The 114,379-nt window shown below is 72.4% G+C and carries 95 protein-coding genes, 2 tRNA genes and 1 pseudogene (1 of these 98 cut by a window edge); 50 read left to right on the forward strand and 48 right to left on the reverse strand.

What is annotated here, in order from left to right; all coding sequences use genetic code 11:
- Window position 1: 1 nt before the first annotated feature.
- Entirely contained in the window at window positions 2-760 is a 759-nt protein-coding gene (locus tag ACFYUS_RS10440) for an IclR family transcriptional regulator (protein WP_388848170.1), read from the reverse strand.
- A 294-nt stretch (window positions 761-1,054) separates the two neighbouring features.
- On the opposite strand from ACFYUS_RS10440, the gene ACFYUS_RS10445 reads away from it, so the two are divergent.
- Window positions 1,055-2,128, forward strand: coding sequence for an LLM class flavin-dependent oxidoreductase (locus ACFYUS_RS10445; protein ID WP_388848173.1), 1,074 nt, complete (start codon window positions 1,055-1,057; stop codon window positions 2,126-2,128).
- 246 nt (window positions 2,129-2,374) lie between these two features.
- Entirely contained in the window at window positions 2,375-4,078 is a 1,704-nt protein-coding gene (locus ACFYUS_RS10450; RefSeq protein WP_388848176.1) for a glycosyl hydrolase family 18 protein, read from the forward strand.
- 87 nt (window positions 4,079-4,165) lie between these two features.
- On the opposite strand, the gene ACFYUS_RS10455 is transcribed toward ACFYUS_RS10450, so the two are convergent.
- Entirely contained in the window at window positions 4,166-6,043 is a 1,878-nt protein-coding gene (locus ACFYUS_RS10455; RefSeq protein ID WP_388848178.1) for a putative bifunctional diguanylate cyclase/phosphodiesterase, read from the reverse strand.
- A gap of 354 nt (window positions 6,044-6,397) precedes the next feature.
- Here ACFYUS_RS10455 and ACFYUS_RS10460 point away from each other — a divergent pair, with 354 nt between their 5' ends.
- Window positions 6,398-7,648 carry a M6 family metalloprotease domain-containing protein gene (locus ACFYUS_RS10460; RefSeq protein WP_388849149.1) on the forward strand — a complete coding sequence of 417 codons (1,251 nt, stop codon included), beginning with the start codon at window positions 6,398-6,400 and terminating at the stop codon, window positions 7,646-7,648.
- Between the two features lie 63 nt (window positions 7,649-7,711).
- Here ACFYUS_RS10460 and ACFYUS_RS10465 read toward each other — a convergent pair.
- From ACFYUS_RS10465 to ACFYUS_RS10480, 4 genes are all read right to left on the reverse strand, one after another.
- Window positions 7,712-7,785 (reverse strand) — tRNA-Lys (locus ACFYUS_RS10465).
- Window positions 7,776-8,405, reverse strand: a complete 630-nt coding sequence (locus ACFYUS_RS10470; RefSeq protein WP_388848181.1) for a hypothetical protein — start codon at window positions 8,403-8,405, stop codon at window positions 7,776-7,778. Before ACFYUS_RS10470 ends, ACFYUS_RS10465 begins: the two co-directional genes overlap by 10 nt.
- A gap of 340 nt (window positions 8,406-8,745) precedes the next feature.
- Window positions 8,746-9,102, reverse strand: a complete 357-nt coding sequence (locus tag ACFYUS_RS10475) for a hypothetical protein (protein ID WP_388848184.1) — start codon at window positions 9,100-9,102, stop codon at window positions 8,746-8,748.
- Between the two features lie 93 nt (window positions 9,103-9,195).
- A complete protein-coding gene (locus ACFYUS_RS10480; RefSeq protein WP_388848187.1) occupies window positions 9,196-9,810 on the reverse strand; it encodes a TetR/AcrR family transcriptional regulator in 615 nt (204 codons plus the stop codon).
- 152 nt (window positions 9,811-9,962) lie between these two features.
- On the opposite strand from ACFYUS_RS10480, the gene ACFYUS_RS10485 reads away from it, so the two are divergent.
- On the forward strand, window positions 9,963-10,523 hold the full coding sequence (locus tag ACFYUS_RS10485; protein WP_388849152.1) for a peroxiredoxin-like family protein: 561 nt from the start codon (window positions 9,963-9,965) through the stop codon (window positions 10,521-10,523).
- Here the strand turns inward: ACFYUS_RS10485 and ACFYUS_RS10490 are convergent.
- Genes ACFYUS_RS10490 through ACFYUS_RS10505 form a run of 4 tightly spaced genes read right to left on the reverse strand, consistent with a single transcriptional unit; the run spans window position 10,507 to window position 15,356 of the window.
- Window positions 10,507-11,844 carry an AAA family ATPase gene (locus tag ACFYUS_RS10490; protein WP_388848190.1) on the reverse strand — a complete coding sequence of 446 codons (1,338 nt, stop codon included), beginning with the start codon at window positions 11,842-11,844 and terminating at the stop codon, window positions 10,507-10,509. The genes ACFYUS_RS10485 and ACFYUS_RS10490 overlap by 17 nt on opposite strands.
- Window positions 11,841-13,430: a hypothetical protein gene (locus tag ACFYUS_RS10495; protein ID WP_388848193.1), complete on the reverse strand. Its 1,590-nt coding sequence runs from the start codon at window positions 13,428-13,430 to the stop codon at window positions 11,841-11,843. Before ACFYUS_RS10495 ends, ACFYUS_RS10490 begins: the two co-directional genes overlap by 4 nt.
- The gene (locus ACFYUS_RS10500) at window positions 13,421-14,584 is read right to left on the reverse strand and encodes a hypothetical protein (RefSeq protein WP_388848196.1); all 1,164 of its coding nucleotides are present in this window, start codon (window positions 14,582-14,584) and stop codon (window positions 13,421-13,423) included. The genes ACFYUS_RS10495 and ACFYUS_RS10500 overlap by 10 nt, the downstream gene beginning before the upstream one ends.
- On the reverse strand, window positions 14,478-15,356 hold the full coding sequence (locus ACFYUS_RS10505) for a phosphatase PAP2 family protein (RefSeq protein ID WP_388848198.1): 879 nt from the start codon (window positions 15,354-15,356) through the stop codon (window positions 14,478-14,480). Before ACFYUS_RS10505 ends, ACFYUS_RS10500 begins: the two co-directional genes overlap by 107 nt.
- A gap of 158 nt (window positions 15,357-15,514) precedes the next feature.
- Here ACFYUS_RS10505 and ACFYUS_RS10510 point away from each other — a divergent pair, with 158 nt between their 5' ends.
- Window positions 15,515-16,111, forward strand: coding sequence for a histidine phosphatase family protein (locus ACFYUS_RS10510; protein WP_388848201.1), 597 nt, complete (start codon window positions 15,515-15,517; stop codon window positions 16,109-16,111).
- Window positions 16,112-16,189: 78 nt separating this feature from the next.
- Here ACFYUS_RS10510 and ACFYUS_RS10515 read toward each other — a convergent pair whose 3' ends face one another.
- Window positions 16,190-17,479 (reverse strand): tetratricopeptide repeat protein, encoded by a 1,290-nt coding sequence (locus ACFYUS_RS10515; RefSeq protein WP_388848204.1) that lies wholly within the window; start codon window positions 17,477-17,479, stop codon window positions 16,190-16,192.
- A 230-nt stretch (window positions 17,480-17,709) separates the two neighbouring features.
- On the opposite strand from ACFYUS_RS10515, the gene ACFYUS_RS10520 reads away from it, so the two are divergent.
- Complete coding sequence (locus tag ACFYUS_RS10520) at window positions 17,710-18,165, forward strand: hypothetical protein (protein ID WP_388849155.1); 456 nt, start codon at window positions 17,710-17,712, stop codon at window positions 18,163-18,165.
- Between the two features lie 69 nt (window positions 18,166-18,234).
- Window positions 18,235-19,101, forward strand: coding sequence for a spermidine synthase (locus ACFYUS_RS10525; RefSeq protein ID WP_388848207.1), 867 nt, complete (start codon window positions 18,235-18,237; stop codon window positions 19,099-19,101).
- A 7-nt stretch (window positions 19,102-19,108) separates the two neighbouring features.
- On the opposite strand, the gene ACFYUS_RS10530 is transcribed toward ACFYUS_RS10525, so the two are convergent.
- The gene (locus ACFYUS_RS10530; protein WP_388848210.1) at window positions 19,109-19,687 is read right to left on the reverse strand and encodes a hypothetical protein; all 579 of its coding nucleotides are present in this window, start codon (window positions 19,685-19,687) and stop codon (window positions 19,109-19,111) included.
- A gap of 85 nt (window positions 19,688-19,772) precedes the next feature.
- Here ACFYUS_RS10530 and ACFYUS_RS10535 point away from each other — a divergent pair, with 85 nt between their 5' ends.
- The 3 genes from ACFYUS_RS10535 (at window position 19,773) to ACFYUS_RS10545 (ending at window position 23,517) form a co-directional block, all read left to right on the forward strand.
- Window positions 19,773-20,474, forward strand: a complete 702-nt coding sequence (locus ACFYUS_RS10535) for a response regulator transcription factor (RefSeq protein ID WP_388848213.1) — start codon at window positions 19,773-19,775, stop codon at window positions 20,472-20,474.
- Complete coding sequence (locus tag ACFYUS_RS10540) at window positions 20,471-21,844, forward strand: sensor histidine kinase (protein WP_388848217.1); 1,374 nt, start codon at window positions 20,471-20,473, stop codon at window positions 21,842-21,844. The genes ACFYUS_RS10535 and ACFYUS_RS10540 overlap by 4 nt, the downstream gene beginning before the upstream one ends.
- Window positions 21,845-21,999: 155 nt before the next feature.
- Entirely contained in the window at window positions 22,000-23,517 is a 1,518-nt protein-coding gene (locus tag ACFYUS_RS10545; protein WP_388848220.1) for a cellulose binding domain-containing protein, read from the forward strand.
- An 84-nt stretch (window positions 23,518-23,601) separates the two neighbouring features.
- On the opposite strand, the gene ACFYUS_RS10550 is transcribed toward ACFYUS_RS10545, so the two are convergent.
- From ACFYUS_RS10550 to ACFYUS_RS10575, 6 genes and pseudogenes are all read right to left on the reverse strand, one after another.
- Window positions 23,602-25,263: a bifunctional aspartate transaminase/aspartate 4-decarboxylase gene (locus tag ACFYUS_RS10550; protein ID WP_388848223.1), complete on the reverse strand. Its 1,662-nt coding sequence runs from the start codon at window positions 25,261-25,263 to the stop codon at window positions 23,602-23,604.
- Between the two features lie 19 nt (window positions 25,264-25,282).
- Window positions 25,283-26,245, reverse strand: a pseudogene (locus tag ACFYUS_RS10555) (aspartate-alanine antiporter); the annotation flags it as partial.
- A gap of 178 nt (window positions 26,246-26,423) precedes the next feature.
- A tRNA-His gene (locus tag ACFYUS_RS10560) sits at window positions 26,424-26,496 on the reverse strand.
- Window positions 26,497-26,613: 117 nt separating this feature from the next.
- Window positions 26,614-27,216 (reverse strand): oligoribonuclease, encoded by a 603-nt coding sequence (orn, locus tag ACFYUS_RS10565; RefSeq protein ID WP_388848226.1) that lies wholly within the window; start codon window positions 27,214-27,216, stop codon window positions 26,614-26,616.
- Window positions 27,217-27,342: 126 nt separating this feature from the next.
- Window positions 27,343-28,512, reverse strand: coding sequence for a helix-turn-helix domain-containing protein (locus ACFYUS_RS10570; RefSeq protein WP_388848229.1), 1,170 nt, complete (start codon window positions 28,510-28,512; stop codon window positions 27,343-27,345).
- 421 nt (window positions 28,513-28,933) lie between these two features.
- On the reverse strand, window positions 28,934-29,308 hold the full coding sequence (locus tag ACFYUS_RS10575) for a hypothetical protein (protein ID WP_388848231.1): 375 nt from the start codon (window positions 29,306-29,308) through the stop codon (window positions 28,934-28,936).
- A 475-nt stretch (window positions 29,309-29,783) separates the two neighbouring features.
- On the opposite strand from ACFYUS_RS10575, the gene ACFYUS_RS10580 reads away from it, so the two are divergent.
- Entirely contained in the window at window positions 29,784-30,305 is a 522-nt protein-coding gene (locus tag ACFYUS_RS10580) for a universal stress protein (protein WP_030493924.1), read from the forward strand.
- A gap of 172 nt (window positions 30,306-30,477) precedes the next feature.
- Window positions 30,478-31,041: a GPR1/FUN34/YaaH family transporter gene (locus ACFYUS_RS10585; protein WP_388848234.1), complete on the forward strand. Its 564-nt coding sequence runs from the start codon at window positions 30,478-30,480 to the stop codon at window positions 31,039-31,041.
- Between the two features lie 174 nt (window positions 31,042-31,215).
- Here ACFYUS_RS10585 and glmS read toward each other — a convergent pair whose 3' ends face one another.
- Both glmS and ACFYUS_RS10595 read right to left on the reverse strand, forming a co-directional pair.
- On the reverse strand, window positions 31,216-33,033 hold the full coding sequence (gene glmS / locus ACFYUS_RS10590; RefSeq protein ID WP_388848237.1) for a glutamine--fructose-6-phosphate transaminase (isomerizing): 1,818 nt from the start codon (window positions 33,031-33,033) through the stop codon (window positions 31,216-31,218).
- Between the two features lie 58 nt (window positions 33,034-33,091).
- Entirely contained in the window at window positions 33,092-33,367 is a 276-nt protein-coding gene (locus tag ACFYUS_RS10595; RefSeq protein WP_030210307.1) for a hypothetical protein, read from the reverse strand.
- A gap of 206 nt (window positions 33,368-33,573) precedes the next feature.
- On the opposite strand from ACFYUS_RS10595, the gene ACFYUS_RS10600 reads away from it, so the two are divergent.
- Window positions 33,574-35,196: a beta-N-acetylhexosaminidase gene (locus ACFYUS_RS10600; RefSeq protein WP_388848240.1), complete on the forward strand. Its 1,623-nt coding sequence runs from the start codon at window positions 33,574-33,576 to the stop codon at window positions 35,194-35,196.
- A gap of 77 nt (window positions 35,197-35,273) precedes the next feature.
- Here the strand turns inward: ACFYUS_RS10600 and ACFYUS_RS10605 are convergent, their stop codons facing one another.
- From ACFYUS_RS10605 to ACFYUS_RS10630, 6 genes are all read right to left on the reverse strand, one after another.
- Window positions 35,274-35,816, reverse strand: a complete 543-nt coding sequence (locus ACFYUS_RS10605; protein WP_388848243.1) for a hypothetical protein — start codon at window positions 35,814-35,816, stop codon at window positions 35,274-35,276.
- A 219-nt stretch (window positions 35,817-36,035) separates the two neighbouring features.
- Window positions 36,036-37,805, reverse strand: coding sequence for an IucA/IucC family protein (locus ACFYUS_RS10610; protein ID WP_388848246.1), 1,770 nt, complete (start codon window positions 37,803-37,805; stop codon window positions 36,036-36,038).
- Complete coding sequence (locus tag ACFYUS_RS10615; RefSeq protein ID WP_388848249.1) at window positions 37,802-38,332, reverse strand: GNAT family N-acetyltransferase; 531 nt, start codon at window positions 38,330-38,332, stop codon at window positions 37,802-37,804. Before ACFYUS_RS10615 ends, ACFYUS_RS10610 begins: the two co-directional genes overlap by 4 nt.
- On the reverse strand, window positions 38,329-39,600 hold the full coding sequence (locus tag ACFYUS_RS10620) for a lysine N(6)-hydroxylase/L-ornithine N(5)-oxygenase family protein (RefSeq protein WP_388848252.1): 1,272 nt from the start codon (window positions 39,598-39,600) through the stop codon (window positions 38,329-38,331). The genes ACFYUS_RS10615 and ACFYUS_RS10620 overlap by 4 nt, the downstream gene beginning before the upstream one ends.
- Window positions 39,581-41,026, reverse strand: a complete 1,446-nt coding sequence (locus ACFYUS_RS10625; RefSeq protein WP_388848255.1) for a pyridoxal phosphate-dependent decarboxylase family protein — start codon at window positions 41,024-41,026, stop codon at window positions 39,581-39,583. Before ACFYUS_RS10625 ends, ACFYUS_RS10620 begins: the two co-directional genes overlap by 20 nt.
- Window positions 41,027-41,148: 122 nt before the next feature.
- Window positions 41,149-42,012, reverse strand: coding sequence for a siderophore-interacting protein (locus ACFYUS_RS10630; RefSeq protein WP_388848258.1), 864 nt, complete (start codon window positions 42,010-42,012; stop codon window positions 41,149-41,151).
- Window positions 42,013-42,202: 190 nt separating this feature from the next.
- Between ACFYUS_RS10630 and ACFYUS_RS10635 the strand changes: the two genes are divergently transcribed.
- Genes ACFYUS_RS10635 through ACFYUS_RS10645 form a run of 3 tightly spaced genes read left to right on the forward strand, consistent with a single transcriptional unit; the run spans window position 42,203 to window position 45,433 of the window.
- The gene (locus ACFYUS_RS10635; protein WP_388848261.1) at window positions 42,203-44,404 is read left to right on the forward strand and encodes a glycoside hydrolase domain-containing protein; all 2,202 of its coding nucleotides are present in this window, start codon (window positions 42,203-42,205) and stop codon (window positions 44,402-44,404) included.
- A 30-nt stretch (window positions 44,405-44,434) separates the two neighbouring features.
- The gene (locus ACFYUS_RS10640) at window positions 44,435-44,749 is read left to right on the forward strand and encodes a hypothetical protein (RefSeq protein WP_388848264.1); all 315 of its coding nucleotides are present in this window, start codon (window positions 44,435-44,437) and stop codon (window positions 44,747-44,749) included.
- Between the two features lie 27 nt (window positions 44,750-44,776).
- Window positions 44,777-45,433 (forward strand): hypothetical protein, encoded by a 657-nt coding sequence (locus tag ACFYUS_RS10645; protein ID WP_388848267.1) that lies wholly within the window; start codon window positions 44,777-44,779, stop codon window positions 45,431-45,433.
- Between the two features lie 62 nt (window positions 45,434-45,495).
- Here the strand turns inward: ACFYUS_RS10645 and ACFYUS_RS10650 are convergent, their stop codons facing one another.
- The 5 genes from ACFYUS_RS10650 to ACFYUS_RS10670 all read right to left on the reverse strand — a co-directional run bounded on the left by ACFYUS_RS10650 (window position 45,496) and on the right by ACFYUS_RS10670 (window position 51,469).
- Window positions 45,496-46,656 (reverse strand): acyl-CoA dehydrogenase family protein, encoded by a 1,161-nt coding sequence (locus ACFYUS_RS10650; protein ID WP_388848270.1) that lies wholly within the window; start codon window positions 46,654-46,656, stop codon window positions 45,496-45,498.
- 8 nt (window positions 46,657-46,664) lie between these two features.
- Window positions 46,665-47,600 (reverse strand): hydroxymethylglutaryl-CoA lyase, encoded by a 936-nt coding sequence (locus ACFYUS_RS10655; RefSeq protein WP_388848273.1) that lies wholly within the window; start codon window positions 47,598-47,600, stop codon window positions 46,665-46,667.
- Window positions 47,597-49,522, reverse strand: a complete 1,926-nt coding sequence (locus ACFYUS_RS10660) for a biotin carboxylase N-terminal domain-containing protein (protein WP_388848276.1) — start codon at window positions 49,520-49,522, stop codon at window positions 47,597-47,599. The genes ACFYUS_RS10655 and ACFYUS_RS10660 overlap by 4 nt, the downstream gene beginning before the upstream one ends.
- 14 nt (window positions 49,523-49,536) lie before the next feature.
- Window positions 49,537-51,144, reverse strand: a complete 1,608-nt coding sequence (locus ACFYUS_RS10665) for a carboxyl transferase domain-containing protein (RefSeq protein ID WP_388848279.1) — start codon at window positions 51,142-51,144, stop codon at window positions 49,537-49,539.
- A 127-nt stretch (window positions 51,145-51,271) separates the two neighbouring features.
- Window positions 51,272-51,469 (reverse strand): helix-turn-helix transcriptional regulator, encoded by a 198-nt coding sequence (locus ACFYUS_RS10670; RefSeq protein WP_388848282.1) that lies wholly within the window; start codon window positions 51,467-51,469, stop codon window positions 51,272-51,274.
- A 2,106-nt stretch (window positions 51,470-53,575) separates the two neighbouring features.
- On the opposite strand from ACFYUS_RS10670, the gene ACFYUS_RS10675 reads away from it, so the two are divergent.
- Together ACFYUS_RS10675 and ACFYUS_RS10680 are read left to right on the forward strand one after the other, a co-directional pair.
- Entirely contained in the window at window positions 53,576-54,175 is a 600-nt protein-coding gene (locus tag ACFYUS_RS10675) for a TetR/AcrR family transcriptional regulator (protein WP_388849158.1), read from the forward strand.
- Between the two features lie 65 nt (window positions 54,176-54,240).
- Entirely contained in the window at window positions 54,241-55,017 is a 777-nt protein-coding gene (locus ACFYUS_RS10680) for a phosphatase (RefSeq protein ID WP_388848285.1), read from the forward strand.
- Between the two features lies 1 nt (window position 55,018).
- Here ACFYUS_RS10680 and ACFYUS_RS10685 read toward each other — a convergent pair whose 3' ends face one another.
- Genes ACFYUS_RS10685 through ACFYUS_RS10695 form a run of 3 tightly spaced genes read right to left on the reverse strand, consistent with a single transcriptional unit; the run spans window position 55,019 to window position 58,029 of the window.
- Window positions 55,019-55,978 (reverse strand): cation diffusion facilitator family transporter, encoded by a 960-nt coding sequence (locus ACFYUS_RS10685; RefSeq protein ID WP_388848288.1) that lies wholly within the window; start codon window positions 55,976-55,978, stop codon window positions 55,019-55,021.
- Window positions 55,979-55,998: 20 nt separating this feature from the next.
- Complete coding sequence (locus ACFYUS_RS10690) at window positions 55,999-56,871, reverse strand: acyl-CoA thioesterase (protein ID WP_388848291.1); 873 nt, start codon at window positions 56,869-56,871, stop codon at window positions 55,999-56,001.
- Complete coding sequence (locus ACFYUS_RS10695; protein ID WP_388848294.1) at window positions 56,872-58,029, reverse strand: acyl-CoA dehydrogenase family protein; 1,158 nt, start codon at window positions 58,027-58,029, stop codon at window positions 56,872-56,874.
- Window positions 58,030-58,285: 256 nt separating this feature from the next.
- On the opposite strand from ACFYUS_RS10695, the gene ACFYUS_RS10700 reads away from it, so the two are divergent.
- Both ACFYUS_RS10700 and ACFYUS_RS10705 read left to right on the forward strand, forming a co-directional pair.
- Window positions 58,286-58,654 carry a hypothetical protein gene (locus tag ACFYUS_RS10700; protein ID WP_388848297.1) on the forward strand — a complete coding sequence of 123 codons (369 nt, stop codon included), beginning with the start codon at window positions 58,286-58,288 and terminating at the stop codon, window positions 58,652-58,654.
- Window positions 58,651-60,432 (forward strand): caspase domain-containing protein, encoded by a 1,782-nt coding sequence (locus ACFYUS_RS10705; RefSeq protein ID WP_388848300.1) that lies wholly within the window; start codon window positions 58,651-58,653, stop codon window positions 60,430-60,432. The genes ACFYUS_RS10700 and ACFYUS_RS10705 overlap by 4 nt, the downstream gene beginning before the upstream one ends.
- A 30-nt stretch (window positions 60,433-60,462) precedes the next feature.
- Here ACFYUS_RS10705 and ACFYUS_RS10710 read toward each other — a convergent pair whose 3' ends face one another.
- A complete protein-coding gene (locus ACFYUS_RS10710; RefSeq protein ID WP_388848303.1) occupies window positions 60,463-61,938 on the reverse strand; it encodes a PucR family transcriptional regulator ligand-binding domain-containing protein in 1,476 nt (491 codons plus the stop codon).
- A gap of 160 nt (window positions 61,939-62,098) precedes the next feature.
- Here ACFYUS_RS10710 and ACFYUS_RS10715 point away from each other — a divergent pair, with 160 nt between their 5' ends.
- The 3 genes from ACFYUS_RS10715 (at window position 62,099) to ACFYUS_RS10725 (ending at window position 66,381) form a co-directional block, all read left to right on the forward strand.
- Window positions 62,099-63,571, forward strand: coding sequence for a sodium:solute symporter (locus ACFYUS_RS10715; protein WP_388848306.1), 1,473 nt, complete (start codon window positions 62,099-62,101; stop codon window positions 63,569-63,571).
- A 71-nt stretch (window positions 63,572-63,642) separates the two neighbouring features.
- Window positions 63,643-64,620 (forward strand): agmatinase, encoded by a 978-nt coding sequence (gene speB / locus ACFYUS_RS10720; RefSeq protein WP_388848309.1) that lies wholly within the window; start codon window positions 63,643-63,645, stop codon window positions 64,618-64,620.
- Window positions 64,621-64,698: 78 nt separating this feature from the next.
- A complete protein-coding gene (locus ACFYUS_RS10725; protein WP_388848312.1) occupies window positions 64,699-66,381 on the forward strand; it encodes a thiamine pyrophosphate-binding protein in 1,683 nt (560 codons plus the stop codon).
- Between the two features lie 49 nt (window positions 66,382-66,430).
- On the opposite strand, the gene ACFYUS_RS10730 is transcribed toward ACFYUS_RS10725, so the two are convergent.
- Complete coding sequence (locus ACFYUS_RS10730; protein WP_388848315.1) at window positions 66,431-66,805, reverse strand: hypothetical protein; 375 nt, start codon at window positions 66,803-66,805, stop codon at window positions 66,431-66,433.
- Between the two features lie 131 nt (window positions 66,806-66,936).
- Between ACFYUS_RS10730 and ACFYUS_RS10735 the strand changes: the two genes are divergently transcribed.
- The 5 genes from ACFYUS_RS10735 to ACFYUS_RS10755 all read left to right on the forward strand — a co-directional run bounded on the left by ACFYUS_RS10735 (window position 66,937) and on the right by ACFYUS_RS10755 (window position 73,549).
- Complete coding sequence (locus tag ACFYUS_RS10735) at window positions 66,937-67,257, forward strand: hypothetical protein (protein ID WP_388848318.1); 321 nt, start codon at window positions 66,937-66,939, stop codon at window positions 67,255-67,257.
- A gap of 90 nt (window positions 67,258-67,347) precedes the next feature.
- Window positions 67,348-71,082, forward strand: coding sequence for an ABC transporter ATP-binding protein (locus tag ACFYUS_RS10740; RefSeq protein ID WP_388848321.1), 3,735 nt, complete (start codon window positions 67,348-67,350; stop codon window positions 71,080-71,082).
- An 85-nt stretch (window positions 71,083-71,167) separates the two neighbouring features.
- A complete protein-coding gene (locus ACFYUS_RS10745; RefSeq protein WP_388848324.1) occupies window positions 71,168-71,521 on the forward strand; it encodes a hypothetical protein in 354 nt (117 codons plus the stop codon).
- 78 nt (window positions 71,522-71,599) lie between these two features.
- Entirely contained in the window at window positions 71,600-71,998 is a 399-nt protein-coding gene (locus ACFYUS_RS10750) for a hypothetical protein (protein WP_388848327.1), read from the forward strand.
- 99 nt (window positions 71,999-72,097) lie between these two features.
- Complete coding sequence (locus ACFYUS_RS10755; protein ID WP_388848330.1) at window positions 72,098-73,549, forward strand: aminopeptidase; 1,452 nt, start codon at window positions 72,098-72,100, stop codon at window positions 73,547-73,549.
- A gap of 47 nt (window positions 73,550-73,596) precedes the next feature.
- On the opposite strand, the gene ACFYUS_RS10760 is transcribed toward ACFYUS_RS10755, so the two are convergent.
- Both ACFYUS_RS10760 and ACFYUS_RS10765 read right to left on the reverse strand, forming a co-directional pair.
- The gene (locus ACFYUS_RS10760; RefSeq protein ID WP_388848333.1) at window positions 73,597-75,420 is read right to left on the reverse strand and encodes a glycoside hydrolase family 3 protein; all 1,824 of its coding nucleotides are present in this window, start codon (window positions 75,418-75,420) and stop codon (window positions 73,597-73,599) included.
- A 108-nt stretch (window positions 75,421-75,528) separates the two neighbouring features.
- Window positions 75,529-76,440 carry a LysR substrate-binding domain-containing protein gene (locus ACFYUS_RS10765; protein WP_388848336.1) on the reverse strand — a complete coding sequence of 304 codons (912 nt, stop codon included), beginning with the start codon at window positions 76,438-76,440 and terminating at the stop codon, window positions 75,529-75,531.
- A gap of 100 nt (window positions 76,441-76,540) precedes the next feature.
- On the opposite strand from ACFYUS_RS10765, the gene ACFYUS_RS10770 reads away from it, so the two are divergent.
- Both ACFYUS_RS10770 and ACFYUS_RS10775 read left to right on the forward strand, forming a co-directional pair.
- On the forward strand, window positions 76,541-77,521 hold the full coding sequence (locus tag ACFYUS_RS10770) for an EamA family transporter (protein WP_388848338.1): 981 nt from the start codon (window positions 76,541-76,543) through the stop codon (window positions 77,519-77,521).
- Window positions 77,518-78,111, forward strand: coding sequence for an AAA family ATPase (locus ACFYUS_RS10775; RefSeq protein WP_388848341.1), 594 nt, complete (start codon window positions 77,518-77,520; stop codon window positions 78,109-78,111). The genes ACFYUS_RS10770 and ACFYUS_RS10775 overlap by 4 nt, the downstream gene beginning before the upstream one ends.
- 79 nt (window positions 78,112-78,190) lie before the next feature.
- Here the strand turns inward: ACFYUS_RS10775 and ACFYUS_RS10780 are convergent, their stop codons facing one another.
- Window positions 78,191-79,237: a LacI family DNA-binding transcriptional regulator gene (locus ACFYUS_RS10780; protein ID WP_388848344.1), complete on the reverse strand. Its 1,047-nt coding sequence runs from the start codon at window positions 79,235-79,237 to the stop codon at window positions 78,191-78,193.
- A gap of 165 nt (window positions 79,238-79,402) precedes the next feature.
- Here ACFYUS_RS10780 and ACFYUS_RS10785 point away from each other — a divergent pair, with 165 nt between their 5' ends.
- Genes ACFYUS_RS10785 through ACFYUS_RS10795 form a run of 3 tightly spaced genes read left to right on the forward strand, consistent with a single transcriptional unit; the run spans window position 79,403 to window position 82,502 of the window.
- Complete coding sequence (locus ACFYUS_RS10785; RefSeq protein ID WP_388848347.1) at window positions 79,403-80,554, forward strand: Gfo/Idh/MocA family protein; 1,152 nt, start codon at window positions 79,403-79,405, stop codon at window positions 80,552-80,554.
- Window positions 80,551-81,702: a dihydrodipicolinate synthase family protein gene (locus ACFYUS_RS10790; protein ID WP_388848350.1), complete on the forward strand. Its 1,152-nt coding sequence runs from the start codon at window positions 80,551-80,553 to the stop codon at window positions 81,700-81,702. The genes ACFYUS_RS10785 and ACFYUS_RS10790 overlap by 4 nt, the downstream gene beginning before the upstream one ends.
- Window positions 81,699-82,502 (forward strand): sugar phosphate isomerase/epimerase family protein, encoded by an 804-nt coding sequence (locus ACFYUS_RS10795; protein ID WP_388848353.1) that lies wholly within the window; start codon window positions 81,699-81,701, stop codon window positions 82,500-82,502. The genes ACFYUS_RS10790 and ACFYUS_RS10795 overlap by 4 nt, the downstream gene beginning before the upstream one ends.
- Before the next feature lie 65 nt (window positions 82,503-82,567).
- Here the strand turns inward: ACFYUS_RS10795 and ACFYUS_RS10800 are convergent, their stop codons facing one another.
- Window positions 82,568-83,041 (reverse strand): hypothetical protein, encoded by a 474-nt coding sequence (locus ACFYUS_RS10800; RefSeq protein ID WP_388848356.1) that lies wholly within the window; start codon window positions 83,039-83,041, stop codon window positions 82,568-82,570.
- Window positions 83,042-83,348: 307 nt separating this feature from the next.
- Here ACFYUS_RS10800 and ACFYUS_RS10805 point away from each other — a divergent pair, with 307 nt between their 5' ends.
- Window positions 83,349-85,580 carry an ATP-dependent RecD-like DNA helicase gene (locus ACFYUS_RS10805; protein ID WP_388848359.1) on the forward strand — a complete coding sequence of 744 codons (2,232 nt, stop codon included), beginning with the start codon at window positions 83,349-83,351 and terminating at the stop codon, window positions 85,578-85,580.
- A gap of 179 nt (window positions 85,581-85,759) precedes the next feature.
- The gene (locus ACFYUS_RS10810) at window positions 85,760-87,049 is read left to right on the forward strand and encodes a citrate synthase (protein WP_093876000.1); all 1,290 of its coding nucleotides are present in this window, start codon (window positions 85,760-85,762) and stop codon (window positions 87,047-87,049) included.
- Window positions 87,050-87,402: 353 nt separating this feature from the next.
- Here ACFYUS_RS10810 and ACFYUS_RS10815 read toward each other — a convergent pair whose 3' ends face one another.
- Window positions 87,403-89,610, reverse strand: coding sequence for a heavy metal translocating P-type ATPase (locus ACFYUS_RS10815; RefSeq protein WP_388848362.1), 2,208 nt, complete (start codon window positions 89,608-89,610; stop codon window positions 87,403-87,405).
- A gap of 70 nt (window positions 89,611-89,680) precedes the next feature.
- Window positions 89,681-89,905, reverse strand: coding sequence for a heavy-metal-associated domain-containing protein (locus tag ACFYUS_RS10820; protein WP_388848365.1), 225 nt, complete (start codon window positions 89,903-89,905; stop codon window positions 89,681-89,683).
- 128 nt (window positions 89,906-90,033) lie between these two features.
- Between ACFYUS_RS10820 and ACFYUS_RS10825 the strand changes: the two genes are divergently transcribed.
- Window positions 90,034-91,257 (forward strand): cation:proton antiporter, encoded by a 1,224-nt coding sequence (locus ACFYUS_RS10825; RefSeq protein WP_388848368.1) that lies wholly within the window; start codon window positions 90,034-90,036, stop codon window positions 91,255-91,257.
- 162 nt (window positions 91,258-91,419) lie between these two features.
- Here the strand turns inward: ACFYUS_RS10825 and ACFYUS_RS10830 are convergent, their stop codons facing one another.
- Window positions 91,420-92,085 (reverse strand): TetR/AcrR family transcriptional regulator, encoded by a 666-nt coding sequence (locus ACFYUS_RS10830; protein WP_388848371.1) that lies wholly within the window; start codon window positions 92,083-92,085, stop codon window positions 91,420-91,422.
- 164 nt (window positions 92,086-92,249) lie between these two features.
- On the opposite strand from ACFYUS_RS10830, the gene ACFYUS_RS10835 reads away from it, so the two are divergent.
- On the forward strand, window positions 92,250-94,565 hold the full coding sequence (locus tag ACFYUS_RS10835; RefSeq protein ID WP_388848374.1) for an MMPL family transporter: 2,316 nt from the start codon (window positions 92,250-92,252) through the stop codon (window positions 94,563-94,565).
- Window positions 94,566-94,632: 67 nt separating this feature from the next.
- Here the strand turns inward: ACFYUS_RS10835 and ACFYUS_RS10840 are convergent, their stop codons facing one another.
- Together ACFYUS_RS10840 and ACFYUS_RS10845 are read right to left on the reverse strand one after the other, a co-directional pair.
- Window positions 94,633-94,830, reverse strand: coding sequence for a helix-turn-helix transcriptional regulator (locus ACFYUS_RS10840; protein ID WP_388848377.1), 198 nt, complete (start codon window positions 94,828-94,830; stop codon window positions 94,633-94,635).
- A 261-nt stretch (window positions 94,831-95,091) separates the two neighbouring features.
- Complete coding sequence (locus ACFYUS_RS10845; protein ID WP_388848380.1) at window positions 95,092-96,015, reverse strand: sugar phosphate isomerase/epimerase family protein; 924 nt, start codon at window positions 96,013-96,015, stop codon at window positions 95,092-95,094.
- Between the two features lie 166 nt (window positions 96,016-96,181).
- Between ACFYUS_RS10845 and iolC the strand changes: the two genes are divergently transcribed.
- From iolC to ACFYUS_RS10875, 6 genes are all read left to right on the forward strand, one after another.
- Complete coding sequence (gene iolC / locus ACFYUS_RS10850) at window positions 96,182-97,195, forward strand: 5-dehydro-2-deoxygluconokinase (RefSeq protein WP_388849161.1); 1,014 nt, start codon at window positions 96,182-96,184, stop codon at window positions 97,193-97,195.
- A 9-nt stretch (window positions 97,196-97,204) separates the two neighbouring features.
- Window positions 97,205-98,017, forward strand: a complete 813-nt coding sequence (gene iolB, locus ACFYUS_RS10855) for a 5-deoxy-glucuronate isomerase (RefSeq protein ID WP_388848383.1) — start codon at window positions 97,205-97,207, stop codon at window positions 98,015-98,017.
- A complete protein-coding gene (gene iolD, locus ACFYUS_RS10860) occupies window positions 98,014-99,864 on the forward strand; it encodes a 3D-(3,5/4)-trihydroxycyclohexane-1,2-dione acylhydrolase (decyclizing) (protein WP_388848386.1) in 1,851 nt (616 codons plus the stop codon). Before iolB ends, iolD begins: the two co-directional genes overlap by 4 nt.
- 14 nt (window positions 99,865-99,878) lie before the next feature.
- Window positions 99,879-101,381 carry a CoA-acylating methylmalonate-semialdehyde dehydrogenase gene (gene mmsA / locus ACFYUS_RS10865; protein WP_388848389.1) on the forward strand — a complete coding sequence of 501 codons (1,503 nt, stop codon included), beginning with the start codon at window positions 99,879-99,881 and terminating at the stop codon, window positions 101,379-101,381.
- A gap of 239 nt (window positions 101,382-101,620) precedes the next feature.
- Window positions 101,621-104,257, forward strand: coding sequence for an alpha/beta fold hydrolase (locus tag ACFYUS_RS10870; RefSeq protein ID WP_388848392.1), 2,637 nt, complete (start codon window positions 101,621-101,623; stop codon window positions 104,255-104,257).
- Window positions 104,254-105,129, forward strand: a complete 876-nt coding sequence (locus ACFYUS_RS10875; protein ID WP_388848395.1) for an ABC transporter permease — start codon at window positions 104,254-104,256, stop codon at window positions 105,127-105,129. The genes ACFYUS_RS10870 and ACFYUS_RS10875 overlap by 4 nt, the downstream gene beginning before the upstream one ends.
- Before the next feature lie 6 nt (window positions 105,130-105,135).
- On the opposite strand, the gene ACFYUS_RS10880 is transcribed toward ACFYUS_RS10875, so the two are convergent.
- Entirely contained in the window at window positions 105,136-105,852 is a 717-nt protein-coding gene (locus ACFYUS_RS10880; RefSeq protein ID WP_388848398.1) for a DNA-binding response regulator, read from the reverse strand.
- A 182-nt stretch (window positions 105,853-106,034) separates the two neighbouring features.
- Here ACFYUS_RS10880 and ACFYUS_RS10885 point away from each other — a divergent pair, with 182 nt between their 5' ends.
- The 3 genes from ACFYUS_RS10885 to ACFYUS_RS10895 all read left to right on the forward strand — a co-directional run bounded on the left by ACFYUS_RS10885 (window position 106,035) and on the right by ACFYUS_RS10895 (window position 109,924).
- Window positions 106,035-106,493: a DUF1772 domain-containing protein gene (locus ACFYUS_RS10885; RefSeq protein WP_388848401.1), complete on the forward strand. Its 459-nt coding sequence runs from the start codon at window positions 106,035-106,037 to the stop codon at window positions 106,491-106,493.
- Between the two features lie 331 nt (window positions 106,494-106,824).
- Window positions 106,825-107,730 (forward strand): BTAD domain-containing putative transcriptional regulator, encoded by a 906-nt coding sequence (locus tag ACFYUS_RS10890; protein WP_388848404.1) that lies wholly within the window; start codon window positions 106,825-106,827, stop codon window positions 107,728-107,730.
- A 166-nt stretch (window positions 107,731-107,896) separates the two neighbouring features.
- Window positions 107,897-109,924 carry a helix-turn-helix domain-containing protein gene (locus ACFYUS_RS10895; RefSeq protein WP_388848407.1) on the forward strand — a complete coding sequence of 676 codons (2,028 nt, stop codon included), beginning with the start codon at window positions 107,897-107,899 and terminating at the stop codon, window positions 109,922-109,924.
- Window positions 109,925-109,980: 56 nt separating this feature from the next.
- On the opposite strand, the gene ACFYUS_RS10900 is transcribed toward ACFYUS_RS10895, so the two are convergent.
- The gene (locus ACFYUS_RS10900; protein WP_388848410.1) at window positions 109,981-111,243 is read right to left on the reverse strand and encodes an IS701 family transposase; all 1,263 of its coding nucleotides are present in this window, start codon (window positions 111,241-111,243) and stop codon (window positions 109,981-109,983) included.
- A gap of 426 nt (window positions 111,244-111,669) precedes the next feature.
- On the opposite strand from ACFYUS_RS10900, the gene ACFYUS_RS10905 reads away from it, so the two are divergent.
- Together ACFYUS_RS10905 and crcB are read left to right on the forward strand one after the other, a co-directional pair.
- A complete protein-coding gene (locus ACFYUS_RS10905) occupies window positions 111,670-112,086 on the forward strand; it encodes a CrcB family protein (protein ID WP_388848413.1) in 417 nt (138 codons plus the stop codon).
- On the forward strand, window positions 112,083-112,439 hold the full coding sequence (crcB, locus tag ACFYUS_RS10910; RefSeq protein WP_388848416.1) for a fluoride efflux transporter CrcB: 357 nt from the start codon (window positions 112,083-112,085) through the stop codon (window positions 112,437-112,439). Before ACFYUS_RS10905 ends, crcB begins: the two co-directional genes overlap by 4 nt.
- 9 nt (window positions 112,440-112,448) lie before the next feature.
- Here crcB and pucL read toward each other — a convergent pair whose 3' ends face one another.
- Entirely contained in the window at window positions 112,449-113,366 is a 918-nt protein-coding gene (gene pucL / locus ACFYUS_RS10915; protein WP_388848419.1) for a factor-independent urate hydroxylase, read from the reverse strand.
- Between the two features lie 410 nt (window positions 113,367-113,776).
- Here pucL and kdpF point away from each other — a divergent pair, with 410 nt between their 5' ends.
- Entirely contained in the window at window positions 113,777-113,866 is a 90-nt protein-coding gene (kdpF, locus tag ACFYUS_RS10920; RefSeq protein WP_033204243.1) for a K(+)-transporting ATPase subunit F, read from the forward strand.
- Window positions 113,867-113,874: 8 nt separating this feature from the next.
- Window positions 113,875-114,379: the 5' end (the start) of a potassium-transporting ATPase subunit KdpA gene (gene kdpA / locus ACFYUS_RS10925; protein ID WP_388848422.1), read on the forward strand. It continues 1,160 nt past the right edge of the window; only the first 505 of its 1,665 coding nucleotides appear in the window; its start codon is at window positions 113,875-113,877; its stop codon lies off the right edge, out of view.

Below are 114,379 nucleotides of genomic sequence, written 5' to 3' on the forward strand. Positions count from 1 at the left end.
CTCAGATCGCCAGCGACAGCACCACCGGAGCCGCCCGCCGGTTCAGCGCGTCGGCCGCCGCGCGCAGCCGGTGGGCGTGCTCGATCGGCAGGGAGAGGGCCAGGCAGCCCACGGCCGAGCCCGCCGTGAGGGGGACGGCCGCGCAGACCGTGCCCACCGCGTACTCCTGGAGGTCGAGCACGGGCACGGACGCCGGCTGGCTGTCGAGCGTGGAGAAGAGGACCCGCTCACTGGTGATCGTCCGGGAGGTCAGCCGGGCTATCTTGTGCCGCGAGAGGTGGTCCCGGCGGCCGTTCTGGTCGAGCTGGGTGAGCAGGCACTTGCCGACCGCGCTGGCGTGCGCCGCCGAGCGGAAGTCCACCCACTCGTTGACCCTGGGCGTGCGCGGGCCGTCGGCGAACTGGGTGATCCTCACCTCGCCGTCGATGTACCGGCTGATGTAGACCGCCGCGCCGACGGAGTCGCGGAGCTCGCCCAGGGTCTCCTGGAGCTTGGCCTGCAGGGCCTCGCGGCGGGTCTGGCCGGAGCCGAGGAGGACGAGGGAGTCCCCGATCACGTACGCGCCGTCGGCGACCTCCTCGACGTACCCCTCGCGGCGGAGCATGAGGAGCAGCGAGGTCAGGTGGGCGAGGGGCAGGCCGGACTCGCGCGCGATCTGGACGTCCGTCACTCCGCCACCGTGCCGCGAGACCGTCTCGAGGACGCGCAGGGCGTATTGCACCGAGTGGAACGGCGCGGTGGGCTCGGGCTTCAGAGCCACGGTTTCCCCCTACCCGGTTGTGACCGCAAGCTTTCGTACCACGATAGCCGCCAAGGGCCCTTTGCGGGGCGGCTGTTGGCGAGAATGATGCGGGGGTCCCGGCCCCTGGTCTGGGCTTCGCCACCCTGGCATATGCCCATGTCATGAGTGGTGCGCGGAGCCTCAGGTCAGGGGCGTGCACCGGGGTGCCGGGCGTCGGTGTTCGGCCACCGGAACGAAGGGCGGGAATAAGCGGAGACACCCTCCTGTTGTGCTCCCGATGTATCTGTACGTGCGCCGAGGAGGGTCCCGACGGTGACCGACGCTATTCGAGGAGAGGCGCGGGGGACCGCGCCCGTACCGCTGTCCGTGCTGGACCTGGTGACGGTCGGCAGCGGGCGGACCGCGACCGAGGCGCTCGCCACCAGCGTCGAGCTGAGCCGGCTCGCCGAGCGGCGCGGGTTCCACCGGCACTGGGTGGCCGAACACCACTCCATGCCCGGGGTCGCCTCCTCCTCCCCGGCCGTGATCCTCGCCCACCTCGCGGCGCACACCCGCCGCATCCGGCTCGGCTCGGGCGGCGTCATGCTGCCCAACCACGCCCCGCTCGTCGTCGCCGAGCAGTTCGGCACCCTGGAGGCCCTCGCCCCGGGCCGGATCGACCTCGGCCTCGGCCGCGCCCCCGGCACGGACGGCGCCACGGCCGCCGCGCTGCGCCGCAGCGACACGCTCGACGAAGGCGCCGACGACTTCCCCGAGCAGCTCGCCGAGCTGACCCGGTTCCTGGACGACGACTTCCCGGACGGGCACCCGTACGCCCGGATCCACGCCGTGCCGGGGCCGGTGCAGGGCCCGAAGGGGCGCCCGCCGATCTGGCTGCTCGGCTCCTCCGGCTTCAGCGCCCGCCTCGCGGGGCTGCTCGGACTGCCCTTCGCCTTCGCCCACCACTTCTCGGCCAGGAACACGATCCCGGCGCTCGACCTCTACCGGGACTCCTTCCGGCCCTCGGAGGTCCTCGACGCCCCGTACGCGATGATCGGCGTCTCGGCCTTCGCCGCCGAGGAGGCGGCGCAGGCCCGCCGCCAGGTCCTCGCGGGCGCGCTCGCGATGCTGCGGCTGCGCACCGGCCGGCCCGGTCTGGTGCCGACGCCGGAGGAGGCGGCGGCGTACGGATTCAGTCCCGCCGAGCGGGAGTTCGTGGACGGCTGGCTCGCGAACATCGTCCACGGCACCCCGGACGAGGTCCGCACGGGTCTGGACGATCTGCGGAAGCGGACGGGCGCGGACGAGCTGATGATCACGGCCAACGGGCACGGCGGCGCGGAGCGGGTGCGGAGCTACGAGCTGATCGCCGACGCGTACGAGCTGCCGGAGCTTCCCGAGGCGTGAATCCGGGGAATCCGGGGGCCGGTTGGTTCACTCCCGAACGAACCACCGTCCTGCCCTAAGGAAACCTTAAACCGCTCGTCACCGATGGTGGCGGGCGGTTCCGTTTTGTGCTGCACGGCTCTGACAAGGGCTTTCTCCGTCGAATTGGTCTAGTCCTCAATCTGGTTCAGACCATTGACGCGCTGTTCACGCGGCGGATATCACTGCTCCAACTTCCGTACCGCCACCCCCACTCGGAGGCAGCACGTGCACCCCCGTAAGCCCTTGATCGCCGCGCTTCTCAGCTCGGCCCTCGCCGCCGGCGCCCTCGCCGCCACGGCCGGCCTCGGTTCCGCCCAGGCGGCCGAGACCGCCACCGCCCCCTCCACGGGCGGCGTGAAGATCGCGTACTACGACCAGTGGAGCGTCTACGGGAACGCCTTCTACCCCAAGCACCTCGACGAGCGGGGGATCGCGGCCGACCTGGACGTCATCAACTACTCGTTCGGCAACATCCACCCCACCGACCTCACCTGTTTCGAGGCGAACAAGGCGGCGGGCGACGACAACAACCCCAACGCGGGTGACGGCGCCGGCGACTCGTACGCCGACTACCAGAAGTCCTTCTCGGCGGCGGACAGCGTCGACGGCGTCGCCGACAAGTGGGACCAGCCGATCGTGGGCGTCTTCAACCAGTTCAAGGAGCTGAAGGCGAAGCACCCCAAGCTGAAGATCAACATCTCGATCGGCGGCTGGAGCTACTCCAAGTACTTCTCGGACGCGGCCAAGACCGACGCGAGCCGCAAGAAGTTCGTCGCCTCCTGCGTCAAGCAGTACATCCAGGGCGACCTGCCCGTCGAGGGCGGCTTCGGCGGCGCCGGCTCCGCCGCCGGCATCTTCGACGGCATCGACATCGACTGGGAGTACCCCGGCTCGGCCGACGGCCACCTCGGCAACCACTACGCCCCCGAGGACAAGCAGAACTTCACGCTCCTCCTCGCCGAGTTCCGCAAGCAGCTCGACGAGTACGGCGCGGCCCACGGCGGCAAGAAGTACCTCCTGACCGCCGCGCTCCCGGCCGGCCAGGACAAGATCAAGAACATCGAGACGGACAAGATCGGCGCGTACCTCGACTACGCGAACATCATGACGTACGACATGCACGGCGCCTGGGACGGCGACGGGCCGACGTACCACCAGTCCCCGCTGTACTCCGGTACGAACGACCCGACCGACGTCATCAAGCCGGGCACCGAGAAGTACTCGATCGACAACGCCATCGACTCCTGGATCGACGGCAAGCCCGCCTACGGCATCACCGGCGGCTTCCCGGCGAACAAGCTGACCCTCGGCTACGAGTTCTACTACCGCGGCTGGAAGGGCGTCCCCGCCGGCACCACCAACGGCCTCGCCCAGACCGCGACCGGCGGCTCCGGCGCCCGCCCGCTGAGCCAGGCGGCCGGCATCGCGTACTACAAGGAGCTCGGCGGCATCGTCGACAACGCGGCCACCACCTTCTGGGACGACCAGGCCAAGTCCGCGTACTTCTACAAGGACGGCGAGTTCTTCACCGGCCTGGACAAGCGCACCATCCAGGCCCGCGCCGACTACGCCCACCAGCGCGGCCTCGCCGGCGCGATGATGTACTCGCTCCTCGGTCTCGACGCCAACGCGACCCTCTTCAAGGACATCGTGACGGCGGTCGGCTCGTCCCCGACGTCCCCGACCACCCCGCCCACCACGCCTCCCACGACCCCGCCGACCACGCCTCCGACCACCCCGCCCACCACGCCTCCGACGACGCCGCCCACCGGCTGCACCGCCCCGGCGTACGTGGCCGGCCAGGTCTACACCGGCGGCCAGACCGTCTCCTCCAACGGCCACAACTGGAAGGCCAAGTGGTGGACGCAGAACGAGGCGCCCGGCACCACCGGCGACTGGGGTGTCTGGCAGGACCTCGGCGCCTGCTGATCCCGCTCACCGCATGAACCACTGCCCCCGCCCGGAATGTCCCTCCGGCCGGGGGCAGTTCCATGCCCGTACGGCTGTCCTCGCGGGTCAGACCGGCAGCGGCTCCACGCCGATCAGCTCGGCGATGCGGTCCGGGGCCACCGCCCGCGAGTACAGCCAGCCCTGCCCGGTGTCGCAGCCGATCCGGCGCAGCCTGCTGGCCTGCCCGGCCGTCTCGACGCACTCCGCGGTCACGGTGAGGCCGAGCCGGTGCGCGAGGTGCACGAGCGCCTCGACGATCAGCTCGTCCGCCGGGTTGGCGTGCTCCTCGTCCTGGAAGCCGCGGACGAAGGAGCCGTCCAGCTTGAGCACGGAGACCGGCAGGCGGCTCAGATAGGCGAGGTTCGAATAGCCGGTGCCGAAGTCGTCGATGGCGATCCGCACCCCCATGTCGCTCAGCGCCTGGAGCGCCTGGAGCGGCCGGCCGTTCGAGCCCATCACGGCGGACTCGGTCAGCTCCAGTTGGAGCAGGTGCGGCGCGAGACCGGTCTCCGCGAGGATGCCGGCCACGTCCGCGACCAGGTCGGAGTCCCAGACCTGTCGGACCGCCACGTTGACGCTGACGAAGATCGGGCGCTCGCGCGGATGGTCCTTCTGCCACTGCCGGGCCTGCCGGCAGGCGGTGTTCAGCACCCACCGGCCCAGCTCCACGATGGAGCCGTCCTCCTCGGCGATCCCGATGAACCGATTCGGCGCGAGCGAGCCGAACTGCGGGTGGTTCCAGCGCACCAGCGCCTCCACCCCGCGCACCGCCCCGTCGGTCAGGTTCACGAGCGGCTGGTACTCCAGGGCGAACTCCCCGCGCTCCACGGCCGGCCGCAGGGTGGAGGAGAGCGCCTGCCGGGTCATCCGGTGGGCGTTGCGCTCGGGGTCGAAGAGCGTCCAGCGGGCCTTGCCGTCCGCCTTCGCCCAGTACAGCGTGGTGTCCGCGGCCTGCATGAGGGCGGTCGCCGTCGTCCCGAGGCCGACCCGCTCGACCACGCCGATCGAGGCGGAGACGGAGAGCCGCTGGCCGCCCAGGTCGAAGGGGCGGTGGAGCGCGTCGAGCACCGCGCGGGCCAGGTCGGCCAGTTGCTCCGTACCGGTGGAGTCCTCGACGAGGATCGCGAACTCGTCGCCGCCGAGCCGCGCCACGAGGTGGCCGCTGTTGCGGGTGTAGCCGTCGCGGTCCGCGCACTCCGTCAGCCGGGTGGCGACGGCGGCCAGGAGCCGGTCGCCGACCCGGTGGCCGAGGGTGTCGTTGACCGCCTTGAAGCCGTCGAGGTCGAGGTAGCAGAGCCCGATCCGCCCTGTTCTGCCATAGCCGTACGACTCGTACGACTCGTGCGATTCGTGTGACCGGGCTCCCGGTCCGGCGCTCGCGACGGAGTCCTGGGCCGCGGACTCCAGGGCCGCCTGGAGCCGCTCGAAGAACAGCGCGCGGTTGGGCAGCCGGGTCACCGGGTCGTGCATCTGGAGGTGGCGCAGCCGCGCGTGGAGCTCGCGCCGGTCGCTGATGTCCGTGATCGAGAGCAGGACGCGCCGGCTGTCGGGCACGGGGGCGACGGTCACCTCGGCCCACAGCGAGCGGCCGTCGGCGTGCTTGAGGCGGCGGGTGCAGCGGAAGCGGGAGCGGCGGCCGCGGAGCACCTCGCGGTAGGCGTGCCAGGTGCGGCCGTCGGAGGCGAGGTCGACGAGGTCGGCGGCGGCCTGCTCGCGGAGCGCCGCGGGCTCGGTGCCGAGGAGGGTGCCGAAGGAGTCGTTGGCGGCGACGACGACGCCGTCCTCGTCGACGACGGCCATGGCGAGCTGGGCGACGCGGAAGGCGGCCCGGTAGTCGCGGAGTTCGGCCGCCCGGCGCGCGAGGTGACGCTCCGTGAGTGCGGGCTCGGCCGCGTGTGTCTCCGCCGGCTCTGGGTGCACCGGTCCTTCGGGGGTTCCGCTCACCGCTCGCTCCCGTGTGCAGTCGGGCCGGTCACATGTGGTCGGGACGGTCGGCCAAGGAAGAGTGAGCCGATCATAGAGCCAGCCGGGGGAGCGTTCCAGCTCCGAGGCGTCTTCGAGCGGCCCCCGGCGCTGTGAGGCTGCCCACCGGGACAGCGCGCCCGATCGTTTCTGCGCGGGTCTGACACGGGCCGTCGAGGACGTGACCGAATGTGACTTTCCGTGAGCTGAAGCGCGCTCGTGTTGCGTCGACCCCGTGGCGCCCCCTCACCCGACCGGGGCAGCGGAAACATGCGAAACGCCGTGAACCGTCACAAGGTGGGTGGGGTGTCCCGCATTCCCGATCCGGAGGTCCACGTGAGGGCTCAGCAGCCACCCGGGGGAGTGGAACGCCCACGGCTGCGTGCCGGCGCGGCGGCCTTCACCTCGCTCGCCGCCCTGGCCGCCACCGGGCTCGTCGCCGGCCCCGCCGTCGGCGTGTCCCCGGCGAATCCCTGCGCCCTGCCCCGCACCGCCGCCCACCACTCGCTCGGCCTCGACACCTGGAACGGGTCCTACACGCGCCCGAACCGGCCCCTCGACGCGGTCATGATCTTCCTGTCCTTCCCGGACTCCACGCCGCTCACCACACCGGCCGAACTCGCCGCCGACCACTTCCCCGCCACCAGCGAGTTCTTCGACCGCGCCTCCTACGGACGCTTCGTCCTCCGCCCGCACCCCCGGTCCGTCTGGACCCCGATGCCGCACGCGTCGGAGGCGTACGGCATACGGCGGGACTGGGACGCCGGGAAGCGGGCCGCCTACCTGCGCGACGCGGTCGCCGCCGCCGACAAGGACGTCGACTTCTCGCGGTACGACGTCGTCTACCTGGTCGCCGACCCGGACGCGCCCGGCGTGGACTCCGACGCGACCAAGGTCGTCAACCTCGAACATCCGCTGGAGGTCGACGGCACCGAGATCAAGCGCGTCGTCACCGTCTTCGAGCGGCACCCGCCCGACCGCAACGTCCTCGCCCACGAGACCGGCCACGTCTTCGACCTGCCCGACCTCTACCGCCGCCCGGAGGACGGCAAGGGCGACTGGGACACCCATGTGGGGGACTGGGACGTCATGGGCAGCCAGTTCGGACTCGCCCCGGACCTCTTCGGCTGGCACAAGTGGAAGCTCGGCTGGCTCTCCAGCGCCCAGGTGACCTGTGTCCAGGGCTCCGGCCCCCGTCTCGTCGGCCTGGAGCCGACCGACGACCCGCCCGGGCCCGGCGGCGCCCTCGGCACCCGGCTCGCCGTCGTCCGCACCGGTCCCGACAGCGTCCTGGCGGTCGAGGCCCGGAGCGGCGCCGGGAACGACGCCGACACCTGCACCGAGGGCGTGCTCGTCTACCGGGTCCGCAACGACGCGGCCTCCGGCGACGGCCCGGTCGAGGTCGTGGACGCGCACCCGGACACCGCGGCGTGCGTGGAGCGCTCCGTCTACCCGCCCCTCGCGGACGCCCCCCTGGAGGAGGGCGAGACCCTGACCGTGCCCGGGTCGGGCGTCCGGGTGGAGGTCGTGGAGCACACCAGGGCGGGCGTCTGGACGGTGAAGATCACCCCACCGGGCAGAAGGTGACCGGCACGGTCGATCAGGAAAACGAAGAAGCCCCTCGCTTCCGCGAGGGGCTTCCCCTGTCTGTGCGCCGCCAGGGACTCGAACCCCGGACCCGCTGATTAAGAGTCAGCTGCTCTAACCAACTGAGCTAGCGGCGCCTGCTGACGTCGTAGACATTAGCATCCGGATCGGCGGGAGGAAAAATCGATACCCGCACGTCGGCGGCGGAAGCCGCCCTGACCGCCCGCACACAGGCCCAGAGCACGACCTCGGGACCGGGCAGCCACGGGTGCAGGGTGTCCGGGGCGACCAGCCAGCGGGGTCCGGCGGAGTCCGAGGGCACGAGCGCGGGCACGGTCACCGCGTCCCCGCGCCCGTGACAGAACGGCCGGGGGACGGCGTCGCCCCACTCCTCCCAGTCGAGCAGGGCGGGCAGCCGCTGGGCCGTCCCCGGCGCGGCGAACAGCATCATCCGGCCCCGGTGCATCGCGACGGGCCCCGAACCCGGGCCCTCCTCCCACAGCCGGTCCAGCATCCGGCGCCCGAAGACCGGGTCCACGTTCACGACGTCGAAGACGGTCCCGCAGGGCAGCACCGCCGGAGAGGCCGGCCGGGACTCCCAGCGGGTCAGCGCGGCCCCGTCGTGGCCCCCGGCGGCCGAGGCGAGCCAGGCGGCCCCGTCGGCCGTCACCCGGGCCGTCTGATGCCGCCCCTCGTCGCCCTCCCGGAGGAACCGGAAGATGTCGTGCCGGGTCTCGTCGCGCAGCCAGGTCGTCATGGATCCAGGTCTACCGGGCGTAACGCCGCGATTGCCGAGGGTTCCCGGAATCCCGGACAGGAGGGGCCGGGGAGGAGTATCGTGCCCCCTCGGCATATGCCAGGGGGGCTTTTTCGGTCAGGTGTACGCCTCCGAGTCATGCGGGCGCGGCTCCGCTCTGGCTCGTACGCCTCCGGGGCGGGTCACGCGGGCGCGGTTCCGCGCCGGCCCGCAGGCCTCCGAGTCATGCGGGCGCGGCTCCGCTCTGGCTCGTACGCCTCCGGGGCGGGTCACGCGGGCGCGGCTCCGCGCCGGCCCGCAGGCCTCCGGGTCGCACCGGTCCGTGCGCGTACGGCCGTGCTCAGTCCTCCGCGGGCCGGCCGTTCGTCCGGATGAGGTCCTGGCCGAACTCGATCATCTTCCGGGCGTAGTCCTCGGTCCACTCCGCCCGCTCGGCCACGTCCGCCGGCGTCAGCCGGTCGAACCGGCGCGGATCCGCCAGCTGCGCGGCCGCGATCGCCTGGAACTCCGTCGCCCGGTCCGTCGCCGCCCGGAACGCGAGCGTCAGCTCCGTCGCCCGGGACAGCAGCTCGCGCGGATCCTCTATCGACTCCAGGTCGAAGAAGTGCTCCGGATCGGCGGTCGCCTCGGCAGGCTCGAAGATCAGCGGCGCCGGCCGCAGCCGCCGCTGTGCACTTCGTTCCGCGGGTTCCGCCATCGTTCTTCTCCTCCTCGCACAGGCGCGGCCCGGAAGCCCGGGCCTGGTTCCATTGTCCCGCGCTCCGCAAGAGGGCGTCGGCCCGCCGTGCGGTCAGCAGGCGAGGCCGCGCAGCAGCAGGCGGAGGCCCTCGGTGAACTCCTGGTCGGGGCTGATCGCGCCGGCGGTCCGTGCCGTCTCGGCCAGGTGCGGGAAGCGGTCCTCGGGGAGCGCCGCGATGGTCGCGGTGCCCTCTCCGGAGAGCGGTCCGAGGTGTTCGAGCTGGATCGCCCCGGTGATGTAGCCGTGGAGCGCGCGCAGGGCGACGACCCGCCGGCCGCCGTCGATCCCCGCCTCGGTCAGGATGCCGAGCACGGTCTCGGACCAGCGCAGGCCCCCGGCGGCGTGGTGCCGGTGGGCGACGGTGAGCGGGACGGCCTCCGGGTGGCGGGCCACGGCGTCGCGCAGGCGCCCGGCCATGGTCTCGACGCGCTCCTGCCAGGGGGTGCCGGCCGGGGGCGGGGTGGTGTCGACGGAGCCCAGGACGCGGTCGACCACGAGCCCTTCCAGCTCGTCGCGGTCGCTCACGTAGCGGTAGAGCCCCATGGGGCTCATGCCGAGCTCCTTGGCGACGGTGCGCATGGAGAGGGCGGCGAGGCCGTCGCGGTCGATGACGGTGAGGGCCGCGGCGGCGAGTCGGTCCAGGGTGAGGGAGCGGGGTCGTGGCATGGCGGTTGACAGCGTACGCCCTACGCCTACGCTGGTAGGAGTACGCCGTACGCCTACGTGTTCCACGAGGAAGGTGTCCCATGCGCACGTCCCCTCCCCGCACGTCCTCACCTCGGGCGTCCTCGCCCGGCACGCCCCGACCCCGTACCCGTCTGGAGCCCGGTCGCTCCGTGCCCGCCCGGACGCTCGCCCCGGTCCTGGGCCCTGAGCTGACCCTCCCGGACCCCGAGCGCCTCACCCATGTGCAGTTCCGGCGCTTCGCCGGCTGCCCGGTCTGCAATCTCCATCTGAGGTCCGTGGTCCTGCGGCACCGGGAGATCGAGCGGGCCGGGATCCGGGAGGTGGTGTTCTTCCATTCCTCCGCCGACGAACTCCGCGAGCACGTGGCCCAGCTGCCGTTCGCCGTCGTCGCGGACCCCGGCAAGGTCCTCTACGCCGAGTTCGGCGTGGAGGCCCACCGCCGGGCCCTGCTCGACCCGCGCGTGTGGCCCGTGATCCTCGGGACCGTGCTCCGCAGCGCCTGGGAGGTGCCCCTGGGCCGGGGCCGGCTGCCCGCCCGCTCCCAGCCCGCCGGCCGGCTCGGCCTGCCCGCCGACTTCCTGATCACCCCGGACGGCCGCGTCGCCGCCGCGAAGTACGGCGAGCACGCCTACGACCAGTGGTCGGTCGACGAACTCCTCACCCTGGCGGCCGAACTCAGGGCGTCCAGCTGACCCGGTGCTCCTCCAGGTGGGAGAGGACCGCGTGGTTCGCCTCCCAGCCGTCGGGGAACGAGACCGCGACCCCCAGCTGCACCGGATCCGTCGACGGGTGCTCGTCGAGGAGCTCCGCCACGCCCGCGCGGCACACCACGACGCACGCGTGGCGGTGCCGGGAGGCCAGGACGCACAGGCGGCCCGTCTCCAGGTGGAAGGCGGTGGCGTCCGGGCGGCCCGAGAGGGGGTGGAGGACGACCGTGACGTCGTACTCGCGGCCCTGGAGGCGGTTCGCGGTGTCCACCGTCACGCCCGTCACGCCCAGGGCCGCGAGCGCGGCCCGTACCGCCGCCGCCTGGTCGCGGTGGGCGGTGCCGACGGCGATGCGGTCGGGGGTGAGCGGGACCGGGGTCTCGGAGCGCTCCGAGACCGCCGCGCCGCGCCGGTCCAGGAGACGGCGCACGACCAGGGCGATCGCGCCGACCGCCTCGGGGTCGGTGCGCGGGGTGTGCCGGGCGGGGAGTTCGAGCAGGCCCCAGCCGGACTCGGCCGCCTCGTCGAGGACCCGGTCGGTGCCCGAGCCGTCCGAGACGACGCCGAAGGACAGCTTCCTGTCCCCGTGCCCGGTGCCGCTGCGGAACGGCGTGTACGGGTAGAACGCGTCCGACACCAGCGGCGCCGCCGAGGCGGGCAGCCGCCAGGAGACCGGCAGGCGGTGCTGCGGCAGCTCCGGGTTGTGCGCCAGGAGGGTGGAGACGGCGGACGCCGACGGGTCGTACGTGAGCCCCGCCCACTGCTCCGCGCCCACCACCGAGAACGGGTCCAACTGCCCCGGATCGCCCACGAACAGCGCCCGCTCGAAGAGCCCCGCCACCGCGAGCAGCGCGTCCGAGCGCATCTGGTACGCCTCGTCGACGATCGCGTGCGCCCACGGCTCGACGTTCTTCACGTGCCCCCACTTGGCGGCCGTGGACAGCACGACCGGCAGCCCGGCCAGCTCGCCCGCCTTCGCCGACTTCCGCACGTTGGCCAGGTCGTCGAGCGCCTTGTCGTACGGGTCGGAGTCGCTGGAGTGCAGCCGGCCGATCTCGAGCCCCGGCTCCTTCTCGGCGAGCCGCAGCACCAGGTCGTCCACCTGCGCGTTCGTCTGGGCGATCACCATCAGGGGCCGCCCGGCGGCGGCCAGTTCGAGGGCGGCCCGGACCACGAGCGTCGACTTCCCGGCACCCGGCGGGGAGTTCACGACGACACCGCGCGCGGTGCCGTGCAGGGTGTCCGCCAGGATGGCGTCGGTCGCGCGGGCGGCCTCCGCCGACGGATCGAAGGTCTCGGGGCTCACAGCACGTCCTCGGGGGTCACGGCGTCGGGCAGTTCCACGGCGTCCGCCCGGGGCGGACCGCCGTGCGTCCAGGGCGTCTCCTCCGGGTCCGGAAGCTGCGGCCCGACCCGCTGGTCGTGCTCGAACAGCGTCCAGGCGATCCGCTCGCCCTTCTCCGGCACCGAACCCTCCGCGGGCTCCTTGGACCGTCCCATCCGGTCCAGGATCCGCAGGAGCAGCGAGCCGTCCTCCTCGTACCGCACGAACTCCGCCGTCTGCGGCTTGCCGTCGAGCGAGCGGTACGCCTTCGCCTTCTCGCCCAGGTGCGGCCGGTCGTCCGTGCGGACCGTGACGAGCGGGCGCGGCGCGGGCCGCTTCGACTCCGTCCACGCCATCGTCACCTCGACCACCTCGGCCGTGAACGCCTCGCCCGCGAGCCGCCGCCCCGCCATCACCAGCGGATCGTCCAGGGCCTCCTGAGCCTCCAGCTGTCCCTGCGCCTGCTCGCGGGCGGCGAGCTTCTGGGCGGCCGTGACGGCGTCGTCCCGGCGCGGCTGCGGCGGCTCCCCGGCCGCGACCCGGTCCCGGTGGCCGGTGAAGGACCAGCGGTCGCGGGTCCAGCGGTCCTCGACCCTGGCGCCCTCCGGCAGCTCCCGCAGCAGGCCGATCGCCCGCCAGACCGCGTCCCAGGTCGGCTTCAGCTGCGACACGACCAGCCGGCGCAGCTCCCGCTCGGCCGCGTGCAGTTCACCGAGGCCCGCGTCGGCGGCCTCGCCGTCCTCGGCCGCGCCGAGCGCCTGCCGGGCCCTGTCGTACCGCTCGATCGCGGGCGCCAGGAGCTTGTTGTCGAAGGCCGGGTCGGTCGCGGGACCGGCCGGCGGGCACAGCAACTGGCCCCGGGAGTCCCGGCCGGCCTCGGCCCGCAGCGCCCCCTCCGCGCCCGGCTCCCCGTCGTACGGGTCGATCCAGGCGAGCAGCGCCCCCAGGTGCTGGTCCTCCAGGGAGGACTGGCCGGTCGCCCAGTGCCGGTTGAGGAGGTCCGTCGCCGCGAGGAGCAGCGAGGATCCGGGCACCCGGGCCCGCTCGCCGAAGTGCGTCAGCCAGCGCCCGAGCAGCGGCACGCGCGGCGGCGCGGGGAACGGCGTCTCCGGGTCCTGCTCGGCCGTCCGCCGGAACCGCGTGGACCGGCCGAGCAGCCGTACGTACTCGATGCCCGCCCGGCTCGGCACGATCAGCTGCGGCGCGTCGGCGCACAGCTCGACCTCGACCTTCACCTTCTTGCCGGTCCCGGGGTCGGTCTCGTTCCGCTCCGCCGCCTCGACGACGTCCGTGAACGAGTCGACGTACGGCAGGACCTCCTCGGCCAGGTCCGCGAGGAACCCGAACCGCAGGTCACGGTCCCGGGGCTGCGCCACCACGAGCAGCCGCGGCTCCTCCGGGTCGGTGCCGACGAGCGCGCCCAGCGGGGCGCCCGCCTCACCGGCGGTCGTCAGGGGCACGAGGACCAGCGGCCGTTCCACCAGGCGCCGGTGCCGGACGGTCGCGAGCGGCTGCGCCCGGCCCGACTCGACGGCCTCCATCCGGGCGAGCGTGGAGATCAGCGACATGCCGCCACCCCCGCCAGCGCCTCGTCCCGCAGCGCCCGCGCCCGCCGCAGCGCCGCGACCGCCGGGTCCTCCGGGTCGCCCTCCTCACCGCGCGCCGCCGCCAGGACCGCGCCGACCGTCGTCAGGCCGCCCAGCTCGCCCCGTACCGAACGGCCCAGGGTCTCCACCGCGCCCGCCTCCCGGGCGCGCGACCGGCAGTGGAAGGCCAGCTCGCAGGCGGCCAGGCACTCCGGCGCGTACTGGTGGGGCACGCACTCCACGGCCGCCGTCAGCTCCTCCGCCGTCCGCTCCACCACGTCGAAGCTGGTCCCCTCCGGCAGCGCCCCGGCGATCTCGTCGATCCGGGTGAGGCGGGCCAGCTGACGCCGGGTCACCGACCGCTGCTTGCGCACGTCGACCACCGAGGCCGCCGGCACGTTCGAGAAGTCCTTCGGGCAGACGAGGAGCACCGACTGCGCGACCCGCGCGCCCTCCGTACGCGCCGCCACCCGCTCCAGGGCCAGCACGTACACGGCGGCCTGGCGGGCCGCGGCGCCCACCTTCGCCGCGTCGGCCGAACCGTCGATCATCGGGAACGACTTGATCTCCACGACCGTCCACCCGCCGTCGGGGTGCACGACCACCGCGTCCGGCTCCAGGTAGACGGGGGAGCCGGCCACCTCCAGGGCGAGCAGCGGATGGTCGAGCAGCGCCCACGCCCCGGCCGCCGTCGCCTCCCGCAGCGCGAGCGCGGTGCGCGCCACCCGGCCCTCGGGCCCGGCCGCCGCCAGCTCCGGCACGGACACCTCGCCCGGCTCCTCGACGCCGATCAGGCGCAGCAGTTCACGGCCGCCGTCCGCCTTGACCTTCGCCTCGAAGGAGTTGCCCCGCACGATCGCGAACTGCGACTGGCCGAACGGCGCGGGCGAGCCGAGCTTCGCGGCCAGCGCCGACTTGTCGACCCCGGCTCCGTCGAGGACGGCCCGCCGCCGGCAGCCCGGATTGGCGGCCAGCGCCGCGAGGGCACGGGCGTCCAGCGGACGCGGTACGACACCTGGTCCGCGCAGCTCAGCGAGCCTTTCCCAAGCTCTCGGCTTCGCTCGAGCAGGGGAGGCCCCATTCCTGCTTGTCGTCTGCGGTGGTGCGGACAGACCGCTGTCCGGGGATGCGCTCACCCGCCGAAGTCTCGCATCCGGCACTGACAACCGGGGACGCCTCCGCCGTTTCGCGCAGCCGGTCGACGAGCCGCAGCACGTACGGGGCGAGCAGCGGACCGGCGCCCATCACGGCCACCCCGGCGACCGCGTCCAGCAGATAGTGGTTCGCGGTGCCCATCACGACCAGCGCGGTGACCAGCGGATACGCCACCCCGAGGGCCTTCGCGAGCGGCGTCCGCCCGTACCGCCACAGCATCACCCCGCACCACAGCGCCCAGCCGACGTGCAGGCTGGGCATCGCCGCGTACTGGTTCGTCATCCCGCCGAGACCGCGCGGCGCGCTCGCCTCGCCGCCCCACCAGCCGTACGCGCTGAAGTGCGCCATCGTGTCCGAGAAGCCGTGCGCCGCGTCGAGCAGCCGGGGCGGGCAGGTCGGGAACAGCGTGAAGCCGACGAGCCCGAGCAGCGTGGCGGTCATCAGCCAGGCGCGGGCGGCGCGGTAGTGCGCGGGGCGGCGGCGGAAGAGCCACACCAGGATCGCCGGGGTCACCAGATAGTGCAGCGAGGCGTACGCGAAGTCCGCCGGGATCCCGAGCGCGGGGACGGACGTGAACAGCCGGTTCAGCGGATGCTCGGCGTCGATCCCGAGGCCCTCCTCGAACCGCAGGATCGCGAGCCCGTGCTCCACGGCGGAGGCCTCGCCGCCCTTCACCAGGATCCGGCCGCCCGAATAGGCCGCGTACACGACGGCGATCAGGGCGAGCTCCGCCCACCAGCGTGGCTTGCGCATCGAAAGGTCCCCCCGGTCGGTGATCGCCCCGGGGGAGGACGCCGGACGCCGCCCGGGGGTTGCCCGGACGCCACCCCGAATTCACGTCGGCGATGATGGGAGAGGCACGTCCGCACCGCGATTCCCCGAATCCCCGGAACCCCTGGAGCGTCCTACCCATGGCACCGCGCATCCTGCTCGCCCGGCACGGCCAGACCGAGTGGTCACTGCTCGGCCGGCACACCGGCAGGACCGACATACCGCTGCTCGACGAGGGGCGGCGCGGCGCGAAGCTCCTCGGCGAGCGCCTGAACCGGGGACCCTGGCAGGGGCTGCCCGGCGTGGAGGTGCGCACCAGCCCGCTGGTCCGGGCGAGCGAGACCTGCGAGCTCGCCGGCTTCGGCGACAGGGCCGAGCCGTGGGACGCGCTGATGGAGTGGGACTACGGGGCGTACGAGGGGCTCACCCCGCCCGAGATCCAGAAGATCCAGCCGGGCTGGCTCATCTGGCGCGACGGCGTCCCCGAGGGCGAGACCCTCGCGCAGCTGTCGGACCGCGCCGACGGGATCGTGGAGTGGGCCCGCTCCGCCGACCGCGACGTCCTGGTCTTCGCCCACGGGCACATCCTGCGCTCGATCGGCGCGCGCTGGCTCGGCGAGGACGTCTCCTTCGCCTCCCGCATCCGCCTCGACCCGACGAGCCTCTCGGTCCTCGGCTGGGCGTACGGCGCCCCGGCGATCGAACGCTGGAACGACACCGGGCACCTGGAGCAGTAGGCCCGCCCGCGAGGCCTCGGTACGAGCCCGAGCCGGACCGGGGCGGGCGCCCGGAGCCGTGGACCGGACCCGGTCGGTTCAGTACGAGCCCGCCAGGGCCCGGCCGGTCTCCGTGAGGAGGCCGCGGATCCGGGCCGAGGCGATGCCGTCGAGGGAGTCCGCGACGCGCCGCGCCTCCGCCGCCGCCTCGTCCGGGCGGCCGGCGTGCGCCAGGGCCTTGGCGAGGTGGGCCCGGTAGAGCGCGAGGTTCCGGGCGAAGTGCGGGTTCTGCAGGACGGCGGCCCGGTGGGAGTGGCGGGCCGCTCGGCCCCACTCGCCGAGCGCCGACCAGCACCCGGCCTCCAGGGCCTCCCGCTCCGGCTCGCCGAAGAAGGACATCCACTCGGGGTCGCTCTCGGACGGGCCCCGTTCGAAGTGGCCGTGCGCGCGGCCGAGGGCCTGCTCGCAGGCGGTGCGGTCGCCGAGCCCCGCCCAGGCGCTCGCCTCCCGCAGCGAGAGCAGCGAGAGCAGCCGGGCCGAGCCGAGTGGCTGCGCGGCCCGCAGCCCGGCCTGCGCCGCCCGCACCGCCTCGCGGTGGCGGCCGGTGTCCCGGGCCAGGAACGAGGTGTTGCAGAAGGCGTGCGCCTCCAGGGCCGCGTTCCCCGCCACGCGCGCGGTGGCCAGCGCCTCCGCGTAGTGCGAGCGGGCGTCCTCGTGGCGGCCCGAGTCGTGCGCCAGCCAGCCGACGGAGAGGGAGAGCTCGCCCGCGCCCGCGTGCAGCCGGTCCTCGGTGGAGCGGCGGGACATGGTGCCGGCGTCGAGGAGCGCGTACGCGGTACGGAGCGGCTGGGCGGCCACCTTGTAGAGCCCGTCGGCGCCGTGCCGGTCGTCGAGCAGGCGGATCCGCCGCACGGCGTCCTCCACGGCCCGCACCTCGGCCTCGCCGATCCGGTGGGTGCCGCGGGGGGAGGGGATCGCGACGGCGGGGCCGCAGAGTCCCAGCGAGGCGGCCGCCAGGGTGGCGGAGCCGCTCGTCATGAATGCGCGACGCAGCACGTCGCTCTCCTCATCGTTCCGGGTGGTGATGGCGGCGGGAGGCGCTGCCCCGGCCGGGACGGCCTGCCGTCGGCCGCGCACCGTCTCCCGCGCGGAGAACCCCAGGTCACGGAGGCCCAGACCGGGGAACATGTGCAGGAAGACCCGCTCGTACGCGTAGTTGGGGCAGCGGATCTCGCCCGCCTCCACGCGCCCGATGTAGCGGGCGTCGCACGCGACTTGTTCGCCGATCTCCCGTGCCGCCCGGCGGACCGCCGCGGCGAACTCCGCCGGCGAGTGCTGTCCGCGGAGCCGGCGGAAGGCGAGATTGGGAACTGCCCGTGACATCCCCATGGCCGAGCCCTCTCCTGGTGCTGCCGGGTGTCCGGCGGCAAGAACGTACCTGCTGTGACCGGTTGCACACGCTGAGTTTGGCTACAAATCGGATATCTCGCCTGCGATCTGCCATGAACTGCCATCCTTTGCGGCGGCATCCTGCCGTAGCCGTTGACGCGTGCGGACGTTGAACCGTATGGGAGAGACGGAACGTGTCTCCTCTGGAGCGAGGAGGGGTCCCCATGTCGATGTCGGAGATCGGTGCGCAGTCGGCCACGCGGCACGTGCCTGCCCCGGAGGCCATGGGCCTCGCGCCCGCCCCGGACGCCGACGCCGGGGCCTGGGACCTGGTGACCGTCCCGGTCCGCCAGGGCCTGGAGGCCGTCGACATCCTGCGCCGCGCCGCCGCTCCCGCCGTCGGCCCCGTCGTCCACGACGGCGCCTGCGACACCCTCGGCTTCCTGGTGCCGCCGGGCACCGCCGCCGCCTGGGACATGCCGGGCAGCGCCTGTACGAGGACCTCGGGGCGCGGCTTCCGCCTCCCCGAGCTGCCGGAGCTGCCCGAACCGGCGGGCGACGCGCCCCGCCCGGCCGGCTGGCTGCTGCCCCCGGGCGACACCGACCCCGTGACCGACCCCGTCGTCCTGCGCGAGGCGCTCGGCGAGGCGGCCCGGCTGATCGAGGCGGCCGACGGCTGCCACTGAGCCGCCCACCGGCCGCACCCGCGTGCCCGCCCCTGAGCCCCGTGTCGGGCTTGCCCCGATAATGGGCCCGTGGCCAGGAACAGACAGAAGGACCGGGCGGCGGCGGCCGCCCCCGTCGTCGAGAACGTCGACGGCGGTCTCGCCGAACTCATACCCGACCGGGAGCGCCCGCGCGGCTGGACGCTGCTCGTCGACGGCGCCCCGCAGTCGCACGTCGACCTCGACGACCCGGCCCGCCTCACCTTCGAGTACCAACGGCGCCTCGGCCACATCGCCGACCTCGTCGCCCCGCCGAACCGGCCGCTCCAGGTCGTGCACCTCGGCGGCGGCGCCTTCACCCTCGCCCGGTACGTCGCCGCGACCCGGCCCCGCTCCACCCAGCAGATCGTGGAGCTCGACGGGCGCCTGGTCCAGCTCGTCCGCCGCGAACTGCCCCTCGACGCCGGGGCCCGCATCCGGGTCCGCTCCACCGACGCCCGCGCCGGCCTCGCCAAGGTCCAGGACGGCTGGGCGGACCTCGTCATCGCCGACGTGTTCAGCGGGGCCCGTACCCCGGCCCACCTGACCAGCACCGAGTTCCTCGCCGAGGTGCGGCGGGTGCTGCGGCCCGACGGCTTCTACGCGGCGAACCTCGCCGACGGCCCGCCGCTGACCCATCTGCGCGGCCAGATCGCCACCGCCGCCGCCGTCTTCCCCGAACTGGCGCTCACCGCCGACCCGACGGTCCTGCGCGGCCGCCGCTTCGGCAACGCCGTCCTGCTCGCCTCGGACCGCGAGCTGCCGGTGGCCGAACTGACCCGCCGGGTCGCGACCGACCCGCACCCGGGGCGCGTGGAGCACGGCCGGGCCCTCGCCGACTTCGCCGGGGGAGCGGCGCCCGTCACCGACGCGAGCGCCAAGCCCTCGCCCGTACCGCCGCCGTCCGTCTTCCGGTAGCCGGCCCCTACGTCTGGCGGTCGTCGATCTCCACGCGGGGCGCGGTGTCGTGCCAGACGCAGAAGACCGACAGTTCGCGGCCGTCCCGGGTGAAGGTGACCCGGATCCAGGTCGGCTGCTTCCACACCTGCATCTGCCAGCCGGACGCGGGCGTCGCCGAGACCAGTTCGGCCGAGCTCTCGCCGAGGTCGAAGGTGACCCGGCCGCCGTCCACGGTGTAGCCCTTCACGCCCGAGCCGAAGTCCGGGCCCGAGGGCGGCGCGGTGGGCGTCCGGGGCGTCTCCGTCGGGGGAACGGTGCGGTGCGAGGGGGTCGCGGACGGCGTGGCCGGGGGCGTGCGGACCTCGCCCGGCGTGGACGCCGAGGGGGAGGGCGCGGTGGGCGCGGTGCTCCCGGGCTGCCGCGTGGCGGAGGTCTGCGGGTCGTCGGCCGTGACCAGGGACGGGGGGCCGGCCGGGAGGGGCAGGGCGCGCGGCGGGTCGTACACCGTGCCGGACAGCACCGTGTGCACTCCCCACCAGGACAGGGTGACCGCCGCGCCGGTGGCGAGCGACCAGGCCAGGGCGTGAACGAGTCCTCTTCGCACCGGGACATAGTGCACTACCGGGAGAGGGGCCGTACGACCGGAGGGTGGGCCCGGGACCTCACCCGGATGGCGTACGGTGCGGCCCATGGCAAGTGTGCTCGTGGTCGAGGACGACCAGTTCGTGCGCTCGGCCCTCATCCGGCATCTGTCCGAGGCCTCCCACACCGTACGGAGCGTCGGCACGGCTCTGGAGGCGCTGCGCGAGGTCGCCCATTTCCGCTTCGACGTCGTGATCCTGGACCTCGGTCTGCCCGATCTCGACGGGTCCGAGGCGCTCAAGATGCTGCGCGGGATCACCGACGTCCCGGTGATCATCGCGACCGCCCGGGACGACGAGGCCGAGATCGTACGGCTCCTCCACGCCGGCGCCGACGACTACCTCGTGAAGCCCTTCTCGGTCGAGCACCTCTCGGCGCGGATGGCCGCCGTCCTGCGCCGGTCCCGGGCCGCCGCCGGCGAGGTGCCGCCCTCCCGGGTCCTCCGGGTCGGCGGGCTCACCGTCGACCCGCTGCGCCGTCAGGCGGAGCTCGACGGGGCACCCCTCGACCTGACCCGGCGCGAGTTCGACCTGCTCGCCTTCCTCGCCGGACGCCCCGGCGTCGTCGTCCCGCGCAAGGAACTGCTCGCCGAGGTCTGGCAGCAGTCGTACGGCGACGACCAGACCATCGACGTACATCTGTCATGGCTGCGGCGGAAGCTGGGTGAAACGGCCGCCCGGCCCCGCTACCTCCACACCCTGCGCGGGGTGGGCGTGAAGCTGGAGCCGCCCCGGGAGCCGCAGCCGTGAGATGGGCGCTCGTCAAGGTGTCCCTGGCCGTCACCGCCATGGTCGTCGTCGCCTTCGCCGTCCCCCTCGGGCTCGTCGTCAAGGAGATGGCCCGCGACCGGGCCTTCTCCAACGCCGAACGCCGGGCCGCCGGACTCGCCCCCGTCCTCGCGATCACCACCGACCACGACGAACTCGACAAGGCCGTCGCCACCACCGAGGACGGGGCCGTCGGCCGGCTCGCCATCCACGTGCCCGCCGCCGAACCCGGCGGGGCGGCCCTGGAGATCGGCACCCGGCGCGCCGACCCCGAGGCGCTCGCCGCCACCCGGAGTCTCGGCCGCGCCTCCATCGCCGAGGTCCCCGGCGGCTTCGCGCTGCTCCAGCCCATGGCGCTCAGCAGCGGCCAGGTCGCCGTCGTCGAACTCTTCGTCCCCGAGGGCGAGGTCAGCAACGGCGTCGCCACCGCCTGGCTCGTCCTCGCCGGCGTCGGCATCGCCCTGATCGTCGGCTCCGTCGCCGTCGCCGACCGCCTCGGCGTCCGCATGGTCCAGCCCGCCCAGCGGCTCGCGGGCGCCGCCCACGACCTCGGCGAGGGCAGGCTCGGCGCGCGCGTCCCCGAGGAGGGGCCGACCGAACTCAGGTCGGCCGCCGTCGCCTTCAACTCCATGGCCGACCAGGTCGTCCAGCTCCTCGCCAACGAACGGGAACTGGCCGCCGACCTCTCCCACCGGCTCCGCACCCCGCTGACCGTCCTCCGGCTCAACGCGGCCTCCCTCGGCTCCGGGCCCGCCGCCGAGCAGACCCGCGCGGCCGTCGAACAGCTGGAGCGCGAGGTCGACACCATCATCCGCACGGCCCGCGAGGCGAAGCCGCAGACCCAGGCGACCGGGCCCGGCGCCGGCTGCGACGCCGCCGAAGTGGTCCGCGAGCGGATGGACTTCTGGTCGGCGCTCGCCGAGGACGAGGGCCGCCGCGTGCGGGTCGCGGGCGTCGAACGCCCGGTCCGCATCCCCGTCGCCCGCCCCGAACTCGTCGCCGCCCTCGACGCACTGCTCGGCAACGTCTTCCGCCACACCCCCGAAGGCACCGCCTTCTCCCTCGACGTCCACAACGGCGACGACGCCGTCATCATCCTCGTCTCCGACGCGGGCCCCGGCATCGCCGATCCCGCCGCCGCGCTCGCGCGGGGCGCGGGCAGCGGCCGCGACGGCTCCACCGGCCTCGGCCTCGACATCGCGCGCCGCATGGCCGAGTCGACGGGCGGCGACGTCCGCATCGGCCACTCGATCCTCGGGGGCACGGAGATACGGATCTGGATCAGCCTCGACGGACGCGGGGCCGGCCGGGGCGGGGGCGGAGGGCGCCGCGGCCGCCGCCGCAAGGCGTGACGCGGCGGCCCAACCTTTTGCCGTCCCGATGCCTCCCTTAAGCGGAGCCTAAGAATCCCAACCCCGGCCCCTGTCGGGGTGTTTGTCCGTTTCCCGCTCGCTAGCGTGCTGCCGCACCCCACCCCCACCCCCGGCACACCAGAGGCAGGCACGCGATGGGCAGCAGTTCCCACCGGCGCAGGACGAGCACCCGCACCAAGGCCGCCGGCGCGCTCGTCGCGGCCGCCGTCGTCGGCGGCGCCGCCTTCGCGCTCACCGGCACCGCGCAGGCGGCGGGCGTCGGAGCCGCCTACACCCGGACCAGCGCCTGGACCGGCGGCTACACCGGCCAGTACGTCGTCACCAACGGGACGGCCACCACCCAGTCCGACTGGACCCTGGAGTTCGACCTCCCGGCCGGCACCACCATCGGCTCCCTCTGGAACGGCGAGTACACCGTCTCCGGCGGCCACGTCACCGTGAAGCCCGCGAGCTGGAACCGGCAGCTGGCGCCCGGCCGGTCCGTCACCGTCGGCTTCGTCACCTCCGCCACCGGCCAGGCGGGTGACCCCGCCGACTGCCTCATCAACAAGGCGGTCTGCTCCGCCGGAGGCCCCGCCCCCACCCCCAGCGGCCGCCCCACCGGACAGCCCACCGCGACGGCCACCCCGAAGCCGACCGCCACGGCCACCGCGACCGCCACCGCGAGCCCGAAGCCCACCGCCACGGCCACCGCGAAGCCCACCACGGCGCCGACCCCCACCCCCACCGCGACCGCCACGAGCGCCCCCGCCCCCGCCACGGGCGCCCGGTTCGCCCCGTACGTCGACACCTCGCTCTACCCGGCGTACGACCTGCTCGCCACCGCCGACGCCACCGGCGTGAAGGAGTTCAACCTCGCCTTCATCACCTCCGGCGGCTCCTGCGCCCCGCTCTGGGGCGGCGTCACCGACCTGGCGAACGACAGGGTCGCGGCCCAGATCGGCGCCCTGCGCGCCAAGGGCGGTGACGTCCGCGTCTCCTTCGGCGGCGCCGCGGGACACGAGCTGGCCCTGAACTGCTCGACCTCCTCGGCGCTCGCCGCCGCGTACGGCAAGGTCGTCGACCAGTACAAGCTGACCAAGGTCGACTTCGACATCGAGGGCGCGGCCCTGCCCGACACCGCCGCCAACACCCGCCGCTCGCAGGCGATCGCCCAGCTCCAGAAGTCCCACCCGGGCCTGGACGTCTCCTTCACCCTGCCCGTCATGCCCGAGGGCCTCACCCAGCCCGGCGTGGACCTGCTCGCCGACGCGAAGCGGAACGGCGTCCGCGTCGACGCCGTCAACATCATGGCGATGGACTACGGGCCCGCGTACAGCGCCGACATGGGCACGTACGCCGTCCAGGCCGCCACCGCGACCCAGGCCCAGATCAAGGGCGTCCTCGGCCTGACCGACGCGGCCGCCTGGAAGGCCGTCGCCGTCACCCCCATGATCGGCGTCAACGACGTCAGCAGCGAGGTCTTCAAGGTCGAGGACGCCACCCAGCTCGTCGACTTCGCGAAGTCCAAGGGCCTCGGCCGGCTCTCGATGTGGTCCGCGACCCGCGACAAGCAGTGCGCGGCCGGCGCCGTGACCTACGCCGACCCCACCTGCTCCTCGGTCCTCCAGCAGCCGCTGGCCTTCACGAAGGCCTTCGGCACGTACAAGTAGCGGACCCGCCAGTCCCCCCACACCGCGCGCCCCGGTCGGAACCACCCCCACCGCCGACCGGGGCGCGCCCTCCTGTGCGCGGGCTCAGACGACCCGCGTGGCCTTCCACTCCTCCGCGTAGTCGTTGAAGATCGCCCGCAGGTGGTGGCCGATCTTCAGGTAGTCCAGGTAGTCCAGGTCGTCGAGGTTGGCGAGCGAGACGCGGACCGACCACTCGGGGCCGTCGAAGCCGCCGCCGTTCAGCAGCACCACGCTCGTCTGCTCGGCGAGCCGGAACAGCGGCTCGACCGGCTCGTAGTTCTTCTCCAGGAAGTCCGCGAAGTCCTTGCCGTGCACCCGCTCCGCCTCCGCGAGGAGGTCGAGCCCGACGTAGTACCCGGCCCGCTTCGGGTCGTCGGCGATCTTCATCTGAGCGCCTTCGAGGAGCAGGTCGAGGCGCTGCCGCACGATGTCCCGGATCTTGTGCTTGTAGGCCTGGCCCTCCTCCAGCATGGCGAAGAGCGAGAAGAGCGCCATCATCACCTGCTGGGGCAGGGAGAGCCCGGCGGTGTGGTTGAGGGCGACCTGACGGGAGTCGGCGACGAGCCGGTCGATGAAGCGGATCTTCTCCGGTTCCAGGGACAGCGACCCGTACCGCCTGTTCAGGCGGTCCTTCTCCGCCTGCGGAAGCCGCGCGAGCATCTCGTCGACGACGTTGTCGTCGTGCAGGCCGATGACGCCGAGCCGGTGGCCGGTGCAGCCGTAGTGCTTGGAGTACGAGTACACGAGCAGCGTGTTGCGCGGGAGCTCGGCCGCGAGCGAGCGGAAGCCCTCCACGAAGGTGCCGTACACGTCGTCCGTGACGACCAGCAGGTTCGGGTTCGGGCCGGCGACGATGTCCTTGATCTGCTCCGCGACGCGCTCGCTCATCGCCAGGGACGGCGGGTTGGACGGGTTGACGACGCAGACCAGCTTGACCGACGGGTCGGCCGGCTTGGCGACCTCCTCCGTCGGATAGCGCCATTCGCGGACCCCGGTCTCCGCGAAGGAGTTCGCGCTGACGGTGACGACGTCGAACTCGTACGTGTCGAGCGCGGGGATCTCGATGTACGGGGTGAAGACCGGCACCATCAGCGCGATCCGGTCGCCCTTCTTCAGGATCCCGTTCTTCGTCAGGGAGTCGAAGACGTAGCACATCGCGGCCGTGCCGCCCTCGGTCGCGAACAGTGACAGGTTTCCGGCCGGCGGCCGTTTGTCGAACATCTCGTCGTGCACGTAGCCGCGGACGATGTGCTCGGTGTGGGTGAGGATCCGGTCCGGTACGGGGTAGTTGTCGCCGATCGTGCTGTCGGTCAGCTCGTGCACGAACGCGTCCTTGTCGAAGCCGAAGCGCTCGACGGCGTACTCCACGCAGTTCTGCAGCAGTTCGATGCCCGGCAGGTCCGGGTGGCGGCGCGCGAAGGCGTCGAAGCGCTCGGCGGAGCCCCGGAGTTCGGGCATGCCGCCGAGGTTGTCGGCGGTCCACACCCGGCGCGACTCGGAGAGCGAGAAGTGGCCGAGCGCGTAGAAGGCCTCGCGGGGGCCGGTGGCGACCCAGTTCGGGTTGCCGCGGCCCGCGTTGAGCATCTGCGCCTGCGACTTCTCCTTCTGGCCCGGCTTGTCCGCCTGGGCGGCCTGCGCGATCCGGATGAACTCGTCCTTCGGCTCGAACGGCGAGAGCTGCGCGAAGGACTGGATCTCCTGGCGGGTGAACGTGGTCTTGGGCACTGCGACTCCCCTGGGGGCGTTAGTGGTCGAGGATGACGATCACGGCGCCCCAGATGGTCAGCAGGACGTTGCCCACCGCGTAGGGGATCGTGTAGCCGAGGGTCGGGATCTGGGACCTGGACCGCTCGTCGACCGCGCCGATCGCCGCGGTCGTCGTCTGGCCGCCCGCCAGGACGCCCATCAGGATCGGGAAGCGGATCTTCTGCGCGTAGTGGCCCTACAGGAAGCCCACGACCGGCGGGACCACCGTCGCCACCGCGCCCCACACGAGCAGCCCCCAGCCGGCCGTCGACAGGCCGCTGGTGAAGCTCGGACCGGCGTTGATGCCGACGACCGCGACGAACAGGCAGAGGCCGAGGGTGTCCATGGACCACTGGGCGCCCGGCGGCACGTTGCCGTACGTCGGGTACTTGCCGCGGATCCAGCCGAAGACCAGGCCCATGATCAGCGCGCCGCCGGAGGTGGACGGCGAGATCGGGACGCCCGAGACCGTCAGGGCCGGGATGCCGATGCAGCCGCCGAGGAAGATGCCGAGCCCCACCCACAGCATGTCGGTGGCGAACGAGGTCGGCACCGGCTTGCCGATCGCCTTGCCCGCCGGGTCCACAAGGCGCTTCGGGCCGGTCGGGACCACCGTGTCGCCGCGCTCCAGCTTCGTGGAGAGCCGGTACGGGAACTCCGCGCCCGAACGGTAGATCTTGTCGATGTACACGCCGACCATGAAGGGCTCGCGGCGCAGCTCCGCGACCGTCTGCCCGATGTGGGTGCGGGCGTCGAAGTCGATGAGCGAGCCCCGCAGGGCGCTGACGGCGAGCACGTCGCCCGGGCGCGGCACCGTCTGCTGGCTGTGCGCGAGGATCTGCCCCTCGCGCCGCACGCGGGTGATGTAGATCCGGTGCCCGAGCTCCTTCTGCCGGTTCTCGAAGTCGTCGATGGTCCGCCCGGCGAGCGGGGAGTGGTCCATCTCGTACGCGCGCAGGACTCCCACGGACCTCACCCAGCCCGATATGTACGAATAGTGCGAATGTCGGACATAAGGGGAAGCTAACAGCGGGTCGATCGAAGTGGATCAATGGATCGCCCGCACGGGTGAAGGCAAGTGAAGGCATGTGAAAACGGCTCAGGCCCCGGTTCTTTCGAACCGGGGCCTGAGCCATCAGGGTGAGTAACGGGACTCGAACCCGCGACATCCTGGACCACAACCAGGTGCTCTACCAGCTGAGCTATACCCACCACGACCGGCGGTTTCCCCGAAGGTTTCCCTGACCGGCCGAGAAGAAGTCTACAGGGTTCTGGAGGGTGCTCGCGCCACCGTTTTCCGCGGGGGCTTCCGGGGGCGCGAGCGGGGGGTCATTCCGCGGGCACGACGTGGCGGGCCGCGATCTGCTTCGCGGTCTCCGAGTCCGGGCCGGGCTGCGGGACGAAGATCGCCTCGCGGTAGTAGCGCAGCTCGGCGATGGACTCGCGGATGTCGGCGAGCGCCCGGTGGTTGCCGTTCTTCTCCGGACTGTTGAAGTACGCCCTCGGGTACCAGCGGCGGGCCAGCTCCTTGACCGAGGAGACATCGACGATCCGGTAGTGCAGGTGGTTCTCCAGGGCGGGCATGTCGCGCGCGAGGAAGCCGCGGTCCGTCGAGACCGAGTTCCCGCACAGCGGCGCCTTGCCCGGCTCCTTGACGTGCTCGCGGATGTACGCGAGGACCTGGGCCTCCGCGTCGGCGAGCGTGGTGCCCTCGGCGAGCGCGTCGAGCAGCCCGGACTTCGTGTGCATCTCGCGCACGATGGCCGGCATGGTCTCCAGGGCCGCGTCCGGTGGGCGGATCACGATGTCCACGCCTTCGCCGAGCACGTTCAGTTCCGAGTCGGTGACCAGCGCGGCCACCTCGATGAGTGCGTCGTCCGTCAGCGAGAGCCCGGTCATCTCGCAGTCGATCCACACCATGCGATCGTTCATGCGTCCTACCTTAGGGGGCCTGAGGGCCTTCCGGCCCGCCTCGGGGAGGCCGACGGGCCCCCGGGGGAGGTGTCCCCGGGGGCCCGTCGGTCCTGCGTTCCACCGCTTGTGGCGGCGGCGGTCCGGTTACGGCGCGCTGCGCTGGCCCGGGAGGCCGGGCAGGGCCGGCCGGCCGGGGGCGTAGACGTCCGACGGGGGCTTGCCCGGCTCCAGCGGCCTGCGGAGCCCCGCCGTGCCCTGCGCGGGCACCGCGACCTCGAGCACCGCCGTACCGGCCTCGCCCTGCGGCCGCCGCGCGCGGTACGCCGCACGGTAGGCGGCCGGCGAGGAGCCCAGCTGGCGCCGGAAGTGGCCGCGCAGCGCCACCGGCGAGCGGAAGCCGCACCGGCCCGCGACCTCGTCGACCGAGTAGTCGGAGGTCTCCAGGAGCCGCTGCGCCTGGAGCACCCGCTGGGTGATCAGCCACTGGAGCGGGGCCGAGCCCGTCAGCGAGCGGAACCGGCGGTCGAAGGTCCGCCGTGACATGTAGGCGCGGGCGGCGAGCGTCTCCACGTCGAACTGCTCGTGGAGGTGCTCAAGGGCCCAGGCGACGACCTCGGCCAGCGGGTCGGCGCCGATCTCCTCGGGTAAAGACCTGTCGAGGTAGCGCTCCTGACCGCCGCTGCGCCGCGGCGGGACGACCAGTCGGCGCGCCAGGGCGCCCGCGGCCTCCGTGCCGTGGTCGGTCCGCACGATGTGCAGACACAGATCGATTCCGGCCGCGGTGCCGGCGGAGGTCAGCACGTCCCCGTCGTCGACGAAGAGCTCCCGCGGGTCCACGTGGACCGACGGGTAGCGCTTGGCGAGCGTCGGCGCGTACATCCAGTGCGTCGTCGCCGGACGGCCGTCGAGCAGGCCGGCCGCGGCGAGCACGAACGCACCCGTGCACAGTCCGACGATCCGTGCGCCCTCCTCGTGGGCCCGGCGCAGCGCTTCGAGCGCCTCCGGCGGTGGCGGAGAGGTGATCGACCGCCAGGCCGGGACGACGACGGTCCCGGCGCGGCTGATCGCCTCCAGGCCGTACGGCGCGGTGAGTTCGAGCCCGCCCGTGGTCCGCAGGGGGCCTTCCTCGCCGGCGCAGACCAGCAGCCGGTAGCGGGGCACGCCGGCGTCCTGCCGGTCGATGCCGAACACGGAGAGCGGGATGGAGCTCTCGAAGATGGGGCCGCCGCTGAACAGCAGCACCGCGACGACTTCGCGACGGCGGCGCCCGGACAGCTTCCGTGCGGCCTCCGGTGCGGCGGAGTCCTGGCTCATGACGCTAAGCCCCCCTCGGTGTTCGCGTCTCCCTGGTCGTGTCGCTCCTGCACGTTTCCCCTCGGTTTTGCACGAGACCCCAGTCTTCGGTACCCATGATCGAATCTACTGTGTCCCGTGGCGCCGGCGTGACAAGTTCTCCATCCGGCAGATTGTCGACAAGGCAACTTGGCGTGAAGCGATCGATCGCGAAGTCTTGCGTCCGGCGGCCGCCGGAGAGAGGGGTGCGGCGCCGAACACCCCCGTACGCGGGGGGTGTGGGCCCTCGGAGCGGGTCTTTCGCGGCTGTCGACACAGGGGTTGGCCAATCGTTCCGCCAAGGACTCGCCGATGGCCGGAAGTTGGCTGAAAACGTATGGGGTCGGGTGTACGAACCTGTCAACTCGAAGAGGGTCTGGTAGGGCTCCGGGCCCTCCGGAGGCTAGTTCCGGCGCCTCGGGCGGACCGTCTCGGCGCGCAGCCCGCGCTCCGAGCGGCGCAGCAGCAGCCGGCAGGCCGCCGTCACCGAGACGAGCCCGAGCGCGGCGCCGCCGGCCCCGCCGAGCGAGGTGCCGTAGACGATGAGCACCACGGGGACGAGCGCACAGCAGAAGACCGCCCAGCGGACGACGTCACCGGCCTGCTCCGCCGCGTCCTCGCCCGTACCCGTGACCGCCCCCGCCGTCCTCTCCTCCGGCTCCGTGTCGGCGGCCGGGGGGAGGGCGGGTTCCCGGCGGCGGCCGCGGGGCGCGCCGAGCGCGAGGGTGGGGGCGGGGGCGGCGGAGGTCTGGCCGGCGGCGGTCGATGGTGCGGGCACGGGCGGTCTCCCTGCGACGGTGGGGCGGGACTATGGCGGCGGTGGGGCGGGACTGCGGCGACGGTGGGGCGGGACTACGGCGGCGGTGGGGCGGATCCGGGGCGATGACGGGGCGGATCCGCGGTGACGGACGGGGCGGATCCGCGACGACGGCGGACTGGACCTGTGGCAACGAGGAGCGGAACGTTCCGGTCACTCTCGGCGACGTCCGTTTGGCCCCCGTACGGACGCCTGTAGGGCACATCCGGCATTGCCAGATCGCGAACCCCTCGTGCATGCTCCCTGGAACGCCGCGTGCGAGCGGCGGGCACACCGGGAGCGGCACGGCGGGCTCTGGGCAGGAGAGGAGTGTCGCCGTACCCTTGGGGGTATGGGCTTGGGAAGATGATTCCCGGACACAGCTCCGCCGCCACCCGTCGTTCGTCCCCTCCTTTCCCCGTCCCTTCCCACGAGGACTTCCTTCGCCGAGACACCGATGGCCGGTCACGAATTCCCCGAACCCGCGGACCGCAAGCGCGTCGCCGATTCCACGGTCGACCCCCTCGCGGTAGAACAGCCACGTCATGCCTGCGACCCGGCCTTCCGGCACGGGGTGGTCGTCGGCTTCGACGGTTCCATGTCCAGTGAGCGCGCCCTCGCGTACGCCATCGGCATGGCCCGCCGCTCCGGATCGGGCCTGATCATCGTGCATGTGGCCAACCGGCTGCCCACCACGGTGTGGGCAGGCTGCGAGCCGCCGGTCTTCGTCGACGTGCCCGACCACCGCACCGAGGTCCTCGGTCTGGAGCTGGCCTGCGCCGACCACCTCTCCGAGGTGCCGTGGATCCTGGTCGAGCGCGGCGGGGACATCTGCCACGAGCTGGAGGAGGTCGGCCGGGAGTACTCGGCCGACGCGATCGTGGTCGGCTCCACGCACGGGATCGTCGGCCGGATCTTCGGCTCGGTCGCCGGCCGTCTCGCGCGCCGCGCGCAGCGGCCCGTCATCGTCATCCCGTAGCCCCGGGCGCCCCGGGCGGCCCCACGCCCCGTCAGGTCCCTCCCTCAACTGCCGTCATCCGGCCATAAATTCGGCCTTCCTCAGGTGAATTGTGCGCTTGTGAAGGGTACATAAAGGTCACCGGAACACAGCAGCTCACGCAGGACAACTGCACACCTGAAGGGAGCCCGCCGTGAACAACGAAGTCGCCGCGGGAAACACCACCTCCACGCTCGGCAACCTGGCACTCGGACTGACCCTGCTGGCCTTCGGCCTGGGCGGAACCGGTGTCATCGACAACGTCGCGGCAGCGGATGCCGCGGGTCTCGCCACCTGGGTCGGCGGCGTGACGCTCTTCCTCGTCGGACTGCTCGCCCTGCGCGCGGGCGACAAGGGCGAGGGCACGGCGTACGCGGCGCTCGGCGCCTTCTGGTTCACCTGGGGCAGCGGCGCGGGCGGGCACGCCTCGGCCGACGCCATGGGGCTCTTCCTGCTCCTGTGGGCGCTCCTCGCGCTCACGCTGACGATGGCGTCCGCGGGCAGCGGACTCTTCGGACAGGGCGTGTACGGGCTGCTGTTCGTCGCGCTGCTGCTGGGCGGCATCGGCGCCCTCGCCGACAACGGCGGCCTCGGGAAGGCGGCCGGCTGGGTCGCCGCCGTCGCGGGTCTGGTCGCCTGGTACGGCGCCACGGCCGCGGTCGCCGGCTGGCCGACGGCCCTGCGCCGCGCGGGCGGCAGCGCCCCGGCCGCGGGCTGATCACCACGGCCGCGGGCTGAACACCACGGAGAAGACAGCGGTCCCCGTGCACGGGAGGTGTGTGCACGGGGACCGCTGCTGTGTCCGGCCGAGGCTCCGGGGGACAGGCCCGGAGGGGCGCGGCGTCCGGGGGACAGGCCCGGGCGCCGCGCCTCGGCCGCGACGATGGGGGGATTACTCGACGGTGACGGACTTCGCCAGGTTGCGCGGCTTGTCGATGTCACGGCCCATGGCGAGCGCCGTGTGGTAGGCGAGGAGCTGGAGCGGGATGCCCATGAGGATCGGGTCCAGCTCGTCCTCGTTCTTCGGGACGACGATGGTGTGGTCGGCCTTCGCCTGCGGCTGGTGCGCGACCGCGAGGATGCGGCCGCTGCGGGCCTTGATCTCCTCCAGGGCGGCGCGGTTCTTCTCGAGCAGGTCGTCGTCGGGGACGATCGCGACGGTCGGCAGGGCCGGCTCGATGAGGGCGAGCGGGCCGTGCTTCAGCTCGGAGGCCGGGTACGCCTCGGCGTGGATGTAGGAGATCTCCTTCAGCTTGAGGGAGGCCTCCAGGGCGACCGGGTAGCCGCGGACACGGCCGATGAACATCATCGACTGGGCGCCGGCGTACTCCGCGGCGATCTCCTTGATCTGGTCCTCGGTCTTGAGGATCTCCTCGATCTGCGAGGGCAGCTTGCGCAGGCCCTCGATGATCCGCTTGCCGTCGGTGACGGACAGGTCGCGGATGCGGCCCAGGTGCAGGGCGAGCAGCGCGAAGGCGGTGACCGTGTTGGTGAAGCACTTGGTGGAGACGACGCAGACCTCGGGGCCGGCGTGGACGTACATGCCGCCGTCGGCCTCGCGGGCGATGGCGGAGCCGACGACGTTGACGACGCCGAGGACGCGGGCGCCCTTCCGCTTGAGCTCCTGGACGGCGGCGAGCACGTCGTAGGTCTCACCGGACTGGGAGACGGCGATGTAGAGGGTGTCGGGGTCCACGACCGGGTTGCGGTAGCGGAACTCCGAGGCCGGCTCGGCGTCGGCGGGGATGCGGGCCATGGACTCGATGAGCCCGGCGCCGATGAGGCCGGCGTGGTACGAGGTGCCGCAGCCGAGGATCTTGATGCGGCGGATGGTGCGGGCCTCGCGCGGGTCGAGGTTCAGGCCGCCCAGGTGCACGGTGGAGAAGCGGTCGTCGATCCGGCCGCGCAGCACGCGGTCGACCGCGTCGGGCTGCTCGGAGATCTCCTTGTGCATGTACGTGTCGTGGCCGCCCATGTCGTAGGAGGCGGCCTCCCACTCGACGGTCTCGGGGGTGGCCGTGGTGGAGGCGCCCGAGGTCGTGTAGGTGCGGAAGTCGTCGGCCTTGAGGGTGGCCATCTCGCCGTCGTTCAGGGTGACGACCTGGCGGGTGTGGGCGATCAGGGCGGCGACGTCGGAGGCGACGAGCATCTCCTTCTCGCCGATGCCGAGGATGACCGGGGAGCCGTTGCGGGCCACCACGATGCGGTCGTTGAAGTCGGCGTGCATCACGGCGATGCCGTAGGTGCCCTCGATGAGCTTGAGCGCGTCGCGGACCTTCTGCTCGAGGGTGTCGGCCTCGGAGCGCGCGATGAGGTGGGTGATGACCTCGGTGTCCGTCTCGGAGGCGAAGACGACGCCGTCGGCCTCCAGCTTGGCGCGGAGCTCCTGGGCGTTGTCCACGATGCCGTTGTGGACGACCGCGACCTTGTTCTCGGGGTCGAGGTGCGGGTGCGAGTTGATGTCGCTCGGGGCGCCGTGCGTGGCCCAGCGGGTGTGGGCGATGCCGGTGGTGCCGGTGAAGCGCTTGGGGACCTTGGCCTCCAGGTCGCGGACGCGGCCCTTGGCCTTGACCACCTTCAGGCCGGTGGCCTTCGGGCTGGTGACGACCATGCCGGCCGAGTCGTAGCCGCGGTACTCCAGGCGGGCCAGGCCCTCAAGGAGCAGCGGGGCGACGTCACGCTTACCGATGTAACCGACGATTCCGCACATAAAGGTGAAACCCCTCCAGGTTGGTGGATGTACTCGGACGCCCTCGGGCGTGCTGCGCTCAGCCGTAGACGATGCGGCGCAGCTGCCGGAGCGAGAGCTCCGGTGGCGCCACCGCCCGGTGGGGCAGCTCCGCCGCGATCCGTTCGAAGATCTCGGCGTTCACCGCGCCGCCGGACTGCAGCTCGCGGTGGCGGCGGCGGACGAACTCCTCGGTCGTCTCGTCGAAGTACGCCAGCACGTCGAGCACCACCCGGGCGGCCTCACCGCGCTGGAGCGCGGTGCTGCGGACCAGGTGGTCGATGAGGTCGTCGTGCGACGGGCGGCGTTCGAGCACCCGTGAATACTGAGGGGTGATCCGGCCCCTTCGCAAGAATCCTGCCCGAAATCGGGCAGGGGGGTCATGATGCGCCCACTCTTCCGGCCCCTTGGTCCATACCTTGCACCCGCGGAAGGTGCGCGGTACGCATGGCTACCAAGGGGATATACACAACGACGGAACGTGCCGATCACCCGAAGGGGAGCCCGCCTGTGAGACAGCGCATGACGATTCCGCGCCTGATCGGATCCCTGCTCCTGTTCGCGACCGCCGGAATCGGCTGCGGCGAGGCAGCCGCCGACGGCGACGACGCCAAGGCGCCCGGCAGGGCCGCCGCCGAGCCCGAGGTGCGCCCGCTCGGCCGCATCGTGCCCGTACCCGCCTCCGTCACCCCCGAGGGCGAGCCCTACACCCTCACCGCCGCCACCCGCATCGGCATCGACGAGACCTCCGGCGCGTCCCGGGCCATCGGCCGCTACCTCGCCGGGCTCCTCAGCCCCGCCACCGGCTTCCCGCTGCCCGTCGTCGACGACAGCGCCGCCGGCCACGGCATCCGGCTCCGCCTCGCCCCCGACGAGACCGGCCTCGGCGACGAGGGCTACCGGCTCGTCTCCGGACCCGAGGGCCTCACCCTCACCGCCCGCGAACCCGCCGGCCTCTTCCGCGGCGTCCAGACCGTGCGCCAGCAGCTCCCGTCCTCCATCGAGAGCAAGAGCGTCCAGCAGGGCCCCTGGAAGATCGCGGGCGGCACCGTCACCGACACCCCGCGCTACGCCTACCGGGGCGCGATGCTCGACGTCGCCCGCCACTTCTTCACGGTCGACGAGGTGAAGCGGTACATCGACCAGCTCGCCCTCTACAAGGTCAACACCCTCCACCTGCACCTCTCCGACGACCAGGGCTGGCGCATCGCCATCGACTCCCGCCCCCTGCTCACCACCCACGGCGGCTCCACCGAGGTCGGCGGCGGCCCCGGCGGCTTCTACACCAAGGCGCAGTACCGGGAGATCGTCGAGTACGCCGCCTCCCGCTACCAGGAGGTCATCCCCGAGATCGACATGCCCGGCCACACCAACGCCGCGCTGGCCTCCTACGCCGAGCTGACCTGCGACGGCGTCGCCCCGCCCCTCTACACCGGCACCAAGGTCGGCTTCAGCTCCCTGTGCGTGCCCAAGACCGCCACGTACGACTTCGTCGACGACGTCGTCCGGGAGATCGCCGCCCTCACCCCCGGCCGCTACCTCCACATCGGCGGCGACGAGGCCCACTCCACCAGCCGCGACGACTACGTGACCTTCATGAACAAGGTCCAGCCGATCGTCGCCAAGTACGGCAAGACCGTCATCGGCTGGCACCAGCTGACCGGCGCCACCCCCGCGAAGGGCGCCCTCGTCCAGTACTGGGGCCTCGACCGCACCCCCGCCGAGGAGAAGGAGCGCGTCGCCGCCGCCGCGCAGAACGGCACGGGCCTGATCCTCTCCCCGGCCGACCGCAGCTACCTCGACATGAAGTACACGAAGGACACCAAGCTCGGCCTCGCCTGGGCGGGCTACGTCGAGGTCCGCCGTTCCTACGACTGGAACCCCTCCACCTACCTCCCCGGCGCCCCCGCGGACTCCGTCCGCGGCATCGAGGCCCCCCTCTGGACCGAGACCCTCGCCACCACCGGCGACCTCGACGTCATGGCCTTCCCCCGCCTCCCCGGCATCGCCGAACTCGGCTGGTCCCCGGCCTCCACCCACGACTGGGACACCTACAAGGAGCGCCTCGCCGAACAGGCGCCGCGCTTCGACGCCCTCGGCATCACCTGGTACCGCTCACCGGAGGTGCCCTGGCCGGCGGAGTGACCGGTACGTAGACGCGAAACGCCCGGCCGGGGACGCCCTGGCCGGGCGCACCCGGCGGGGTTCCGGCCGGCGGCCGGTCAGCAGAGGGCGTAGATGCAGTAGTGCTCGCTGCTCTCGGCGAAGCAGTACGTCGCGCCGCTCTCGGTGATCTCGATGTCGTTGCAGCCCGGGTCGGCGCGGAAGACCGGGGACTCGCCGCCCTGGCAGGGTCGGCCCTTTCCGGCGGACCGGCCGGCGTTCGGCCGGGGCCGCACGACGAAGGGCGGCGGGGACGAGGGGGCGGCGGAGGAGTGGAGGGCGGCGGTGTCGGAGGCGCGGACGCGGCGGAAGGACTCGACGACGACGGACGCGTCCGCGTCCACCGCGAAGTCGTAGATCTCGTCACCGGCCGTGTTGTGACGGCCGGTTGCGGTCCGGGAGGAGACGGCGGACTCGTTCACCCAGAGGATCGGGCAGTCGTCGCAGGGGCACGGATCCGTCACGCAGACGCACGACTGGATGGGGACCTGGCCGATCTGGCGCAGCGGGTGGGTGTCGGAGACGTCGAGCGGCACGCCGGTCACGGTCGTCGTGGTCGCGTGGGTGAAGGCTTTCGTGCGGGCGCTTTCGTAGGTGGCCATGGTGACTCCTGGTGAATTCGGCAGGGGCGGCGCCACGGAAGACCGGTCGCCCGGGTTGCCTCGCTGCCGAATCGATGGGGGATTCCCCTGGGATGTGGCCTTGTCAGGTCACCATTTCACGGTAGCGCGGGGCTGTGCCGCCTGCCTCTCCGGACCGGTGTGAGCCCCGGCGGAGGACCGTACTCCGGCGGGGCTCACATCGCTTCGGGGGAGGGGAGGTCAGGCGAACCGCGCGATCGGGTTCACCAGGTCGCCCACCAGCTGGAGGGCCGCCGACGGGTCCGCCAGGTCCACCATCTGCTTGTTGTTGCGCAGTTGGAGGCGGTTGAGGGCGGAGAGGGCGAAGGTCTCCGCGAACATGTCGTACTGGGCGAAGCGGTCCGACAGTTCCGGACGGGACGTCTGGTAGTCGCGCACGCACTCCGCCACCGTGCGCCAGAAGGCGTCCTCCGCGAGGACTCCCTCCGCCGCCAGGGTCGCGCCCAGGAAGCGGAAGAAGCAGTCGAAGACGTCCGTGAAGACCGACAGGAGCTTCATGTCCTCCGGGACCTCGGCGCGGATGCGCTGCACCGTCGGCGGGACGACCGCCGCCGGGTCCATCACGCAGATCTCCTCCGCGATGTCCTTGAAGATCGCCCGGACGACCGCGCCCCGCCCGTCCAGGACGAGGATCACGTTCTCGCCGTGCGGCATGTAGACCAGGTCGTACGCGTAGAAGCAGTGCAGGATCGGGAGGAGGTACGCGTCCAGGTAGCGACGGAGCCACGCGGCGGGTTCGAGACCCGACTCCTTGACCAGCGCGCCCGCGAACGACGCGCCCGCGTGGTCCACGTGGAGCAGGGACGCCATCGTCGCAAGCCGCTCGCCCTCGGCGAGCGACGGCACCGGGGACTCGCGCCAGAGCGCGGCCAGCATCTTGCGGTAGGGGGAGTAGCGGTCGGTGGCGGCCTCGTACTCCAGGTGCCGGTAGCCGACCGCCGCCCGCTCGCGGATGATCGAGAACCGGGCCGACTTCAGCGTGGAGTCGGACTCGATCAGGGTGTGCAGCCAGTCGTTGATCGCCGGGGTGGCCTCCATGTAGGCAGCCGAAAGGCCCCTCATGAAGCCCATGTTGAGGACCGAGAGGGCCGTCTTCACGTAGTGCTTCGTCGGGTCCGTCGTGTTGAAGAACGTACGGATCGACTGCTGCGCCAGGTACGTGTCGTCGCCCTCGCCCAGGTACACCAGGCGCTGCTGCGCCACCTCGGCCGCGAAGGTGACGGACAGCTTGTTCCACCACTGCCAGGGGTGGGCCGGGACGAGGAGGTAGTCGGAGAGGTCCAGGCCCCGCCCGGCCAGGGTCGCGGCGAAGGCGTCCACCGTCGCGTCGCCGAGTTCGGCGCGGACGAAGGTCTCGTAGTCGATGTCCGCGCCCGCCGTGAACGTGGCCCGGTCGCGGTGGGCGGCCAGCCAGACCAGGTGGATCCCGCTCGCCGCCTCGGGGGCGTACGCGCGGTACTCGTCGACCCCGAAGCCCAGCCGGCCGTTGTTGGCGACGAAGCAGGGGTGGCCCTCGGTCATCCCGGTCTCGATCGCCTGGAAGCCGGCGCGGGCCAGCTCGGCGGAGGTCACGGGCGGCTTGGTCGCCTTGTACGCCGTACCGGCCAGGGTGGAGGAGATCTCCTCCAGGTAGACCGGGAGGACCTCGTCGCTCAGGCCGAGGGAGCCCCGCAGCTCGGTGATGAACTGGAGTGCGTCCAGCGGGAGTTGTTCGTCCCCCCGGTGACGGCTGATCGAGTCCGGATAGACCTGCCAGTGGTCGAGCGCGAAACGGTCGGCGGTGAAGCGGTACTCGGTGCCGCCGTCGTCGCTGAGGACCTGGTAGCGGCTCTCGCCCAGCTCCCGCGGGTCGATCAGCCGCTCGTGGGCGAACTCGGCGAGGCCCTTGCGGATCAGGGCGCGGTTGGCGGCGGCCCAGCGCTCGGGGGTGAGGTGTGCGACGGGGTTCATGCGGACGCTCCGACGGCGGTCTCGAACTGGGCGCGGGTGCAGAAGCTGAGGAGGGCCTTCTTCTCCGGCTTCCGTATCTCCCCGAAGGGGACGAAGCCGACGGCCTCGTTGAGCGCGTGGACGGCCTTGTTCCGGACGTCGGGCTCGACGACCACGCGGGCGGTCGCCGGGTCGGCGAACAGCTCCGTCATCACGGCCGTGATCACCCGCCGGGTGAAACCGTGTACGGGGGTGTCGCTCGGAGCCACCAGGAAGTGCATGCCCACGTCGCCGGGACGCGGCTCGTACAGCCCGACCAGCTCGACCTGCGCGGGGTCGTAGCGCTCCATCAGGAAGGCCGGCTCGCCGTCCACCAGGCCGATGAAGGCGTCGTGGTGCGGGTGCGCGGCGATCGCCGTGTACTCGCGCTCGACGTCCTGGAGCTTCGCGTCCTGCATCATCCAGAAGGCGGCCTTGGGGTGGGTGACCCAGGGGTGGATCAGCTCCGCGTCCGCGAGGGGGTCGAGGGGCCGGATGTCGATGCTCATGCTGCGAACTCCTGGAACGCGATGGTCTTCTCTACCGGGTAGTACTCGGAGCCCAGCATCTCCCCGATGATGTACGCGTTGCGGTACGGGCCCATGCCCAGGTCCGGCGAGGTGATCGAGTGCGTGTGCACGCCGGCGTTCTGGAGGAAGATCCCCCGGCCCGTGGTGTCGATCGCGTAGTTGCGGGCCACGTCGAAGCGGCCGCGCCCGTCGAAGCGGAGGCGGTCCTCGATCGGCTTCAGGAAGGCGGGGACCGTGTACTTGTAGCCGGTGGCGAGGATCAGGCCCTCGGTCTCGATCGTGAAGTCCTTCTCCTGTTCCTCCTGGCGGAAGCCCAGTGTGTACGAGCCCGTCGTGGCGTCGTGAGCGGCCGAGTGCAGGGCCGAGTTGGTGAGGAGGCGGGTGGGGACCGGGCCGCCCAGGTTCTTCTGGTAGAGCAGGTCGAAGATGGCGTCGATGAGCTCGCCGTCGATGCCCTTGAAGAGGCCCTTCTGCCGGGTCTCCAGGCGGTAGCGGGTCTCCTCGGGCAGGGCGTGGAAGTAGTCCACGTACTCCGGGGAGGTCATCTCCAGGGTGAGCTTGGTGTATTCGAGGGGGAAGAAGCGGGGGGAGCGGGTCACCCAGTTGAGCCGGTAGCCGTGGGTGTCGATCTCGCTCAGGAGGTCGTAGTAGATCTCGGCGGCGCTCTGGCCGCTGCCGACCAGGGTGATCGACTTCTTCTTCTGGAGCTCCTCCTTGTTCGGGAGGTAGCGCGAGTTGTGGATCAGGTCGCCGCCGAGGCCCTCGCAGGTCTCGGGGATGTGGGGCGGGGTGCCGGTGCCGAGGACGAGCCGGGCGGACCGGAACGTTTCTCCTGTCTCGGTGGTGACCACGTACAGCTCTGCGGTCTCGTCGTACGCGACCGACGCGACCGTCGTCGAGAAGCGGATCGAGGTGAGCTTCCCGGCGGCCCAGCGGCAGTAGTCGTCGTACTCGGTCCGCAGCGGGTAGAAGTTCTCGCGGATGTAGAAGGAGTAGAGGCGGCCCTTCTCCTTCAGGTAGTTGAGGAAGGAGTACGGCGAGGTCGGGTCCGCGAGGGTGACCAGGTCCGACATGAACGGGGTCTGGAGGTGGGCGCCTTCGAGGAACATCCCCGAGTGCCACTCGAAGTCCGGCTTCGACTCCAGGAAGACGCCGTTCAGTTCGGCGATCGGCTCGGTCAGGCAGGCGAGTCCGAGGTTGAACGGACCGAGCCCGATGCCGATGAAATCAAGAGGCTGCGTGGACAAGGTTCTCTCCCAGGTACTGCTCGGCGTGGCCGGCGATGAGGTCGAGGACTGCGGCGATGTCGGCCGGCGTCGTCTCGGGGTTGAGCAGGGTGAACTTGAGGTACTGGCGGCCGTCGACCTTGGTGCCGGCGACGACGGCCTCGCCGGAGGCGAACAGGGCCTTGCGGGCGTAGAGGTTGGCCAGGTCGACCTCCACGGGGGAGGTGGCGGCCTCCGGGACGTAGCGGTAGACGAGGGTGGAGAGCTGCGGCTCGACCACGACCTCGTAGCGCGGGTCGGCGGTGAGGAGCGCGAAGCCCTCCGCGGCCAGGTCGCAGACCTCGTCGAAGAGCTCCCCGACGCCGTCGGCGCCCATCACGCGCAGGGTCATCCAGAGCTTGAGCGCGTCGAAGCGGCGGGTGGTCTGGAGGGACTTGTCGACCTGGTTGGGGATCCGCTCGGCCAGCGTCCGGCGGGGGTTGAGGTAGTCCGCGTGGTACGTCGCGTGGCGCAGGGTGGCACCGTCGCGGACCAGGAGGGCGGAGGAACTCACCGGCTGGAAGAAGGACTTGTGGTAGTCGACGGTGACGGAGTCGGCCCGCTCGATGCCGTCCAGGAGGTGGCGGCGGGTCGTGGAGGCGAGCAGTCCGCAGCCGTAGGCCGCGTCGACGTGCATCCAGGCGCCGTACTCCCGGGCGAGGGCGGCGATCTCGGGCAGCGGGTCGATGGAGCCGAAGTCGGTGGTGCCGGCGGTGGCGACGATCGCCATCGGGACCAGGCCCTCGGCGCGACAGGCCTCCAGCTCGGCGGCGAGGACGACGGACTGCATCCGCTTGTTCCCGTCGACGGGTACGGAGACGACGGCGTCGCGGCCGAGTCCGAGCAGCCGGGCGGACTTCTGGACGCTGAAGTGGCTGCACTCGGAGGAGAAGATCCGCAGCTTCGACAGGTCGGTCACCCCGGTCTCCTCGCGGGCGAGGAGCAGGGCCTGGAGGTTGGACTGCGTGCCGCCGCTGGTGAACACGCCGTCGGCGAGCGGGCCGAGGCCGATGCGGCCGGCGGTCCAGTCGATCAGTTTCCGCTCGATGAGGGTGCCGCCGGCGCTCTGGTCCCAGGTGTCGAGCGAGGAGTTGACGGCCGAGAGGACGGCCTCGCCGAGGACGGCGGGGATGACCACCGGGCAGTTGAGGTGCCCGAGGTAGCGGGGGTGGTGGAAGTAGACGGCGTCGCGGAGGTAGACGCCCTCCAGCTCGTCGAGGGCGGCGGAGGAGTCACCGAGCGGCCTGTCGAGGTCGACGGCGTCGATCGCGGGGGCCAGTGCGGCGGGCGTGACGCCCGTGAACGGGCTGCGCGTCGCGGCGAGTTTTCTCGCCACCCGCTCGACTCCTTCGGTGACGGAACGTCGGTAGACGTCCGCCGTCGTGTCGTTGAGCAGGTGGGAGCGCATGTGGGGGCCCTTCCGGGAGCGGACTCGGTCGGCGTAAGTAAGGTTAGCCTAACCTAATTTCGACCACGGAAAAGCCCCCCGGCTCCGATGGGCCGAGGGGCTGCCGATGAACGGCTCGTTCGTCACGCCTCTCCCCGTGCCTCTTCCTGCGTCTCGTCCGGCACCTCGCGCAGGGCGTCCTCCGACAGGCCCTTGCGCCAGTAGCCGACGAACGTGACCCGGCGCCGGTCGAGCCCCCGTTCCCGTACGAAGTGGCGGCGCAGCGCCTTCACGGCCCCCGACTCGCCCGCGATCCAGACGTACGGGGCCGTCCCGGGCAGTTCGGCGCCGGACACCGCGTCCACGGCGGACGGCGCCCCCTCCTCCCGTACGAGCCAGGTGACCGTGGCGTCCGCCCGGGTCGTGAGCTCCATCCGGTCGCCGGAGTGCGGCACTTCGAGGAACACCCGGGCGCGGGTCTCCGCCGGCAGCCACTCCAGGATCGCGGAGGCGGCGGGGAGGGCCGTCTCGTCGGCCCAGATCAGTACGGAGTCGGCGTCCTCGGGCAGCTGGAAGCGGACGCCCGTGTTCGCGGCGACCGCCGGACCCAGGACCACCACCCGGTCGCCGGGCTCGGCGCGGCCGGCCCAGCGGCAGGCGGGGCCGCCGTCCCCGTGGAGGGCGAAGTCGATGTCGATCTCGTGCGCGGGCTCGGTGCGCTGCTCGCGGACGGTGTACGAGCGCATCACGGCCCGCTCCTCGTGGGGCATCGCGCGCCAGGCGCCGAGGATCGCGTACATGTCCGGGTCGTCCAGGGGCGGCAGGAGCGGCGCCTCCTGGCCGGGGTGCGGCAGGAAGAGGGAGAGCGACTGGTCGCGGCCCCCGGAGGCGAAGCCCTTCAGGTCGTCCCCGGTGAAGGTGATCCGGACCAGGGACGGGGCGAGTCGCCGGGTCCGGTCGACCTGGAGGGAGAAGAACTGGAAGGGGGCGGTCTCGGCGTTCGTCATCGGGTCGGGGCACCTTCTCGGTCGGCTCGGGTCGGCCCGGGCAGGTCGAAGATAGGTTAGCCTAACCTCATTTTGATCAACAGGGGGGCTCCGCTGCTAAGGTCTGGCTGATTCTGGAGAGGGGGGCTCCTTCGTTTCGGCGACGGCGTGACGCCTCTCCGCGTGCGTTGCCAGATTGCGAAGGAGATCCATGGCTGACGCGATGGTCGAGAGGGCCCAGCGCTTCATCAACTCGACCTACAACAACGGGGCGATGCTGGGCATATCCAAGCTGGACGAGGACGGCAAGACCGGCTGGACGGTCATGTACGCCCTCACTCGGGCCCTCCAGTACGAGATGGGCCTCACCAGCCTGTCGAACGCCTTCGGGCCCACCACGCTGTCCACGCTGCAGTCGAAGTACCCGAGCCTCAACGCCTCCACGATGCCGTCGGCGAACTTCTGCCGCATCATCCAGTCCGCCCTGTACTGCAAGGGCTACGACGGCGGCGAGATCGACGGCATCTACAACAGCCGGGTCCAGAGCGCCGTGGCGCAGCTCAAGCTCCACATGGGCGTGGACAGCGCCTACCCGGGCACGTCCCTGGAGCCGAAGGTCGTCAAGGCCCTGCTCACCATGGACGCCTACGTCAGCCTCAGCGGCGGCAACGAGCAGATCCGCACCGTCCAGCGGTGGCTGAACGCGCGCTATGTGAACCGCCGGGACTTCTACATCATCCCCGCCGACGGCTACCACTCCCGCGACGTCGCGAAGTCCATGCTGTTCGCCATCCAGTACGAGCTGGGCATGGCCGACGGCGTCGCCAACGGCAACTTCGGCCCCGGCACCCAGTCCGGCCTGAAGTCCCACACCGTCGGCCAGGGCAACAGCAGCACCTGGGCGTACCTGTTCACGGCCGCGATGGTCCTCAACAAGCGCAACGTCCTCTTCGGCGAGTTCACCGGCGGGGTCCAGAGCGAGGTCGAGACCTTCCAGGCCTTCTCCCTGCTTCCGGTGACCGGCGTCGGCGACTACGCCACCTGGTCCTCGCTGCTCGTCTCGTACGGCGACCAGACCCGCAAGGGCAGCGCCTGCGACTGCGTCACCAAGATCACGCCGGAGCGCGCCCAGACCCTCGTCAACGCGGGCTACACGTACGTCGGCCGGTACCTCTACAACCCCTTCCCGAACGGCAAGCTGCCCGAGAAGCAGATCCAGCCGGGCGAGCTGGAGACGATCAAGAACTACGGGCTGCGCTGCTTCCCGATCTACCAGACGTTCTCCGACTCGCTGAACTACTTCAAGTACGGCCAGGGCTGCGTCGACGGGACCAGCGCCGTCGAATGGGCGCGGGCGCACGGCTTCAAGCCGGGCTCGATCATCTACTTCGCCGTCGACTACGACGCCATGGACGGCGAGGTCACCTCCAACATCCTCCCGCACTTCCGCGGCGTCTCCCGGACCGTCACCGAGAACTCGGGCTACCGGGTCGGCGTCTACGGCCCGCGCAACATCTGCCAGCGCGTCACCGACGCCGGGTACGCCGAGACCGCCTTCGTCTCCGACATGTCGGCCGGCTTCTCCGGAAACCTGGGCTACCCGCTGCCGACGAAGTGGGCCTTCGACCAGATCTCCACGATCACGGTCGGCTCCGGCACCGGCGCGATCAACATCGACAACGACATGGCCTCCGGCCGCGACCAGGGCCAGGCGGACTTCGACCCGCCCGCCGGGATCGTCTCCGGCCTGGACAGGGACCTCAACCAGGCCGCGTACAAGGCGCCCCTGCTCGCCGACATCCAGTCGTACCTCACCTCCATCGGCGTCCCCGAGACCGGCGGCGAGGGCTGGACCCTGGACGGCGACTGGGTCACGTACGGGGCCGTCACCACCACCGAGGCCTTCAACCACGTCATCGACGCCGACTACCTGTTCACCAACCTCGCCAGGACGCTCAAGATCCGCAAGGCGCTCATCCAGGCCCCGGTCCTGTGGGAGCTGCGCAAGCTGAACGCCCTCGACGCGGTCGCCGACGAGGCCGTCAAGGCCGGCCTCAAGGACGACTGCAGCACCGGCTGGGGCCAGATCTTCGCCTGGGTCACCATCCAGGCCCGGAACTACTGCATCCAGCAGGGCCTCCTCAACGCCACCCCGCTGACCAGCGCCGACACCAAGGCCGTCTGGGACCAGCTGCAGGACCCCGAGTACAACATCCGCTCGGTCGCGTACCTGACGATGTACAACGCCCACCAGCTCGGCATCCCCTCGCCGTCGCTGACCACCAGCCTCGCCGACACCCAGGCCCTGCTCGCCCGGTACAACGGCACCGGCGACAAGGCGGCGCAGTACGGACGCGAGCTCGTCGGCCTGTACCAGGTCCTGGAGAACTACAACGCCCTCAGCCGCGTCTAGCGGCCCCCACCGATCGCGAAGAATGGGTGCATGAGGAAGCTTTTCGTGCCGGCCGTGGTGAACCTGCTGCTCGGCGTGCCCGGAATCGTTCCGTACTTCCTGGTCTGGTACGTCCTGGCCAACGGGCCGCTCGCCGCCCTCGGGTGGACGACGCAGGACCCGAACGAGAACGACGGCATGCTGCTGTGGCTGGTCATCGTCGTACCGGTCCTCGGGATCTACGGCCTCGTCTGGGGCCTGGTGAACCGGCGCCTCGCGCGCCGGACACCCGCCCCGGGGTCCGTGTTCTGGACGGTGTGCGCGGTGGCTTCCCTGGCGCCCTTCCTGGCGATCGGGCTGTTCTGACGAAGACTTGAGAGGAGAACGAAGCACATGCAGCAGAAGATGACGCGCCGTACGGTCGTGCGGACCGCCGCCGTCGTGGGCGCGGCCGCCGCCCTCAGCCCGGTCCTGTCCGCCACGGCCGTCGCCGCGCCGAGCGCGGGGGCCGCCGACGGCACCGTCCCGGGGGCCCACAAGCCCAGGCGCCCGGCGACGTCCGCGAACGGCTGGACCATCCAGACGAACGTCGACCGCGACTCCCAGGTGTGGACGCGCTCGGTGGCCGGCGCCGGACTGACCGTGCCGGTGTGGATCGGCGACGTCGAGACCGTCCTGCTCCACGTGGTGCGCCGCTTCCACTACGAGGTGGAGGAGCTCCACACCGGAGACCTCGCCGGCTGGCGCCCCGCCAAGGAGGTGCGCCGCCGCCACCCCGAGTCGAACCTCGCGTCCGGCACGGCCGTGCGGATCCGCCCGGGCATCGGGGCGACGCACGGAACGCTGTTCCCGCTCCAGACCGACACCGTCCGCGCCATCCTCGCGGACTGCGACGGCGTGGTCCGCTGGGGCGGCGACGACGAGCCGGTGGACGAGTCCCTCTTCTACATCGCCGTCGGCCCGCTCGACCCGCGCCTCGCCGCGCTCGCGGCCCGCATCCGCGAGTGGAACGCCACGCCGGGCGAGGGCGCCGGAGTGACGGCCGGCTAGTCCGGCACGCGGAAGGGGCGTGCGGCTTCAAGCCGCACGCCCCTTCTTCTTCACGCGTCCCGTCAGGCCGGCAGGCCCAGCTCCCGGGCGATCAGCATCCGCTGGACCTCGCTGGTGCCCTCGCCGATCTCCAGGATCTTCGAGTCGCGCCACATGCGGGCCACCGGGTACTCGTTCATGAAGCCGTAGCCGCCGTGGATCTGGGTCGCCTCGCGGGCGTTGTCGACGGCCACCGTGGAGGAGTACAGCTTCGCGATCGCCGCCTCCTTCTTGAAGGACTCGCCGAGGACGAGGCGGGAGGCCGCGTCGCGCCAGCCGATGCGGGCCATGTGGGCCTTCATCTCCATGTCGGCGATCTTGAACTGGACGGCCTGGTAGGTGCTGATCGGCGAGCCGAAGGCGTGACGTTCCTTCGCGTACTTGACCGACTCGTCCACACAGCCCTGCGCGAGACCCGTGGCGAGCGCGGCGATGGCGACCCGGCCCTCGTCCAGGATCCGCAGGAACTGGGCGTAACCGCGGCCCTCCTCGCCGAGCAGGTTCTCCACCGGGACGCGGACGTCGTCGAAGGAGAGCTCGCGGGTGTCCGAGGCGTTCCAGCCGACCTTCGAGTACGGGGCGGCGACCGTGAAGCCCGGGGTGCCGGACGGGACGATGATCGAGGAGATCAGCGGACGGCCGTCGGGCTTGCGGCCGGTGACCGCCGTGACCGTCACCAGACCCGTGATGTCCGTACCGGAGTTGGTGATGAAGCACTTCGAACCGTTGATGACCCAGTGGTCGCCGTCCCGGACGGCGGTGGTGCGGGTGCCGCCGGCGTCGCTGCCCGCACCCGGCTCGGTCAGGCCGAACGCGCCGAGCATCTCGCCGGAGCACAGCTTCGGCAGCCACGCCCGCTTCTGCTCCTCCGTACCGAAGCGGTAGACCGGCATCGCGCCGAGCGAGACGCCCGCCTCCAGGGTGATGGCCACGGAGGAGTCGACCCGGGCCAGCTCCTCCAGGGCGATCCCGAGCGCCAGGTAGTCGCCGCCCATGCCGCCGTACTCCTCGGGGAACGGCAGGCCGAACAGGCCCATGCGGCCCATCTCGGCGACGATCTCGTACGGGAACTCGTGCCGCTCGTAGTAGTCGCCGATCTTCGGCGCGACGACGTCGTGCGCGAACTCCTCGACGGTGCGGCGGAGTTCCTCGTGCTCTTCGGAGAGCCGGTGGTCGAGGGACATGTCTTTCGTCACTCCTTGTGGGAGAGGGCGCGGACGGTACGGGAAGGGCTGGGCCGGCCCAGCTGTTCGGCCATCCACACGCTCGTGGCGGTGAGGGCGGCCAGATCGACCCCGGTCTCGATGCCGAGACCGTCGAGCATCCACACGAGGTCCTCGGTGGCGAGATTGCCGGTCGCGCTCTTCGCGTACGGGCAGCCGCCGAGGCCGCCGGCGGAGGCGTCGACCGTGGTCACCCCGTGGCGCAGGGCGGCCAGGGTGTTGGACAGGGCCTGCCCGTACGTGTCGTGGAAGTGCACGGCGATACGGGAGGTGGGGACACCGGCGCCGTTGAGCTCGGTGAGGAGCCTCTGCACATGACCGGGGGTCGCGACCCCGATCGTGTCCCCGAGGCTCAGCTCGTCGCAGCCCATGTCGGCGAGGGCCTTGGTGACCTTGACGACCTGCTCGACCGGGACGGCGCCCTCCCAGGGGTCGCCGAAGCACATCGACAGATAGCCGCGGACCTTCAGCCCGGCCTCCACGGCCCGGGTGACGGTCGGCTCGAACATCGCGAGCGCCTCGTCGACGGTCCGGTTCAGATTGGCCTTCGCGAAGGACTCGGTCGCCGAGGCGAACACGGCGACCTCGCGGGCGCCGAGCGCGAGGGCCCGGTCGAGCCCCCGCTCGTTCGGCACGAGCACCGGAAGCCGCACGGGCAGGTCCTTGACCTGCGGGAACAGCTCCTCGGCATCGGCGAGCTGCGGCACCCACTTCGGGTGCACGAAGCTCGTCGCCTCGATGGTCGTCAGACCCGCGGCGGCGAGCCGCCGCACGAACTCGGCCTTCACCTCCGTCGGGACGGCCGTCTTCTCGTTCTGCAGCCCGTCCCGGGCGCCGACCTCGTGGATCCGGACCCGCGCGGGGAGCGCGGGATCGGGCACGGTCATCGGCAGTCCGCCGCTCATGCGTCCTCCTCCTCACGGGGCGTCACCACGGCCAGGATCTGGTCCATGGCGACGGTGGTGCCGGGCGTGACGTCCAGCTCGGTGACGGTGCCGGCGTGCGGGGCGGAGATGACGTGCTCCATCTTCATCGCCTCGACCACCAGCAGACTCTGCCCGGCCTCCACCTCGTCCCCGACGGACACCTTCACGACGGTCACGGTCCCCGGCATGGGCGCGGCCAGCGTGTCGGCACCCCCGTGCCGGGCGCCGGAGAGCGCGGCCTCGACGGGGTCGTGGTCCATGACGTGCCAGGAGTCCCCGTCCCGGCCGAGCCAGTGGCCGGCGCGGCGGAAGGTGTGGGTGACGCCGTCCACGGTGACGGTCACCCCGGCGGCCGTGACCCGGGCGGCACCCGGCGCCTCGACCGCCACCGGCTCCAGTCCCGGTACGCGTACGGGGAAGGAGAGCGGGGCCGGTGCGCCGCCCAGGCGCCAGCCGCTCGGCACCGAGAAGGGGTCCGTCCAGCCGTCCCGGGGCGCCGGGGCCAGCCCGGCGCGCCGCACGGCCGCCGCCGCCGCGTACACCTCCTCCGGGACGTCCCCGGACACCAGGCTCTCCGCGTCCCGCTCCACCAGGCCCGTGTCCAGGTCGCCCGCGACGACGTCCGGGTGGGCGAGGAGGCGGCGCAGGAAGCCCGCGTTGGTGGGGACGCCCAGGGTGACCAGCTCGGCGAGGGCCGCGCGCAGCTTCCGCAGGGCCGTCGGCCGGTCGGCCGCGTGGACGATGACCTTCGACAGCATCGGGTCGTAGAGGGACGAGACCTCCGTGCCCTCCGAGAGGCCCGAGTCCGTGCGGACGCCGTTCCCCTGCGGCTCGTGCAGGGCGAGGACCGTACCGCCCGAGGGCAGGAAGCCGCGCGAGGGGTCCTCGGCGCAGATGCGGGCCTCGATCGCCCAGCCGTCGAGGCGGACGTCCTCCTGCGCGAAGGGCAGCGGCTCGCCCGCCGCCACCCGCAGCTGCCACTCCACCAGGTCGACGCCCGTGATGAGCTCGGTCACCGGGTGCTCGACCTGGAGACGCGTGTTCATCTCCATGAAGTAGTACGAGGAGGGGTCGCCGCCCGGCACGATGAACTCGACCGTGCCCGCGCCCACATAGCCGCAGGAACGCGCCGCCTCGACCGCCGCCGCGCCCATCGAGGCCCGGATCTCCGGGGTGAGCAGGACGCTCGGCGCCTCCTCGATGATCTTCTGGTGGCGGCGCTGGAGGGAGCACTCGCGCTCGCCCAGGTGGATCACGTTCCCGTGGGCGTCCGCCAGGACCTGGATCTCGATGTGCCGGGGCCGGTCGATCCACCGCTCCACGAGCAGCGTGTCGTCGCCGAAGGACGCCCGCGCCTCCCGGCGGGCCGCCGCGATCTCCTCGTCCAGGACCGCCAGGTCCCGCACCAGGCGCATGCCCTTGCCGCCGCCGCCCGCACTGGGCTTCAGCAGGACGGGCGCGCCCAGCTCATGGGCCGCGGCGGCGATCTCCGGGTCGGCCGCGCCGGGCACGACCGGCACGCCCGCGGCCTTCACGGTGTCCTTCGCCCGGATCTTGTCGCCCATGAGGGAGATCGCGGTGGCGGACGGCCCGATGAAGACGAGACCCGCGTCGGCGCAGGCCTGCGCGAACCCGGCGTTCTCCGCGAGGAAGCCGTAGCCGGGGTGGACGGCCTGCGCCCCGGTCCGCCGGGCCGCGTCGAGCAGGGCCGGGACGGACAGGTACGACTCGGCGGCCGGCGGCGGACCGATCCGTACCGCCGTGTCCGCCTCCCGTACGTGCCGGGCGTCGGCGTCCGCGTCGCTGTAGACGGCCACCGAGCGCACGCCCATCTCCCGCAGGGTGCGGATGACGCGGACGGCGATCTCGCCCCGGTTGGCCACAAGGACGGTGTCGAACATGATCCGAGAACCCCTCACATCCGGAAGACGCCGAACTGGGGGTCACCCAGGGGCGCGTTGGCACAGGCGGTCAGGGCGAGGCCGAGGACCTGCCGGGTCTCCAGCGGGTCGATGACCCCGTCGTCCCACAGCCGGGCGGTCGCGTAGTAGGCGCTGCCCTGCGTCTCGTACTGCTCGCGGATCGGGGCCTTGAAGGCCTCTTCCTCCTCGGCGCTCCACCCGTCGCCGAGCTGGTCGCGCTTGACGGTCGCGAGGACGGAGGCGGCCTGCTCGCCGCCCATGACCGAGATCTTGGCGTTGGGCCACATCCACAGGAAGCGGGGGGAGTAGGCCCGGCCGCACATCGAGTAGTTGCCCGCGCCGTACGAACCGCCGACGACGACGGTCAGCTTCGGGACGCGGGTGGTCGCCACGGCCGTGACCATCTTGGCGCCGTGCTTGGCGATGCCGCCGTGCTCGTACGCCTTGCCGACCATGAAGCCGGTGATGTTCTGGAGGAAGACGAGCGGGATCCCGCGCTGGTCGCACAGCTCGATGAAGTGCGCGCCCTTCTGGGCGGACTCGGCGAACAGGATGCCGTTGTTGGCGACGATGCCGACCGGGTGGCCGTGGATCCGGGCGAAGCCGGTGACGAGCGTCTGCCCGTACTCGGACTTGAACTCCTGGAAGCGGGAGCCGTCCACGACCCGGGCGATGACCTCGCGCACGTCGTAGGGGGTGCGGGAGTCGACGGGCACGGCCCCGTACAGCCCGTACGGGTCGACCTTCGGCTCCTCGGCCGGCTCGACCGACCAGGGCAGCGGGCCGCGCTCCGGGAGCGTGGCGACGATGTTCCGGACGATCCGCAGCGCGTGTGCGTCGTCCTCGGCGAGGTGGTCGGTGACGCCGGAGATCCGGGAGTGGACCTCGCCGCCGCCGAGCTCCTCGGCCGTCACGACCTCGCCGGTCGCCGCCTTCACCAGCGGCGGACCGCCCAGGAAGATCGTGCCCTGGTTCCGTACGATCACGGCCTCGTCGCTCATCGCGGGCACGTACGCGCCGCCGGCCGTGCAGGAGCCCATGACGGCCGCGATCTGCGGGATGCCCGCGCCGGACATCCGGGCCTGGTTGTAGAAGATCCGGCCGAAGTGCTCCCGGTCCGGGAAGACCTCGTCCTGCATCGGCAGGAAGGCGCCGCCCGAGTCGACCAGGTAGAGGCAGGGGAGACGATTCTCCAGCGCCACCTCCTGCGCCCGCAGGTGCTTCTTCACCGTCATCGGGTAGTACGTGCCGCCCTTGACGGTCGCGTCGTTCGCGACGATCACGCACTCGCGGCCGCTCACCCGCCCGATGCCCGCGATGACACCGGCCGCCGGGGCCTGGTCGCCGTACATCCCGTTCGCCGCCAGCGGTGCCAGCTCCAGGAACGGCGAGCCCGGGTCGAGCAGCGTGTCCACCCGGTCCCGCGGCAACAGCTTGCCGCGCGCGGTGTGCCGGGCCCTGGACTTCTCACCGCCGCCCAGGGCGGCCGCCGCGAGCTTGGCGCGCAGGGTCGCGGCCAGCTCGTGATGCGCCGCCTCGTTGGCCTGCCAGGCCGGCGAGGCGGGATCCGCCGCACTCGACAGCACAGGTGCCTGCTGCATCGACCGATCTCCCTTGTCCGGTTAATGAGCGTTAACGTATGGCGCCAAGGTTAACGACCGCTAACCGGGTTGTCTATCGTCCAAGTCCGCCGAGTCTCAGGGGTGTGGCTCGCTTGGTGGCGAAACGTTACGGCCGCCTGCGTGCAGGGTGTCGTTCTCGCCATGCGTCGAGCTGATCGATCGGCCAGAGCGGGGTTCGTCCCACGTGGAGGGGGGTGGGGAAATCGCCGTGCTGGCCGTTGAGGTTGTAAACGGTCTTGATGCTGATGCCGAGGTGGTCGGCGGCCTGCTGCGCGGTGAGATATCCGGGGATCGTTGCTGTCATGGGTGAAACGTACCGGATTTGCAGGTGTTGACTTCCCGTAATATCTTGCGGGAAGTCAACACCCGGAGGGGGGTGATGGACGTGCGGGCCGCTCGCAGGTGTCGGGGGAAGGGCAAGGCCCCGAAGTGGACGAAGCCCGACGACGGGGTCGTGTCGGTGATGGTGTTGCCGCTGGCCGTCACCGACCCCGCCGACCTCGCCCGGCTGAGCAGCTTGTACGGGGCGATGTGGTCGATCAAGCATGCCGTTCAGCGTGATGCCCGAGCCAAGGTGGACGCTTACTGGGCCGCGACGCATGAGCGGCACAGGCAAGGGGCGAAGACTGTAAGGCAGCGTCTGGGGCTATCTCGTAACGGTCTGGAACGCTGTGCTTACGCCCATCTGGAAGCCTCCGGGCACCTCAAGCATCACTCCTCCAAGGCCCTGGCCATGCATATCGCTGACGAGGTATGGAACGGCGTCTCCCGGCATCTGTTTCCCGACTCGGCAGGCCGCCGGTCCGGCCGCCCGAAGCCCGGCCGCTACCACGACTTCACCCGCGTCCCCGGACGCGCCCGCTCGCACACCACCAGCAACAAATGGGAGACCTTCCGGCTGGTCGGCACCCTGGCCGGCCACGTCCTGGCCTACACCGACGGCGGTCCTTCCCTGGGGCAGCCCCGTCGGATGCCGAAGCCCACAGCGCCGGAAGGGCGTGTGCGGACGGGGAAGGTGGCGGCCTCGGGTGTGGCGGGGATGCGCAAGGCGACCTGGTGGGACCACACCGGTCCTCTGGCCGTGATGTTCGCCGGTGGTTCCGACAGCAAGCGCGGCGAACTCGTTCTTCCCGTCCGCATCCCCCAGCGGCCTGGTCAGAGGGCACGGGTGCGGCACTTCCTCGACGATCCAGGCCGGTGGCACAAGGTGGACCTCGTGCGCCGCCGGAAGGCGTCCGCGCCGGGCGGCTGGGTGTACGAGGCGCATCTCATGGTCCTCGGCCCCGGATACTCCTCTCCAGCCGTACAGGAGATGCGCCACGAGGCCGCCCGGCTCGACCGCATCGGTGGGGTGGACGGCAACGTCTCCAACCTGTCGGTCGTCTCCTTCCCCGCCCGGCTCGACGGCGGCACACCCGTCTCCACCGAGGTCACGCTCACCGACACCGAGCGCGCCCGGCTGGAGAAGGAGGCGAAGAAGCGACGGGGCCGCGCCAGGGCGCTTGACCGCTCCCGCAGGGCGACGAATCGGCAGCAGTACGGGTTGTCGAGGAAGCAGGCCGCCCGCGCCGAGCGTCGCGCCGCCAAGGGCCTGGAGCCCAAGACGGTGACGGCGCCGGGCGGTGCCCGCGCGGCCCGCTCGGACGGCGTTCCGAAGCAGGCGTACCGGCGAGACCGGCTCTCCGCCCGCTACTGGGAGCAGCGCGTCCGGCAGGCCGAAGCCGCCGCCTCGGCCGCAGAGCGGCGCCGCCAGCGCGCCCGCCTGGTGGCGCGGGAGATCATCGCCGCCCACGGCCCCGTGCTCGTGGTCGAGGACTGTGACATCCGCACCTGGTACCGGCTGTGGGGCAGACGACTCTCCCAGACCACACCCGGCATGCTCATCGCCGCCCTGGACGTCGAGTGCAAGGCCGCCGGAGGCCGGCTCGCACGGGCCTCCACCTGGTCCACGGCCCTGTCACAGCACTGCCTCTGCGGGGAGCGCGTGAACAAGTCGCTGCGGGACCGTGAGCACAAGTGCCCCGCCTGCGGCCTCACCGGCAAGCGCGACCTCGTATCCGCCGCCCTGGCCGCCTTCGTCCGCTTCCGCGACGTGGACGACCCGAAGACCGCGTACCTGGACACCACCATGTCCCGGCACGCCCAAATCGCCTATGCCCAAGCGCTGGAAGAGGCGCTGCGGGAGTCAACCACACCGAGCCCGAACACCCCTCGGGGTCCGGGACGCGTGGCAGTCCCACGGCAACGCCGTGCGACCTCTGCTCCCCGAACCGCCGGACAGCGGAACCGAGCAGCCCCGGATGAGCCGCGCCCCGTGCGCGACCACGCCGGAACGCCCGGTCCCCGTCCCGGCAGCAGCCCGCACGCCGCCCTCCGGGCGGCCTGCAGGTCAAGTCTTAGAATTGAATTCATGGCCACGACCACCCCGACCGCCACCGGCAGGACCGACGCCCCGACGCGACGCGAGCAGATCCTCAAGGAGGCCGCCCGCCTCTTCGCCGAGCGCGGTTTCCACGGCGTCGGCGTGGACGAGATAGGAGCCGCCGTCGGCATCAGCGGCCCCGGCCTCTACCGCCACTTCCCGGGGAAGGACGCGATGCTCGCCGAGCTCCTGGTGGGCATCAGCGAGCGGCTGCTGTCCGGCGGGCAGCTGCGGGTGGCCGAGGCCGACGGGGACGCGCGCGCCCTGCTCGGCTCCCTCATCGACGGGCACATCGACTTCGCCCTCGACGACCGGCCGCTGATCACCCTCCACGACCGGGAACTCGACCGGCTCAAGGACGAGGACCGCAAGCGGGTCCGGCAGCTCCAGCGGCAGTACGTCGAACTGTGGGTCGCGGTCGTCCGCGAGCTGCACCCCGACGCGGGCGAGTCGGAGTCCCGTACGGCCGTCCACGCCGTCTTCGGCCTGCTCAACTCGACCCCGCACCTCGCCGCGCTCGGCCGCGGACCCATGGAGGACCTGCTGCGGCGGCTTGCGCACGGGGCGTTCGGGGCGCTGGGCGCGTAACGACGGGGGTCCAGGGGCCGGAACGGGTTGCCCGTAGCGTCCGGGGCTCGGACAGAATGAGTCCCATGCCGATACTCAGCCGCGCCGCCCTCGTCGAGCACCTCGTCCGCACCCGGATCGCGGGAGACGTCGCCACCCCGCGCGACAACAACCTCTCCCACTACCGCAAGCTCGCCAACGGCGACCGGCACTACTGGCTCGGCCTCGAACTCGGCGACCGCTGGACCGACGAGCAGGACGTGCTCGCCGTCATGGCCGAGCGGTGCGGCGTCGTCGACGACCCCGCCCACCGGGTCGGCCAGGACACCATCGACCCCGAGCTCACCGTCGACGGCCTCGACCGCATGGCCGCCCGCCTCCGCAAGGCCGCCGCCGGCCGCGAGCGGGTCCTCTTCGCGACCGGCCACCCCGGCTCCCTCATCGACGTCCACAGCCGGGTCGCCGCCGCCCTGCGCGCCCAGGGCTGCGACATCGTCCGCATCCCCGGCGGCCTCGTCGCCGACGAGGGGTACGTCGTGCAGTTCGCCGACGTCGCCGTCTTCGAACGCGGCGCGAGCCTGTGGCACACCCACTCCCCGGAACCGATGAACGCCGTCCTCGACGCCCTCGGCGAGGACGGCCGCCCCGACCTCGTCATCGCCGACCACGGCTGGGCCGGCCGCGCCGGCCAGCGGGGCGTCGACTCCGTCGGCTACGCCGACTGCAACGACCCCGCCCTCTTCCTCGGCGAGGCGGAAGGCACGATGCAGGTCACGATCCCCCTCGACGACCACGTCCTGGACCCCCGCTTCTACGAGCCCCTGACGGCGTACACGCTGGCGGCGGCGGGACTGACGGCCTGATTCAGGCCGGCTCCGGACCGGAGGACCGCCGGGCCCGGCGCTGTGCCACGCCCGGTGTCGGGTCCAGGTACACGCGGCGGATCGCCGGGTAGCGCTCGCGGAGTTGGGATTCGGCGTCCTCGCAGGCCCATTCCACCTGCTCGGCCGACGACACGTCCCGGAAGTCGATCTTCGCCGCGACCAGGACCTCCCCAGGCCCCTGGATCAGGGTGATCAGGTCGAGGACGTCGATGATGTGCGGGACGGACAGGAGCTCCTCGCGGATGCCGTCCCGCATGGGGCGGGGGGCCGGGCGGCCGATGAGGAGTTCGGCGTTGGAGCGGCCGAGGACCCAGGCGACGTAGACGAGGAGGAGGCCGATGAGGATGGAGGCGATGCCGTCCCAGACGTCGGAGCCGGTGATCTGGACGCCGAGCAGACCGCCCGCCGCGAGCATGAGGCCGGCGAGGGCGGCGGAGTCCTCCATCACGACCGCCTTGACCGTGGTGTCGGCGGTCAGCCGCAGGTACCGCGCGAAGGGGGCCTTCATGCGTTCGGCCTCGGCCTTGACCTGCCTGATGCCGGTGCGGAGCGAGAAGCCCTCCAGGAGGAAGGCGATGCCGAGGACGATGTAGGAGATCGTCGGGTCGCCGAGTTCCTCGCCGTGGGTGAGGGTGTGGACGCCGTCGTAGATCGAGAAGACCGCGCCGCCGACGAAGGTGGCGACGGCGGCCAGCATGGCCCAGACGTAGCGTTCGCCCGCGTAGCCGACGGGATGGTCCTCGTCGGCGGGCTTCTCGCTCCGTTTGAGGGCGGTGAGCAGCATGACCTCGGTGACGGTGTCGGCGACCGAGTGGGCGGCCTCCGAGAGCATGGCGCTGGAGCCGCTGATGATGCCCGCGACGGCCTTGGCGACGGCGATCCCGAGGTTCGCCGCCGCCGCCACGATCACTGTGAAGGTGCTTTCGCCGTTCTCCGCCATGCGTCGGACGTTATGTCCGATTATCCGCGCGGGACGCGAACGACACCCTCCTGGATGACGGAGATCGCGAGCCGCCCGTCCTGCGTGTAGATCCGGGCCTGCCCGAGGCCGCGCCCGCCGGAGGAGGACGGCGACTCCTGGTCGTAGAGGAGCCACTCGTCGGCGCGGAAGGGCCGGTGGAACCACATGGCGTGGTCGAGCGAGGCGCCGACCACGTCCCCGACGGTCCAGCCGCCCCGCCCGTGGGCGAGCAGCACCGAGTCGAGCAGGGTCATGTCCGAGACGTACGTGGCGAGCACGATGTGCAGCAGGGGGTCGTCGGCGAGCTTGCCGTTGGTGCGGAACCACACCTGCGAGCGTGGTTCGCGCGGCTCCCCGACCGAGCCCCACGGCGGCGTCCCGGCGTAGCGGAGATCGACGGCCGCCCGGGCCCCGATCAGCCGGTCCGCGACCTCGCGGGGGAGGTGCTGGGGCAGCATGTCGGCATGCATGACCAGCGACTCCGGGTCCGGCGCGGGCGGCATGTCGACCTGGTGGTCGAGTCCTTCCTCGTACGCCTGGAAGGAGGCCGAGAGGTGGAAGATCGGCCGTCCGTGCTGGACGGCGACCACCCGGCGGGTGGCGAAGGACCGCCCGTCGCGGATCCGGTCGACCTCGTAGACGATCGGCGCGCCCGGGTCGCCCGGCACCAGGAAGTACGCGTGCAGGGAGTGGGCGAGACGGTCGGCGGCGACGGTCCGGCCCGCCGCCACCATCGCCTGGGCGGCCACCTGGCCGCCGAAGACGCGGGGGACGATCGTGGCGCGGGACCGTCCCCGGAAGATGTCCTGCTCGATCCGCTCCAGGTCGAGGAGATCGAGCAGGTCATCCAGTGCCGTGGGTGCGTCGGGCACTTACAGGCCCATCGACTTGGCGATGATCGACTTCATGATCTCGCTGGTGCCGCCGTAGATGCGGTTGACGCGGTTGTCGGCGTACAGGCGGGCGATCGGGTACTCGTTCATGTAGCCGTAGCCGCCGTGCAGCTGGAGGCAGCGGTCGATGACGCGGTGGGCGACCTCGGTGCAGAAGAGCTTGGCGGAGGCGGCCTCGGCCGGGGTCAGCTCGCCCGCGTCCAGGGCCTCCAGGGCGCGGTCGGCGACGGCCTCGGCGGCGTCGACCTCGGCCTGGCAGGCGGCCAGCTCGAACTTGGTGTTCTGGAAGTGCGCGACCGGCTTGCCGAAGACCGTGCGGTCCGTGACGTACTGCTGGGCGAAGCGGATGGCGGCCTTGGCCTGGGCGTAGGCGCCGAAGGCGATGCCCCAGCGCTCGGAGGCCAGGTTGTGGCCGAGGTAGTAGAAGCCCTTGCCCTCCTCGCCGAGCAGGTCCTCGACGGGGACCTTGACGTCGACGAAGGCCAGCTCGGCCGTGTCGGAGGTGCGCAGGCCGAGCTTGTCGAGCTTGCGGCCGATGGAGTAGCCCTCGGACTTGGTGTCGACGGCGAAGAGGGAGATGCCGAAGCGGCGGTCGTCCTCGGACGGGGCGGAGGTGCGGGCGCAGACGATCACGCGGTCGGCGTGGACGCCGCCGGTGATGAAGGTCTTGGCGCCGTTGAGGACGTAGTGGGTGCCGTCCTCGGAGAGCTTGGCGGTGGTCTTCATGCCCGCGACGTCGGAGCCGGTGCCCGGCTCGGTCATGGCGAGCGCCCACATCTCCTCGCCGGTGACGAACTTCGGCAGGAAGCGCTTCTTCTGCTCGTCGGTGGCGAGCATCTTGATGTACGGCAGGGCGAGCAGCACGTGGACGCCGGAGCCGCCGAACTGGACGCCGGCGCGCGAGGTCTCCTCGTACAGGACGGCCTCGAACTTGTGGGTGTCCAGGCCCGCGCCGCCGAACTCCTCGGGCACGTTGATGCCGAAGATGCCCAGCTCGCCGAGCTTGTCGTAGAACTCGCGCGGCGCCTGGCCCGCGGCGAACCACTCGTCGTAGACGGGGACGACCTCGGCCTCGATGAAGGCGCGGATGGTCTCCCGGAACGCCTCGTGGTCCTCGTTGAATACGGTACGGCGCACGAGTCGCCCTCCTTCGTGTCCGGTCCTTGTCCAGGCCCTGTCTAAGCGCTTGCTCAGTACAAGTTACCGGGGAGTCTCCGTGGCTGTCCAGATCTGTCGCATTCCCCACATCGCCGCGCCCGGCCCCGCGGGACGGGCACGGGGCCCCTCCGCCGCCGTGACCGCGCGAAGGATGGCGAGTTAGCGCTGTTGATCCCCCGGGGGTTCCCAGGAAAATGTCAGACCACGTTCGATCTCGCACACAACGGGGGTTGCCATGGAATTCGAGATCGTGAGCGCAGGGTTCGAGGACGGCACCGAACTGCTCGCCCTGCGCACGTGGCTCCGGGACGATCCCGAACTCCGGGACGTGCGCGTCAGCGTCGTCGAGGCCGAGCCCGTGCCCGGGACGATGGGCGGGATCATCGAGGCGCTGCACGTGACCCTCTCCGATGTCGCCGCCCTCACCGGCATCGCCACCTCCATCTCCACCTGGCTCTCCACCCGCCCCCGCAGCCGCACGCGCACCGTCCGCAGCGGTGAGCACACCGGCGAGCTGTCCGGCACGGCCGACGCCGCCGAGGTGCGGACCGCCATAGAGCTGGCCGGGGCCGTGGCCGGCGAGGCCGGGGAGGAGCGCCCGTGACCTCCTCGCTGCCCGCCGCGGAGCGCTCCTACGCGGTGCTCGTGGGAGCCGCCCGCTACGACCACCACCCCGCCCTGCCCTCGGTGGACTCCAATCTGAACACCCTGCACCGGATCGCCCTCGCCGAGGAACAGCTCGGACTGCCCCCGGACCACTGCCTGGTGGTACGAGATCCGGCCAATGCCGACGAGGTCATGGCCGCGCTGGAATTCGCGGCCGACCGTGCCACCGACACGCTCCTCTTCTACTACGCGGGCCACGGCTTCGCCGACGAGGACGGCCTCTACCTCGGCCTCACCGGGACCCGGCACCGCACCTCCTCCGCCCGCTACCACTCCGTGCACTACGACTGGGTGCGCCGGGCCATGCTCACCGGGGAGCGGAAGGCCGACCGGCGGATCGTGATCCTCGACTGCTGCTACAGCGGCAAGGCCACCAGCGAGCGGGGCGTCCCCGTCATGGGCTCCCATCTGACCGAGGTCGACGGCACGGTCGTGTGGGCGGCCACCAGCCCCAACCGGCCCCTCGCGCACGCCCCCGTCGACGCCTCGTACACCGCCTTCACCGGCGAGCTCGTCCGCGTCCTCGACGAGGGCATCGCCGGCGCCGCCGAGCTGCTCGACATGGACACCATCTTCCAGCGGGTGAGCAGCACCCTCGTCGGCAAGGGCTTCCCGCGGCCCGACCGCCACAACCACGCGCGCGGCGGCGAACTCGCCCTGGTCCGCAACCGGGCCGGCGCCGGCGCGGCCGGCCTCGTGCCGCCGCAGGCCACCGCCCCGACGCCGGGGCGCGGGCCCGTCCGCGTCCGCACCAGCGCCTCCTGGGAGCCCTTCACCTGGGGGCCGATGAAGACCCCGACGGTCATCGTCGAGGGCGACGGCGAGAGCATCATCCCGGAGAACTCGCTGCACGTCCGCGCCGTCGACGAGGACGTCGAGCTGCCCGAGGAGCTCGCCGAGTGGCGGGACGAGATCGCGGCCGAGCAGGAGGCCCTCAAGGCCGCGGGCAAGCCGTACTTCTGGAACGGCCTCAACTACGCCGTCGAGCGGATCACCATCGGGCGCGAGGCCGAGACCGAGGCGCCGGAGATCTACATCCAGTTCCAGAACTCCGACTACTACACCTTCCTCGCCACCCAGCAGCTCGACCGGCGCTTCCGGGACGGCTCCACGCCGAAGAGCCGGTACATCGACCCGCACGAGAACCTGATGGACGTGGAGCCGTTCATGAGTTCCTCGTTCGGCACCAACGTCGCCGTCGTCACCCGGGACGAGAAGCTCATCATCTCCCGCCGCAGCCAGATGGTCGGCTCGCACCGCGGCCTCTGGAACTCCTCGGCGAACGAGGCGCTCTCCCGGGTCGTCGACAACTCCGCCCGGCAGGCGCCGAACATCTTCAACGTGGCCCGCCGCGGGCTCTCCGAGGAGCTGGCGCTCAGCCCCGACGAGTACCGGCTGAACATGCTCTCCCTGTCCATCGACAGGAGCACCCACCAGTGGGGCGCGCTCTTCCTCGCCCGGCTGCGCCGCGTCACCTCGCGCGACTTCGTCGAACGGCGCTCGCGCGGCGTGTCCGACAAGTGGGAGCACGACCGGCACGAGCTGGTGGACTTCGACATCGAGCCGGTGGTCCGGTTCATCTTCGACGAGCAGCACGTGGACAACTGGGCGCCGACCGCCCTCGGGCTGTTCTACCTCGCCCTGGTCAACAAGTTCGGCAGGGTCGCGGTGGAGCGGGAGAGCCGCAGGATCTTCTCGGAGATGGGCCTGGTCTGATCCCCGGCCGGACCGCCGGTCCGGCGGCCGTCACTGGCGCAGGGCGAACCACAGCTCCATCCGTACGTCCGGGTCGTCCAGGTCCCGGTCCAGCAGGGCCGCGGCGCGGGTGATCCGCTGCCGGACGGTGTTGCGGTGGACGCCGAGCGCCACGGCCGTCCGGTCCCAGCTGCCGTGCAGCGAGAGCCAGGCGCGCAGGGTCTCCGTCAGCGGCTCGCCGAGCGGGGCGAGCAGGTCACGGGCGTACGCGGCGGCCTCGTCGCGGTCCACGAGCGCGGCGAAGCCGTTGGGGCGGTGCCGGACCAGGACCGCTCGGGAGGCCTCCGCCCGGCGCAGCGCCCGCGCCGCCTGCGCGTCCCCGGCGGCGAGCTCCGGGGCGGTCACGGGGGCGCTCGCCCCGAGCGTCCAGCCCTGCTGGGCGGTGACGGGGGCGGAGGAGGGGAGGAGGAGCCGCACGGTGCCGGGGCGTACGGCGTCCGGGCCCGCCGGGCCCGTGCCCGCGTCCACCAGGGGCGTCCCCAGCGCCGCCGCCAGGCTCGCCGCCGCGAACGGGGTGCCGTCGCCTCCGCGGGCGTGGACCACCGTCCAGGGGCCCGTGCCCAGGGCGTCCGCGACCTCCGTCGGGGCCGCGCCGAGGAGGAGCCGGACCAGGGCCCCGTCCCGTACGGTCGCGTCCGCGCCCCGGTGCGGGGCCGCGAGCAGGGAGAGCAGGACCACCGCGACGCCCGCGATGGTGTGGTCGCCCGGGCCGCGCCGCTCCGTCGCCACCCCCAGGGTCAGCCCGTCCCCGCCGCCGAGCGCGTACGCGGCGAGCCGCAGTCCGCCGCCGTCCCCGCTCGCCGAGGCCGGACCGCCCGGGCGCGGGCCGAGGACCCCCGCGAGGTCCCGCAGGGCCCGCGCCGCCTCCGCCGGGACCTCCCGGCCGGCCGCCGCCGACTCCGTGCCGTCCGCGGCGAACAGCACCGCCCGCCCGCCGAGCCGCGAGGCGAGCGCGCCGAGCACCGCCGGGACCGGCGCCGGGCGGGCCGCGGCCGCCGCCAGGGACTGCTGGGCCTCGGTCACCCGGCGCAGCTCGTGCAGCCGGGCCTCCGCCATCAGCCGCCACAGCGCCCGCGCCACCGCCGTGAACGGGGTGCGCGGGGGTACTTCGACCAGCGGCAGGCCGTGCCGGGCGCAGGCCGCGACGAGCTCCGGCGGGACCGTGTCGTACACCGGCGTCACCCCGAAGGCGAGCGCCGCCGCCCCCGCCTCCACGACCCGCTCGACGTAGTGGGCCGGATCGGCGAGCTGCACGCCGGCCGTCATGAGGAGCTCGCCGCCGAGCAGATACGGGTACGGGTCGGCCATCTCCGAGGTGTGCACCCAGTGCAGCGGGACGTCCTCGGACCCGGCGAGCAGCCGCAGGCCCAGATCGGGGCGGGCGAGCAGCGCGGCCAGCGGCACCGGCGGCGCCGGGGGAGTGGAGCCGGGCTCCTGAGTGGTCACCGATGTGGGCCCTTCGTACATCCCCCGCCCGGACAGTGGAGGAAACGTACACTTCAACGCCGCTTTCCGGCCACTTACTGTCGACATATCCCAGGGCCGCGGGTACGGGCGGATGTCCCCGCGATCAGCACCTGGGCACTTCCCCTGCACGACACGCCACCGAGGTGAGAAGGAGGGCCCCATGGCCGTCGACTACACAGTGATCGTCCTGTATTTGGCCGGCATGCTCGCGATGGGCTGGTGGGGCATGCGCCGCGCCAAGTCCAAGAGCGAGTTCCTGGTGGCCGGCCGCCGCCTCGGGCCCTTCATGTACTCCGGGACGATGGCCGCCATCGTCCTCGGCGGCGCCTCCACCATCGGCGGCGTCGGCCTCGGCTACAAGTACGGCCTCTCCGGCGCCTGGATGGTCTTCGCCATCGGCCTCGGCCTGCTGGCCCTCTCCGTCTTCTTCTCCGCGCGCATCGCCCGGCTGAAGGTCTACACCGTCTCCGAGATGCTCGACCTGCGCTACGGCGGCAAGGCCGGCGTCATCTCGGGCGTCGTGATGTGGGCGTACACGCTGATGCTCGCGGTCACCTCGACCATCGCGTACGCCACGATCTTCGACGTCCTCTTCGACCTGCCCCGGACGCTCGCGATCGTCCTCGGCGGCACCATCGTCGTCGCGTACTCGACGCTCGGCGGCATGTGGTCCATCACCGTCACCGACATGGTGCAGTTCGTGGTGAAGACCATCGGCGTGCTGCTCCTGCTGCTGCCGATCGCCGTGATCAAGGCCGGCGGCTTCGAGGGCATGCGCGAGGCGCTGCCCACCTCGTACTTCGAGCCGCTCGGCATCGGCGGCGAGACGATCTTCACCTACGTGCTGATCTACACCTTCGGCATGCTCATCGGCCAGGACATCTGGCAGCGCGTCTTCACCGCCCGCAACGACAAGGTCGCCCGGTGGGGCGGCACCGTCGCCGGCACCTACTGTCTGGCGTACGCGCTGGCCGGCGCCGTCATCGGCACCGCGGCCAAGGTGCTCTACCCCCACCTGCCCAGCGCCGACGACGCCTTCGCCACCATCGTCAAGGACGAACTGCCGATGGGCGTCCGGGGCCTCGTCCTCGCCGCCGCGCTCGCCGCCGTGATGTCCACCTCCTCCGGCGCCCTCATCGCCTGCGCCACCGTCGCCAACAACGACATCTGGTCACGCTTGCGCGGTGCCGTCGCGAAGAAGGACGAGAACGACCACGACGAGGTGAAGGGCAACCGCCTCTTCATCCTGATCATGGGCGTCGCCGTCATCCTCGTCGCCATCGCCCTCAACGACGTCGTCCAGGCCCTCACCGTCGCCTACAACCTGCTGGTCGGCGGGCTCCTCGTGCCCATCCTCGGCGGTCTGCTCTGGCGCCGCGGCACCGTCCAGGGCGCGCTCGCCTCGGTCGCCGTCGGTGGTCTGACCGTCATTGGCCTGATGTGGACTTACGGAATCTTGGCAAATGAGCCTGTTTACTATGGTTTGTTGGCCTCGCTCGCCGCATATGTGATCGTTTCCCTGGCGACCCGCCCGACGGACGCCGCCGTGCTCGCGAACTGGCGTGCCCGGCTGGCCGGCCAGGAGACCCCGACCGAGCCCGAGTCCCCGGACCGGGCGCCCGTCACCGCCTGACGGCGGCCCCACGCCCCGGGCGTCGCGACCCGACGCCCGGCCCACCGAGAAGCACCAGGAGGACCCCGACCATGAGCAGCAGCGACCAGAACGCCTTCCGCGGCCCGATCGACTCGTCCCGCATCCCGCGGTACGCCGGTCCCGCGACGTTCGCCCGGCTGCCGCGCCTCGACGAGGTCGGCACGGCCGACGTCGCCGTGGTCGGCGTCCCCTTCGACACCGGCGTCTCCTACCGCCCCGGCGCCCGCTTCGGCGGCAACGCCATCCGCGAGGCCTCCCGCCTGCTCCGCCCGTACAACCCGGCGCAGGACGCCTCCCCGTTCGCCCTCGCCCAGGTCGCGGACGCCGGTGACATCGCCGCCAACCCGTTCAACATCAACGAGGCCGTCGAGACCATCGAGGCCGCCGCCGACGACCTCCTCGGCACCGGCGCCCGCATGATGACCCTCGGCGGCGACCACACCATCGCCCTGCCGCTGCTGCGCTCCGTCGCCAAGAAGCACGGCCCCGTCGCCCTGCTCCACTTCGACGCGCACCTCGACACCTGGGACACCTACTTCGGCGCCGAGTACACCCACGGCACCCCGTTCCGCCGCGCCGTCGAGGAGGGCATCCTCGACACCTCCGCCCTCTCCCACGTCGGCACCCGCGGCCCGCTCTACGGCAAGCAGGACCTCACCGACGACGAGAAGCTCGGCTTCGGCATCGTCACCTCCGCCGACGTCTACCGCCGCGGCGCCGACGAGGTCGCCGACCAGCTGCGCCAGCGCATCGGCGACCGCCCGCTGTACATCTCCATCGACATCGACTGCCTCGACCCGGCCCACGCCCCCGGCACCGGCACCCCCGAGGCCGGCGGCATGACCTCCCGCGAGCTCCTGGAGATCCTCCGCGGCCTCTCCTCCTGCAACCTGGTCTCCGCCGACGTCGTCGAGGTCGCCCCGGCCTACGACCACGCCGAGATCACCGCGGTCGCCGCCTCGCACACGGCGTACGAGCTGACGACGATCATGTCCCGCCAGATCGCCGCGGCGCGCGACGCCCAGTAGGACCCTGCCGGGGTGCGCGGCACGGGCCGTGCACCCCGGCCACGGTGCCGTACTCGACCGACAAAGCCAAGGGACCCCATGACCCACGACCACGACCTCGTGCTCCGGCCCACCGCGGCCCAGACGGATGCGGCCCTCAACCCGCCCCCCGGGCGCAACGGCGGCGACCTCGTCGTCGAGACCCTCACCGGCCTCGGCGCCACCACCGTCTTCGGCCTCCCCGGCCAGCACGCCCTCGGCATGTTCGACGCCCTGCGCCGCTCGGCGCTGAAGTACGTCGGCCTCCGCGTCGAGAACAACGCCGGCTTCGCCGCCGACGCGTACGGCCGGATCACCGGCGAGGCCGCCCCGCTGCTGCTCTCCACCGGCCCCGGCGCGCTCATGTCGCTCGCCGCGCTCCAGGAGGCGGCCGCCGCCTCCGCCCCCGTCCTCGCCATCGGCAGCCAGATCCCGGCCGCCGGGCTCGGCGGCGGCCGGCACGGCTACCTGCACGAGCTCCGCGACCAGCAGGCCTCGTTCCGCGACATCGTGAAGTCCGTCCACACCGTCCGTACGCAGTCCCAGATCCCCTCCGCGATCGCGGCGGCCTGGGAGTCGGCGCTCACCGCCCCGCACGGGCCGGTCTGGGTGGAGATCCCGCAGGACGTGCTCCTCGCCGAGACGAGCCTCCCCGTCGTCACGGCCATGGACGCGACGCCCGAGGACGTCGTCCCCCGCCCCGAGCTGACGGCGGTCGCGGCGCACCTCCTGGCGAACGCCGAGCGGCCCGCGATCATCGCGGGCGGCGGGGTCGTCCGCTCCGACGCCGCCGGCAAGCTCCTCGCGCTCGCCGAGAGGATCGACGCGCCCGTCGTCACCACCTTCGGCGGCAAGGGCGCCTTCCCCTGGGAGCACCCGCTCTCGCTCCAGTCCTGGCTGGAGGACCGGCACACCACGGACTTCCTGGAGGACGCCGACGTCCTCCTCGTCGTCGGTTCGGGCCTCGGCGAGCTGTCCTCGAACTACCACACGTTCGCCCCGCGCGGCCGGGTGATCCAGATCGAGGCCGACGCGGGCAAGCTGGAGTCCAACCACCCGGCGCTCGGCATCCACGCGGACGCCCGCCTCGCGCTCCAGGCCCTCCTGGAGACGGTCGGGGAGCGTACGGACCCGACGGCCCCCGAGCGGGTCTCCGCCGTCCTCACGAAGGTCCGGGAGCGGATCGCCGCGCAGGACCTCGGCCTGGAGCAGCGGATCGTCGCGGCCGTGCGGGAGGCGCTGCCGGACCGGGCGCCGAGCTTCTGGGACATGACGATCCTGGCGTACTGGGCGTGGTCGGCCTTCGACGCGCGGCACCCGAACACGATGCACTCCGCCCAGGGCGCCGGCGGCCTCGGCTACGGCTTCCCCGCCGCCCTCGGCGCGGCCGCCGCCGACCCGTCGCAGCCGGTCCTGGCGGTCTCCGGCGACGGCGGCGCGATGTACTCGATCGCGGAGCTGGCGACGGCGAAGCAGTACGGCCTCGACGTGACCTGGCTGATCGTGGACGACGGGGGCTACGGGATCCTGCGGGAGTACATGACGGACGCCTTCGGCGAGGCCACGGCCACCGAGCTCACCCGCCCGGACTTCGTCGCCCTGGCCGAGTCCTTCGGCGTCCCGGCCACCCTGACGACCCCGGAATCCCTGACCCCGGACCTGGCGAAGGCCCTCGCCACCCCGGGCCCCTCCGTCGTCGTCCTCCCGGCCCTCCTGCGGATGTTCGAGCCGACGCACCTCTGACCGGCGGAAGCGGCCCGCCCGGCCCGTGGGGGCCGGGCGGGCCGCCCGCTCAGCCGACGAGCCCCTCCCACGCCTTCCGGTACTCGGCGAGCTGCGCCTCGTACCCCTGGCGGAACTGCTCCGCCTCCGCCTGGGTGAGGCCCCCGCGCTCCATGGGCCGCGGGGGTATCAGCCGTGCCACGTCGGCGAAGACCGCCGCCGCCGCCTCGGCGACGGGCCCGCCCCGCTGCCGGGCCGCCAGCACGTCGAGCCCCGCGCTCTGCAGGAAGCTCTCGAAGACCGACCGGGGCTTGCCCGTCGTCACCTTCAGCTCCCGGTCCGTCGCCGGCGCCACCCGGCCGGTCGCCGCGAACCCGTGCACCGCCCGCAACGCCGCGTACAGCCGCCCCCACCGGTACGGCTTCCCGTCCTCGACCTTCCCCACGGACCTCCCCTTCCGCTCGACTGTGCCACGGACCTCCTACCCAGAACCGCTCCCGCCCGTGCGGGCAACCTTCACACCGCCGCCGCGGTCCCAGTCCTCGAAGGGACCGCGGGAGCGACGGGGGAGCCGGGATGGGCGTGCTGGTGAAGGTGGCGAAGGGCGTCGGCGAGTTCGTGGGGGAGGCGGTCCTCGAACTCGTCGGCTGTCTGCTCGTCCTCGGGGTGCTGCTCGGCGTCGGATTCCTGGTGATCCAGGGGATGCGCGTCAGCCCCACGGGGACCGTCGTCGTGGGCGGGCTGTTCGTGCTGTTCGCCGGGTACGGCGCCGTGGAGGCCTACCGCGGGCCCGGGCGGCGCCGCAGGGGCCGGCTGGCGGCCGCCGCCACCGTCACCTTCGGCACCGTGGCCGTCCTGGCGTTCCTCGCGCTCTCCTGCACCTGCTGGTGGTCCTAGGACCACGGTCCCGTATTTGTTGCGGCGGGATGAAATCACACGTCGGCCGTGTTGGGCCTTCCGGTAGAGCAGGACGGACGGGAGGCCCTTGTGGCGGCGGTCGGGGAGAAACAGCGGGGCTGGGCGCGCAGGCTGGCCGGGTACGCGTGGCGGTACAAGACGAACACGCTGCTCGCGCTCGGGTCGTCGCTGGCCGGGATGGCCGTGCTCGCGCTCGTGCCGCTCGTCACCAAGGTGATCATCGACGATGTCATCGGGACGAAGACCCGGGACCTCGGCGTGTGGACGGGGCTGCTCGTCGGCGCCGCCGTCCTCGTGTACGTCATGACCTACGTCCGCCGGTACTACGGCGGACGCCTCGCGCTCGACGTCCAGCACGATCTGCGGATCGACATGTACGGGACCGTCACCCGGCTCGACGGGCGGCGGCAGGACGAGCTGTCGACCGGGCAGGTCGTCGGGCGGGCCACCAGTGACCTGCAGCTGATCCAGGGCCTGCTGTTCATGCTCCCGATGACCATCGGGAACATCCTGCTGTTCCTCATCTCGCTGGCCGTCATGGCCTATCTGTCGATCCCGCTCACCCTCGTCGCGCTCGCCGTCGCCCCCGCCCTCTGGTGGATCGCCAAGCGCAGCCGTGCCCGGCTGCACCCGGCCACCTGGCACGCGCAGCAGCAGGCCGCCGTGGTCGCCGGGGTCGTGGACGGGGCCGTGACCGGCGTCCGGGTCGTGAAGGGCTTCGGGCAGGAGGACCAGGAGACCGGCAAGATCCGCGAGGCCGGGCGGAAGCTGTTCGCGGGGCGCCTGCGGACGATCCGGCTGAACTCGAAGTACACCCCGGCGCTCCAGGCCGTCCCGGCCCTCGGCCAGGTCGCGGTCCTCGCCCTCGGCGGCTGGCTCGCCTACCGGCACCAGATCACCCTCGGTACCTTCGTCGCCTTCTCCTCCTACCTGGCGTCCCTCGTCGGCCCGGTCCGGATGCTCGCCATGGTCCTCACCGTCGGCCAGCAGGCCCGTGCCGGCGTCGAGCGGGTCTACGACCTCATCGACACCGAGCCGACCATCGAGGACGGCACCAAGGAGCTGCCGGCCGACGCGCCCGCCACCGTCGAGTTCGACGACGTGTCCTTCGCGTACGAGGACGCCCCCGGCAGAACAAAGCCCGTCCTCGACGGGTTCTCGCTGGAGATCCGGCCCGGCGAGACCGTCGCCGTCGTCGGCGCCTCCGGCTCCGGCAAGTCGACCGTCTCCCTCCTCCTGCCCCGCTTCTACGACGTCACCCACGGCGCCGTCCTCGTCGGCGGCCACGACGTCCGCGAGCTCACCCTCGACTCCCTGCGCGCCGCCGTCGGCCTCGTCCCCGAGGACTCCTTCCTCTTCTCCGACACGGTCGCCGCGAACATCGCGTACGGCGTCCCCGACGCCACCCGCGAGCAGATCGAGACCGCCGCCCGCGCCGCCCAGGCGGACCGTTTCATCGCCGAGCTCCCGGACGGCTACGACACCAAGGTCGGCGAGCACGGCCTCACCCTCTCCGGCGGCCAGCGCCAGCGCGTCGCCCTCGCCCGCGCGATCCTCACCGACCCCCGGCTGCTCCTCCTCGACGACGCCACCTCCGCCGTCGACGCCAAGGTCGAGCACGAGATCCACGAGGCCCTGAAGTCGGTGATGGCGGGCCGTACGACCCTGCTCATCGCGCACCGCCGCTCCACCCTCGGCCTCGCCGACCGCATCGCCGTCCTGGAGGACGGCCGCCTCGCCGACATCGGCACCCACGCCGAGCTGGAGGCGCGCTCCCCGCTCTTCCGCCGGCTCCTCACCGACCCCGAGGAGCTCGGCGCCGTCTCGCCCGGCCACCTCACCCCGCCCGAGCCGCCCGAGGACCACACGCTGCGGGCCGAGCTGGACGCCGAGTTCGACGCCGAGCGGGGCATCACCCCGACCCTGTGGGTACGCGACGAGACCACCGGCCGCGAGACCCCGGCGCCCGGCGCCACCCCCGAGCTGCTCGCCGCCGTCGAGGCCCTGCCGCCGGCCGACGACACCCCGGACATCGACGAGGCCCGGGCCGTGTCGCCCGAGGACGCGTACGGGCTGCGCCGCCTGCTCCGCGGCTTCGGCGTCCCGCTGCTCATCAGCCTCGGCCTGGTCGCCCTCGACGCGGGCGCGGGCCTGCTGCTCCCGGTCCTGATCCGGCACGGCATCGACGAGGGCGTGAACCGGCTCGCGATCGGCGCCGTCTGGGCGGCCTCCGCGCTCGCCCTCGTCACCGTCCTCGTGCAGTGGGTCGCGCAGACCGCCGAGACCCGGATGACCGGCCGCACCGGCGAGCGGGTCCTGTACGCGCTGCGCCTGAAGATCTTCGCCCAGCTCCAGCGGCTCGGCCTCGACTACTACGAGCGCGAGCTGACCGGCCGGATCATGACCCGGATGACCACGGACGTCGACGCCCTGTCGACCTTCCTCCAGACGGGCCTGGTCACCGCCTTCGTCTCGGTCGTCACCTTCTTCGGGATCATGGTCGCGCTGCTCGTGCTCGACCTCCAGCTCGCCCTGGTCGTCTTCGCGACCCTGCCGGTCCTCGCCATCGCGACGTACTACTTCCGCCGCTCCAGCGTGAAGGCGTACGAGCTGGCGCGCGAGCGGATCAGCGTCGTCAACGCCGACCTCCAGGAGTCCGTCTCCGGCCTGCGGATCGTGCAGGCCTTCCGCCGCGAGCGCTCGGGCGCGGCCCGGTTCGCGGAGCGCAGCGACTCCTACCGCCAGGCGCGCGTCCGGGGCCAGTGGCTGATCTCGGTCTACTTCCCGTTCGTGACCCTGCTGTCCTCGGTCGCGGCCGCCGCCGTCCTGATCGTCGGCGCGAACCGCATCGAGGCCGGCACCCTCACCACCGGCGCCCTCGTCGCCTACCTCCTCTACATCGACCTCTTCTTCGCGCCCGTGCAGCAGCTCTCGCAGGTCTTCGACGGCTACCAGCAGGCCGCCGTCTCGCTGAAGCGGATGCAGGAACTCCTCCAGGAGCCGACGTCGACGGCCGCCGCCGACGCGCCCCTGGACGTGCTCTCGCTGCGCGGCGAGATCGCCTTCGAGGACGTGTCCTTCGCGTACGGGGGTGAGGAGGAGGCCCTCACCGGGATCGACCTGCGCATCCCCGCCGGGCAGACCGTCGCCTTCGTCGGCGAGACCGGCGCCGGGAAGTCCACGCTGGTCAAGCTGGTCGCCCGCTTCTACGACCCGACGGGCGGCCGGGTCACCGCCGACGGCACCGACCTGCGGGACCTCGACATCACCGCGTACCGCCACCGGCTCGGCGTCGTCCCCCAGGAGGCGTACCTCTTCGCCGGGACGATCCGCGACGCCATCGCGTACGGCCGTCCCGAGGCGACCGACGCCGAGGTCGAGGCGGCGGCCCGCGCGGTCGGCGCGCACGACATGATCGCCACCCTCGACGGCGGCTACCTCCACGCGGTCGCCGAGCGCGGCCGCAACCTCTCCGCCGGCCAGCGCCAGCTGATCGCCCTCGCCCGCGCCGAGCTCGTCGACCCCGACGTCCTGCTCCTGGACGAGGCCACGGCGGCGCTCGACCTGGCGACCGAGGCCCAGGTCAACCAGGCCACCGACCGGCTCGCCGGCCGCCGCACGACCCTCGTCGTCGCCCACCGCCTGACGACGGCCGCGCGCGCGGACCGCGTGATCGTCATGGACCACGGGCGGGTCGCGGAGGACGGCACCCACGACGAACTCCTCGCCCTGGGCGGCCGCTACGCGACGCTGTGGAACACGTTCATCGGGGAGGCGGAGGAGCCGGAGCCGGAGCGGGTGTGAGGACGCGGGGGTGAGTACGGGGGATCCGCCGGGTGAGTATCCCGGCGGATTCCCCGTCGTCGCCGGGCGGGCTTGAATCGGGGACATGAGCAACGACTCCCGCGCCCGCGCCGCCTCGCCCTCCGCCCCCTCCGTCCCCGACGAGGGCGGCCGGCGCCTGCGGAAGCTGTCCCTGATCTGGGCGGCGCTCTTCGTGCCGGCGACCGTGCTCGCCGGCATCGTCGCCCTCATGGCGGAGAACGCGGGCCGCTGCATCGAGTACGGGGACGGCTGCGGCTCCACCCCGGGCTACGCGTACGTCGTGAGCCTGGCGCTGGCGGCCGTGGCCTTCGCGATCACCCAGGGCGCGGACCGCGGCACCGTGCGCCGGGCCGCGTTCTGGACCCAGCTCGGCGCGGAGTGCGTGTTCCTGGTGCTGGTGGCGACGACCTTCGGCTGACGGAGCCATGCGGAGGCAACCATTCCGGGGCCTCGTGCGTCGTACGGCCGTACGACGATCCGCTCGGGAGGGGAACGCATGACCATGGACACCGGCACGTCCCGCGCACTCGCCCGCGTACTCGTCCCGCTCCTCGCCGCCCTCGCGCTGCTCCTCCTCCCCGGGCCCGGCGGCGGGACCGCCGACGCCGCCTCCGTCTGCCACGGCCGGCCCACCCGGACGATCGCCTTCGCCACCGGCGAGCTGCGCCTCTACCGGAGCCGCCAGTACGTCTGCGCCGTCACCGTCGCCAAGCGGCCCGGACCCCGCCGCCAGATGGCCGTCTCGCTCCAGCCGCGCGGCGGCCGCGCCGTCGTCCGGTCCGGCCGCTTCGACCGGCAGACGGGCCCCCTGACCGTCCACGCGCTCAACCGCTGCGTCCGGGCGGGCGGTTCGGTGGCGGGCCGGGGGACGGTGACGGGCTGGATCCTGTGCTGATGTGCAGGAAAGTCCAAGAGTAAGGATCAACTGGGTCTGGCGGTCCCCACGTTGCGCCCGCTAGGTTCGCGACACCGTTGTGAACCAAGGGGAGGGTGAATGCGCAAGTCGCTGAGATGGGCGCTGTCGCTTTCGGTGCTCATAGGCACCGTCGGGTCGACCGGTGTGGCTACCGCCGCGGACACGGAGACCGACAGCACGGCCGTCGTCGACTCGCAGAGCACGAGCACGGACATCAAGGACCGCCTCCTGGCGATCCCGGGGATGACCCTGATCGAGGAGAAGCCGTACGCCGGCTACCGCTACTTCGTCCTCAACTACGAGCAGCCGATCGACCACCACCGCCCGTGGGCGGGCACGTTCCAGCAGCGGATCTCGATCCTCCACAAGGACACGAGCCGCCCCACCGTCTTCCGCACCAGCGGCTACGGGCTGAGCACCACGCCGAGCCGGACCGAGCCGACCCGGATCGTCGACGGCAACCAGGTCTCCATGGAGTACCGCTTCTTCACGCCGTCCCGCCCGGCGCCGGCCGACTGGTCGAAGCTGGACATCTGGCAGGCGGCCAGCGACCAGCACCGCATCTACACGGCGCTGAAGTCGGTCTACGGCAAGAACTGGCTGGCCACGGGCGGCTCGAAGGGCGGCATGACCGCCACGTACTACGAGCGCTTCTACCCGCGCGACATGGACGGCGTCGTCGCGTACGTGGCGCCGAACGACGTGGTCAACAAGGAGGACTCGGCCTACGACCGGTTCTTCGAGACCGTCGGCACGAAGGACTGCCGCGACCGCCTGAACGACATGCAGCGCGAGGCGCTCGTCCGCCGCGAGCCGCTGGAGAAGAAGTACAAGGCCTGGGCCGAGTCCGAGGGCGCCACCTTCAACACGGTCGGCTCGCTCGACAAGGCGTACGAGGCCGTCGTCCTCGACTTCGTCTGGGGCTTCTGGCAGTACTACGGCCAGGACGTCTGCGACCAGATCCCGGACGCGGCGACCGCGAGCGACGACGTCGTCTACGACACGATCGACGCCTACTCCGGCTGGTCCGCGTACACCGACCAGGGCCTGGAGTACTACACGCCGTACTACTACCAGGCGGCCACCGAGCTGGGCTCGCCCACCATCAAGCAGCCCCACCTGGACGGCCTGACCCGCTACGGCTACCAGCCGGCCAGCAGCTTCGTGCCGAGCTCGATCCCCATGAAGTTCAAGCCGTGGGTCATGCGCGACGTCGACGACTGGGTCCGCAAGAACGCGAACCACATGCTCTTCGTCTACGGCGGCAACGACCCCTGGGGCTCCGAGCAGTTCCACGTCGACAAGGGCGCGCGCGACTCGTACGTGTACGTGGCGCCCGGCATGAACCACGGTGCCAACGTCGCCGGCCTCGTCCCCGCCGAGCGCGACAACGCCACCGCCCGCATCCTCGACTGGGCCGGCCTCTCCACCCCGTCCCTCCAGGCGGCCCGGCCCCTGGCCCGCTTCGACGCCCGCATCGACGCGGCGTCCGACGAGGACACCACCCGGGAACACGGCCTGCGGCCGTAACTCCCCCCGTCGTGGGCAATCGTCCCGCGGGACGATTGCCCACACGGTCAGACCGGGTACGCCAGCCCGTACCCCACCGGATACAGCACCTTCGCCGGGTCCTCCGCGCTCTGGACCGGGACCGGGAGGCGGCCCCGGGGACGCGCCCGGCCGGCCAGGACCCGGACCGCCGCACGGAGTTCGACGTCGGTCCAGGAGTAGGCGGCGAGGGTCGCGCGCTGGCCGTCGAGGCGGGCGATGTCGTACGGGTTGCGGATCGAGACCGTCACCACGGGCACCCCGGTCGCGACGAGCCGCGAGACCAGCGTCCGCTGCGGGCTGGTCGCGGAGACGTTGTACGTACCCACGACGACCACGTCCTTCCCGGCCGCCGCCGCCACCGCCTCCTCGATCTTCGCCGCCGTCGGGGTGATCCCGGTCGACAGCGCCGTCGCGGTGAAGCCCAGCTCCGTCAGCGCCGTCGCGAGCGTCGTCGTCGGCGGGCCCGTCGTGCCGGAGGGCGAGGCCGGGTCGGCGCCGACGACGAGGACCGAGCCGTGGGAGGACGGGCTCAGCGGCAGGAAGCCGTCCTCGTTGAGGAGGAGCGTCGTGGTGGCCTCGGCGATCCGGTCGGCGTGGGCGAGGTGGGACTCGGTGCCGACGACCCGCTCGACGCCGGCCCGCGTCGCGTACGCCTGCCGGAAGAGGCCCAGCTTCGCCTTGAGCCGCAGGATCCGCAGGATCGATTCGTCGAGCCGGGCCTCCGTCAGTTCGCCCGCCCTGACCGCCGCCAGGACCGCGTTCCAGGCCACGTCGAGCTTGGGCGGGTTGAGCAGCTGGTCCACCCCGGCCTTGAGGGCGAGGACCGGGACGCGCGCGTCCCCGTACTTGGTGCGGACGCCCTCCATGCCGAGGGCGTCGGTGACCACCACGCCGTCGTAGCCGAGCTGTTCGCGCAGGATGCCGGTGAGGATGGGCCGGGAGAGCGTCGCCGGGTCCTCGCTGGGGTCGAGCGCGGGCACCACGATGTGCGCGGTCATGATCGAGTCGATCCCGGCGTCGATCGCCGCCCGGAACGGCGGCGCGTCGAGCTCCGCCCACTGCTCCCGGGTGTGGGTGATCGTCGGCAGGCCGTAGTGGCTGTCGACGGCGGTGTCGCCGTGGCCCGGGAAGTGCTTGGAGGTGGCCGCGATCCCGGCCTGCTGGTAGCCCTGGACCTGGGCGGCGACGAGACCGGCGACGGCCTGCGGGTCGGAGCCGAAGGAGCGGACGCCGATGACGGGGTTGGCCGGGTTGACGTTCACGTCGGCGACCGGGGCGTAGTTCTGCCGGATGCCGATGGCGGCGAGCTCCTCGCCCGCGATCTGCGCGGCCTTGCGGGCGTCCGCGTGCGACCCCCCGGCGCCGAGGGCCATCGCCCCGGGCAGCAGGGTGGCGGGCTTGCCGACCCGGCAGACGATGCCGTGCTCCTGGTCGGTGGAGATGAGCACCGGGACCGGGGTGGGCTGCGCGAGAGCGGCCTGCTGGATGCCGTTGGAGAGCTCGGCGATCTGCTGCGGGTCGCGGGTGTTGTGGGCCCAGGAGAAGTAGATGACCCCGCCGACGTGGTAGCGCTCGACCAGCTCGGCGGCGGTGCGGACGCCGATCTCCTTGAGGTTGGCGTCGATGTCGGCCTGGTCGGGGGCGGTGGCGGAGTGGCCGTAGACCCGCATCACGAAGAGCTGGCCGACCTTCTCCTCCAGGGACATCCGGTCGATGATCCGCTGGAGCTTCAGGTCGTTCGATTCCGCGTGCGCCGCGGGGGCGAGGGCTCCGGTGACGGCCGCCGCGGCGGCTGCGGCGGTCACCGTGAGGAGGGTGCGTCGGGAGGGGGCGGGGGCGCGGTGGTGCACTGATGCTCCTTCCGGCCGTGCAAGGTTGAAGGAAACTTCCAAGGTGTCACGGATAGCCCGAAAGTAACTGCCAGGTCAAGGACCCGCGCAGGAATCGCCCGCGACGTCTCAGCCGGCCGAGGCGATCGCGGGCCAGAGCTCCTGGAGCGTACGGACCGTCTCCCGGATCGCCGGGCGCCGCGCCGCGCCCGTCCGCCACATGGCGTGCAGCCGGCGCGTCGGCACCGGGTCCAGCCGCACCGGCACCACCTCCGGCGGCAGCGCCCCGCGGCCCAGGCGCGGGACGAGCGCGATGCCCAGCCCGGCCGCCACCAGGGCCACCTGCGTGTGGTTCTCCTCGGCCTGATGGACGATCAGCGGCTCGTACCCCGTCGCCCGCAGCGTCCGCGTCAGCCAGTCGTGGCAGACCGTCCCGGGCGGCTGGGAGATCCACCGCTCCGCCGCCAGCTCCTCCCGGCGCACCGACTCCCGCGCCGCCAGCGGATGGTCCCGGTGGACGAGGATGTCGCACCGGTCGTCGCCGATGACCACCTGCTCGACCCCCGGCGGCACCGGCAGCGGCGCGATGTCCCAGTCGTGCGCCACCGCCAGGTCGATCACGCCCCGCGCCACCAGGTCGACCGAGAGGTGCGGGTCCACCTCCGAGAGGCGGGCGTCGAGCTCCGGGTGGAGCCGGGCCAGCTCGGCGAGCGCCCGGGGCATCAGGCCGCGCGCCGCGCTCGCGAAGCAGGCGATCGTCAGCCGCCCGGCGGGCCGGCCGCGCCGCTCTTCGAGCCGTACCTCCGCCTCCTCGACGAGCGCGAGCAACTGGCGTGCCGTGGTCGCCAGTTGGTGGGCGTCGTCGGTGAGCCGGATGCCGCGCCCGCTGCGTTCGAGCAGGGTCGTACGGGTCTCCCGCTCCAGCTTCGCGATCTGCTGCGAGACCGCCGACGGGGTGTAGCCGAGGGCGGTGGCGGCGGCGCCGACACTGCCGTGGACGGCGACGGCGTGCAGGGCGCGCAGACGGCCGAGATCCAGCACGGGGCAGCTCCTGAAGGGTCCTGGATGTAGGAATGCTTCATCCCACCATGAAGGGACCTGTGCTGGTGCTACACGGTCGGCGGCGACCATGCTCGACGGCATGCACCCCGCACGCCTCGCCCCCGCCCACCTCGCCCTCGCGGCCCTGGTCGCCGCCGTCTGGGGAGTCAACTTCGTCGTCATCGAGATCGGCCTCGACCACTTCCCGCCGCTGCTCTTCTCCGCCCTCCGCTTCCTCGTCGCCGCCCTGCCGGCGGTGTTCCTCGTCGGCCGTCCGAAGGTCGCCCGGGATGGGGTCTCCCCTGCTCGAACGGAGTTGAGAGCTTGGGGAAGGATGGTGGGGGTCGGGCTCGTCCTCGGCGTGGCCAAGTTCGGCCTGCTCTTCACCGGCATGGACCTCGGCGCCCCGGCCGGGCTCTCCTCCCTCGTCCTCCAGGTCCAGGCCGTCTTCACCGCCCTCTTCGCCTTCGTCGCCCTCGGCGAACGCCCCCGGCGGCTCCAGGTGCTCGGGATGGCCGTCGCCCTCGCCGGCATCGGCGTCGCCGCCGTCGACGAGGGCGGCTCGGGCCCGCTCACCGGCTTCGCCCTGGTGATCGCCGCGGCGGCCTGCTGGGGCGTCTCCAACGTCCTGACCCGCAAGGCCGCCCCGCCCGACGCCCTCAACTTCATGGTCTGGGTCAGCACGGTGCCGGTCCTGCCGCTCCTCGCCCTCTCCCTCCTCCTGGAGGGCCCCGAGCGGGACCTCGAAGCCCTGCGCGGGCTCGACATGACAGGTGTCGGCGTCATCGCGTACGTCGCCTGGATCACGACCGTCTTCGGCTTCGGCGCCTGGGGCTGGCTGCTCCGCCGTTACCCCGCCTCCTCCGTCGCCCCCTTCTCCCTCCTCGTCCCCGTCTTCGGCATGTCCTCGGCGGCCCTGTTCCTGGGCGAGTCGATCAGCCCGCTCCGCTGGTGCGCGGCGGCGCTGCTCGTCGGGGGAGTGGCGCTGACCTCGCTCGCGCCGCGCCGGAACTCCCTGGCGCCCTCGGAGCCCCCGGCCGTATCGTTCCCCCGTCCCACCGGCGAGGAAAGGCCCGCATGACCTTCGAGAACGTCACCGTCGACAGCCCCGAACCCGCCCCCGGCGCCCTCCTGTTGGCGGGGATCCCCGGAAGCGGCAAGAGCACCGTCGCGGCGGCCCTCGCGGCGCGTTTCGCCCGCGCCGCGCACATCGAGGTCGACCACCTCCAGGAGCTGATCGTCCGGGGCGGCCACTGGCCGAGCCCTGACGGCGACCCGGAGGCGGACCGGCAGATCCTGCTGCGCGCCCGCAACGGCTGCCTGCTCGCGGACAGCTTCGCCGCGGCGGGCTTCCTGCCGGTCCTCGACGACGTGGTCGTACGCCGCTCCCACCTGGACTTCTACCGCGCCCATGCCCGGGCGGCCCCGCTCCACGTGGTGATCCTGGCCCCTGGCCCGGACAAGGCCTGGGAGCGCAACAACGCCCGCCACAAGAAGCTGACGACGAACTGGGCCTTCCTCGACGAGGCCATGCGCGCCGAACTCTCCGGCGAGGGCGTCTGGATCGACAACGCGGACCAGACGGTCGAGGAGACGGTCGACGCGGTCCTCGCGGCGACGGGCCTGACCGCCCACGCCGACGCGAGGACGAACGGCCCCGCCGGCTCGTAGCGGCCGCTGGCGTCCCCGAGCGGCCCCTCCCCGGCAGGTCGGGCCGCGCCGCACGCGGACACCTCGCCGCAGCGCCCCGCTACCCCCGCGGGCGGCCCGTCGACCCCCGCACCACCAGCTCCCCCGGCACCGTCTCCACGCCGCCCGCCGGGGGCTCCTCCGCGTTCATCGCCAGGCGGCCCGCGCGGATGCCGGCCTCGTGGAGGGGGAGGCGGATCGTGGTGAGGGACGGGACCGCGTCGACGGCGAACGGGAGGTCGTCGAAGCCCGCGACCGACACGTCGCCGGGGACGGAGAGGCCCCGCTCGCGCAGGGCCGCGCAGACGCCGAGCGCCACCGTGTCGTTGGCCGCGACGACGGCCGTGAGGTGCGGGTCGCGGGCGAGGAGCTCGGCCGTCGCCCCGTACCCGGAGGCGCGGTCGTACGGCCCGTGGACCGTCGGGCCCTCGGGGACGCCGGCCGCGGAGAGGGCCTCCCGGTGTCCCTCCAGGCGGTGCCGGGTGGTGGTGCGGTCGGCCGGGCCCGCCACGTAACCGATCCGCCGGTGACCGAGGCCGAGGAGGTGCTCGGCGAGGAGCCGCCCCCCGGCCCGGTTGCCGAAGACGAGGGCCGCCGCGCTCGCGTCGCCGGGCACGGGCGGGCGCCCGCACAGCACGACCCGGGTCCCCGCCCCCGCCAGCCTGGTCAGCTTCCCGGCCGTCGCCGCCAGGTGCTCCGGGTCCTCCAGGGAGCCGCCCATGAGGATCACGGCCGCGGCCCGCTGCCGCTGGAGCAGGGTGAGGTAGGTCAGTTCGCGCTCGGGGGAGCCGCCCGTGTTGCAGACGACGGCGAGCTTCTCGCCCCCGCCCCGCCCCGTGGCGCTCTCCCCGATCGCGCTCTGCGCCGCGCTCGCCATGATCCCGAAGAAGGGGTCGGCGATGTCGTTGACGAGGACGCCGACCAGGTCGGAGGTGGCGGCGGCGAGGGCGCTCGCGGGGCCGTTGAGGACGTAGTCGAGCTCGTCCACCGCCCGCAGGACCCGCTCGCGGGTCGACGCGGCGACCGGGTAGTTGCCGTTCAGGACGCGGGAGACGGTGGCGGGGGAGACCTGAGCGCGGGCGGCCACGTCCGCCAGGGTGACGGTCATCGCGTGCGTACCTCCAGCATCGTGTGCGTACCTCCAGGCCCTTGTCGGCGGTGATGTCGGCAGGCTAGCGTCCTCCCCGACAGAAAGCGCTTTCTATCCGGATGGCCTTCTCTCCGGACGGCCGGACGGACCGAGGGCGCGGAGCACCGCGGAGAGGAACCTTTCGTGACACGCAGGACAGTCCGCATCGCCATGAACGGCGTCACCGGGCGCATGGGTTACCGCCAGCACCTCGTCCGCTCGATCCTCGCCCTGCGCGAACAGGGCGGCCTCGACCTCGGCAACGGCGAGACCCTCTGGCCCGAGCCCGTCCTCGTCGGCCGCCGCGAGCACGCCCTGCGCGCCCTCGCCGAGCGCCACGGCCTCACCGAGTGGTCCACCGACCTCGACGCCGTCCTCGCCCACGACACCGTCGACGTCTACTTCGACGCCCAGGTCACCTCGGCCCGCGTCGACGCCCTCACCCAGGCCATCGCCGCCGGCAAGCACGTCTACACCGAGAAGCCCACCGCCGCCGACCTCGCCGGCGCCCTCGAACTCGCCCGCCTCGCCCGGGCGAAGGGCATCAAGCACGGCGTCGTCCAGGACAAGCTTTTCCTCCCCGGCCTGCTCAAGCTCAAGCGCCTCGTCGACGGCGGCTTCTTCGGCGAGATCCTGTCCGTGCGCGGCGAGTTCGGCTACTGGGTCTTCGAGGGCGACTGGCAGGACGCCCAGCGCCCCAGCTGGAACTACCGCGCGGAGGACGGCGGCGGCATCGTCGTCGACATGTTCCCGCACTGGGAGTACGTGCTCCACGAGCTCTTCGGCCGGGTCACGAGCGTCACCGCGCACGTCGCCACGCACGTCCCGCAGCGCTGGGACGAGCAGGGCAAGCCGTACGCCGCGACCGCCGACGACTCCGCGTACGGCATCTTCCAGCTGGAGGGCGGCGCCGTCGCCCAGATCAACTCCTCCTGGGCGGTCCGCGTCCACCGCGACGAGCTCGTCGAGTTCCAGGTCGACGGCACCCACGGCTCCGCCGTCGCCGGCCTGCGCGACTGCCGCGTCCAGCACCGCTCGGCCACCCCCAAGCCGGTCTGGAACCCCGACATCCCCGCCACCTACTCCTTCCGCGACCAGTGGCAGGAGGTCCCCGACAACGCCGAATTCGACAACGGCTTCAAGGCCCAGTGGGAGCTGTTCCTCCGGCACGTCGCGCTCGACGAGCCGTACCACTGGGACCTCCTCGCCGGCGCCCGCGGCGTCCAGCTCGCCGAACTGGGCCTGAGGTCGGCCACCGAGGGCCGCCGCCTGGACGTCCCGGAGGTGACCCTGTGATCCGACTCCCCGCCCCGGACGGCTCCACGCGCGCGTACACCCCCCGCACCGAACCGCTCGCACTCACCGCGACGGGCCCGCTGACCTCCCGTACGGTCTTCTCCGCCGCACACGTCGTCGCCGACCCGTACGCCGACACCACCCCCGACTCCCCGGCCGCCGTCGACTGGGACGCCACCCTCGCCTTCCGCCGCCACCTCTGGTCCCACGGCCTCGGGGTCGCCGAGGCCATGGACACCGCGCAGCGCGGCATGGGCCTGGACTGGGCGGGCGCGGCCGAACTGATCCGCCGGAGCGCGGCCGAGGCCCGCGGCACGGGCGGCCGCATCGCCTGCGGCGTCGGCACCGACCAGCTCACCGGCCCGGCCTCCCTCCCGGAGGTCCGCGCGGCCTACGAGGAACAACTCGCGGTCGTCGAGGAGTCCGGCGCGCAGCCCGTCCTGATGGCCTCCCGCGCCCTCGCCGCCGCCGCGCGCGGCCCCGAGGACTACCTCGACCTCTACGGCCACCTGCTCCGCCAGTCGAGCGAGCCGGTCGTCCTGCACTGGCTGGGCCCCATGTTCGACCCGGCGCTCGGCGGCTACTGGGGCTCGCCCGACCTCGACACGGCCACCGAGACCTTCCTCGACGTCATCGCGGCCCACCCCGACAAGGTCGACGGCATCAAGGTCTCCCTCCTCGACGCCCGCCGCGAGGTCGACCTGCGCCGCCGCCTCCCGCAGGGCGTCCGCTGCTACACGGGCGACGACTTCCACTACCCGGAGCTGATCGCGGGCGACGACCAGGGCTTCAGCCACGCCCTGCTCGGCATCTTCGACCCCCTGGGCCCCCTGGCGGCCGAGGCGGTGCGCCTCCTGGACACCGGCGACACCGAGGGCTTCCGCAAGGCCCTCGACCCGACCGTCGAGCTCTCCCGCCACCTCTTCCAGCCCCCCACCCGCTTCTACAAGACGGGCGTCGTCCTCCTCGCCTGGCTGGCCGGCCACCAGGACCACTTCACCATGGTCGGCGGCCTCCACTCCGCGCGCTCGCTGCCGCACCTGGCCCGCGCCTACGAACTCGCCGACCGCCTCGGCCTGTTCCCGGACCCGGCCCGCGCGGAGTCCCGCATGCGCTCCCTCCTCACGGTGTACGGAGTCCCCCGGTGAACCTCGACCGCTTCAGCATCAACCAGATGACGGTCAAGCAACTCCCCCTGCCCGAACTGGTCGCCCACTGCCTCCGCCTGGGCATCCCGGGCATCGGCCTCTGGCGCGAACCGGTCCAGGAGTACGGGGTGGAGGCCGCCGCCGCCCTGGTCCGGGACGCCGGCCTCACCGTCACCACCCTCTGCCGGGGCGGCTTCTTCACCAGCGAGGGCTGGGAGTCGGACAACCGCGCGGCGATCGACGAGGCGGTGACGCTCGGCACCGACACCCTCGTCCTGGTCTCCGGCGGCCTGACCCCGGCCTGCCCCGACCTCCTGTCGGCGAGGGCCCGCATCACGGAGGCGATCGCCGAACTGGCCCCGTACGCCGGCGAACGCGGAATCCGCCTCGCGATCGAGCCGCTGCACCCGATGTACGCCTCCGACCGCTGCGCGGTCTCCACCCTGGACCAGGCCCTGGAGATCGCGGAGCGCTTCCCCGCCTCCCAGGTCGGCGTCACCGTCGACACCTACCACCTCTGGTGGGACGACCGCGCCCCGGCCGCGGTACGACGCGCGGGTGCCTCCGGCCGCATCCACTCCTTCCAGCTCGCCGACTGGACCACCCCCCTCCCCGCGGGCGTCCTCAACGGCCGCGGCCAACTGGGCACGGGCGCCGTCGACCTCGCGGCCTGGTCGGCCCTGGTCGAGAAGGCGGGCCACACGGGCCCGGTCGAGGTGGAACTCTTCAACGACGGCCTGTGGGCGAGGGACGGGGTGGAGGTCCTGGAGGAGACGCTGGCGGCCTTCCTGGCGGTCTGACGCGCCACCGGCCCCGAGGGCGCTCCACCCCCGCCGACGCGGAGGCGGAGCGCGACCCTAGAGGGTCAGCACGGGCGGATGTGCCACACCGGCGACCACGAGGCCGTTCCGCTCTGCGGGGCCGTACTGGTCCACCTGAGGCTGCCGTCCTGGTTGTAGAACCTCGCGACGGTGCCCGCGGTCTGGTTGTTGTTGAAGTACCCGTCACCGACCCCGTAGAAGTCGTAGTAGCCGCAGTAGTAGTAGTCCCAGGTGCTGCCGTTGCCGTCCTGGATGCACAGGTGCCCGTAGCTGCAGCTGATGGCGGCGGCCTCGGCGGTCCCGGGGGTGGAGAAGGTGACGGACCCTCCGGGCATCGTCGCCTTGTCCTCGGCGATCCGCCGTTCACCGGGATGGCTCGCCAGATAGGCGTCGACCTGCCGCCGAAGGCCGTCCGCCCCGCCGTCCGCCGGGGCTGCCGACGCACTGCCGGCCAGCAGCTGCCCGGCGGCCAGCGTCACGGCCGCACCCGTCATGACCAGGCTCTTGATCCACTTCATGCCCTTGTTTCCCCTCACGTCGATGACCCCGACGGCGCGCTCGTGACCGCCGCCCCGAAGGCACGCCCATCGTTTCGGCGGCAAGGGACGCTTTGAAGGGTTAATTCAGGCAATGGCATGGCAAGTGCGGCCATCTTGACGGAGATCGCGCACGCGCATGTTCCGGATAGCGGCAGCGTATGCGCGCGTCGGCCGGCACCAGCGGGACGATCGAGCACGCCACGTGGCGAAAAAACGCCACCCTGCACCGTTCCCGGGGGTCGTCCCCGGCCCCCGCGATGTCAGCGTCCTTCGCTACCGTCGGGGTATGTCCAACGAGGGTCAGCCATACCGCCCCGCCGTCGTCGAAGGGGTGCTGGAGCGGATCACCTACGCCAACGAGGAGAGCGGCTACACGGTCGCCCGGGTCGACACCGGGCGCGGGGCCGGGGATCTGCTCACGGTCGTCGGTGCGCTGCTCGGGGCGCAGCCGGGGGAGTCGCTGCGGATGGAGGGGCGGTGGGGGTCGCATCCGCAGTACGGGAAGCAGTTCACCGTCGACAACTACACGACCCTCCTGCCCGCCACCATCCAGGGCATCCGCCGCTACCTCGGCTCCGGGCTCGTCAAGGGGATCGGGCCCGTCTTCGCCGACCGGATCACGCAGCACTTCGGGCTGGACACGCTCGACATCCTCGAGGAGGAGCCCGCCCGGCTCATCGAGGTCCCGGGCCTCGGACCCAAGCGGACCAGGAAGATCACCGAGGCGTGGGAGGAGCAGAAGGCGATCAAGGAGGTGATGGTCTTCCTCCAGGGGGTCGGGGTGTCCACCTCCATCGCCGTGCGGATCTACAAGAAGTACGGGGACGCCTCCATCTCCGTCGTGCGGAATCAGCCCTATCGGCTCGCGGCCGACGTGTGGGGCATCGGTTTCCTCACCGCCGACAAGATCGCCCAGTCCGTCGGCATCCCGCACGACAGCCCCGACCGGGTGAAGGCGGGGATGCAGTACGCGCTGTCGCAGTCCAGCGACCAGGGGCACTGCTTCCTGCCCGAGGAGCGGCTCATCTCCGATGCCGTGAAGCTCCTCCAGGTCGACACCGGGCTCGTCATCGAGTGCCTTGCCGAGCTCGCCGAGGATCCCGAGGGGGTCGTGCGGGAGGTCGTGCCCGGGCCCGAGGGGCAGCCCCTCACCGCCGTGTACCTCATCCCCTTCCACCGGGCCGAGCTGTCGCTCGCCGGTCAGCTGCGGCGGCTGCTGCGGGCCGAGGAGGACCGGATGCCGGCCTTCCGGGACGTGCCGTGGGACAAGGCGCTGGCCTGGCTCGCGGACCGTACGGGGGCCTCGCTCGCGCCCGAGCAGGAGGAGGCGGTGCGGCTCGCCCTGACGCGGAAGGTGGCGGTGCTCACCGGCGGCCCGGGGTGCGGCAAGTCCTTCACGGTCCGTTCGATCGTGGAGCTGGCCCGGGCGAAGAAGGCGAAGGTCGTGCTCGCCGCGCCGACCGGCCGGGCGGCGAAGCGGCTCGCCGAGCTGACCGGGGCGGAGGCCTCCACCGTGCACCGGCTCCTGGAGCTGAAGCCGGGCGGGGACGCGGCCTACGACCGGGACCGGCCGCTCGACGCCGATCTGATCGTCGTCGACGAGGCCTCCATGCTGGACCTGCTGCTCGCGAACAAGCTGGTCAAGGCCGTGGCACCGGGTGCCCATCTGCTGCTGGTGGGGGACGTCGACCAGTTGCCGTCGGTGGGCGCCGGGGAGGTTCTCGGTGATCTGCTGGCCCCCGGCAGTCCCGTGCCGTCCGTGCGGCTGACGCGGATCTTCCGGCAGGCCCAGCAGTCCGGGGTGGTCACCAACGCGCACCGGATCAACGCCGGCACTCCGCCGCTCACCCAGGGCCTCCCGGACTTCTTCCTGTTCGTCGAGGAGGAGACGGAGGACGCCGCCCGGGTCGCCGTGGAGGTCGCGTCCCGGAGGATTCCGGCCAAGTTCGGCCTCGACCCGCGCCGGGACGTCCAGGTCCTGGCCCCGATGCACCGGGGCCCGGCGGGCGCGGGCTCGCTGAACGGCCTGCTCCAGCAGGCGATCACCCCGGCCCGCCCCGACCTGCCGGAGAAGCGGTTCGGCGGCCGGGTCTTCCGGGTCGGCGACAAGGTGACCCAGATTCGGAACAACTATGAGAAGGGGACGAACGGGGTCTTCAACGGTACGGTCGGCGTCGTCACGGCGCTCGACCCCGTCGAGCAGCGGCTGACCGTGCGGACGGACGAGGACGAGGAGGTGCCGTACGACTTCGACGAGCTGGACGAACTCGCGCACGCGTACGCGGTCACCATCCACCGTTCGCAGGGCAGCGAGTACCCGGCGGTGGTCATCCCGGTCACCATGAGTGCCTGGATGATGCTCCAGCGGAACCTGCTCTACACGGCCGTGACCCGGGCCCGGAAGCTGGTCGTCCTGGTCGGCTCCCGGCGGGCGATCGCCCAGGCGGTCCGTACGGTCTCGGCGGGCAGGCGCTTTACCGCACTCGCGCACCGGCTCACAGGGCAAACCCTCGTGTGAAAGATCACGAGGGGCTACCGGAACCGGGGCGAAGGGGGCAGGATATGAAGGTTGGCGGCACTGAGTGCCGCCGAATGGCCCAATGAGCGACCCCGAGTGCACTCTCCTGAGCCAAATGGGGGATGGTAGAGACAGTCAGGGCACCTCGAAGAAGAGGCACTACGTCGGTGAGGGATGACGTGAGCGACAACTCTGTAGTACTGCGGTACGCGGACGGTGAATACACCTACCCGGTGGTCGAGAGCACCGTCGGCGACCAGGGCTTCGACATCGGGAAACTCCGAGCCCAGACCGGGCTGGTCACCCTGGACAGCGGATACGGCAACACGGCCGCCTATAAATCCGCCATCACCTACCTCGACGGTGAGCAGGGCATCCTGCGGTACCGCGGTTACCCCATCGAGCAGCTGGCCGAGCGCTCCACCTTCCTTGAGGTGGCGTACCTGCTGATCAACGGTGAGCTGCCCAAGGTCGACGAGCTGTCGACCTTCAAGAACGAGATCACGCAGCACACGCTCGTCCACGAGGACGTCAAGAACTTCTTCCGCGGCTTCCCGCGGGACGCCCACCCGATGGCGATGCTGTCCTCGGTGGTCTCCGCGCTGTCCACCTTCTACCAGGACAGCCACAACCCGTTCGACGAGCAGCAGCGGCACCTCTCCACGATCCGCCTGCTCGCCAAGCTGCCGACGATCGCGGCCTACGCGTACAAGAAGTCGATCGGTCACCCGTTCGTCTACCCGCGTAACGACCTCGGCTACGTCGAGAACTTCCTGCGCATGACCTTCTCGGTCCCGGCGCAGGAGTACGACCTGGACCCGGTCGTCGTCTCCGCGCTCGACAAGCTGCTGATCCTGCACGCGGACCACGAGCAGAACTGCTCGACCTCCACCGTGCGTCTGGTCGGCTCCTCGCAGGCGAACATGTTCGCCTCGATCTCCGCCGGCATCTCGGCCCTGTGGGGCCCCCTGCACGGTGGCGCCAACCAGTCGGTCCTGGAGATGCTGGAAGGCATCCAGGCCAACGGCGGCGATGTCGACTCCTTCATCCGCAAGGTGAAGAACAAGGAGGACGGCGTCCGCCTGATGGGCTTCGGCCACCGGGTGTACAAGTCCTTCGACCCGCGCGCCAAGATCATCAAGGCGGCGGCGCACGATGTCCTCTCGGCGCTCGGCAAGTCCGACGAGCTGCTCGACATCGCGCTCAAGCTGGAGGAGCACGCGCTCTCCGACGAGTACTTCGTCTCGCGCAACCTCTACCCGAACGTGGACTTCTACACGGGCCTGATCTACCGGGCCATGGGCTTCCCGACCGAGATGTTCACGGTCCTCTTCGCCCTCGGCCGCCTTCCGGGCTGGATCGCCCAGTGGCACGAGATGATCAAGGAGCCGGGTTCCCGCATCGGCCGCCCGCGCCAGATCTACACGGGTGAGGTCCTCCGCGACTTCGTCCCGGTCGAGGCCCGCTGACGGCGCTGACCCGCACGGTCGCCCAAGCGAAAAGCGCCCCGCCGCCGATCCCCCCACGGGTCGGCGAGCGGGGCGCTTTCCATGTCCCGGTGCGGATTCCCCCCACGGGATCCGGGCCGGGCGTCTGGTGCGCGGTCTGCCGGGGTACGTACGGGAGGGCCGCTCAAAGCTCCCCGGTGCACGTGCCCCGGCCGCGCTTGCCTAGGGACGTCCCCCAAGACATCCCATGAACGTCCCCCAAGACGTTCGTTGGCATCGCCCACTTAGACTCGCGAACAGCCCAGATGGTTACCCCCCAATATCTGTGATCTAGATCTCTTTGTGAAGGTCCTGTGCGTCACGCGTAAGTGAATTCACGAGAACCGCCGCAGCCGCAGGCTGTTGGATACGACGAAGACGGACGAAAAGGCCATGGCCAGGCCCGCGATCATCGGGTTGAGGAGTCCGGCCGCCGCGAGGGGGAGCGCGGCGACGTTGTAGCCGAAGGCCCAGCCCAGGTTGCCCCGGATCGTCGCCAGGGTCCGCCGGGCGAGCCGGATGGCGTCCGCCGCGACCCGCAGGTCGCCCCGGACCAGGGTCAGGTCGCTCGCCTCGATGGCCGCGTCGGTGCCCGTCCCCATCGCGAGCCCGAGGTCGGCCGTGGCGAGCGCGGCGGCGTCGTTCACCCCGTCGCCGACCATCGCGACCGTACGGCCCTCGGCCCGCAGCCGCCGGATCACCTCGGCCTTCTCCTCGGGCAGCACCTCCGCGATCACCTCGTCGATGCCCACCTCCGCCGCCACGGCCTCCGCGACCGCCCGGTGGTCCCCGGTGAGCAGCACCGGGCGCAGCCCCAGGGCGCGCAGCCGGGCGACCGCCTCGGCGCTGGTGTCCTTGACGGCGTCGGCGACGGTCAGGGTGCCCCGGGCGACCCCGTCCCAGGCGACGTGGACGGCGCCGGGCTCCGTCGTCGCGGGGGCCTCGACGCCCTCGGCCGCGAGCAGGGCGGCGCGCCCGACGAGGACGAGCCGGCCGTCGACGGAGCCGCGCACGCCGAGTCCGGGCACGTTCTCGAAGGTCTTCGGGGTGGGGAGCTCCCCGCAGCGCTCGGCGGCGCCGACGGCGATCGCGCGGGCGACCGGGTGCTCGGAGGAGTGCTCCAGGGCGCCCGCGAGCCGCAGGAGCTCGGTCTCGTCGGCGGAGTCCGTGCCGTACCGCCCGCCGTGCACGTGGACGCCGGTCAGCCGCATGCGGCCGGTGGTGACCGTGCCCGTCTTGTCGAGGACGACGGTGTCGACCTTGCGGGTGGACTCCAGGACCTCGGGGCCCTTGATGAGGATGCCGAGCTGGGCGCCGCGTCCGGTGCCGACCATGAGGGCGGTCGGGGTGGCCAGGCCGAGGGCGCAGGGGCAGGCGATGATCAGGACGGCGACGGCGGCGGTGAAGGAGGCGGTGACGTCGTCCGTCAGGAGGAGCCAGGTGACGAGGGTGCCGAGGGCGATGAGGAGCACCACGGGGACGAAGACGGCGGAGATCTTGTCGGCGAGCCGCTGCACCTCGGCCTTGCCGCTCTGGGCGTCCTCGACGAGCTTGGCGATCCTGGCCAGCTGGGTGTCGGCGCCGACGCGGGTGGCCTCGACGAGGAGGCGGCCGGAGACGTTGACGCAGCCGCCGGTGACGGCGGAGCCGGGGGTGACGTCCAGGGGCAGCGACTCGCCGGTGAGCAGGGAGGCGTCGACGGCGGAGGCGCCTTCCGCGACGGTGCCGTCGGTGGCGATCTTCTCCCCGGGGCGTACGACGAAGAGGTCGCCGGTGCGGAGTTCGCCGACCGGGACGCGTACCTCCCTGCCGTCCTTGAGGACCGCCACGTCCTTGGCGCCGAGCTCCATCAGGGCCCGCAGTGCGGCGCCCGCCTTCCGCTTGGCGCGGGCCTCCAGATAGCGGCCCAGGAGGATGAAGGTGACGACGCCGGCGGCGACCTCCAGGTAGATCGCGGAGGAGGTGTGGGCGCGGTCGGCGGTGAGGTCGAAGCCGTGGCGCATGCCGGGCATGCCGGCGTCGCCGAGGAAGAGGGCCCAGAGGGACCAGACGTAGGCGGCGAGGGTGCCGACCGAGACGAGGGTGTCCATGGTGGCGGCGCCGTGCCGGAGGTTGGTCCAGGCGGCCCGGTGGAAGGGCAGCCCGCCCCAGACGACGACGGGGGAGGCGAGGGTGAGCGAGAGCCACTGCCAGTTGTCGAACTGGAGCGAGGGGACCATGGCGAGGAGGACGACGGGCGCCGAGAGGAGCGCGGAGACGGTGAGCCGCTGCCGGAGGGAGGCGAGCTCGGGGTCCTCCGGCTCCTCCTCCCGTTCCTTCACCGGCGGGAGGGGTTCCTCGGCGGTGTAGCCGGTCTTCACGACGGTGGCGATCAGCTCGTCGACGCCGACGTCCGGCGCGTGTTCGACATGCGCCTTCTCCGTGGCGTAGTTGACGGTGGCGGTGACGCCGTCCATCCGGTTGAGCTTCTTCTCGATGCGGGCGGCGCAGGAGGCGCAGGTCATCCCACCGATCGTCAGCTCGGTGACGGTGGTGCTGGGCATGTGCGGTTCCAAACGGGAGCAGGGCCGTACCAGTAACGGTACGGCCCTGCCGCGAGGCTGCGGAGGCGGGTCAGACCAGCTCGTAGCCGGCCTCGTCCACGGCGGCGGCGACGGCCTCGCGGTCGAGGGGGGCGGCGGAGACGACGGTGACCTCGCCGGTCTTGGCGACGGCGGTGACCGAGGAGACGCCGGCGATCGCGGAGATCTCGCCGGAGACCGCGCCCTCGCAGTGACCGCAGGTCATGCCCTTGACCTGGTAGACGGTGGTGAGTTCGGTCTGCGTCTCTGCGGACATGGTGGTCTCCTCTTGGGGGTTCAGCGTCTTACGGTAACGAGACTATACCCCTGGGGGGTATAAGTCCAGGGATCGTCGGCTCGCGGCGCGGCCCGGCGGGTCGTCGGGGCCTATGGTAAATACCCGATATGTCGCATTCGGGGAGCACGCTCGTTCTGATCATGGCGATCGCCGTCCTGGCGCCGCTGCTCGCCTACGGGGTGGGGCGCTGGCTCCCCGTCCCCCTCGTCATCTTCGAGATCCTGCTCGGCATCCTCATCGGCCCCGACGTCCTCGACTGGGCCCGGCCCGACGCGCTGATCGACGGGCTCTCCCAGCTCGGCCTCGCCATGCTGATCTTCCTCGCCGGGTACGAGATCGAGTTCGGCAAGGTCCGCGGCGACACCCTCAGGCGCTCCGTGTGGGCCTGGGTGATCGCCCTCGCCCTAGGGCTCGGCACCGGCGTCCTGCTCGGCGGCGGCTACACCAAGGGCGTTTTCATCGGCGTCGCCCTGACCAGCACCGCGCTCGGCACCGTCCTGCCGGTGCTGCGGGACTCCGGCGACCTCCACGGGCGCTTCGGCTCGGTCGTCATGGCCTTCGGCGCGGTCGGCGAGTTCGGCCCGATCATCGCGATGGCGCTGCTGCTCAGCGGGCGGGGCGCCGCCGAGTCCACCGCCCTCCTCGCCGTCTTCGCCGCGCTCACGGCCGGGGCCGTCGTCTGGGCGCTGCGGCCCCGCCCGCCGTGGTTCTCGAAGGTCATCGCCAAGACCCTGCACAGCAGCGGCCAGTTCGCGGTCCGCTTCGTCTTCCTGCTGCTCGCCCTGATGCTCGGGGCGTCCACGGCGCTCGGGCTCGACGTCCTGCTCGGCGCCTTCGCGGCCGGACTCATCACCCGGCTCGTGCTGACCGGGGCCGCGCCCGAATCCGGGCCGGAGATCCTGGAGAAGGTCGAGGGCGTCGGCTTCGGCTTCCTCGTCCCCGTCTTCTTCGTCGTCACCGGCATCGAGTTCGACCTCGACTCGCTCCTCGACGGAGGCCGGACCCTGCTCCTGCTGCCGGTCTTCCTGCTGCTCTTCCTGCTCGTGCGCGGCGGTCCGATCTGGTTCCTCGCCCCGCGCGACCTCGACCGCGAGGACCGGGGCGGGCTCGTCCTCTACGGCTCCACGGCGCTGCCGCTCGTCGTCGCGATCACCACCATCGGCGTGGACGACAAGGAACTGACGGCCGGCGAGGCGGCGGCGCTCGTCGGCGCCGGAATGCTCTCCGTACTGATCTTCCCGCTGCTCGCCCTGAAACTGCGGGCACGGAAGGGGGGCGCGGAAGGCGGGGTGCCGTCCGTGGAGTCGGTCGGTGGGGCGGAGTCGTGGTGACCGATCCGCCGGTCGGTGGGGTGAGGGTGTGGTGACCGGCCCGTCGACCGGCGGGGAGGGGCGAGGGTGTGGTGGCCGGCCTGCCGGTCGGTGGGGTGAGGGTGTGGTGACCGGCCCGTCGACCGACGGGGAGGGGCGAGGGTGTGGTGGCCGGCCTGCCGGTCAGTGGGGTGAGGGCGTGGTGGCCGGCCCGTCGACCAGCGGGGAGAGGTAGCGGAGGAGGACCGTCTTCAGCTCGGCGATCGTCGCGTCCCGCTCGGCGCCCTCGGGGGCGGCCAGGATCAGATCCAGGCCGCCCTTGAAGATCGCGAAGGTCATGTCGGCGATCCGGGCGCGCTCCTCGGGCGACAGCGCGGGGGCGTAGTACGCGATCACGTCCCGCACCGAGTTCAGCAGGTTGGTGTGCAGGGCGTCGTGCTCCTCGGCGATCCGGCCGGGCACGTCGGAGCCGTGCATCAGGGCGAGGAAGACCGGGTTCTCGCAGTTGAACTCGATCAGCGGGTCGACGACGACGTCGAGCAGCTCGGGCAGCGGCAGGGTGAGGTTCGCCGGGGTGAACGCCTGGCCGTGGGCCTCCCGCATCTCGCTGAGGAGGCGCTCGCCGAGCTCTATCGCGATGGCCTCCTTGTTCGGGAAGTACTGGTAGAGCGTGCCGGGCGAGACGCTCGCCTCCCGGGCGATCGCGTTGGTGCTGGTCGCCGTGTACCCGTACGCGCAGAAGACGTTCGCGGCGGCCTGGAGCAGCTGCGCGATGCGGCGCTCGCCGCGCGCCTGGCGTCGGCGCGGCTTCGGTTCTTCGGACACGTCTCCGGATGCGACTTCGGACATGGCTGTCCCCAGGTCTCCTCAACACGTTTGACAAACACGAGAGGTCACTCGCATTCTTGAGAAACGCGAGCGATCACTCGTGTTTGCCAGTCTATGGCAATGGGCGGCCCCCGCGACCTGCCGGGAAGCGCGTGCGGGGGCCACGGTGAAGGGGACACCGCGTCATGTCCGAAGTCAAGAAAGCACCTCCCGGTGGCGGGGGCGGCGGGGGATGGACGCGGTTCGTGACCGCCCGGCCGCGCCTCACCCTCCTGGTGGCCCTGGTGCTCACCACACTCGCCGTCCTCGCGGGCGGCGGCGTCGCGGACCGCATGGGCAGCGGCGGCTGGGAGGACCCGGCCGCCGAGTCGACCCACGCCACCGAGGCCCTGGAGCGGCAGTTCCCCGGCTCCCAGCCGAACGTGCTGCTCCTCGTCGACGCGGGGAAGGCCGGGGGCGGTGGAGCCGGCGGGGCCGCCCGCGTCGACGACCCGGCCGTCGCCGCCGAGGCCCGGCGGCTCGCCGAGCGGCTCGACGCCGAACCGGGCGTCGACGGCGTCGGCTCCTACTGGTCCACCGGCTCGCCCGCCCTCCGCTCCGAGGACGGACGCCAGGCCGTGATCGCCGCCCGGATCGCCGGCGACGAGAAGGACGCCTCCGCCGTCCTCGACCGGATCGCCCCCGCGTACCGGGGCACCCACGGCCCCGTCGAGGTCTCCCTCGGCGGCGGACTCGCCGTCCGGCACGAGATGCAGACGATCATCCAGGAGGACCTGCTGCGGGCCGAGCTCATCGCCCTGCCCCTCACCCTGATCCTGCTCGTCATGGTCTTCGGCAGCGCCGTCGCCGCCCTGCTGCCGCTCGGCGTCGGCATCGTCGCCATCCTCGGGACGAACGCCGTCCTGCGCGGCATCACCGAGTTCACCGACGTCTCCGTCTTCGCGCAGAACCTGACGACCGCCCTCGGGCTCGGACTCGCCATCGACTACGCCCTGTTCGTCGTCCGCCGCTACCGCGAGGAACTCGCGGCCGGCGCCGACACCCGCACCGCCGTCCGCACCACACTGCGCACGGCCGGGCGCACCGTGCTCTTCTCCGCCCTGACCGTCGCCGTCTCGCTCGCCGCGATGCTGGTCTTCCCGCAGTACTTCCTGCGCTCCTTCGCGTACGCCGGGATCGCCGTCGTCCTGCTCGCCGCCACCGCCGCGCTCACCCTGCTCCCGGCCGCCCTCGTGCTGCTCGGCGACCGGGTCAACGCCCTCGACCTGAGGCGCCTCTTCGGGCGCGGCCACGCGCCCCGGAAGGACGGCGAGGCCGCCACCGGGGCCGACCGCGAGGACGCCGGCGGGGCCTGGTGGGGGCGGGCGGCCGCCCTGGTGATGCGCCGGGCGCCCGTCTTCGCCGTGGTCACCACCGCCGGGCTCGTCCTCCTCGGGACGCCCTTCCTCGGCGTGAAGTTCGGCACCGCCGACGACCGCCAGCTCCCCGTCACCGCCTCCTCCCGGGTCGTCCAGGACCGGCTGAGGGACGGCTTCCCCGGCAACCCGGGCGGAACCGTCACCGTCCTCGCCGAGGGGGCGACCACCCCCGCGCGGTACGCCGACTACCGCGAGCGGATCGCCGCCCTCGACGGCGTCGTCCGGGTCGAGGGGCCCGTCACCGCCGGCGGCGGGACCGCCTACTTCACCGTGGTGCCCGAGGGCGAGACCGTCGGCGCCGACGCCCAGCGGGTCGTCGGGGAACTGCGCGCGACCGAAGCGCCGTTCGCGACCTCCGTCACCGGACCGGCCGCCGTCCTCGTCGACTCCAAGGACGCCATCGGCGAGCGGCTCCCCTGGGCGGCCGGGATCATCGTCCTCGTCACCCTGCTCCTCGTCTTCCTCCTGACCGGCAGCGTCCTCGTGCCGGTCCAGGCCGTCCTCCTCAACGCCCTCAGCCTCACGGCGATGTTCGGCGCCGTGGTCTGGGTCTTCCAGGAGGGCCACCTCTCCGGCCTCCTCGGCTTCACCGCCACCGGCGACATCGAGACCACCCTGCCCGTGCTCATGTTCTGCGTGGCCTTCGGACTCTCCATGGACTACGGGGTGTTCCTGCTCTCCCGCATCAAGGAGGAGTACGACGCCACCGGCGACCACGAGCACTCCGTCCGCTTCGGACTGCGCCGCACCGGCGGCCTCATCACCGCCGCCGCCGTGATCCTCGCCGTCGTCATGGTCGCCATCGGCACCTCCCGCGTCACCAACACCAAGATGCTCGGACTCGGCGTCGCCCTCGCCGTCCTCATGGACGCGACGGTGGTCCGCAGCCTCCTCGTCCCCGCCGTGATGAAGCTGACCGGCCGCCTCACCTGGTGGGCCCCGGGACCGCTGCGCCGCTTCCACGACCGCTTCGGCATCAGCGAGACGGACACCCCGGCCACCGCCGACACCGAGAGAAACGCCGGTGCCGGTGCCGGTGCCGACGCCGGTTCCGGAGGCAGGACGTACAGCTCCGCCCGCTGACCCGCACGGCAGGACGCCGGGCTCCGGACGGGGGATCCGGAGCCCGGCGTACGGGGCGGGACGGGGGTCAGTCGCGGCGGGCCCGGTTGCCGGGGCGGCTGGCGACCCAGGCGCGGATCGTGTCCGCGTACCAGTAGGGCTTGCCGGACTCCACGCGGTCGGGTGTCGGAAGAAGCCCGTGCTTCCGGTAGGAGCGGACCGTGTCGGGCTGCACGCAGATGTGCGCGGCGATGTCCTTGTACGTCCAGAGTCTGGTGTCCGTCATGCCTGGTACCTCCCTGCGCGCCGCGCAGCGGCGGCGGGGGTGCCGTTCGGGGGCGCTGCGGGCGGGCGGTTGCGATCAATCAGCCTGTGCCCGTTGCAACGTCCCTTCCGACAGGAGGAGAGCGGCTGTCGAACGCCTGTGACGCAAAGCCCGCGTAAGGGAGACAAACGTGACGGAGGAGGGACCCGCGTGACGGAAACGGCACAGGCGACCACCGGTGTGTCCGCGTGCGTCACCGCTGGTCAGAGCGGTATGCGCCGCTCACACCCCGCACGAGCGGAGGAAGCGCCGGGTGCGCAGGGCGATCGGGTACGGGACGTCCGGCTCGCACGGGTACATGTCCTGCTCGACGATCGCGAACAGGTCCACCTCCAGGGCCGACGCGGCGGCGAGCACCGGTTCGAGCGCCGGCACCCCGGACGGCGGCTCGCACATCACGCCCCGCGCCACCGCCGGACCGAACGGCACCCCCTCGGCGACCACCCCGGCCAGGACCTCCGGATCGACCTGCTTGAGATGGAGGTAGCCGATCCGCTCCCCGTACGTCTCGATCAGCTTGACGCTGTCCCCGCCGGCGTACGCGTAGTGCCCGGTGTCCAGGCAGAGCGCGACCGCGTCCGGGTCGGTGGCGTCGAGGAAGCGCGTCACGCTCTCCTCGCCGTCGAGGTGGGTGTCGGCGTGCGGATGGACCACGATCCGCAGCCCGTACCGCTCGCGCACCTCCCGGCCCAGACGCTCCGTCAGCCCCGTCAGGTCCCGCCACTGCCCGGCGGTGAGCACGGGGTCCTCCAGGACCTCGCCCGTCCGGTCGTCCCGCCAGAACGACGGGATGACGACGAGGTGGTCCGCGCCCATGGCCTGGGCGAGGGCGGCGTTCTCCGCGACGTGCGCCCAGGTCCGGTCCCAGACGTCCGGGCCGCGGTGGAGCCCCGTGAAGACCGTGCCCGCCGAGACCCGCAGGCCGCGCCGCGCGGTCTCCTCCGCGAGGACGCCCGGGTCGGTGGGCAGATAGCCGTACGGGCCGAGCTCGATCCATTCGTAGCCGGCCCCCGACACCTCGTCGAGGAAGCGCTGCCACGGCACCTGCCGGGGATCGTCGGGGAACCACACGCCCCAGGAGTCCGGGGCGGAGCCGATCCGGATGCGGGACTGCGAGGACGACGGCTGCGGCGACGACTTCGTCATGCCTGCCACCTTGACCGGGGTCCGAGAGCAGCGTCAAGCAGTCGTCCGAATGTCCGGACATATCGTTGACACGCCTCCCGGCGGACGACTAGACCTGGGGACGGAGCCGACGGCGGGTCCGACCGAGAGGTGGCGCGTGGAGACGGAGCCGTACGACCTGATCACCATGGGGCGCCTCGGCGTGGACCTGTATCCGCTCCAGACCGGCGTCGGCCTCGACCGGGTCGAGACCTTCCGCAAGTTCCTCGGCGGCTCCCCGGCCAACGTGGCCGTCGCCGCCGCCCGCCTCGGCCGCCGCACCGCGCTGATCTCCCGCACCGGCGCCGACCCCTTCGGCGGCTATCTGCGCCGCGAGCTCAAGGGCTTCGCCGTGGACGACCGCTGGGTGACGGAGGTCGACGCGTACCCCACCCCCGTCACCTTCTGCGCGCTCTTCCCGCCCGACGACTTCCCGCTCTACTTCTACCGCCGCCCGAAGGCCCCCGACCTGGAGATCCGGCCGGAGGAGCTCGACCTCGACGCGATCCGCGCCGCCCGGGTCTTCTGGGCGACCGGCACCGGCCTGTGCGCCGAACCCAGCCGCACCGCCACCCTGGAGGCGCTGCGGGTCAGGTCCGGCCGGGAGACGACGGTCCTCGACCTGGACTGGCGGCCGATGTTCTGGGCGGACCCGGCGGCGGCCCGCCCGTACTACGCCGAGGCGCTGCGGCACGCGACCGTCGCCGTCGGCAACCTCGACGAGTGCGAGGTCGCCACCGGGCAGCGGGAGCCGGAGGCCGCCGCCCGCGCCCTCCTCGCGACCGGCGCGGTCCGGCTCGCCGTCGTCAAGCAGGGCCCCGCGGGCGTCCTCGCGCTCGCCGCCGACGGGACCCGCGCCGAAGTGCCGCCGCTGCCGGTCGAGGTCGTCAACGGGCTCGGCGCGGGCGACGCGTTCGGCGGGGCGCTCGTCGACGGCCTCCTCGCCGGCCGGGACCTCGGCACCGTCCTGCGCCGCGCCAACGCCGCCGGCGCGATCGTCGCGGGCCGCCTCGCCTGCTCCTCCGCCATGCCGGACGCCGCGGAGATCGCCGCGGCCCTCGCGACGGGCGGCGGCACCCTGCCGGACGCCCTCGGGTCGGGCGGCGGCACCTTGCCGGACGCCTCCGGGCCGGGCGGCGGCACCCTGCCGGAACGAGGGTAGGGATCCGCCATGGAAACGAGTCTCCACCTGCCCGCAGGGACCGCCGCCCGTGGGCCGTACGCCGTCGACATCGACCCCGAGCGGGCCGGATGGACGTACTCCGCGCTCCGGATCCTCGCCCTCGGACCGGGGGAGAACCACTCCTTCGAGAGCGGGGATCGCGAATGGGTCGTGCTTCCCCTCGCCGGTGCCTGTAGCGTGCGCGTCGACGGCGAGATCCTCGAACTCCTGGGCCGCGCGAGCGTGTTCGAAGGAGTGACCGACTTCGCCTATGTACCGCGCGACGCCCACGCCCAGATCGCCTCCGGCGCGGGAGGCCGCTTCGCTTTGGCAGGAGCGAAGTGCGAGCGACGACTCCCCGCCCGCTACGGCCCCGCGCCGGAGGTTCCCGTCGAGACCCGGGGCAGCGGGAACCGCGCCCGCCGCGTCCGGAACTTCGCCTCGGCCGACGCCTTCGACTGCGACCGGCTCATCGCCGTCGAGGTGGTCACGCCCGGCGGGAACTGGTCCTCCTACCCACCGCACAAGCACGACGAGCACCGGCCCGGCGCCGAATCCGTCCTGGAGGAGATCTACTACTACGAGGTCCAGGGCCCCCACGGCTACGGATACCAGCGGATCTCGCCCTCCCGGCCCGGCGGCGCCGCACTCCTCGCCGAGGTGCGGGGCGGCGACGCGGTCCTCGTCCCCGACGGCTGGCACGGGCCCTCGATCGCCCAGCCGGGGCACGACCTCTACTACCTCAACGTCATGGCGGGCCCCGGACCCGAAAGGGAGTGGAAGATCTGCTTCCACCCGGACCACACGGAGGGATACGCATGAGGCTCACCGTCGCGCAGGCCCTCGTCCGCTTCCTCGCCGCCCAGCACACCGAGCGCGACGGCGTCCGGCAGCGGCTCGTCACCGCCACCTGGGGCATCTTCGGCCACGGCAACGTCGCCGGCATCGGCCAGGCGCTGGTCGAGGAGCAGGGCATGCCCTTCCACCAGGGCCGCAACGAGCAGGCCATGGTGCACGCCGCCGTCGGCTACGCCCGCCAGAAGAACCGGCTCTCCGCGCACGCCGTCACCACCTCCATCGGCCCCGGCGCCACCAACCTCGTCACCGGCGCCGCCCTCGCCACGATCAACCACCTCCCGGTCCTCCTGCTGCCCGGCGACACCTTTGCCGGCCGCCCCGCCGACCCCGTCCTCCAGCAGCTCCAGGTCCCCTCCGCGGGCGACGTGTCCGTCAACGACTGCCTGCGCCCGGTGTCGCGCTACTTCGACCGGATCACCCGGCCCGAGGCCCTGATCCCGGCCGCCCTCGCCGCCGTACGCGTCCTCGCCGACCCCGTCGAGACCGGCGCCGTGACCCTCGCCCTGCCCCAGGACGTGCAGGCCGAGGCGTACGACTGGCCGGAGGAGTTCTTCGCCGAGCGGATCTGGCCCGTCCGCCGCCCCCGCCCCGACGCGGACGGGCTCGACGCCGCCGTCCGGGCCGTGAAGGCCGCGAAACGACCGCTGATCATCGCGGGCGGCGGCGTGAAGTACAGCGGCGCCGAGGACGCGCTGCGCGAGTTCGCCGAGCGCACCGGCCTGCCCGTCGCCGGCACCCAGGCCGGCAAGGGCGTCCTCCCGTACGACCACTGGTGCGACGTCGGCGGCATCGGCCACACCGGCACCGACACCGCCAACGTCCTCGCCCGCACCGCCGACCTGATCATCGGCGTCGGCACCCGCCTCACCGACTTCACCACCGCGTCCGGCACCCTCGTCCGCCCCGACACGCCGTTCCTCAACCTCAACATCGCCGGCTTCGACGCCCACAAGCAGGCCGCGCTGCCCCTCGTCGCCGACGCCCGCGAGGGCCTCACCGCCCTCACCGGGGCGCTCGGCGGCCACCGGCGGACGAGGGCCGACTGGTTCCACTCGAAGAAGGCCTGGCAGGAGCGGACCGACACCGCCTACGCCGCCCCCGACGAGGACGCCCGCCCCACCCAGACCCAGGTCCTCGGCGTACTCGACACTCTGGTCGACACCAGCGACATCCTGATCAACGCCGCCGGCTCGCTCCCCGGCGACCTCCACAAGCTCTGGCGGACCCGCTCCCCGGACCAGTACCACGTCGAGTACGGCTACTCCTGCATGGGCTACGAGATCCCCGCGGCCATCGGCGTCCTGCTCGCCGCGCCCGGCCGGCCCGTCTGGGCCCTCGTCGGCGACGGTACATACTTGATGAATCCCACCGAAATCGTCACCGCCGTCCAGGAACGGCTGCCCCTGAAGCTGATCATCCTGCAGAACCACGGATACGCCTCCATCGGCGGTCTCTCCGAGGCCGTCGGCGCCGAGCGGTACGGCACCGACTACCGCCACCGCACGGACGACGGCGGCTTCACCGGACCGCCGCTCCCCGTCGACCTCGGCGCCAACGCCGCCTCCCTCGGCATGCGGATCCTGCGCCCGCGCACCGTGCGTGACCTGCGGGAAGCCCTCGCGGATGCCCGGACAGCCACGGATCCCACATGTGTCTACGTCGAGACCGAAACGGCAGACAGTGTGTCGGGCCCGCCCCCGGCCCAGGCGTGGTGGGATGTGCCCGTGGCCGAGACGTCGACCCGCCCGTCGGCGGTCGAGGCCCGCGAGGAGTACGACCGGCACGTCACCGCCCGACGCCGCCATCTCTGAAGGAGTAACTCGTCATGACGAAGAGCGTCCACCACTGGATCGGTGGCAAGACCGTCGAGGGCACGTCGGGCAACTGGGGCCCGGTCACCGACCCGGCCACCGGTGCCGTCACCACCCAGGTCGCCCTCGCCTCGGTGGAGGAGGTCGACGCGGCCGTCGCCGCCGCGAAGGACGCCTTCGCCACCTGGGGCAACTCCTCGCTCGCCCAGCGCACCACGATCCTCTTCAAGTTCCGCGCGCTGCTCGACGCCAACCGCGACGCGATCGCCGAGCTGATCGTCGCCGAGCACGGCAAGGTCCACTCCGACGCGCTCGGCGAGGTCGCCCGCGGCCTGGAGATCGTCGACCTGGCCTGCGGCATCACCACCCAGCTCAAGGGCGAGCTCTCCACCCAGGTCTCGAACCGCGTGGACGTGGCCTCGATCCGCCAGCCCGTCGGCGTCGTCGCCGGCATCACGCCCTTCAACTTCCCGGCCATGGTGCCGATGTGGATGTTCCCGATCGCCATCGCGACCGGCAACACCTTCATCCTCAAGCCGAGCGAGAAGGACCCCTCGCCGTCCCTGAAGATCGCCGAGCTGCTCGCCGAGGCGGGCCTCCCGGACGGCGTCTTCAACGTCGTCCACGGCGACAAGGTGGCCGTCGACCGCCTCCTGGAGCACCCGGACGTCTCCGCGGTCTCCTTCGTCGGCTCGACCCCGATCGCCCGCTACATCCACACCACCGCCTCCGCCAACGGCAAGCGCGTCCAGGCGCTCGGCGGCGCGAAGAACCACATGCTGGTCCTCCCGGACGCCGACCTCGACGCCGCCGCCGACGCGGCCGTCTCCGCGGCCTACGGCTCCGCCGGCGAGCGCTGCATGGCGATCTCCGCGGTCGTGGCCGTCGGCTCCATCGGCGACACGCTCGTCGAGAAGATCCGCGAGCGCGCCGAGAAGATCAAGATCGGCCCCGGCACCGACCCGACCTCCGAGATGGGCCCGCTCATCACGGCCGTCCACCGCGACAAGGTCGCCTCGTACGTGAAGGGCGCGGCGGACGAGGGCTGCGAGGTCGTCCTCGACGGCACCGGCTACACGGTCGAGGGCCACGAGAACGGCCACTGGATCGGCCTGTCCCTCCTGGACCACGTCCCGACCTCGGCCAAGGCCTACCAGGACGAGATCTTCGGCCCGGTGCTCTGCGTGCTGCGCGCCGAGACGTACGAGGAGGGCCTCGCCCTCATCAACGCCTCGCCGTTCGGCAACGGCACCGCGATCTTCACCCGTGACGGCGGCGCCGCCCGCCGCTTCCAGCTGGAGGTCCAGGCCGGCATGGTCGGCGTGAACGTGCCGATCCCGGTGCCGGTGGGCTACCACTCCTTCGGTGGCTGGAAGGACTCGCTCTTCGGCGACCACCACATCTACGGCAACGACGGCATCCACTTCTACACCCGCGGCAAGGTCGTCACCACCCGCTGGCCGGACCCGTCCGACGCCCCCGCCGGCGTCGACCTGGGCTTCCCGCGCAACCACTGACGCACAGTCGGCCGTCGGCCTCCGGGGTGCTGGACAGCACACCCCGGAGGCCGTCGGCGTACCGGTCAGCGGACCGCACCCGTTGTCCGCGGACCGCACTCGCTGTCCGCACCGCCGCCCTCGCTGTCGGCGTACCGCACCCGCTGTACGCCGACAGGGCCGCGTACGACCTGAGAAGGCCGCCGATCTCCGTCCGCGGTCAGCCGTGCCGCAAGGCCCGGCGGCCTAGGCTCGACGCCATGCGACTCCGACTTCCCCGGTGGGCCGCGGTCACCGCCGCGCTCGCCGTTCTCGCGGGTGCCGGCACGTGGGCCGCCGTCGCCCAGGACGATCCACCGCCCGTCAGCCGTGCGGACCGGATGCTCGACGTCGACGGGGTACGGCTCGACACCTCGTACTTCACCGGCCCCGGCGCCGGCCGGCGTCCCGCCGTCCTCCTCGGCCACGGCTTCGGCGGCTCCAAGGACGACGTCCGCGCCCAGGCCGAGGGCCTCGCCCGCGACGGCTACGCCGTCCTCACCTGGTCCGCCCGCGGCTTCGGCGCCTCCACCGGGCAGATCGGCCTCAACGACCCCGACCACGAGGTCAAGGACGTCTCGAAGCTGATCGACTGGCTCGCCGCCCGCCCCGAGGTCCTCCTCGACGAACCCGGCGACCCGCGCGTCGGCGTCACCGGCGCCTCGTACGGCGGCGCGATCTCCCTGCTCGCCGCCGGCCACGACCCGCGCGTCGACGCGATCGCCCCGCAGATCACCTACTGGAACCTCGCCGACGCCCTCTTCCCGAACGGCGTCTTCAAGAAGCTCTGGGCCGGGATCTTCTTCTCGACGGGCTCCCCGGCCACGGGCCGGGGGAACGACTCCTGCGGCCGGTTCACCGCCGAACTCTGCTCGCTCTACCAGCGCGTCGCCGTCTCCGGGAAGCCCGACGCCGCCGCCCGCGCCCTCCTCGAAGCCCGCAGCCCCGCCGCCGTCGGGTCCAGGATCAAGGTGCCCGCGCTCCTCGTCCAGGGCCAGTCCGACTCGCTCTTCACCCTCGCCCAGTCCGACGCCATGGCCCGCGCCCTCACGGCCGGCGGCGCCCCCGTCGCCGTCGACTGGATCGCCGGCGGCCACGACGGCGGCGACCGCGAGACCGAGCGCGTCGAGCGCCGCATCGGCACCTGGTTCGACCGCTGGCTGAAGCGCGACACCTCCGTCGACACCGGCCCCGCCTTCCGCGTCAGCCGCACCGGCGGCGTCGACTCCACCGACGGGCAGGCCACCCTGCGCGCCGCGACCGCCGACCGCTACCCGGGGCTCACCTCCGGCACCACGGACCTCGCCCTCGGCGGGCCGCCGCAGACCTTCACCAACCCCGCGGGCGCCGCACCGCCCGCCGTCTCCGCCGTCCCGGGCCTCGGCGGCGGACTCTCCGGGCTCTCCTCCCTCGGGGTCGGCCTCTCCCTCGACTTCCCCGGCCAGCACGCCCGCTTCGACGCGAAGCCGCAGACCGCGTCCCTGCGGATCACCGGCACGCCGACCGTCCGCGTCAAGGTCGCCTCCACCGCCGCCGACGGTTCCGCCGTCCTCTTCGCCAAGGTGTACGACGTGGGGCCCGACGGCCGGCAGCAGGTGCTGCCCGCCCAGCTCGTCGCCCCCGTCCGCGTCGACGGCGCCAAGGCCGGGAAGAGCGTCACGCTGACCCTGCCCGCGATCGACCACGAGGTGGAGGCCGGGCACCGGCTGCGGCTCGTCGTCGCCGCCACCGACCTCGGCTACGCCTCCCCGACGGTCCCCGCCGGCTACACCGTCGCCGTCGAGGGCCCGCTCACCGTGCCCACCGCGCCCGGCCTCTCCACCGAGGCCGCCGCCCTGCCCCGGTGGGTGTGGGGCCTGCCGCTCCTCGGCCTCGCCGGGGCCGCCGCCCTCCTGCTCACCGCCCGCCGGAAGACGGCCGCCCCCGCGCCCGACCCCGAACTGGCCGCCGTACCCCTCCAGATCACGGGCCTCTCCAAGAAGTACAAGGGCGGCGACCGGTACAGCGTCCGGGACCTGTCCTTCCGCGTCGAACAGGGCCAGGTCCTCGGCCTCCTCGGGCCGAACGGTGCGGGCAAGACCACCACCCTGCGCATGCTGATGGGCCTCATCACCCCCGATGAGGGCGAGATCCGGGTCTTCGGCCAGGCCGTCAGGCCGGGCGCCCCGGTCCTCTCCCGCGTCGGCTCCTTCGTCGAGGGCGCCGGATTCCTGCCGCACCTGTCGGGCCGGGAGAACCTGGACCTGTACTGGAAGGCCACCGGCCGCCCCGCCGAGGACGCCCATGTCGACGAGGCCCTGCGGATCGCGAACCTGGGCGGCGCCCTCGAACGCGCCGTCCGCACCTACTCGCAGGGCATGCGGCAGCGCCTCGCCCTCGCCCAGGCCATGCTGGGCCTGCCCGACCTGCTGATCCTCGACGAGCCGACCAACGGACTCGACCCGCCGCAGATCCGCGAGATGCGCGAGGTGATGATCCGGTACGCGGCCGGGGGCCGGACCGTCATCGTCTCCAGCCACCTCCTCGCCGAGGTCGAGCAGTCCTGCACCCATCTGGTCGTCATGGACCGGGGACGGCTCGTGCAGGCCGGACCGGTCGCCGAGATCACCGGCAACGGCGACACCCTCCTGGTGAGCCTGGCCGGGGAGATCGACGACGCCCTCGTCACGAAGATCGACGCCCTGACCGGCGTCGGCGCGGCGACCCGCACCGACGAAGGGCTCCTGGTCCGTCTCGACGGCATCGACCCGACCGCCCTCATCGGCGAACTCGTCCGCCTGGACGTGCCGCTGACCGGCGTCGGCCCCCACCGGCGTCTGGAGGACGCCTTCCTGACCCTGATCGGAGGAGCCGCGTGACCGCCACGGCCGCCCCGCCCACCACGCCGCCGGGCGCCCCCGGCTACCGGCCCGGACGCACCCTGCCCCTGCGCGTCGAGGCCCTCCGCCAGTGGAAGCGCCGGCGCACCCTGATCATGGGCGGCATCCTCGCCGCCCTGCCCTTCGTCCTCATCGCGGCCTTCGCGATCGGCGGCCCCGGGGACGGCGACCGCAACGGCCGCATCACCCTGATGGACACGGCGACGGCCTCCGGCGCCAACTTCGCGGCGACCTGCCTGTTCGTCTCGGCCGGCTTCCTCCTCGTCATTCCGGTGGCGCTGTTCTGCGGGGACACGATCGCCTCCGAGGCGAGCTGGTCCTCCCTGCGGTACCTGCTCGCCGCGCCCGTCCCGCGCTCCCGGCTCCTCGCCTCCAAGCTGGCGGTCGCCCTCGCCTACAGCGCGGCCGCGATGGTCCTCCTCCCGCTCGTGGCCCTGGCGGCGGGCACGGTCGCCTACGGCTGGGGCCCGCTCCAGCTGCCGACGGGCGGCTCCGTGCCGGCCGGGGACGCCCTGCTCAGGCTGGGGATCGCCGTCGCCTTCGTCTTCGCCTCCCAACTGGTCACCGCCGGCCTCGCCTTCTGGCTGTCCACCCGCACCGACGCCCCGCTGGGCGCGGTGGGCGGCGCCGTCGGCCTGACCATCGTCGGCAACGTCCTGGACGCCGTCACGGCGCTCGGCGACTGGCGCGACTTCCTGCCCGCGCACTGGCAGTTCGCCTGGATCGACGCGCTCCAGCCCCAGCTGGAGTGGGGCGGCATGGTGAAGGGAACGGCGATCTCCGTGACGTACGCCCTGGTCCTCTTCGCGCTCGCCTTCCGCGGCTTCGCCCGCAAGGACATCGTCTCTTAGCCGGTCTCACAACCACCCCCTCCGAGCCGCTTCCGCGCCCGCGCGGAAGCGGCTCGTCGTGCCGAGGGCCGCCATCAGGTCGCCCACCCTGCGGCTGTACGTCCGCGCGGACATGCCGAGCCGGGCGGCCGCCGTCTCGTCGGTGACCCCCGACAGGAGGGCGTCGAGCACCGGGCGCAGCTGGGGCGGCAGATCGCGGGGCGGCGGGGGAGGCGCCGCGTACGTCAGCTCCTCGGCCGCCGCCCAGCAGGCGTGATGGGCCCGGACGAAGGCCTGCACCACGACGGGGTCCCGGATCAGCAGCAGCCCGTTGTACAGCAGCTCCAGATCGAGCGGGACGGCGGCGACCGTCCGGTCGACGACGATCATCTTGAACGGGATGGCGTCGGCGAGGCGGGCCCGGCCGGGGAGCCGGAGCCCCCCTTCGAGCCGGGGCAGCGCATGCCGCGGCACGATCCGTCTGACCTCCTCGGCCCGCTCCGCCGCGGCCCGCATGCACGCTCCCGCCAGCTCCAGGAACGGCTCGGGGATCGCGCAGCCCGCGGACGCGACCGGGTCGTCGAAGGTCAGCAACTCGTGCCGGGTGGAGGCGGCCAGCCCGGCGAGTGCGGCGCTGATGCGCCGCGCGCCCCGGACCGGCCGCCCGGCGGGCCGCTGTCCCTCGGTCGCGGCCCGGTTCATCGCCGAACGGGCGAGCATCACGGAGCCCGCGCTCTCTGCCACCGCTGACCACCCCCGCCCGATCGATGTCCACTCCATGTACGCACGCGACTGCACACGGTGACAACCCCTGTTGGGAAGGATGGCGAATCCATGCCACCCGGGTTCACCCCTGTCGCGGTCGCCGCACCGGGATCCCTGCGCAACTCCTCCGTCCGCCCCGGGTGTCGGGACAGAATGGCGGCATGGCCACCCTGCTGCTCGCCCTCGCCGTCGGAAGCACCGGGCTCTACGCCGGCTTCCTGCTGATCTTCCAGACCGGGATCATGCCCGCGCTCGCCCGTCTGACGGACCCGGAGTTCGTCACGGCGATGCGCCGGATCAACGAGTACGTGCCGAGGGCCGTGTTCCTCACGGTCTTCCTCGGCGTGATCGCCTTCCCCGCCGCCGCGTTCCTCGTCCCCCAGGACGGGCGGACGGACACGCAGAAGTGGCTCGTCCTCGCGGGGCTCGTGTCCGCGGCCCTCAACCACCTGGTGACCATAGGCGGGAACGTCCCGCTCAACACGGCGCTGGCCGCCTCACAGGACGAGCCCGCGGCGGCCCGGGCCGCCTTCGAGAGGCGCTGGAACGGCTTCCATCGCGTGCGGACGGCCCTGATCACCCTCTCGTTCGGCCTCATCACCGCCGCCGCCGTGCTCTAGGGGCGCTCGAAAGCGCTCGGGAGGCGCTCGAGGAACCGTACCCCTCGGCCGGTTTCTGGCGTGATCTCGCGCGTGTCGACCCTCCTCGCATCCGCAAGGGCCCTGTGAAACCGTACCCCCGAGTCCTGAAACAGTCCTTTCTTGGACGTGAGATCTGCACAGTGACGAAATCCTGACACCTCAAAATCGTGACAAAGGTGGTGGATCACCTCGATATCCGAGGGAGTCGTTCCGTACCCTCCGGTTTCTTATTGACATGCCTACGGGGGTCTTTTCTAATCAACGGGAGTCATCCCGCGCACAGACACCGCACAGGCACTGAGGGGGCAAGGTGGACGTCCGGATTCTGGGGGGGCTGTCGGTACGTGAGAACGGGGTGTCGATCACCCCGACGGCGGCCGCTCCCCGGCAGCTGCTCGCCCTGCTCACGGCCAGCGCCGACCAGGTCGTGCCCGTGACGGTCCTGACCGAGGAACTGTGGCCGTCCGGCCCGCCGCGCGGCGCCCGTGCCGAACTCCAGTCGCACATAGCGGAGTTGCGGACGCTCATCACGGGCGCCCTGCGCGACGCCGAACCGGCCGAGCCGCGGCCCGGCTGGTCCGACCGGCGCACCGCCGACGCGATCCTGGTCTCCCAGCCCGGCGGCTACCGCCTCGACACCGGCGGCGGCACCAACGACGTCCGGCAGTTCGAGCGCGCGGCCGGCGCCGGCTACCGCGCCATGGAGGCCGGCGACCTCTCCCGCGCCGCGCTCCGCCTCGGCGAGGCCCTCGCCCTGTGGCGCGGCGAACCCTACGCGGGCGTGGCCGCGGGACCCCGGCTCCGCAGGGAGATCGAGCGCCTCGAAACCTCCCGGCTCAGCGTCCTCGACCAGTGGGTGGAAGCGCAGCTCGGCCTCGGCCGGCACAGCGAACTCGTCTCCGAGCTCACCGGACTCGTCGCCCGCTACCGCACCAACGAGCCCCTCCACGCCCACCTCATGGTCGCCCTGCTGCGCTGCGGACAGCCCGACGAGGCCCTCATCGTGTACGAGCGGCTGCGCGTCACCCTCAAGAGCGAGAACGGCATGGAGCCCTCGGCCCGCCTGCGCCGGCTCCAGCGCTCGGTCCTGACCGTGCGGGACACCGCCGGCCGCCCCGCGTACGGCCTCCGGATCCCCACGCAGTACATCCCCAGCCGGCGGATCCCCGCCCCGTACGCCCCCGACCGGCTCGTCCCGGCGGCCGCCGTCGGCTGACCCCGCGGCGGCCGTCCGGCGGTCGTCCGGCGGAGTGATCGCCCGCCACGGGGAATGAAGTGCGGCAACTCACCGTTGACCGACTCCCGAAGCCGAATTATTTTCGGCGAGCAGTACGGGTTTCCTCCCAGGTGCCCGATTTCGCTCGATCACGGGGGTAGGGGCCATGACACGAGACGGCGCGGACGGAGCCGGTGGTGCCGACGCGCTGCTCACGGTCCTCGAACTGCTCGCCCGGCAGGCACCGCCCGCCCACTTCGACACCCTCCTCGACGAGGCCCGGCGGACCGGCCTGGCCGACGGGGAACTCCACCGCCTGGAGCGGGCCGTGGAACTCGCCGGCGAGGTCCGCGCCGCCCGCGCGCACGACGCCCGCCGTGGGGACGGACTCGCCGCCCTCACCGACACCGCCCGCGACCTCACCCTCTCCTACGACCTCGACAGCCTGCTCCGCGTCATCACCCGCCGCGCCCGCCGGCTCCTCGGCCTCGACCTCGCGTACGTGACCCTGCGCGACCCGCACGGCGCCTGCTACGTCCACACCACCGAGGGCACCCGCACCCCGCCCGGCCCCGGCCCGCGCCTCGCCCCCGGACTCCGCATCGCCGACGGGTACGGACTCGGCGGCGCCGTCCACCTCCACGGCGCGCCCGTCTGGACCGCCGACTACCTCGCCGACGAGCGCTTCGCCCCCTCCGGCTCCCTCGACGCCGGCGTCCACGCCCCGGCCTTCGACGAGGCCGCCGAGTCCGCCCTGCGCGCCGAAGGACTCCACGCGATCGTGGCCGCGCCGCTGCGCAGCGGCGACACCGTCATCGGCACCCTGCACGGCGCGGACCGGCGCGTCCGGCACCACACGGGGGAGGAGATCGCGCTCCTCACCGCGCTCGCCGACCTCGCCGCCCTCGCCGTCGAGAAGGCCGGCCTCCTCGACCACACCCGCGCCGAGGTCTCCGAACTGGAGCGGGACAGCGCCCGGGCGCGCACCCGGCTCACCCGCATGCGGCACGTCAGCGAGGCCCACGGCCGCATCATGAACCTCGTCCTCGCCGGCGGCGACCTGTGCCACGTCGCCAAGGCGGCGGCCGACGCCCTCGACGCGACCGTCCTGATCCGCGACCCCGGCGGCCGCCCCCTCGCCGGCGCCGGAGACATCCCCGGCCTCGACGAGGAGGCCATCGCCAAGGCCTCCCTCGACGCCCATGCCCGCCGCCGCCCGGTCCTCGCCGCCGACGACACCTGGGTCGCGCCGGTCATCGCGGGCTCCGAGGACCTCGGCGGCCTCGTCATCCGCGCCGCCGGCGGGCTCACCGGCGAGGACGAACGCCTCCTCGAACTCGCCGCCCAGTCCGTCGCCTTCCTCCTCCTGATGCGCCGCTCCACCGCCGTCGCCGAAGGACCCGTCCGCGACGAACTCCTCGACGACCTCATCGCCGACCCGCCGCACGCCCCGCAGCAGATCGCCCAGCGGGCCCGCCGCCTCGGCGTCGACCTGCGCCGCCCGCACGTCCTCGTGCTCGCCCGGCCCGAGGGCGGCGAGCAGGGCCGGGCGGTGGTGTGGGCGTCCTCGTACGCGTACCGCCTCTCCGGCCTCAAGACCGTGCAGGGCGGCCGCATCGTGCTGCTGCTCCCCGGCATCGACGCCTCGGCCGCCGCCAAGGCCGTCGCCGCCGAACTGTCCCCGCTGCTCGGGCACCCCGTCTCCGTCGCCGCCGCCGGACCCGCCCAGAGCCCGGACGGCGTCGGCCGCATCCACCAGGAGGCCGGCCGCTGCCTGGACGCGATGAGCGCGCTCGGCGGCACCGGCTCGGCGGCCTCCGTGCAGGACCTCGGCTTCCTCGGGCTGCTGCTCTCCGACGACAACGACGTCGACGGCTTCGTCGAGTCGGCGATCGGCCCCGTCCTGGACTACGACGCCGAGCGGTTCACCGACCTCACCCACACGCTGGAGGCGTACTTCGCCTCGGGCGGCAGCCCCACGAACGCGGCCGAGGCGCTCCACGTCCACCCCAACACGGTCTCCCGCCGCCTGGAGCGGATCGGCGAACTCCTCGGCCCCGAATGGCAGAAGCCCGGCCAGGTCCTGGAGGTCCAGCTGGCGCTGCGCCTCCAGCGCACCCGCGAGCTCCTCACCCGCGGACGCGTGGCGACGGACCCGGCCCGGCAGGCGGGCCCGCCGGAGCGCAGCACCTGAGGAACGGGACCTGAGGAACGGGACCTGAGGGAACGGGGCCTGAGGGACGGGACCCGTCAGCTCGCCGAGCGCCTGGAGGCGTACCCCGTGTCGTACGCCGCGTCCCAGCCGCCGGCCAGGACCGTCGCCGCGTGCGCCGCCGAGGCCAGCGTGATGTGACGGTGCCAGCCGCGGTACGAGCGGCCCACGAAGTCCCGCAGCCCCGCCCCCTCGCCGACCTCCGCGAAGTCCCGCTCCACCCGGCGGGCGAGCTTCGTGATCCGCACCAGCGAGCCGACCGGGGAGTTCGTCAGATCGCTGATCCACACCCGGGCCGGCGCCCTGCGCGGGTCGTCCCACTCGCCGAGCAGCACCAGCGGACGCATCCGCTCCCCGCCCGGCGTGGGCAGCGCGACCCGCACGGCCGTCGCGAGCGAGGTCCGCGAGGTCCGCGCCCCCGCCACCGTGTCCACCCAGCTCACCGGCCTGCGCAGCCCCTTGAGCGACTCCAGGATCTGCACGGCCGACAGCGGGCCCGCCCCGAAGCCCGGCAGCGAACGGTCGGCGATCGCGAGCCGCGAGCCCGGGTTGATCCGGGCCACCACCGGCACGCCCGCCCCGGCGAGCCGCGTCAGGGCCGCCCGGCCCGCACCGCCCCGGATGTCGAGCAGCACCGGCTTGCGGGCGACGTCGGGCCAGCGGGCGGTGTCGAGCGCCGCCGCGACCGCGCACTCCTCCAGGGTCTCCTCGCCGGCCTCCTGGGGGACCTCCGCGCGGTCGCGCCGCGTGCGGTCCTTCACCCAGGGATCCGGCAGGAACAGCCGCCAGTTGACCGGCACGCTCAGCTCGTCGCTCGCGAACCACACCCCGAACGCCTGCTGCCCGTGGAAGACCTGGCCGCGCTCCGGGTCGAACCGGCGGTCCACGCCCACCGAGTGCTCCCCGGCCTTCGGGATCGGCATCGGCCGCACCACCCACGCCTGCGGGCAGCCGTTCCGCTCCAGGTACTTGGCGAGCGCCGCCCGCATGGGCTGCCAGTCCCAGGTGGAGCTGGACACGAAGTGGTGCAGACTCTGCTCGGCCGCCGGACCGCCGATCTGGGCGGCGATGTTGCGTATCGACTTGCGGCCCTGCGCCGTGAGCAGACCGTGCAGGTACTGCTCGGCCTTCAGGCGCTGGTCGCGGCGCGGGAAGCCGGAGAACAGCGCGGCGCACAGCTCGGCGTAGACGTCCTCGCGCGAGTCGGCCGCGCCGCCGGAGGACCTGACGACGCCCAGGGGCACGGCCGGGGCGACGGCCCCGGTGACGGCCCTGCGCTTGGTTGCGACGGATGTACTCACGACACTCCTGCCCGAAGGTTGCGCAGCTCCCTCCCGCTGCTCCACCACCCTCGCCCGGCCCCGCCCGCCGGGACGAGGTGTACCCGGCACCCGAATCGGCCGCCGGATGGTGGCCCGGCCACCTACCCGCGCGTTCCCGCAGGTCAGAACCCCTACCCCCACCCCCTCGCGGGCCCCCGCACCGGCCCTCCGGAATACCCCGAGGGGGGATCTGACAGACTCGCCGGCCCCGCTTTGACCCGTCGCAGTCAGTGGCCGGACCATCGCAGAGCGAGGCGGCACGGGCCGGGCCCCGGTTAATGCCCCAGGCCGGGGACCGCGCCTGTGCTCCTCGCCTCGACCCCGGAACCGAGCCCGCGGCCGCCCCCGAAGCGCGGACATCGCCCCCGTCCCGTCGCCTCGCGGGACTCTCGTAACCTTGGGCGCATGGGGCTGCGCAAGGAACTGCCGGTCGTCGCGGTGGTCGCCGCCGGCGGCGCCCTCGGCGCGGCCGGGCGCTACGGCGCCACGCTCGCCTGGCCGACCCCCGACGGCGCCTTCCCCTGGACGGTCCTGACGGTCAACGCGGCCGGCTGCGTGGTGCTCGGAACCCTCATGGTCCTCCTCACCGAGACCACGACCGCCCCGCACCCGCTGCTCCGGCCCTTCCTCGGCACCGGGATCTGCGGCGGGTTCACCACCTTCTCGACGTACGCCCTCGACACCCAGCGCCTGTTGAGCGCGGGCGACCCGGCGCGCGGCCTGCTCTACCTGGGCGGGACCCTGCTCACCGCCCTCGCCGCCGTCGCGGCGGGCGTCACCGCCGCCCGCGCGCTCGTCCGGGCCCGGGGGAGGCGCGCGTGAACTGGCTGCTCGTCGTGGCGGGGGCCGCCGTCGGAGCGCCCCTGCGCTATCTCACCGACCGCGCGGTGCAGGCACGCCACGGCTCGGTCTTCCCGTGGGGCACGTTCACCGTCAACGTCGTCGGCTCGTTCGTCCTCGGGCTCCTGACCGGCGTCTCCTCGGCCCAGGCCCATCTGCTGCTCGGCACGGGCCTGTGCGGCGCCCTCACCACGTACTCCACCTTCTCGTACGAGACGTTCCGGCTGTACGAGAACGGGGCGAAGGGCTACGCGGCGCTGAACGTGGCGGGGAGCCTGGCCGCCGGACTCGGAGCCGTATGGCTGGGAGTGGAGACGGCGGCCGGGCTCGGCTGACCCGTCGGGTCAGGCGGTGATCCAGTCGCTGGTCGCGATCACCGGCTGGACGCCCTCACGGTGGATGGTGCCCTCGATCAGGCCGTACATCCGGTCGGCCGCGAAGTACACCTCGTTGTCGTTCTTCAGCCCGAACGGCTCCAGGTCCACCAGGAAGTGGTGCTTGTTCGGCAGGTTCAGCCGGACCTCGTTGACCGTGGAGACGTGGTCCAGGACCCGGTCCGCCATCGCGTGCAGGGTCTGCTGGAGCGAGTAGCTGTACGTCTCCGCGAACGCCTCCAGCATGTGGCGCCGCACCTTCGCGTACGAGGCGTCCCAGTCGTGCTCCGGGTTCGCCGCCGCCGAGGCCGAGTTCGCCCAGCGGGCGGTGACCTTGGTGGCCAGGATGCGGTCGTACGCCTCCTGGAGCGTCGTGTACTCGTCCTTGATGAAGCCGTGGAACTCGGAGTTGGTCGAGTTCATCACCGTCAGCTCCTTGAGGCCCGACAGGACCTGGAGCCCGGTGTTCTCCGAGTACGTGATCTGCGCGGTGCGGACCTCCTGCCCCTTGCGGACGAAGGAGTGCTGCTCCTTGCGCGACGGCACGGAGATCCGCTCCCAGGCGAACTCCTCGATCCGGATCCGGGCCTCGTGGATCACGGCCTGGGAGCCCACGAAGTGCCGGGCGAGGAGGATGCCGAAGGCCTCGGGGGAGGCGACGCCGTGCTCCTTGGCGAAGGCGTAGACCGTGTTCTTGGTGGTGTCGGTCGGCAGGCAGTTGCCGTTGTCGCCGGTCAGGTGGACCTCGCGGAACTCGCCGCGCAGCGCCACCGACACGTTCAGGTCGCGGATCTCGTGCCAGGCGCCGTCGTTGCCCTTGCGGGTGACCGTGACGATGCGGTTCTCGGCCTTGCCGTACTGGTTCTGGGACAGGACGTGCTTGCTCATGTACAGCTCCTGCGGGTACGTGGATACGGATATCCCGTACGCCCGGCGTCCAGCGCCCTCCTCGTCCAAGGAGGTGTGCTCCCCGCCGTCCGGCCCGTGAACGGCGGACCGCCCCGGGACTGACGAGCATCCCGGTCCGTAGGTGTCGGCTCGAAGATAGGTGCACTTCTGGTCACTGGCAATGGGGAGGGCTTCGCGTAGAGGAAGCATCAAGACGGGCATTAACGGCGTTAGGGGCACGTCAACGGCGGCGGCGGTCGGCAGGAAAGGCGGTTTTCTCGTCTTGTCCGAGAATCCGTTCTTCCTTCTTCCTGCATCCGGGAGCTCACGATGGCCGACGTGGCCTTCGTCGCCACCACGATCGCGGTCTTCGCGCTGGTGGCCTTCATCGCCAAGGGGGTGGCCAAGCTGTGAGTGCCGAGAACATCGTCGGTCTGCTGGTCGCGGCCGCCCTGCTGGGCTATCTCGTCCTCGCCCTCGTCAAGCCCGAGAGGTTCTGAGGTCCCCGATGAGTCCCGTTCTCGCTGGAGTCCTCCAGCTCCTGGCGCTGATCGTCGCCCTGGGTCTGTCGTACCGGCCGCTGGGCGACCACATGGCCAAGGTGTACTCCTCGGAGAAGCACTACAAGCCCGAGAAGTGGATCTACAAGGCGATCGGCGCGAACCCGAACGTCGAGATGCGCTGGCCCGCCTACCTGCGCGGAGTGCTCGCCTTCTCCGCCGTGAGCGTCCTCTTCCTCTACCTGCTCCAGCGGCTCCAGGGCTCCCTGCCCGGCTCGCTCGGCTTCGTGTCGATCGACCCGGACCAGGCCTTCAACACCGCCGCGTCGTTCGTGGCGAACACCAACTGGCAGTCGTACTACGGCGAGCAGGCCATGGGCCACGTCGTGCAGACCGGCGGCCTGGCGGTGCAGAACTTCGTGTCGGCCGCCGTCGGCATCGCGGTCGCGGTCGCTCTCGTACGCGGCTTCGCCCGCTCCCGTACGGGTGAGCTGGGCAACTTCTGGGCCGACC

The sequence above is a fragment of the Streptomyces sp. NPDC004284 genome, from assembly GCF_042874035.1.
Taxonomy (GTDB): Bacteria; Actinomycetota; Actinomycetes; order Streptomycetales; family Streptomycetaceae; genus Streptomyces.

Excerpts from the sequence above, each read along its gene's own strand:
- ACFYUS_RS10470 (WP_388848181.1), bottom strand. The coding sequence starts at position 8,405 with ATGACGACCTGGCTGCGCGACGAGACCCGGCACGACATCTTCCGGTTC.
- ACFYUS_RS10475 (WP_388848184.1), bottom strand. The coding sequence starts at position 9,102 with ATGGCGGAACCCGCGGAACGAAGTGCACAGCGGCGGCTGCGGCCGGCG.
- ACFYUS_RS10480 (WP_388848187.1), bottom strand. The coding sequence starts at position 9,810 with ATGCCACGACCCCGCTCCCTCACCCTGGACCGACTCGCCGCCGCGGCC.
- ACFYUS_RS10495 (WP_388848193.1), bottom strand. The coding sequence starts at position 13,430 with ATGTCGCTGATCTCCACGCTCGCCCGGATGGAGGCCGTCGAGTCGGGC.
- ACFYUS_RS10505 (WP_388848198.1), bottom strand. The coding sequence starts at position 15,356 with ATGCGCAAGCCACGCTGGTGGGCGGAGCTCGCCCTGATCGCCGTCGTG.
- ACFYUS_RS10510 (WP_388848201.1), top strand. The coding sequence starts at position 15,515 with ATGGCACCGCGCATCCTGCTCGCCCGGCACGGCCAGACCGAGTGGTCA.
- ACFYUS_RS10515 (WP_388848204.1), bottom strand. The coding sequence starts at position 17,479 with ATGGGGATGTCACGGGCAGTTCCCAATCTCGCCTTCCGCCGGCTCCGC.
- ACFYUS_RS10520 (WP_388849155.1), top strand. The coding sequence starts at position 17,710 with ATGTCGGAGATCGGTGCGCAGTCGGCCACGCGGCACGTGCCTGCCCCG.
- ACFYUS_RS10535 (WP_388848213.1), top strand. The coding sequence starts at position 19,773 with ATGGCAAGTGTGCTCGTGGTCGAGGACGACCAGTTCGTGCGCTCGGCC.
- ACFYUS_RS10545 (WP_388848220.1), top strand. The coding sequence starts at position 22,000 with ATGGGCAGCAGTTCCCACCGGCGCAGGACGAGCACCCGCACCAAGGCC.
- orn (WP_388848226.1), bottom strand. The coding sequence starts at position 27,216 with ATGAACGATCGCATGGTGTGGATCGACTGCGAGATGACCGGGCTCTCG.
- ACFYUS_RS10570 (WP_388848229.1), bottom strand. The coding sequence starts at position 28,512 with ATGAGCCAGGACTCCGCCGCACCGGAGGCCGCACGGAAGCTGTCCGGG.
- ACFYUS_RS10580 (WP_030493924.1), top strand. The coding sequence starts at position 29,784 with ATGGCCGGTCACGAATTCCCCGAACCCGCGGACCGCAAGCGCGTCGCC.
- glmS (WP_388848237.1), bottom strand. The coding sequence starts at position 33,033 with ATGTGCGGAATCGTCGGTTACATCGGTAAGCGTGACGTCGCCCCGCTG.
- ACFYUS_RS10600 (WP_388848240.1), top strand. The coding sequence starts at position 33,574 with ATGACGATTCCGCGCCTGATCGGATCCCTGCTCCTGTTCGCGACCGCC.
- ACFYUS_RS10605 (WP_388848243.1), bottom strand. The coding sequence starts at position 35,816 with ATGGCCACCTACGAAAGCGCCCGCACGAAAGCCTTCACCCACGCGACC.
- ACFYUS_RS10610 (WP_388848246.1), bottom strand. The coding sequence starts at position 37,805 with ATGAACCCCGTCGCACACCTCACCCCCGAGCGCTGGGCCGCCGCCAAC.
- ACFYUS_RS10615 (WP_388848249.1), bottom strand. The coding sequence starts at position 38,332 with ATGAGCATCGACATCCGGCCCCTCGACCCCCTCGCGGACGCGGAGCTG.
- ACFYUS_RS10625 (WP_388848255.1), bottom strand. The coding sequence starts at position 41,026 with ATGCGCTCCCACCTGCTCAACGACACGACGGCGGACGTCTACCGACGT.
- ACFYUS_RS10630 (WP_388848258.1), bottom strand. The coding sequence starts at position 42,012 with ATGACGAACGCCGAGACCGCCCCCTTCCAGTTCTTCTCCCTCCAGGTC.
- ACFYUS_RS10635 (WP_388848261.1), top strand. The coding sequence starts at position 42,203 with ATGGCTGACGCGATGGTCGAGAGGGCCCAGCGCTTCATCAACTCGACC.
- ACFYUS_RS10640 (WP_388848264.1), top strand. The coding sequence starts at position 44,435 with ATGAGGAAGCTTTTCGTGCCGGCCGTGGTGAACCTGCTGCTCGGCGTG.
- ACFYUS_RS10645 (WP_388848267.1), top strand. The coding sequence starts at position 44,777 with ATGCAGCAGAAGATGACGCGCCGTACGGTCGTGCGGACCGCCGCCGTC.
- ACFYUS_RS10650 (WP_388848270.1), bottom strand. The coding sequence starts at position 46,656 with ATGTCCCTCGACCACCGGCTCTCCGAAGAGCACGAGGAACTCCGCCGC.
- ACFYUS_RS10655 (WP_388848273.1), bottom strand. The coding sequence starts at position 47,600 with ATGAGCGGCGGACTGCCGATGACCGTGCCCGATCCCGCGCTCCCCGCG.
- ACFYUS_RS10660 (WP_388848276.1), bottom strand. The coding sequence starts at position 49,522 with ATGTTCGACACCGTCCTTGTGGCCAACCGGGGCGAGATCGCCGTCCGC.
- ACFYUS_RS10665 (WP_388848279.1), bottom strand. The coding sequence starts at position 51,144 with ATGCAGCAGGCACCTGTGCTGTCGAGTGCGGCGGATCCCGCCTCGCCG.
- ACFYUS_RS10670 (WP_388848282.1), bottom strand. The coding sequence starts at position 51,469 with ATGACAGCAACGATCCCCGGATATCTCACCGCGCAGCAGGCCGCCGAC.
- ACFYUS_RS10675 (WP_388849158.1), top strand. The coding sequence starts at position 53,576 with ATGGCCACGACCACCCCGACCGCCACCGGCAGGACCGACGCCCCGACG.
- ACFYUS_RS10680 (WP_388848285.1), top strand. The coding sequence starts at position 54,241 with ATGCCGATACTCAGCCGCGCCGCCCTCGTCGAGCACCTCGTCCGCACC.
- ACFYUS_RS10685 (WP_388848288.1), bottom strand. The coding sequence starts at position 55,978 with ATGGCGGAGAACGGCGAAAGCACCTTCACAGTGATCGTGGCGGCGGCG.
- ACFYUS_RS10700 (WP_388848297.1), top strand. The coding sequence starts at position 58,286 with ATGGAATTCGAGATCGTGAGCGCAGGGTTCGAGGACGGCACCGAACTG.
- ACFYUS_RS10710 (WP_388848303.1), bottom strand. The coding sequence starts at position 61,938 with ATGTACGAAGGGCCCACATCGGTGACCACTCAGGAGCCCGGCTCCACT.
- ACFYUS_RS10715 (WP_388848306.1), top strand. The coding sequence starts at position 62,099 with ATGGCCGTCGACTACACAGTGATCGTCCTGTATTTGGCCGGCATGCTC.
- speB (WP_388848309.1), top strand. The coding sequence starts at position 63,643 with ATGAGCAGCAGCGACCAGAACGCCTTCCGCGGCCCGATCGACTCGTCC.
- ACFYUS_RS10725 (WP_388848312.1), top strand. The coding sequence starts at position 64,699 with ATGACCCACGACCACGACCTCGTGCTCCGGCCCACCGCGGCCCAGACG.
- ACFYUS_RS10735 (WP_388848318.1), top strand. The coding sequence starts at position 66,937 with ATGGGCGTGCTGGTGAAGGTGGCGAAGGGCGTCGGCGAGTTCGTGGGG.
- ACFYUS_RS10745 (WP_388848324.1), top strand. The coding sequence starts at position 71,168 with ATGAGCAACGACTCCCGCGCCCGCGCCGCCTCGCCCTCCGCCCCCTCC.
- ACFYUS_RS10750 (WP_388848327.1), top strand. The coding sequence starts at position 71,600 with ATGACCATGGACACCGGCACGTCCCGCGCACTCGCCCGCGTACTCGTC.
- ACFYUS_RS10755 (WP_388848330.1), top strand. The coding sequence starts at position 72,098 with ATGCGCAAGTCGCTGAGATGGGCGCTGTCGCTTTCGGTGCTCATAGGC.
- ACFYUS_RS10770 (WP_388848338.1), top strand. The coding sequence starts at position 76,541 with ATGCACCCCGCACGCCTCGCCCCCGCCCACCTCGCCCTCGCGGCCCTG.
- ACFYUS_RS10775 (WP_388848341.1), top strand. The coding sequence starts at position 77,518 with ATGACCTTCGAGAACGTCACCGTCGACAGCCCCGAACCCGCCCCCGGC.
- ACFYUS_RS10780 (WP_388848344.1), bottom strand. The coding sequence starts at position 79,237 with ATGACCGTCACCCTGGCGGACGTGGCCGCCCGCGCTCAGGTCTCCCCC.
- ACFYUS_RS10800 (WP_388848356.1), bottom strand. The coding sequence starts at position 83,041 with ATGAAGTGGATCAAGAGCCTGGTCATGACGGGTGCGGCCGTGACGCTG.
- ACFYUS_RS10805 (WP_388848359.1), top strand. The coding sequence starts at position 83,349 with ATGTCCAACGAGGGTCAGCCATACCGCCCCGCCGTCGTCGAAGGGGTG.
- ACFYUS_RS10815 (WP_388848362.1), bottom strand. The coding sequence starts at position 89,610 with ATGCCCAGCACCACCGTCACCGAGCTGACGATCGGTGGGATGACCTGC.
- ACFYUS_RS10820 (WP_388848365.1), bottom strand. The coding sequence starts at position 89,905 with ATGTCCGCAGAGACGCAGACCGAACTCACCACCGTCTACCAGGTCAAG.
- ACFYUS_RS10825 (WP_388848368.1), top strand. The coding sequence starts at position 90,034 with ATGTCGCATTCGGGGAGCACGCTCGTTCTGATCATGGCGATCGCCGTC.
- ACFYUS_RS10830 (WP_388848371.1), bottom strand. The coding sequence starts at position 92,085 with ATGTCCGAAGTCGCATCCGGAGACGTGTCCGAAGAACCGAAGCCGCGC.
- ACFYUS_RS10835 (WP_388848374.1), top strand. The coding sequence starts at position 92,250 with ATGTCCGAAGTCAAGAAAGCACCTCCCGGTGGCGGGGGCGGCGGGGGA.
- ACFYUS_RS10840 (WP_388848377.1), bottom strand. The coding sequence starts at position 94,830 with ATGACGGACACCAGACTCTGGACGTACAAGGACATCGCCGCGCACATC.
- ACFYUS_RS10845 (WP_388848380.1), bottom strand. The coding sequence starts at position 96,015 with ATGACGAAGTCGTCGCCGCAGCCGTCGTCCTCGCAGTCCCGCATCCGG.
- iolC (WP_388849161.1), top strand. The coding sequence starts at position 96,182 with ATGGGGCGCCTCGGCGTGGACCTGTATCCGCTCCAGACCGGCGTCGGC.
- iolB (WP_388848383.1), top strand. The coding sequence starts at position 97,205 with ATGGAAACGAGTCTCCACCTGCCCGCAGGGACCGCCGCCCGTGGGCCG.
- iolD (WP_388848386.1), top strand. The coding sequence starts at position 98,014 with ATGAGGCTCACCGTCGCGCAGGCCCTCGTCCGCTTCCTCGCCGCCCAG.
- mmsA (WP_388848389.1), top strand. The coding sequence starts at position 99,879 with ATGACGAAGAGCGTCCACCACTGGATCGGTGGCAAGACCGTCGAGGGC.
- ACFYUS_RS10870 (WP_388848392.1), top strand. The coding sequence starts at position 101,621 with ATGCGACTCCGACTTCCCCGGTGGGCCGCGGTCACCGCCGCGCTCGCC.
- ACFYUS_RS10885 (WP_388848401.1), top strand. The coding sequence starts at position 106,035 with ATGGCCACCCTGCTGCTCGCCCTCGCCGTCGGAAGCACCGGGCTCTAC.
- ACFYUS_RS10895 (WP_388848407.1), top strand. The coding sequence starts at position 107,897 with ATGACACGAGACGGCGCGGACGGAGCCGGTGGTGCCGACGCGCTGCTC.
- ACFYUS_RS10905 (WP_388848413.1), top strand. The coding sequence starts at position 111,670 with ATGGGGCTGCGCAAGGAACTGCCGGTCGTCGCGGTGGTCGCCGCCGGC.
- pucL (WP_388848419.1), bottom strand. The coding sequence starts at position 113,366 with ATGAGCAAGCACGTCCTGTCCCAGAACCAGTACGGCAAGGCCGAGAAC.